General features: G+C 63.8%; 104 protein-coding genes, 1 tRNA gene and 1 pseudogene (2 of these 106 running past the window's edge). 51 read left to right on the forward strand and 55 right to left on the reverse strand.

Annotation, left to right across the window (positions count from 1 at the left end; translation table 11 throughout):
• On the reverse strand, window positions 1-19 hold the 5' end (the start) of the coding sequence (locus ATN00_RS03170; RefSeq protein ID WP_062062031.1) for an ester cyclase. The gene continues 416 nt to the left of window position 1, outside the view; only the first 19 of its 435 coding nucleotides appear in the window; the start codon lies at window positions 17-19; its stop codon lies off the left edge, out of view.
• Window positions 20-375: 356 nt separating this feature from the next.
• On the opposite strand from ATN00_RS03170, the gene ATN00_RS03175 reads away from it, so the two are divergent.
• From ATN00_RS03175 to ATN00_RS03185, 3 genes are all read left to right on the forward strand, one after another.
• A complete protein-coding gene (locus ATN00_RS03175) occupies window positions 376-2,640 on the forward strand; it encodes a TonB-dependent receptor (RefSeq protein ID WP_062062034.1) in 2,265 nt (754 codons plus the stop codon).
• Between the two features lie 62 nt (window positions 2,641-2,702).
• A complete protein-coding gene (locus ATN00_RS03180) occupies window positions 2,703-3,134 on the forward strand; it encodes an ester cyclase (protein ID WP_062062037.1) in 432 nt (143 codons plus the stop codon).
• Entirely contained in the window at window positions 3,134-3,901 is a 768-nt protein-coding gene (locus ATN00_RS03185; protein WP_062062040.1) for an SDR family NAD(P)-dependent oxidoreductase, read from the forward strand. Before ATN00_RS03180 ends, ATN00_RS03185 begins: the two co-directional genes overlap by 1 nt.
• A gap of 27 nt (window positions 3,902-3,928) precedes the next feature.
• Here ATN00_RS03185 and ATN00_RS03190 read toward each other — a convergent pair whose 3' ends face one another.
• The 6 genes from ATN00_RS03190 to ATN00_RS03215 all read right to left on the reverse strand — a co-directional run bounded on the left by ATN00_RS03190 (window position 3,929) and on the right by ATN00_RS03215 (window position 7,391).
• Window positions 3,929-4,186 (reverse strand): cytochrome C oxidase subunit IV family protein, encoded by a 258-nt coding sequence (locus ATN00_RS03190; protein WP_062062044.1) that lies wholly within the window; start codon window positions 4,184-4,186, stop codon window positions 3,929-3,931.
• Entirely contained in the window at window positions 4,183-4,752 is a 570-nt protein-coding gene (locus ATN00_RS03195; protein WP_231746372.1) for a cytochrome c oxidase subunit 3, read from the reverse strand. Before ATN00_RS03195 ends, ATN00_RS03190 begins: the two co-directional genes overlap by 4 nt.
• Window positions 4,745-5,545 (reverse strand): hypothetical protein, encoded by an 801-nt coding sequence (locus tag ATN00_RS03200; RefSeq protein WP_156415208.1) that lies wholly within the window; start codon window positions 5,543-5,545, stop codon window positions 4,745-4,747. Before ATN00_RS03200 ends, ATN00_RS03195 begins: the two co-directional genes overlap by 8 nt.
• Before the next feature lie 125 nt (window positions 5,546-5,670).
• Window positions 5,671-6,696: an AraC family transcriptional regulator gene (locus ATN00_RS03205; RefSeq protein ID WP_062062050.1), complete on the reverse strand. Its 1,026-nt coding sequence runs from the start codon at window positions 6,694-6,696 to the stop codon at window positions 5,671-5,673.
• Window positions 6,697-6,846: 150 nt separating this feature from the next.
• Window positions 6,847-7,095, reverse strand: a complete 249-nt coding sequence (locus tag ATN00_RS03210) for a TonB-dependent receptor (protein WP_062062053.1) — start codon at window positions 7,093-7,095, stop codon at window positions 6,847-6,849.
• Window positions 7,086-7,391, reverse strand: coding sequence for a TonB-dependent receptor domain-containing protein (locus tag ATN00_RS03215; RefSeq protein ID WP_197413659.1), 306 nt, complete (start codon window positions 7,389-7,391; stop codon window positions 7,086-7,088). The genes ATN00_RS03210 and ATN00_RS03215 overlap by 10 nt, the downstream gene beginning before the upstream one ends.
• Here ATN00_RS03215 and ATN00_RS24345 point away from each other — a divergent pair.
• Together ATN00_RS24345 and ATN00_RS23585 are read left to right on the forward strand one after the other, a co-directional pair.
• Window positions 7,378-7,548, forward strand: a complete 171-nt coding sequence (locus tag ATN00_RS24345) for a DMT family transporter (RefSeq protein WP_197413660.1) — start codon at window positions 7,378-7,380, stop codon at window positions 7,546-7,548. The two genes, ATN00_RS03215 and ATN00_RS24345, sit on opposite strands and share 14 nt — an antisense overlap.
• On the forward strand, window positions 7,485-7,622 hold the full coding sequence (locus ATN00_RS23585) for a DMT family transporter (RefSeq protein WP_197413758.1): 138 nt from the start codon (window positions 7,485-7,487) through the stop codon (window positions 7,620-7,622). Before ATN00_RS24345 ends, ATN00_RS23585 begins: the two co-directional genes overlap by 64 nt.
• A gap of 13 nt (window positions 7,623-7,635) precedes the next feature.
• Here the strand turns inward: ATN00_RS23585 and ATN00_RS03220 are convergent, their stop codons facing one another.
• Both ATN00_RS03220 and ATN00_RS03225 read right to left on the reverse strand, forming a co-directional pair.
• Window positions 7,636-8,565, reverse strand: coding sequence for an enoyl-CoA hydratase-related protein (locus tag ATN00_RS03220; RefSeq protein ID WP_062062059.1), 930 nt, complete (start codon window positions 8,563-8,565; stop codon window positions 7,636-7,638).
• A gap of 13 nt (window positions 8,566-8,578) precedes the next feature.
• Window positions 8,579-9,784: an acetyl-CoA C-acetyltransferase gene (locus ATN00_RS03225; protein ID WP_062068341.1), complete on the reverse strand. Its 1,206-nt coding sequence runs from the start codon at window positions 9,782-9,784 to the stop codon at window positions 8,579-8,581.
• 268 nt (window positions 9,785-10,052) lie between these two features.
• Between ATN00_RS03225 and ATN00_RS03230 the strand changes: the two genes are divergently transcribed.
• On the forward strand, window positions 10,053-11,024 hold the full coding sequence (locus tag ATN00_RS03230; RefSeq protein WP_062062061.1) for an NAD(P)-dependent oxidoreductase: 972 nt from the start codon (window positions 10,053-10,055) through the stop codon (window positions 11,022-11,024).
• Window positions 11,025-11,045: 21 nt separating this feature from the next.
• Here the strand turns inward: ATN00_RS03230 and ATN00_RS03235 are convergent, their stop codons facing one another.
• The 7 genes from ATN00_RS03235 to ATN00_RS03265 form a co-directional block, all read right to left on the reverse strand.
• Window positions 11,046-12,443 carry an efflux transporter outer membrane subunit gene (locus ATN00_RS03235; protein WP_062062064.1) on the reverse strand — a complete coding sequence of 466 codons (1,398 nt, stop codon included), beginning with the start codon at window positions 12,441-12,443 and terminating at the stop codon, window positions 11,046-11,048.
• Window positions 12,436-13,338, reverse strand: a complete 903-nt coding sequence (locus ATN00_RS03240; RefSeq protein ID WP_062062067.1) for an efflux RND transporter periplasmic adaptor subunit — start codon at window positions 13,336-13,338, stop codon at window positions 12,436-12,438. Before ATN00_RS03240 ends, ATN00_RS03235 begins: the two co-directional genes overlap by 8 nt.
• Complete coding sequence (locus tag ATN00_RS03245; protein WP_062062070.1) at window positions 13,335-13,550, reverse strand: DUF1656 domain-containing protein; 216 nt, start codon at window positions 13,548-13,550, stop codon at window positions 13,335-13,337. The genes ATN00_RS03240 and ATN00_RS03245 overlap by 4 nt, the downstream gene beginning before the upstream one ends.
• Window positions 13,547-15,598: an FUSC family protein gene (locus tag ATN00_RS03250; protein WP_062062073.1), complete on the reverse strand. Its 2,052-nt coding sequence runs from the start codon at window positions 15,596-15,598 to the stop codon at window positions 13,547-13,549. Before ATN00_RS03250 ends, ATN00_RS03245 begins: the two co-directional genes overlap by 4 nt.
• Window positions 15,595-16,044, reverse strand: coding sequence for a MarR family winged helix-turn-helix transcriptional regulator (locus ATN00_RS03255; protein WP_062062075.1), 450 nt, complete (start codon window positions 16,042-16,044; stop codon window positions 15,595-15,597). Before ATN00_RS03255 ends, ATN00_RS03250 begins: the two co-directional genes overlap by 4 nt.
• A 112-nt stretch (window positions 16,045-16,156) precedes the next feature.
• Window positions 16,157-16,459: a hypothetical protein gene (locus ATN00_RS03260; protein WP_062068343.1), complete on the reverse strand. Its 303-nt coding sequence runs from the start codon at window positions 16,457-16,459 to the stop codon at window positions 16,157-16,159.
• 24 nt (window positions 16,460-16,483) lie between these two features.
• A complete protein-coding gene (locus ATN00_RS03265; protein WP_062062090.1) occupies window positions 16,484-19,351 on the reverse strand; it encodes a M16 family metallopeptidase in 2,868 nt (955 codons plus the stop codon).
• A gap of 154 nt (window positions 19,352-19,505) precedes the next feature.
• Here ATN00_RS03265 and ATN00_RS03270 point away from each other — a divergent pair, with 154 nt between their 5' ends.
• Both ATN00_RS03270 and clpB read left to right on the forward strand, forming a co-directional pair.
• Window positions 19,506-21,134 carry a M28 family metallopeptidase gene (locus tag ATN00_RS03270; RefSeq protein WP_062062092.1) on the forward strand — a complete coding sequence of 543 codons (1,629 nt, stop codon included), beginning with the start codon at window positions 19,506-19,508 and terminating at the stop codon, window positions 21,132-21,134.
• A gap of 115 nt (window positions 21,135-21,249) precedes the next feature.
• Entirely contained in the window at window positions 21,250-23,829 is a 2,580-nt protein-coding gene (clpB, locus tag ATN00_RS03275; RefSeq protein WP_062062095.1) for an ATP-dependent chaperone ClpB, read from the forward strand.
• A 65-nt stretch (window positions 23,830-23,894) separates the two neighbouring features.
• On the opposite strand, the gene ATN00_RS03280 is transcribed toward clpB, so the two are convergent.
• A complete protein-coding gene (locus tag ATN00_RS03280; protein WP_156415209.1) occupies window positions 23,895-24,524 on the reverse strand; it encodes a TonB-dependent receptor domain-containing protein in 630 nt (209 codons plus the stop codon).
• 125 nt (window positions 24,525-24,649) lie between these two features.
• Here ATN00_RS03280 and ATN00_RS03285 point away from each other — a divergent pair, with 125 nt between their 5' ends.
• Entirely contained in the window at window positions 24,650-26,014 is a 1,365-nt protein-coding gene (locus tag ATN00_RS03285) for a transposase (protein WP_013039168.1), read from the forward strand.
• On the opposite strand, the gene ATN00_RS03290 is transcribed toward ATN00_RS03285, so the two are convergent.
• The gene (locus tag ATN00_RS03290; protein ID WP_062062102.1) at window positions 25,983-28,280 is read right to left on the reverse strand and encodes a TonB-dependent receptor plug domain-containing protein; all 2,298 of its coding nucleotides are present in this window, start codon (window positions 28,278-28,280) and stop codon (window positions 25,983-25,985) included. The genes ATN00_RS03285 and ATN00_RS03290 overlap by 32 nt on opposite strands.
• Before the next feature lie 441 nt (window positions 28,281-28,721).
• Here ATN00_RS03290 and ATN00_RS03295 point away from each other — a divergent pair, with 441 nt between their 5' ends.
• Window positions 28,722-29,441 carry a 2OG-Fe(II) oxygenase gene (locus ATN00_RS03295; RefSeq protein WP_082635083.1) on the forward strand — a complete coding sequence of 240 codons (720 nt, stop codon included), beginning with the start codon at window positions 28,722-28,724 and terminating at the stop codon, window positions 29,439-29,441.
• A gap of 55 nt (window positions 29,442-29,496) precedes the next feature.
• On the opposite strand, the gene ATN00_RS03300 is transcribed toward ATN00_RS03295, so the two are convergent.
• Entirely contained in the window at window positions 29,497-32,436 is a 2,940-nt protein-coding gene (locus ATN00_RS03300; protein WP_231746373.1) for a TonB-dependent receptor domain-containing protein, read from the reverse strand.
• A 345-nt stretch (window positions 32,437-32,781) separates the two neighbouring features.
• Here ATN00_RS03300 and ATN00_RS03305 point away from each other — a divergent pair, with 345 nt between their 5' ends.
• Window positions 32,782-33,363: a hypothetical protein gene (locus ATN00_RS03305; protein WP_420496690.1), complete on the forward strand. Its 582-nt coding sequence runs from the start codon at window positions 32,782-32,784 to the stop codon at window positions 33,361-33,363.
• 6 nt (window positions 33,364-33,369) lie between these two features.
• Here the strand turns inward: ATN00_RS03305 and ATN00_RS03310 are convergent, their stop codons facing one another.
• The 3 genes from ATN00_RS03310 to xseA are packed head-to-tail and all read right to left on the reverse strand — an operon-like array spanning window position 33,370 to window position 35,955.
• Complete coding sequence (locus ATN00_RS03310; protein WP_062062111.1) at window positions 33,370-34,221, reverse strand: M23 family metallopeptidase; 852 nt, start codon at window positions 34,219-34,221, stop codon at window positions 33,370-33,372.
• Window positions 34,218-34,430, reverse strand: a complete 213-nt coding sequence (locus tag ATN00_RS03315; RefSeq protein WP_062062114.1) for a DUF2093 domain-containing protein — start codon at window positions 34,428-34,430, stop codon at window positions 34,218-34,220. Before ATN00_RS03315 ends, ATN00_RS03310 begins: the two co-directional genes overlap by 4 nt.
• A 31-nt stretch (window positions 34,431-34,461) precedes the next feature.
• On the reverse strand, window positions 34,462-35,955 hold the full coding sequence (gene xseA / locus ATN00_RS03320) for an exodeoxyribonuclease VII large subunit (protein WP_062068347.1): 1,494 nt from the start codon (window positions 35,953-35,955) through the stop codon (window positions 34,462-34,464).
• Window positions 35,956-35,962: 7 nt separating this feature from the next.
• On the opposite strand from xseA, the gene purD reads away from it, so the two are divergent.
• Window positions 35,963-37,246, forward strand: a complete 1,284-nt coding sequence (purD, locus tag ATN00_RS03325; protein ID WP_062068345.1) for a phosphoribosylamine--glycine ligase — start codon at window positions 35,963-35,965, stop codon at window positions 37,244-37,246.
• A gap of 67 nt (window positions 37,247-37,313) precedes the next feature.
• Window positions 37,314-37,877, forward strand: a complete 564-nt coding sequence (locus ATN00_RS03330; protein ID WP_062062116.1) for a hypothetical protein — start codon at window positions 37,314-37,316, stop codon at window positions 37,875-37,877.
• A gap of 4 nt (window positions 37,878-37,881) precedes the next feature.
• Here the strand turns inward: ATN00_RS03330 and ATN00_RS03335 are convergent, their stop codons facing one another.
• The 4 genes from ATN00_RS03335 to mutY are packed head-to-tail and all read right to left on the reverse strand — an operon-like array spanning window position 37,882 to window position 42,046.
• Window positions 37,882-38,688: a 3'(2'),5'-bisphosphate nucleotidase CysQ gene (locus ATN00_RS03335; protein ID WP_062062119.1), complete on the reverse strand. Its 807-nt coding sequence runs from the start codon at window positions 38,686-38,688 to the stop codon at window positions 37,882-37,884.
• On the reverse strand, window positions 38,675-40,021 hold the full coding sequence (locus ATN00_RS03340; RefSeq protein ID WP_062062122.1) for a TldD/PmbA family protein: 1,347 nt from the start codon (window positions 40,019-40,021) through the stop codon (window positions 38,675-38,677). The genes ATN00_RS03335 and ATN00_RS03340 overlap by 14 nt, the downstream gene beginning before the upstream one ends.
• A gap of 44 nt (window positions 40,022-40,065) precedes the next feature.
• Window positions 40,066-40,983: an NAD(+) diphosphatase gene (gene nudC / locus ATN00_RS03345; RefSeq protein ID WP_062062125.1), complete on the reverse strand. Its 918-nt coding sequence runs from the start codon at window positions 40,981-40,983 to the stop codon at window positions 40,066-40,068.
• Entirely contained in the window at window positions 40,970-42,046 is a 1,077-nt protein-coding gene (gene mutY / locus ATN00_RS03350; RefSeq protein ID WP_062062128.1) for an A/G-specific adenine glycosylase, read from the reverse strand. Before mutY ends, nudC begins: the two co-directional genes overlap by 14 nt.
• A 26-nt stretch (window positions 42,047-42,072) precedes the next feature.
• Between mutY and ATN00_RS03355 the strand changes: the two genes are divergently transcribed.
• From ATN00_RS03355 to ATN00_RS03370, 4 genes are all read left to right on the forward strand, one after another.
• Complete coding sequence (locus ATN00_RS03355; protein WP_062062131.1) at window positions 42,073-42,615, forward strand: DUF721 domain-containing protein; 543 nt, start codon at window positions 42,073-42,075, stop codon at window positions 42,613-42,615.
• 188 nt (window positions 42,616-42,803) lie between these two features.
• Window positions 42,804-43,472, forward strand: coding sequence for a thioredoxin domain-containing protein (locus ATN00_RS03360; protein ID WP_062068349.1), 669 nt, complete (start codon window positions 42,804-42,806; stop codon window positions 43,470-43,472).
• Between the two features lie 48 nt (window positions 43,473-43,520).
• The gene (locus tag ATN00_RS03365) at window positions 43,521-44,258 is read left to right on the forward strand and encodes a thioredoxin domain-containing protein (RefSeq protein ID WP_062062134.1); all 738 of its coding nucleotides are present in this window, start codon (window positions 43,521-43,523) and stop codon (window positions 44,256-44,258) included.
• 65 nt (window positions 44,259-44,323) lie between these two features.
• Window positions 44,324-47,767, forward strand: coding sequence for a chromosome segregation SMC family protein (locus ATN00_RS03370; RefSeq protein ID WP_062062137.1), 3,444 nt, complete (start codon window positions 44,324-44,326; stop codon window positions 47,765-47,767).
• 9 nt (window positions 47,768-47,776) lie between these two features.
• Here the strand turns inward: ATN00_RS03370 and ATN00_RS03375 are convergent, their stop codons facing one another.
• Together ATN00_RS03375 and ubiA are read right to left on the reverse strand one after the other, a co-directional pair.
• On the reverse strand, window positions 47,777-49,234 hold the full coding sequence (locus ATN00_RS03375) for a phospholipase D-like domain-containing protein (RefSeq protein ID WP_062062139.1): 1,458 nt from the start codon (window positions 49,232-49,234) through the stop codon (window positions 47,777-47,779).
• Window positions 49,231-50,127, reverse strand: coding sequence for a 4-hydroxybenzoate octaprenyltransferase (ubiA, locus tag ATN00_RS03380; protein WP_062062142.1), 897 nt, complete (start codon window positions 50,125-50,127; stop codon window positions 49,231-49,233). The genes ATN00_RS03375 and ubiA overlap by 4 nt, the downstream gene beginning before the upstream one ends.
• Before the next feature lie 87 nt (window positions 50,128-50,214).
• Between ubiA and ATN00_RS03385 the strand changes: the two genes are divergently transcribed.
• Both ATN00_RS03385 and ATN00_RS03390 read left to right on the forward strand, forming a co-directional pair.
• Window positions 50,215-50,961 carry a 16S rRNA (uracil(1498)-N(3))-methyltransferase gene (locus tag ATN00_RS03385; RefSeq protein ID WP_062062145.1) on the forward strand — a complete coding sequence of 249 codons (747 nt, stop codon included), beginning with the start codon at window positions 50,215-50,217 and terminating at the stop codon, window positions 50,959-50,961.
• 100 nt (window positions 50,962-51,061) lie between these two features.
• The gene (locus tag ATN00_RS03390) at window positions 51,062-52,435 is read left to right on the forward strand and encodes a glutamate--cysteine ligase (protein WP_062062148.1); all 1,374 of its coding nucleotides are present in this window, start codon (window positions 51,062-51,064) and stop codon (window positions 52,433-52,435) included.
• A 3-nt stretch (window positions 52,436-52,438) separates the two neighbouring features.
• Here ATN00_RS03390 and ATN00_RS03395 read toward each other — a convergent pair whose 3' ends face one another.
• Window positions 52,439-53,740: a methyltransferase family protein gene (locus tag ATN00_RS03395; RefSeq protein ID WP_062062150.1), complete on the reverse strand. Its 1,302-nt coding sequence runs from the start codon at window positions 53,738-53,740 to the stop codon at window positions 52,439-52,441.
• 49 nt (window positions 53,741-53,789) lie between these two features.
• Complete coding sequence (locus tag ATN00_RS03400; RefSeq protein WP_062068351.1) at window positions 53,790-54,413, reverse strand: DUF1345 domain-containing protein; 624 nt, start codon at window positions 54,411-54,413, stop codon at window positions 53,790-53,792.
• Between the two features lie 113 nt (window positions 54,414-54,526).
• Here ATN00_RS03400 and ruvA point away from each other — a divergent pair, with 113 nt between their 5' ends.
• The 3 genes from ruvA (at window position 54,527) to ATN00_RS03415 (ending at window position 58,028) form a co-directional block, all read left to right on the forward strand.
• The gene (gene ruvA / locus ATN00_RS03405; RefSeq protein ID WP_062062153.1) at window positions 54,527-55,135 is read left to right on the forward strand and encodes a Holliday junction branch migration protein RuvA; all 609 of its coding nucleotides are present in this window, start codon (window positions 54,527-54,529) and stop codon (window positions 55,133-55,135) included.
• Window positions 55,132-56,154: a Holliday junction branch migration DNA helicase RuvB gene (gene ruvB / locus ATN00_RS03410; protein WP_062062156.1), complete on the forward strand. Its 1,023-nt coding sequence runs from the start codon at window positions 55,132-55,134 to the stop codon at window positions 56,152-56,154. The genes ruvA and ruvB overlap by 4 nt, the downstream gene beginning before the upstream one ends.
• 95 nt (window positions 56,155-56,249) lie before the next feature.
• Window positions 56,250-58,028 (forward strand): AMP-dependent synthetase/ligase, encoded by a 1,779-nt coding sequence (locus ATN00_RS03415; protein WP_231746374.1) that lies wholly within the window; start codon window positions 56,250-56,252, stop codon window positions 58,026-58,028.
• Window positions 58,029-58,287: 259 nt separating this feature from the next.
• Here the strand turns inward: ATN00_RS03415 and ATN00_RS03420 are convergent, their stop codons facing one another.
• Genes ATN00_RS03420 through ATN00_RS03430 form a run of 3 tightly spaced genes read right to left on the reverse strand, consistent with a single transcriptional unit; the run spans window position 58,288 to window position 59,913 of the window.
• Window positions 58,288-58,689 (reverse strand): hypothetical protein, encoded by a 402-nt coding sequence (locus tag ATN00_RS03420; RefSeq protein WP_062062159.1) that lies wholly within the window; start codon window positions 58,687-58,689, stop codon window positions 58,288-58,290.
• Between the two features lie 51 nt (window positions 58,690-58,740).
• The gene (gene gloB / locus ATN00_RS03425; RefSeq protein WP_062062162.1) at window positions 58,741-59,475 is read right to left on the reverse strand and encodes a hydroxyacylglutathione hydrolase; all 735 of its coding nucleotides are present in this window, start codon (window positions 59,473-59,475) and stop codon (window positions 58,741-58,743) included.
• A gap of 3 nt (window positions 59,476-59,478) precedes the next feature.
• Window positions 59,479-59,913 (reverse strand): VOC family protein, encoded by a 435-nt coding sequence (locus ATN00_RS03430; RefSeq protein WP_062068355.1) that lies wholly within the window; start codon window positions 59,911-59,913, stop codon window positions 59,479-59,481.
• Window positions 59,914-60,016: 103 nt separating this feature from the next.
• On the opposite strand from ATN00_RS03430, the gene ATN00_RS03435 reads away from it, so the two are divergent.
• A complete protein-coding gene (locus ATN00_RS03435) occupies window positions 60,017-60,721 on the forward strand; it encodes an SIMPL domain-containing protein (protein ID WP_062062165.1) in 705 nt (234 codons plus the stop codon).
• Between the two features lie 4 nt (window positions 60,722-60,725).
• Here ATN00_RS03435 and ATN00_RS03440 read toward each other — a convergent pair whose 3' ends face one another.
• Both ATN00_RS03440 and ATN00_RS03445 read right to left on the reverse strand, forming a co-directional pair.
• On the reverse strand, window positions 60,726-61,595 hold the full coding sequence (locus tag ATN00_RS03440) for a tetratricopeptide repeat protein (RefSeq protein ID WP_062062168.1): 870 nt from the start codon (window positions 61,593-61,595) through the stop codon (window positions 60,726-60,728).
• Window positions 61,595-62,353 carry an alpha/beta hydrolase gene (locus ATN00_RS03445; RefSeq protein WP_062068357.1) on the reverse strand — a complete coding sequence of 253 codons (759 nt, stop codon included), beginning with the start codon at window positions 62,351-62,353 and terminating at the stop codon, window positions 61,595-61,597. The genes ATN00_RS03440 and ATN00_RS03445 overlap by 1 nt, the downstream gene beginning before the upstream one ends.
• Window positions 62,354-62,483: 130 nt before the next feature.
• Between ATN00_RS03445 and ATN00_RS03450 the strand changes: the two genes are divergently transcribed.
• Window positions 62,484-62,570, forward strand: a tRNA-Leu gene (locus tag ATN00_RS03450).
• A 162-nt stretch (window positions 62,571-62,732) separates the two neighbouring features.
• Window positions 62,733-63,956, forward strand: coding sequence for a tyrosine-type recombinase/integrase (locus ATN00_RS03455; RefSeq protein ID WP_062068358.1), 1,224 nt, complete (start codon window positions 62,733-62,735; stop codon window positions 63,954-63,956).
• Window positions 63,957-63,966: 10 nt separating this feature from the next.
• Here the strand turns inward: ATN00_RS03455 and ATN00_RS03460 are convergent, their stop codons facing one another.
• Entirely contained in the window at window positions 63,967-64,242 is a 276-nt protein-coding gene (locus tag ATN00_RS03460; RefSeq protein ID WP_231746376.1) for a hypothetical protein, read from the reverse strand.
• Window positions 64,243-64,268: 26 nt separating this feature from the next.
• Complete coding sequence (locus ATN00_RS03465) at window positions 64,269-64,676, reverse strand: asparagine synthase-related protein (protein WP_062062172.1); 408 nt, start codon at window positions 64,674-64,676, stop codon at window positions 64,269-64,271.
• 11 nt (window positions 64,677-64,687) lie between these two features.
• Between ATN00_RS03465 and ATN00_RS03470 the strand changes: the two genes are divergently transcribed.
• From ATN00_RS03470 to ATN00_RS03505, 8 genes and pseudogenes are all read left to right on the forward strand, one after another.
• A complete protein-coding gene (locus ATN00_RS03470; RefSeq protein WP_197413661.1) occupies window positions 64,688-65,248 on the forward strand; it encodes a restriction endonuclease subunit S domain-containing protein in 561 nt (186 codons plus the stop codon).
• 24 nt (window positions 65,249-65,272) lie between these two features.
• Window positions 65,273-66,487, forward strand: a pseudogene (gene trbL / locus ATN00_RS03475) (P-type conjugative transfer protein TrbL); the annotation flags it as partial.
• Between the two features lie 5 nt (window positions 66,488-66,492).
• Window positions 66,493-67,317, forward strand: a complete 825-nt coding sequence (gene trbF, locus ATN00_RS03480) for a conjugal transfer protein TrbF (RefSeq protein WP_062068360.1) — start codon at window positions 66,493-66,495, stop codon at window positions 67,315-67,317.
• Window positions 67,314-68,291 carry a P-type conjugative transfer protein TrbG gene (gene trbG / locus ATN00_RS03485; protein WP_062062176.1) on the forward strand — a complete coding sequence of 326 codons (978 nt, stop codon included), beginning with the start codon at window positions 67,314-67,316 and terminating at the stop codon, window positions 68,289-68,291. Before trbF ends, trbG begins: the two co-directional genes overlap by 4 nt.
• Complete coding sequence (locus ATN00_RS03490; protein WP_062062179.1) at window positions 68,288-69,484, forward strand: TraB/TrbI/VirB10 family type IV secretion system protein; 1,197 nt, start codon at window positions 68,288-68,290, stop codon at window positions 69,482-69,484. Before trbG ends, ATN00_RS03490 begins: the two co-directional genes overlap by 4 nt.
• Window positions 69,485-69,493: 9 nt before the next feature.
• The gene (locus ATN00_RS03495; protein WP_062062182.1) at window positions 69,494-69,715 is read left to right on the forward strand and encodes a DUF2274 domain-containing protein; all 222 of its coding nucleotides are present in this window, start codon (window positions 69,494-69,496) and stop codon (window positions 69,713-69,715) included.
• Window positions 69,712-69,924 (forward strand): hypothetical protein, encoded by a 213-nt coding sequence (locus ATN00_RS03500; RefSeq protein WP_062062185.1) that lies wholly within the window; start codon window positions 69,712-69,714, stop codon window positions 69,922-69,924. Before ATN00_RS03495 ends, ATN00_RS03500 begins: the two co-directional genes overlap by 4 nt.
• A 25-nt stretch (window positions 69,925-69,949) precedes the next feature.
• A complete protein-coding gene (locus ATN00_RS03505) occupies window positions 69,950-70,186 on the forward strand; it encodes a helix-turn-helix domain-containing protein (protein ID WP_082635288.1) in 237 nt (78 codons plus the stop codon).
• Window positions 70,187-70,367: 181 nt separating this feature from the next.
• Here ATN00_RS03505 and ATN00_RS03510 read toward each other — a convergent pair whose 3' ends face one another.
• Together ATN00_RS03510 and ATN00_RS03515 are read right to left on the reverse strand one after the other, a co-directional pair.
• Window positions 70,368-71,639: a type II toxin-antitoxin system HipA family toxin gene (locus tag ATN00_RS03510; protein WP_231746377.1), complete on the reverse strand. Its 1,272-nt coding sequence runs from the start codon at window positions 71,637-71,639 to the stop codon at window positions 70,368-70,370.
• Window positions 71,636-71,995 (reverse strand): helix-turn-helix domain-containing protein, encoded by a 360-nt coding sequence (locus tag ATN00_RS03515; RefSeq protein WP_231746378.1) that lies wholly within the window; start codon window positions 71,993-71,995, stop codon window positions 71,636-71,638. The genes ATN00_RS03510 and ATN00_RS03515 overlap by 4 nt, the downstream gene beginning before the upstream one ends.
• Before the next feature lie 1,241 nt (window positions 71,996-73,236).
• Here ATN00_RS03515 and ATN00_RS03530 point away from each other — a divergent pair.
• The 4 genes from ATN00_RS03530 to ATN00_RS03545 all read left to right on the forward strand — a co-directional run bounded on the left by ATN00_RS03530 (window position 73,237) and on the right by ATN00_RS03545 (window position 80,269).
• Entirely contained in the window at window positions 73,237-74,502 is a 1,266-nt protein-coding gene (locus ATN00_RS03530; protein WP_062062197.1) for a TolC family protein, read from the forward strand.
• 3 nt (window positions 74,503-74,505) lie between these two features.
• Complete coding sequence (locus tag ATN00_RS03535) at window positions 74,506-75,672, forward strand: efflux RND transporter periplasmic adaptor subunit (RefSeq protein ID WP_062062200.1); 1,167 nt, start codon at window positions 74,506-74,508, stop codon at window positions 75,670-75,672.
• A 4-nt stretch (window positions 75,673-75,676) separates the two neighbouring features.
• Complete coding sequence (locus ATN00_RS03540; protein ID WP_062062202.1) at window positions 75,677-78,922, forward strand: efflux RND transporter permease subunit; 3,246 nt, start codon at window positions 75,677-75,679, stop codon at window positions 78,920-78,922.
• 270 nt (window positions 78,923-79,192) lie between these two features.
• A complete protein-coding gene (locus ATN00_RS03545) occupies window positions 79,193-80,269 on the forward strand; it encodes an NAD-dependent epimerase/dehydratase family protein (protein ID WP_062062207.1) in 1,077 nt (358 codons plus the stop codon).
• Window positions 80,270-80,314: 45 nt separating this feature from the next.
• Here ATN00_RS03545 and ATN00_RS03550 read toward each other — a convergent pair whose 3' ends face one another.
• Entirely contained in the window at window positions 80,315-81,013 is a 699-nt protein-coding gene (locus ATN00_RS03550) for a GntR family transcriptional regulator (RefSeq protein ID WP_062062209.1), read from the reverse strand.
• Window positions 81,014-81,225: 212 nt separating this feature from the next.
• On the opposite strand from ATN00_RS03550, the gene ATN00_RS03555 reads away from it, so the two are divergent.
• From ATN00_RS03555 to ATN00_RS03570, 4 genes are read left to right on the forward strand one after another with little or no spacing between them, the layout of a single operon-like run.
• Window positions 81,226-83,514, forward strand: a complete 2,289-nt coding sequence (locus ATN00_RS03555; RefSeq protein WP_062062212.1) for a TonB-dependent receptor — start codon at window positions 81,226-81,228, stop codon at window positions 83,512-83,514.
• Between the two features lie 5 nt (window positions 83,515-83,519).
• Window positions 83,520-84,122: a malonic semialdehyde reductase gene (locus ATN00_RS03560; protein WP_062062215.1), complete on the forward strand. Its 603-nt coding sequence runs from the start codon at window positions 83,520-83,522 to the stop codon at window positions 84,120-84,122.
• Window positions 84,123-84,125: 3 nt separating this feature from the next.
• Window positions 84,126-85,004, forward strand: a complete 879-nt coding sequence (locus tag ATN00_RS03565) for a Rieske (2Fe-2S) protein (RefSeq protein WP_062062218.1) — start codon at window positions 84,126-84,128, stop codon at window positions 85,002-85,004.
• Window positions 85,005-85,017: 13 nt separating this feature from the next.
• Entirely contained in the window at window positions 85,018-86,013 is a 996-nt protein-coding gene (locus ATN00_RS03570) for an aromatic ring-hydroxylating dioxygenase subunit alpha (protein WP_062062221.1), read from the forward strand.
• A gap of 100 nt (window positions 86,014-86,113) precedes the next feature.
• Here the strand turns inward: ATN00_RS03570 and ATN00_RS03575 are convergent, their stop codons facing one another.
• The gene (locus tag ATN00_RS03575) at window positions 86,114-88,375 is read right to left on the reverse strand and encodes an NADP-dependent malic enzyme (protein ID WP_062062223.1); all 2,262 of its coding nucleotides are present in this window, start codon (window positions 88,373-88,375) and stop codon (window positions 86,114-86,116) included.
• Between the two features lie 164 nt (window positions 88,376-88,539).
• Between ATN00_RS03575 and mutS the strand changes: the two genes are divergently transcribed.
• On the forward strand, window positions 88,540-91,149 hold the full coding sequence (mutS, locus tag ATN00_RS03580; protein WP_197413662.1) for a DNA mismatch repair protein MutS: 2,610 nt from the start codon (window positions 88,540-88,542) through the stop codon (window positions 91,147-91,149).
• An 11-nt stretch (window positions 91,150-91,160) separates the two neighbouring features.
• A complete protein-coding gene (locus ATN00_RS03585; protein ID WP_062062226.1) occupies window positions 91,161-93,923 on the forward strand; it encodes a [protein-PII] uridylyltransferase in 2,763 nt (920 codons plus the stop codon).
• Window positions 93,924-93,927: 4 nt separating this feature from the next.
• On the opposite strand, the gene ATN00_RS03590 is transcribed toward ATN00_RS03585, so the two are convergent.
• From ATN00_RS03590 to ATN00_RS03645, 12 genes are all read right to left on the reverse strand, one after another.
• Complete coding sequence (locus tag ATN00_RS03590; protein WP_062062228.1) at window positions 93,928-94,428, reverse strand: L,D-transpeptidase family protein; 501 nt, start codon at window positions 94,426-94,428, stop codon at window positions 93,928-93,930.
• Entirely contained in the window at window positions 94,425-95,489 is a 1,065-nt protein-coding gene (gene ribA / locus ATN00_RS03595) for a GTP cyclohydrolase II (RefSeq protein ID WP_062062231.1), read from the reverse strand. Before ribA ends, ATN00_RS03590 begins: the two co-directional genes overlap by 4 nt.
• Window positions 95,489-96,286: an exodeoxyribonuclease III gene (locus tag ATN00_RS03600; protein ID WP_062062234.1), complete on the reverse strand. Its 798-nt coding sequence runs from the start codon at window positions 96,284-96,286 to the stop codon at window positions 95,489-95,491. The genes ribA and ATN00_RS03600 overlap by 1 nt, the downstream gene beginning before the upstream one ends.
• A gap of 408 nt (window positions 96,287-96,694) precedes the next feature.
• Complete coding sequence (locus ATN00_RS03605; protein WP_062062237.1) at window positions 96,695-97,333, reverse strand: LolA family protein; 639 nt, start codon at window positions 97,331-97,333, stop codon at window positions 96,695-96,697.
• A gap of 447 nt (window positions 97,334-97,780) precedes the next feature.
• Window positions 97,781-100,099: an FtsK/SpoIIIE family DNA translocase gene (locus ATN00_RS03610; protein WP_062062240.1), complete on the reverse strand. Its 2,319-nt coding sequence runs from the start codon at window positions 100,097-100,099 to the stop codon at window positions 97,781-97,783.
• A 99-nt stretch (window positions 100,100-100,198) separates the two neighbouring features.
• Entirely contained in the window at window positions 100,199-100,687 is a 489-nt protein-coding gene (locus ATN00_RS03615; RefSeq protein ID WP_062062243.1) for a GNAT family N-acetyltransferase, read from the reverse strand.
• Between the two features lie 10 nt (window positions 100,688-100,697).
• A complete protein-coding gene (locus tag ATN00_RS03620) occupies window positions 100,698-101,609 on the reverse strand; it encodes a DMT family transporter (protein ID WP_062062246.1) in 912 nt (303 codons plus the stop codon).
• Window positions 101,610-101,624: 15 nt separating this feature from the next.
• Window positions 101,625-102,770: a flavodoxin-dependent (E)-4-hydroxy-3-methylbut-2-enyl-diphosphate synthase gene (gene ispG / locus ATN00_RS03625; protein ID WP_062062249.1), complete on the reverse strand. Its 1,146-nt coding sequence runs from the start codon at window positions 102,768-102,770 to the stop codon at window positions 101,625-101,627.
• A 66-nt stretch (window positions 102,771-102,836) separates the two neighbouring features.
• Entirely contained in the window at window positions 102,837-104,138 is a 1,302-nt protein-coding gene (locus ATN00_RS03630; protein WP_062068368.1) for an OmpP1/FadL family transporter, read from the reverse strand.
• 426 nt (window positions 104,139-104,564) lie between these two features.
• Window positions 104,565-105,932, reverse strand: coding sequence for a phosphoglucomutase/phosphomannomutase PgmG (pgmG, locus tag ATN00_RS03635; RefSeq protein WP_062062252.1), 1,368 nt, complete (start codon window positions 105,930-105,932; stop codon window positions 104,565-104,567).
• A gap of 31 nt (window positions 105,933-105,963) precedes the next feature.
• The gene (locus ATN00_RS03640) at window positions 105,964-106,401 is read right to left on the reverse strand and encodes a J domain-containing protein (RefSeq protein ID WP_062062254.1); all 438 of its coding nucleotides are present in this window, start codon (window positions 106,399-106,401) and stop codon (window positions 105,964-105,966) included.
• Window positions 106,401-107,207, reverse strand: a complete 807-nt coding sequence (locus ATN00_RS03645) for a division plane positioning ATPase MipZ (protein WP_062062256.1) — start codon at window positions 107,205-107,207, stop codon at window positions 106,401-106,403. The genes ATN00_RS03640 and ATN00_RS03645 overlap by 1 nt, the downstream gene beginning before the upstream one ends.
• 110 nt (window positions 107,208-107,317) lie before the next feature.
• Here ATN00_RS03645 and panC point away from each other — a divergent pair, with 110 nt between their 5' ends.
• Window positions 107,318-108,163 (forward strand): pantoate--beta-alanine ligase, encoded by an 846-nt coding sequence (gene panC / locus ATN00_RS03650; RefSeq protein ID WP_062062259.1) that lies wholly within the window; start codon window positions 107,318-107,320, stop codon window positions 108,161-108,163.
• A gap of 271 nt (window positions 108,164-108,434) precedes the next feature.
• Here the strand turns inward: panC and ATN00_RS03655 are convergent, their stop codons facing one another.
• Complete coding sequence (locus ATN00_RS03655; protein ID WP_062062262.1) at window positions 108,435-108,875, reverse strand: CopD family protein; 441 nt, start codon at window positions 108,873-108,875, stop codon at window positions 108,435-108,437.
• A complete protein-coding gene (hemE, locus tag ATN00_RS03660) occupies window positions 108,875-109,921 on the reverse strand; it encodes a uroporphyrinogen decarboxylase (RefSeq protein WP_062062265.1) in 1,047 nt (348 codons plus the stop codon). Before hemE ends, ATN00_RS03655 begins: the two co-directional genes overlap by 1 nt.
• Window positions 109,922-110,208: 287 nt before the next feature.
• Here hemE and ATN00_RS03665 point away from each other — a divergent pair, with 287 nt between their 5' ends.
• From ATN00_RS03665 to ATN00_RS03695, 7 genes are all read left to right on the forward strand, one after another.
• Window positions 110,209-111,039: a pyruvate, water dikinase regulatory protein gene (locus tag ATN00_RS03665; protein WP_062062267.1), complete on the forward strand. Its 831-nt coding sequence runs from the start codon at window positions 110,209-110,211 to the stop codon at window positions 111,037-111,039.
• Window positions 111,036-111,629 (forward strand): Maf family protein, encoded by a 594-nt coding sequence (locus tag ATN00_RS03670; protein WP_062062270.1) that lies wholly within the window; start codon window positions 111,036-111,038, stop codon window positions 111,627-111,629. Before ATN00_RS03665 ends, ATN00_RS03670 begins: the two co-directional genes overlap by 4 nt.
• Complete coding sequence (aroE, locus tag ATN00_RS03675) at window positions 111,626-112,450, forward strand: shikimate dehydrogenase (protein ID WP_062062273.1); 825 nt, start codon at window positions 111,626-111,628, stop codon at window positions 112,448-112,450. Before ATN00_RS03670 ends, aroE begins: the two co-directional genes overlap by 4 nt.
• Window positions 112,451-112,460: 10 nt before the next feature.
• Window positions 112,461-113,054 (forward strand): dephospho-CoA kinase, encoded by a 594-nt coding sequence (coaE, locus tag ATN00_RS03680; RefSeq protein WP_062062276.1) that lies wholly within the window; start codon window positions 112,461-112,463, stop codon window positions 113,052-113,054.
• Window positions 113,055-113,083: 29 nt separating this feature from the next.
• Window positions 113,084-113,785 (forward strand): DNA polymerase III subunit epsilon, encoded by a 702-nt coding sequence (dnaQ, locus tag ATN00_RS03685; protein WP_062062278.1) that lies wholly within the window; start codon window positions 113,084-113,086, stop codon window positions 113,783-113,785.
• Window positions 113,786-113,858: 73 nt separating this feature from the next.
• Window positions 113,859-114,446, forward strand: coding sequence for a ribosome hibernation-promoting factor, HPF/YfiA family (gene hpf, locus ATN00_RS03690; protein ID WP_062062281.1), 588 nt, complete (start codon window positions 113,859-113,861; stop codon window positions 114,444-114,446).
• A gap of 138 nt (window positions 114,447-114,584) precedes the next feature.
• Window positions 114,585-114,589 carry the beginning of a PTS sugar transporter subunit IIA gene (locus ATN00_RS03695; RefSeq protein ID WP_062068370.1) on the forward strand. It continues 463 nt past the right edge of the window, so the window shows 5 of its 468 coding nt (coding positions 1-5); its start codon is at window positions 114,585-114,587; the stop codon falls past the right edge of the window.

The raw sequence follows: 114,589 nt of genomic DNA on the forward strand, positions 1-114,589 counted from the left end.
GCGCCCAATCCTTGTTCATTTGCTCTCTCCTCTTCTGGCGCCCCTGCCGTGCGCGCCTGCGGCGCAATTCATCCGGCGCGCCGTTGGCCTATTGATAAGGCTGCACCGAAAAGCGGCCATGGCCAAGCGGGCGCGCGATTTGCTTTTCGTGCCAAAATCGCGGACATTTTGCGCCATTCGCCGTTATGCTGCACCGCAAAATGGCAGAAATCCGCCATTGCCTGCCTTCATCTATTGTCTCGTTAGGTCATCCCCTGTCACGCTGGGGCATTTTCTTCGAAGCGATATGGCTGTCTTCAAAGGGCAACTCTGAAATCACGTTCGACAGAAACGCCGTGTCAATCGGCGACGAATTATCAGGGAAGGAGAGACGCCATGAAACGCATCAGGAATCTGCCGCTTATAAGCCTCATGATATCGGCGGGTTTTGCCCTGCCCGCGGTCGCGCAGGAAGCTGCCCCCGCGCAGCAGTCGCAGCGGAGCAGCAATACACTCGACGACATCGTCGTCACCGCGACCAAACGTAACGAAAATCTAGTCAAGGTGCCCATTTCCGTCAGCGTCGTCACGGAAGCGGCGATCGCGGAACGCGGCATCACCCGTCCCGCCGATTTCCTGGCTTCGACGCCGAACGTCACTTTCGTCGAGGATAATGCGGGCGAGGCCTATATCAACATTCGCGGCCAGACGTCGGTGCGCAATTCCGATCCGAACGTGGCGATCGTCATCGACGGCGTCACCCTGTCGAGCGTCAAGCCGTTCAACCAGGACCTGTTCGGCATCCAGCAGATCGAGGTTCTGAAGGGGCCGCAGAGCGCCCTTTACGGCCGCAACGCCGCCGCCGGCGCCATCGTCATCACGACGAAAAAGCCGGGCGACACGTTCGAGGGGAATGTCGTCGCGGCCTATGGCAATTTCAACACGGCCCGCGCCAGCGCATCGGTCAGCGGCCCGCTTGCGCCCGGTCTGGGTTTCTCCGTCGCCGGCGCGTTCCGCGATACGGACGGCCCATTCACCAACGTGACCACTGGCGAGAAGGTCCAGCGGTTCCAGAACAGCAGTGGCCGCGCGCGTCTCGTCTACGACAATGACGGGCCGTTCACCGCCGACCTGAAGGTGACGGCGCTTCGTTCCAAGGGCGGCGGCAGCGCCTATAACGCGCAGTTCGTCGGCCTGCCGATCGGCGGCTTCCCCGGCACCGCGCTGGACGCGAACAATACCGACATGCCGTTCGTCTCCAACGTCGTTGGGGGATTCAGCGAGAAGTTCATCGATGCGACCTTCAAGGCGGAATATGACATGGGCTGGGCGAAGATCACGTCCATTTCCAGCTATAACCACCTGAACCAATATTTCGGCAGCGATTCCCCGCCCTATATTCCGCAGGACACCGGACTCGCGGGCGGCGGCACGGTGCAGCAATATACCTATGTCGACACCAACTATTCTCAGGAAGTGCGCCTGACGTCGGACAGCGCCAATCGCTTCCGCTGGCAGGTCGGTTTCTACATCCTGCGGTTCGAGCGCGATCAGACCAGCAAGATCGGACTGGACACCAATGGCTCGCTGCCGGCCGATCGCGATACGATCGACCCGGCGACCACGGTTTCCTACAGCAATCCGCTCTATCGCACGACCAGCTACGCGCCCTTCGCCAGCCTGCAGTTCGACGTGACCGATCAGTTCCACATCAACCTTGCGGGCCGCTACGACACGGAAAAGCGGTCGATCCGCGAAGCGGCTTCTCCCGCGATCAATCCGCTGACCGGCATCAGCTACAATAATTGCGTGGCGCAGGGCACGGCGTTCGACGACTGCAAATTGTCGCGGACGTTCAAGCAGTTCGAACCCAAGGCCAGCCTGTCCTATGACATCGCGCCCACGGCCAGCGTCTATGCCAGCTATGGCAAGGGCTTCAAGTCGGGCGGCTTCAACCCCATCGGGTCGCGTCAGGCGCTGATCGATGCGGCGGGCGGCAATGCAGCCAACATCTATGTGCAGGACGGTTACAACAAGGAAGTCTCGACCTCCTATGAAATCGGTGCGAAGGCGCGCTTCTTCGATCGCAGGCTGTCGATCAACGCCGCCGTCTTCAAGACCGACATTTCCGGCGCGCAGCAATTCCAGTTCCAGCCGTCCGCCGGTTTGCAGACGACGATCAGCATCGACAAGGTGAAACTCAAGGGCTTCGACATCGACTTCGACGCGCAATTGCCCATGGGTCTGCACCTGTTCGGCGGCTACGGCTATACGCACGGCCGGGTCGCGGCCTTCGCAGGCAATCCGGCCGCGGTCGGCAATGTCGCGCCGGGCGCATTCAAATATACGCTGAACCTGGGCGCCAGCCAGGTCATCGACCTGACCGACCAGTTGACGCTGGTGCCCCGGATCGAAATGAACCGCTATGGCTCCATCTGGTGGGACGTCGACAATTTCGCCGGCACCAAGCGCAATCCGCTGACCCTGCTGAAGGCACGCCTGTCGCTCAAGAGCGCCAATGGCTGGGAAATTTCGGCCTATGGCGACAACATCACCAACAAGAAATATTTCCAGGAGGTCGTGCCGCTGTTGTCGACCTTCACCGTCAACTATCGCGGCCCGACCCGTAGCTATGGTCTCGAAGCCCGCGTCGATTTCTGATCCTCCCCCTCAGGGCCCGGCCATGCGCCGGGCCTGTTTTTTCATTTGTCGCGGAGGCGGACATGAACCTGGAATGGGAACAGGACTGGCTGGAACAGTTTGACAATCGGCTGGAAGAGCTGATGGCGAACTACCCGCAAGAGTTTGAATATGAGGACCTGAACTTCGGCGTTCGCATCGACAATGACCGGGAAAAGCTGCGACGCTGGTTCACGACGTTCGAAAATGCCGACCCTGACAAGTCCAGGCATTATTTCAACGCCACCCGCTATCATGGCGACGAACATGGCGGCTGCCTGGAATGGACATGGGAAATCCATCATACCTCCGATTTCCTGGGACTACCCGCGAAGGGCAAGACCACCCTGGTGCAGGGCATGACGATCCATGCCTTCAAGGATGGCAAGATCGTGCTGGAACGCAGCCTTTGGGACACGGCCGCGCTGATGCGGCAACTGGGCCTGCAGGCGCCCGTGGAAGTGGAGTTTCATTGATGTTCGATCTGACAGGCAAGGCCGCGATCGTGACCGGCGGCGGTTCGGGCATCGGCGCAGCGATTGTGCAACGCTTTCGCGCGGCGGGCGCGCAGGTGCTGGTGGCCGATATCAGCCCGCGGGCCGAAGCTCTGGCGGAGCAATGGGGATGCGCCTTCCGTCGAACCGACGTCGGCAATCCCGCTGAGATGGCGGCCCTCTGCGAAGAGGCCGTGACACGCTTTGGCGGATTGGACATCATGGTCAACAATGCCGGCATCGCCGCCGCCGCGCCCTTGGCCGATGCGGACGAGGCAAGGTCGCAGCGTTTCTGGCGCGTGCACATATTGGGCGTGCAGGCCGGGATCAGGCATGCGGCGGCGCACATGACCGCCGGGGGAGCCATCGTCAACATATCGTCGATCACGGCGGTGCGCGGTTTCCTGCAATGGGGCGAATATGCCGCGACCAAGGCAGGGATCATCTCGCTGACCCAGACCGCTGCGGTCGAATATGGACCGCGCGGCATCCGTGTGAACTGCATCGCGCCCGGCATCATCGACACGCCGCTCGCAATGGACGAAGCGCCCGACATGGTCGCGCGCAACGCCAATGTCTTTACCCTGCTGGGCCGGATCGGCCGCCCCGAGGAACTCGCCGCCGCCGTCCATTTCATGGCGAGCGACGATGCGAGCTATGTCACCGGCCAGACCCTGCTGGTCGACGGCGGCTGGAGCACCGGGACATCGGTCAAGGGCATTGAACTGGCGCTGTCGACGGCTGACTGAGGAGGGCGCGATCCCTGCACGCCCGGCTTATGCCAGAAGGTGCAATCCCAATATGATCGCGCCGCTCAGGCCGACCAACCCATCGAAGACGAGCCGCCATGCCAGCGGAGCCGCGTGCATTTCCATATAATAGCGCACGATCAACTGCGCCTTGAACGTCGCGGCCAGCATCACGAGGGCAAAGCCCCAGCCTTCGGCGCCCGCGCTGCCCGCCCCCACCAGCGTCGCCGCCATCAACAACAACCAGATGACGGTCGGCCCGCGTTGTAACGCCATCATCATCATAGGGCTCCCTGCAGATAGAGCATCGCGAACAGAAACACCCACAGCAGGTCGACCATGTGCCAGAAGAGCGCGCAGGATTCGATCCAGCCGGCAAAGCCCGCGTCGATCCGCCGCGCCCGGACGAGCGTTGCCGCCAGCAGCGCGATGCCGATGCCATAATGCAGCAGATGAATGCCGGTGAACACATAATAGAAAGTGAAGAAGGCGTCGGTCTGCGGCGTCAGACCATGCGCCATCTTGTCGGCATATTCGATGGTCTTGACGACGCCGAAACACAGGCCGACGCCGATCGCGAGCCGCAGGCGGCGCCGCACCTTATCCATCTCCCCGGCCCGCGCCGCCTCGACCGACAACGCCACCAGCCAGCCGCTGGTAATCAGGATGACGGTGTTGAGCAGGCCCAGCCGGATATCGAGCATCGCCGCCGATCGCGCGAATAACGCCGGCTGCGCCATGCGCTCGACCATGAAATATCCGAAGAACAGGATGAAATTCGCGGTGTCCGCAGCGATGAAGGTCAATATGCCAGGAACCGATCCGGAGCGATGCTGCGCCATTTCACGCATGGACAGGTTGCTCCATGGCTTCCCGTTGCAGGCGGGCCAGCGCGCGCAGCGTGAAGATCGACAGGATCAGCATCGCCCAGAAGAAGATGGAGAATTCCACCCAATAATTGAAGAAGCCGCTGCGCGAAAAGGGACCGTCGGGGAAGAAGGGCAGGAAGCAAAAGCCCATGAAGACGACCGCTACCCAGATCGCGAACCAGGAAACGGGCTTGGGAATAAGGGGCACGGCGCGCCAGTCGTTGAGGAAACAGATGGCGAAGGCCGTGACCTGCAGCATCGTCAGCGAAAAGGCCATGTCGAACATGATCCAACCCGCATCGTAGAGCATCATGAGGATCGCGGCATCGGCTTCGGGCCGGAAGGCGGCGGTCAGCCAGAAGGCGGGCGGAAATACCAGCACCAATGTCGTGAAGCCCGCGCCCCATAATTGCAGGCGGGACAACAGGTCATTGTCGCGCTCGGCCGCTTCCATCACTTTCGCAATACCCATGCCCCACACCAGATAGAGGACGCCCGACACCATCATGCCAGTCATGCCGATCCGCGCGGACGTGGTGTGCTGCCGGAAATGCGCGGCGATCTCCTCCGCCGGGAGCGCCGCCGAATAGGGGGGGATATTGTGCCCAAGCACGGCGAAAAAGACGACCAGAAGCACAAGCAGAACCGGCCCCATCCAGAGGCAAAACCGCACATAGCGCAACGAGTCGGGAGCCATTGCGACCCGAGCGGCATCCGTTGATGGAATGTTGGGGGACGGGCGATCGACCGGCGCGCTGCGTGCCCTGGATGCCATGATAATCCCCATTCCCGTTTTCCGGTCCTTGTCGCCGGTTTCCGACAGAATAGGGCGAGCAACCATGGGCGCGATGACCTTGAGTGACGCGGTCCGGCATATCGTGCCAAAAGTCCGTCGTCCGATCAGTCCTCGACCTGACCGCGCTCCGCGATCGACCGCCCTTCCCGCCACACGCTCGGCCGCTGCGCGGTCCAGCGCATGAAGGCGCGGGAGAAGGTGCTGCTGCTCGAAAAGCCCAGCAGATAGGCGATATTCTCGACTGTCAGGTCCGGCCGGCGCAGATAATCATAGGCCAATTCCTCGCGCAGCCGATCCAGCACCTCCTGAAAGGTCGTATTCTCCTCGCGCAGGCGGCGCAGCAGGGTGCGCTCCGTCATGGCGAGCAGGCGAGCGGTTTCCTGCTTGCTGGGTTCGCCATTGGGCAACTGCCCGATCAGCGCATCGCGCACCTTGCGGGAGAAACGGCTGGAGAAGCGGAAGGCGAGATATTTGGCCGTCATCTCGTCCAGCATCGTTGCCAGTTCTTCGTTGGCGGACGGGACGGGCCGTTCCAGCACCTCTACCGGGAAGAGGATGCTGTTGATCGGCTGGCCGTAGCGGATGGGACCACGGAAAACATCGCGATAGGCCTGGTCATCCGTGGGCTTGCGATGACGAAAACTCACCTCGACCGGGGTGATCGGAGCGGACAATATCCATTCGCAGAGCAGGAAGAAACCGGCGAGCATCGTGTCGATCGTCTGATAGATGGGCTGCCGACCGCCCGTATTGAGGTCGACCGTCAGCCGATAGCCTTCATCCTCCCGCTGGAACGACACCGCGGCCGAATCCGAAATCAGCCTGGCGGAATGGGAGAAGCGTTCGGCCGCACGGCGCAAGGTCGCGCTGCACGACATGGCATAGCCCACGACATGAAAGGTCGAAGGACGGATATGACGCGCGACTTTCAAACCGAAATTGGGATCGCCGGTCGCATCGACGGCGGCGATCCACAGGCTGGTCACCTGATCCTGCGAATAGCGGTGGCTGAGGTCGCCGACACGGCTCGCGTCCATATTGATCTCGTGCATCAACGCGGCTGGATCGACGCCCGCATCCTCAAGCGCCTTCACGATCGCCAGAATCCAGGCCGACAGACCAGTTTGCACTCTATCACTCTCCTCGCCCGGATTTTGCCGTGTCCGGCGATGATGAAGAGGGCCGTGACGAAAGGCAAATATATGCAGCCGCCGGGAAAATAAAAATGCCGCAGCCGGTTGCGCCCGGCTGCGGCTCCATATCCGGTAAAATGCGTGGGATCAGTCGAACGTGAACTTCAGCGTCGCGCCATGGGTCACGGGCTTGGCCGCATAGCGCACGACCACATCCTGCGTGACGAACTGGTTGGTCCAGTAATAGCTGTTGGTGACATTGCGCCCCCAGATACTGAAGCTCCAGCGGTCGTCCAGCGCCTTGACTCCGGCGCGCAGGTCAAGCGTGGCGAAGCTCTGGATCACGGAGGCCGGCGCATGGCCCAGCGTCGCATTGGTCTTGCTGTTCAGCAGCACGTTCGCGCGGAGCCCGCATAGTCCGCCAGCACCCGTTCATTGTTAATGCCGGTGAAATCGAGCACCTTGGAACCGACATAGGTGACGGCGTTGCGGACAGTAAGCCGCTCAGTCGGCCGGGCGGTGATTTCCAGCTCGAAGCCGTTGATCCTGGCCTTGGGGATATTCACCGGCTGTTCGAGCTGGCTGAACACCGGATCGACGATCAACCCGCGCACCTGCTTGTCGCGATAGATATAATGGAAGGCGGCGAGGTTGAATTGCAACGTGCGGTCGAGCGCCGTGATCCGCATCATCCCGGCCGCCATAGCGGTCCCGGGCTACGTCCTGGCCTTTTATTGCCTGTCCATGGCCTTGCGGACGATCCCGCTGGGCCTGGCCTACGCCCTGTGGTCCGGGGTGGGATTGCCCTGCTCGCGCTTATCGGCTGGCTTGCCTTTCGCCAGTCACTGACGGCGCCGCAGATCGCCGGACTGATCCTCATTCTGGCAGGGATCATGCTGATGCGATTGCCGATCCCGCGCTAGGGCCAATCGATATTCAGGCGGCAGGCGCCTTCGCGTTGCGGGACAGGAATGCCGCGACCCTCCGGGCTGCGGCGGGGGCACGTAGCGTATTGAAGAAATACCGGCTCTCGATCCGCAGCCCCGCATCCATCGGCACCTGCGATCCTTCATAGACCGCCTTGAGGATATTGGCGTCGGCATCGTTCTGCCGTTCGTTCCCCCGCCGCGCAGCGATCGCCGGACCAAAAAGCGCATAGCCCGCCCCTGTGTGCGGTCCACCCCCGGGCAGGCGATAGCCCTTCTCATCCCATGGCGCAGCATTGCGACCGCCTTCGGCAATCCATTGCCGCGCCCGATCGAATGCCTTTCCGCGCTCCATGCTCTCATCGATCACGCCAAGCGCCAGCGCCTCGTCCACGCGCATCGCCTTGCCATCCAGCAGATAGGGAAGCGCCGCGCTCATGCCCGCCAGCCGCAACAGGCGCTGGGTGCCGCCCGCCCCCGGCATCAGGCCAAGGGTCGCTTCCGGCAGGCCCAGCCGCAAGCCGTCCTCATCGATCGCGATCCGGTAATGACACCCCAGCGCCAGTTCCAGGCCGCCGCCCAACGCCACGCCGCCGATCACTGCCACCAGGGGCTTGCCGGCGGTTTCGAGATCGCGGATGCGCCCGCTGAAATCGCTGGCCTCGAACAACGCCTCGCGCAATTCATCCTGCGTTGCCGCCGCGCCCCAGCGCCCGATGTCGGCCTGCAATTCCTTGAGATCCGCCCCCGCGCAAAAGCCGCTGGGCTTGCCGGAGCATAATATGGCGCCGATGATCCGCCTGTCCCGGCGGATCGTATCGGCCAGCGCGCCCAGATCTCGCTGCACGGCATGGCTGATCATGTTCATCGACCGGCCCGGCATGTCGAAGGTGACGATCGCAATGCCGTCCGCACCGACGTCCAATGTGAAATTATCCATGTTCCGCCTCCCGTCAGACGCGCCTGATGACCATCGCAGTGCCCATGCCCGCACCGACGCACAGATTGATGAGCGCCGTTTCCTTGCCGGAGCGTTCCAGCTCATCCACCATCGTCCCCAGTATCATGCCGCCGGTGGCGCCCAGCGGATGCCCCATGGCGATCGCGCCACCATTGACGTTGATCTTCGCCGGATCGATGTCGAGTGCCTGGATGTAGCGCAGCACCACCGCCGCAAAGGCTTCATTGAGTTCGAACAGATCGATGTCGTCACGCGCCATGCCCAGCCGGTCAAGCAGCTTGCGCGTCACGAATTCGGGCCCGGTCAGCATGATCGTCGGATCGGATCCGATAGATGCGGTCCCCAATATCCGTGCCCGCGGTTTGAGACCGGCGGCATCGCCCGCGGCCTTCGATCCGATCAGCACCGCCGAGGCGCCATCGACGATCCCCGAAGAATTGCCGCCATGATGGACATGATTGATCGGCCCCATATCGGGATATCGGGCTTGCGCGACGGCGTCATAGCCCTGCTCTCCCATCTTCGCGAAGGCCGGTTTCAACCCGGCGAGGGACTGCATATCGGTCTGCGGGCGCATATGTTCGTCATGATCGAGGAGGATGAGGCCCGCCTGGTCCAGCACGGGCACGACCGATCGCGCGAACCGCCCATCGCGCCATGCCGATGCGGCGCGGCGCTGGCTCTCGACCGCATAGGCATCGACATCTTCGCGGCCAAAGCCATGAATCGTCGCGACCATGTCGGCGCCGATGCCCTGTGGCGCATAATAATGGTCGAAGGCAAAGGCCGGGTCGACCATCATCGCGCCTCCGTCAGCCGCCAGCGCGACGCGCGACATGGATTCGACGCCACCGCCAACGGCAAGGCGCGCCTCGCCCATGGCGACCTTGGCCGCCGCCATGTTGCACGCCTCCAGTCCCGATGCACAGAATCGATTGACCTGCACCCCCGGCACGCGCTCGTCATAGCCCGCGACAAGGGCAGCGATCCGCGCAATGTCGCTGCCCTGTTCGCCGACCGGCATGACGCAGCCCATGATCACATCGTCCACCAGCGCGGTGTCCAGCCCATTGCGGTCGCGGATCGCCCGCAAGACCTGCGCCGCAAGCGAAAGCGCAGTAATCTCATGGAGCGCGCCATCGGGCCGCCCCTTGCCGCGCGGGGTGCGAACGGCGTCATAAATATAGACATCGGGCATGGCGGTCATCTGCTTGCCAGTGCCCGCGCCGATGCCTCGCCATTGATCCTCATCCTCATCCTTCCCGATACAATGATCCGTTGAGGCGGTTCTGACACTGAAATGAAGAACGGCGAACGGCGGCGGATGACAGGAGATGACCTTTCAGGACAATTTTGCACGGATCGCGCATTTTGGCGCTCAGGGCCAATTGCTGACACGCGCTGCCATCGACCGCCGGGTCATGCGCTGATTGTCTGCGCCGTCGATAATGAAGGGGTTAAAGCCGATGCACATCCTGATCGCGGGTCCGGACAATGCCCGGCCATTTCTGGAAAAGCTGGCTGCGGCGATTCCGAAGGGCGGCGCGGATGTCGCGTGCCGATACGATCTGGACAGGCCATCCGATTACGACAAATGGGCGGATACCGATATATTGGTGGCGTTTGCCAGGCCCTGCGACCGCAGGGACATGGATCTCGCTCCCCGGCTGGGCGCCATCATTCTGCCCTCGCTGGGTTTTGACGGGGTCGACATCGACGCCGCGACTGCGCGCGGCATCGCCGTCGCAAACGGCCATGTGATCGAGAATTTTGAAACCGTGGCGGAAGCTGCGTTCCTGTTCATGCTGATGTCCCTCTACGACATTCATGAAGCGCAGGCGCGCCTGCGCCTTGGGGCAATACGCACCGGCCCGCCCGCCGCCCGGATGCTCAAGGGCAAGACGATAGGCATCATCGGGTTCGGCAACATAGCACGCGCATTGGTCGGGCGGCTCGAAGGATGGGGCGCCCGGACCCTTGTCTCTAGCCGCAGCCCCATCGCCCATCCGGGCGGCGGCGTCATCCGGTGCGACCTCGACACCCTGCTTGCCAATAGCGATATCGTCCTGCCGCTTGTCCCCTTGACCGGGGAGACGCAAGGACTGTTCACCAAAAAACGGCTGCTGAGCATGAAGAGGGGCGCCCTCTTCATAAACCTGTCACGCGGCGCCGTCGTCGACGAAGCGGCTCTTTGCGATCCGGAGGTCATCGGGCATCTGGGCGGCATCGCGCTGGATGTGTTCGAAGTCGAGCCGCTGCCCAAGGACAGCCCGCTGCGCCATCACCCCAAAGCGATACTGACCGGCCACGAAATCGCGCATACGCAGGAAAACCTGACCGCCTTGTTCGATATGGCGCTGAAGAACATCCTGTCAGCGGTGGCCGGCGACGCCATGCCCACTCTTCTCAATCCAGCGTCGGGGCAAGTTTCGGGATAGTCGGTTCGCGCAGGCCGGCCCTCACTCCCAGCCGCCGCCCAGCGCCAGGAAGATCGCGACCTGATCCAGCAGCAGTTGCGATCGCGCCGCCGCCGCCGCGGCTTCCGCGCCCGCCAGGCTCCGCTGCGCGTCCAGCAGCGACAGGAAATCCCCGCGCCCGAAGCGGAACAGCCGCTGCGCCTGTCCGGCCGACACCGCCGCGCTGTCCCGCGCCGCATCCAGCGCCGCCGCGCGCTCGGCGTCCCGGCGATAGGTTTCCAGCGCGCTCTCCGCCTGCCGCAGCGCCTCCAGCACCGTCCCGTCGAAGCGGGCAAGGTCCGCCTTCACCTGCGCGTCGGCCTGGTCGATCCGCGCCCGCACGACCGGGCGGTTGGGAAAGCTCCACGACAGGAGCGGCCCCAGGCTCATGCCGAAGGACGTGCCGCCGCCCAGATCCTTGAGCGGCCCCGACAGCCCCAGCGACCCGCCGATGCTGATATGGGGATAAAGGTCCGCCATCGCCACGCCCAGCCGCGCCGTGTCGCCCGCAATGGCGCGCTCCGCCTGCCTGATGTCGGGCCGCCGCCGGATCAGCGCCGCCCCGTCCCCCGTCGGCAGGGGCTGCCCCAGCACCGGCAACGCCGCGCATCCTTCCACCTCGGCGGGATAGTCGGCAGGCGGTCGCCCCAGCAATGTGGCGAGCAGATACAACCCGTTCTGCCGCTGCGCCTCGAACGCGGGGAGCGCCGCCGCGCTGCTTTCCACCGCCGCCTCCGCCCGGCTGACGTCGAAGGCCGTGCCCCGCCCGCCGCGGAACAGCCGCCGCGTCGCGTCCGCCGTATCGCGCTGCAAGGCCACCACCTGCCGGTTGACGCCCAGCGAATAATTGGCCGCGCACACCTGTGCATAGGCCTGCGCCACCGCCGCCGCGATGCTCGTCCGCACGGTGTCGCGCGCCGCCACGCTCGCCTCCACATCGGCGCTGCTCGCCTCGATCGCGCGCCGCACCTGCCCGTTGAGGTCGAGCGTATAGGACGCGCTCAGCCCCAGATCATAGCCGACCACGCCCGGCAGGCTCTCCCCCGTGCCCGAAGGCCGCGACAGGCTCGCCCCGCCCTCCACGCTTGTGCCGATCGTCCGCCCGGCCTGCGCCTCGCGCAGCACCGCCTGCGCCCGCGTCAGGTTAGCGTCGGCCACGCGCAGGTCGGCATTGGCCGCCAGCGCCTGTTCCACCAGCGCATCCAGCTTCGGATCGTCATAAAGCCGCCACCAACGGTCGGGCAGCGGCGCATGACTGGTCATCCCGCCCTCCCCCGCATGGAAAGCCCCCTGCGCGGCAGGCGCCGTCGCCGCCGACCGTTCCGGCGCATGATAATCCGGCCCCGCCGTGGCGCAGCCCGCCAATCCGAGCGCAGCCAGAGGCGCGAGCAGCTTACGCATGGCGGCACGTCCCCGGCCTGGCATCCTTCGCCTTGGGCTCCACCGTCACCGTCGCGGTCCGCCCGGTGATAAGGCTGATGTCGGCGGGCACCTGGGTCAGCTTGACCCGCACCGGAATGCGCTGCGCCAGCCGCACCCAGGAGAAAGTCGGCTCCACATTGGGCAACAGATTGCCCGAATCCGATCGGGTCGAATCGTTGATGCCATAAGCGATGCTTTCGACCCGCCCATGCAGGTCCTGCTCCTCGCCCATCATCCGCACCGTCACCGGCGCGCCCAGACAGATGAGCGGCAATTTCGTCTCCTCGAAATAGCCCTCGACGCGCAGGCTGTCCCTGTCCACCAGCGCCATCGCCTGCTTGCCCGCCGCCACATAATCGCCCTGATGCAGGTCCAGATTGGTGACGACGCCATTGACCGACGCCCGCACCTGCGTGCGCTTCAGGTCCAGCGCCGCGCCGTCCCGCGCCGTGATCGCCTCCGCCAGCGCCGCCTGCGCCGTCGCCACGCGGGCGACATTCTGCTCATGCGCTTCCGCCGCGACCAGATCGCCCAGCGCCATGTCGCGCCGCGCTTCCCGCCGTGCCTGCCCCAGCGTCGCCTGCGCGCTTTCCACCCGCGCCACCGCCTGCCTGAGCGCCAGTTCGTATCGGGGCCGGTCGATCACGAACAGCAGGTCGCCTTCCTGCACCCGCTGGTTGTCGCGCACCGCCACGGACGTCACCAGCCCGCCAATATCCGGCGTCACCCGCACCACATCGGCGCGCACGCGGCCATCGCGGGTCCACGGGCTGCGCTCATAATGATTCCACATCCAGATGGCGATCAGCGCGGCGGCGATGACAAGGATGATGGTGGCGGCGCTGCGGATCAGCGTCGTGGTCAAGCGGTTCATAAACGGATTCCAAGAGTGGGGACGATAAGCGCAAGCGCGCCCAGCATCAGGATGAAGATGCTGAGGTCGACCGCTGCCCGATAGGCAAGGAAACGATAGAGGCCAAAGGCGCCGATCAGCCGGGTCACGGCCCAGCTCAGGATCAGCGCGATCAGCGCCAGCAGCAGCAAAGTGGGCATGTAGACGCCGCCCAGGGCGATTTCTCCGGTCATGCGATGTCTCTCCGATAGCCGCCCGCGTCCGGGAACAGCGTGCGGCGCAGGCTCACCAGCGCCAGCACGCCGTCCCGCCGCACCGACGCCCGGCCATGGGCGGAAAGGTCGCCCAGCGCCATGTCGATGTCATGCAGCAGATCGGGCGCGGGGGGCGCGGGCGCATCGGGATCGAGCCGCCGGTAATAATGGCTGACCCCGCCCAGCACATTGCCCAGCGACGCGCCCTGATCCGGCGGCAGGTCCAGCCGCAACTGCCGCAACTCGCCGATGGAAACGCCGGTACGCAGGTCGCGCAGCGCGTCGTCGAGCGGCCTGCCGCTATGGTTGCGGACAGCCGCGAGACGCGTGGCAAGCAACCCGATGCGATCCAGCATCCGGTTGATCCAGCCGCGCACGTCGGGCGGACTCATCAACGTGGCGCGATTGGCTATGTCGATCCAGCCGGCGCGAACGGTCCGCCGGATCGCGCGCTCCACACCCGCCGACTGCAACAATCCCACCATGACGATCGCGAACCAGATGCCGACGATCTGCGCCACGGCGCCGTTCACATAGGCGGCAAAGGCATTGACATAGCGGTCCGCCAACAGCGCGGGATTGCCAAGGCCCAGCAGCGTCGGCAACGCAATGCCCGCCCATCGCGGCGAAGCCATCAGCGAACCGAGCAACAGCAGCGGCGGCGCATAGGCCATGACCAGCATGGGAAAGCCGTCGAGCCGGGGCATGATCGCATAGCCATAGAGCGCGCCAAGAGCCGACGCCACGATCGTGCCGATCAGGAATCCCTTGAGTGGGGCCAGCGGATTGTCCATCGCCGCGAAGATCGCAAGAAAGACCCCGGCCAGCATGACCGCCGTGCCCCCGTCCTTCCATCCGCTGCCGATCCACAGCGCGCAGCCCAGCACCACGGTGACGAATGCGCTGAACGCGGCGCGCAGCGCGCCGGTATAATCCAGATGCAGTTCGCGGCTGCGGCGTCCTTCCAGCAGTTCGGCCACCCGCGCCGTCACCGGCGCGCGCCTGTGCGTCGCCATCTGGTCATACAGGTCGCGGCAGTCGCGATGCACGGCGATCAACGTGGCGAGCCGGGCATAGAGGCTGAGGCGCATCATGTCGGCCCAGCGCATATCCGCCCTCGCTTCCGGTTCCAGCATGGCGCAGCGGTCGATCAGCCTCTGCGCCCGCGTGGCGCGGGTGGTGCTGTCGTTTCCCGGCGACTGGAGCCATTCGCGCGTGTCGCCGATCAGCGCGTCGACCTGCGCGGGAATGGCGCCTCCATGTGCGGCCTTCAGCATCGCCAGCCGGTCCTGCACCGAAGCGCCCAGCGGCAGTAGCAGCGACAGTTGGTCCTGCATCGCCCGCACGGTGCGGACGCGCGGCGCCAGCCGGCTGATGTCGAAAGGCAGGTGGATCGACAATTGGTGCAATTCGGTGACATCCTGCGCCAGCCGCCGGCGCTCGGTGTCCAGCCCGGCGACCGGTTCGATGGCGATGGCGTCGTGCGACCAGCGTTCCGCATCGCGCAGGATCGTCTGGACCCGATTGAGCAGGACACCGGTGATCGAACCGGGCAGCACGACGCCATGGACCAGACTGCCGCACAGGATGCCGACCACGATTTCCTGCACACGCAACGCGGCGACGGTGAAAATGGCTTGGGGCGCGTCGACGTCCGGGAAGACGATCAGGCATGTGGTGTAGCCCGCCAGCACGAACATGTAGGATCGCGGCGTGCGGTCCAGCACGGATACGAAGACGCAAAGCGCCAGCCATGACGCCATGGCGAGCGACAGCAGTTCCGGCGCGTTGGCCAGCGGCGGCACGATCGCGACAGCGAACATCGCGCCGACCAGCGTGCCGACGATGCGGAACACGGCCTTGGAAATGACGGCGCCCGCCATCGGCTGGGCGACGATATAGCTGGTCAGGAATGCCCAATAGGGCCGTTCCAGCCCGATGCTGAGCGATATATAGAGCGCCAGCGTGCCCGCCAGAAAGCATTTCAGCCCGAACAGGGCTGCTGGCCATCCGAAACGCTCTTTCATGGCTCCGCGCGCCGTTCCGCTATGCGCCGTCCCAACAGTTCCATCAGGCGGACGGCGACATCTATATCGCTGTCCGGCACCCCCTCCAGCAGCGCGTTGCGGAGTATATCCAGCCTCTCCATGATGGCGCCGACCAGTTCCTGTCCCGCCGGGGTTAGCGCCAGCCGGTTGGATCGCCGGTCGTCGGGATGGGGCGATCGCTCCACCAGCCGCGCCGCCTCGAGCTGATGCAATGTGCGGACGAGCGATGGCTGGGTGATTTCCAGCGCCTCCGCCAGATCGATCTGGCGCGCTTCCGGGCCCAGCCGGTCGAGGTGAAGCAAGCACCAGCCCGCCGAATTGGAAATACCGATTTCCGCCAGCGTCCGGTCCGCCAGACTGCGCCACCCGCGCGCCACAGGCGAAAATGTCCGCGAAAGCGCGCGCTGGCGTTCCAGTATCGGCATAAACAGTTAGATAGCTAACTAATCTTCATTGTCAAGAAGTGCTTTCCCTTCGCCATCTCCCTCTTGACTTTGCGATGGCCCGGCACTCGCCGGACCATCCCTTGTCCCTGGCTCAGCCCCGCCGCGTACCCGAAAATCCCGCCGCGCCAAACGCGCCAAGCTGCATCGTGCCGGTGATGGCATCGCCATTCACGTCCGCCTCGCATTCCAGCGTCATCGGCATCGGCAGCGTCATCTCCATCTTCCACGTCAGCTTGTTGCCATCGACCTTGCCGTCCTTGACGTCGAGCGATCCCATCATGCCCGCAAAGGTGCCATTGAAGCGATCCCCCGCGCTGATGACGGTGAAGACGCCGTTCTGGTCGCCCATCGGCGTCTTCGCGACGCAATCATAGGCGCCGTCCACTGCTGCCATATCCATGTCTCCCTTGTGCAGCCGTCAATCGGCCAACGTGCCCATCTCCACCGGCAGGCCGACCGCGTCAAGCTGCGGCCGTACCAGTTTCGCGTCGCCCACCACGACCCAGATCAGCCGATCGGCGTCGATCGCCTCCCGCGCGGCCTTGTCCATGTCCGCAGCCGTCATTGCGCGATAGGTGCCGGGCAGCGTCTCATAATAATTGTCCGCCCGCCCGAGCAGGTTGTTCCGCATCATCGCCCCCAGCAGGTCGGTCGATGTCTCGAAACTGCCGGGAAGCGAGAGAATCTGGCTGTTGATGGTCTGGTTGCGTTCCGCCTCGGTCGTGCCCTTCGCAGTCAGATATTCGCTGATATCCTTGCGCGCCGCGATAATCGACTCGCCGGTCTTGTCGGTCTGCACCGGGGCATAGACCAGCAGCGGGATCGTCTCCTTGACGCCGGGCAGCGCGGTCCCGGCATAATAGGCCCAGCCCTTCGTTTCGCGCAGGTCCATGATGAGGCGGGAGGTCGTGCTGCCGCCCAGCACCTCATTAGCGGTGAGGAGATCGACGGGATTATCCGTGCCTTGCTTGTTGGTGAGCACACCAGCCAGTATCATCGATTGCGGGCTTTGCGGCTTGTCGACCAGGATGATCCGGGCCGGGCGCATCATGCGGTCCATGCGGAACAGCTTCGTACCCTTCTGCGCGGCGGGCGCCTTCCAGTCGCCGAACCGCTTTTCCAGCAGCGGCATGATCTCGCTCAACGTCGTGTCGCCAGTGACGAAAATCGTTGCATTGTCGGGTCGCAGCCATGTGTCATGAAAGGCGGTCAAATCCTGCCGCACCACCGCCTTCACCCCGCTTTCCGTGCCGGAGCCGGTGAAGGGGATGCCATAGGGATGCGCCTGCCCATAAAGCAGCGGTGGCAGCAGGCGCTGCGCGATGGGCATGGGTTCGGTCTTTTCCGCCGCGATCCGGGTCAGAAGCTGGCCGCGCAGCCGCTCCACTTCCTTGGGATCGAAGGCCGGGTTGCGGATGATGTCCGACAACAGCCCCAGCGAGGCGTCGAGATTGGGCTTCAGCGCATAGAGTCCGACCGTGGTGGTATCCATGCCATTCTTCGCGCCGATGGAGGCGCCCAGCCGTTCCTGCTCCTCAGCGATCTGGACGGAACTGCGCGTCTTGGTGCCTTCGTCCAGCAGCGCGGTCGTCAGCGCCGCCGTGCCCAGCTTCGCCTTGTCATCCGCCGCGTTACCTGCGTCGAAGGACACCGACACGCGCACCACCGGCACTGTCGCGCGACGGGCAAAGACGATGGGGATGCCGTTCTTCAGCTTGGCATGTTCGACCTTCGGGAAGACGAGGTCGGCGACCGGCTCGATCGGCGGCTCGGCGATCTTGGTCGGCGCGGGCGGCTGTGCGGCGGCGGGCGCGGGCGCCTTGGGATCGCGGAAATAAGCCGGCTTGTGCGTAGCATTGCCAGCCAGCGCATTATCCGCAGCCGAACGCTCGCCTGGCGCGACCGTCAGGCGGAAGACCGGGCGACTGAGCCACTTGCGAGCGGTCTCCCTCACCGTTTGCGGGGTGGCGGCGGCATAGGCGGCAAGGTCCTTCTTATATTTGCCGGGATCGTTCGAATAGACAGCGCCTTCGGCCAGTGTCACCGCCTTGCCGCTGAAACCACCGACCTTCTCCAGCCCCGAAATCGTGCCCGACACCTGCTGCGTCGCGGCGCGGAGCACTTCGTCAGCGCTCGGTCCCTTGGCCAGATAATCGGCGAGAAGCTGGTCCAACCTTTTGCCCACCGCGACCGGGTCAGCGCCGGGCTTCACGTCCACGGTGATCTCGGCGATGCTAAGTTTCTCGAAGGGCTGGATGCTGGCCTTGACCGCGACGGCAACCTTCTCGTCCTTCACCAGGATATTATCGAGCCGCGAGGAGCCCAGCCCTCCGAAGACGGACATGGCGAGATCAAGCTGCTGCAGGTCCGGCGAATTAACACCGGGCACGATCCAGTTGCGATAGAGGCGCGTCGCGGCGACATTGTCGTGCATCACTTTCTCGACATCCTTGTCGAGCGTGGGGACGGTGGCATCCACATCCTGTGGAGCGGGACCGGCAGCGATATTGCCGAACCACTTTTCCGCCTTCACCTTCGCGGTCGGCACATCAATATCACCGGCCAGCACTAGCACGGCATTGTTCGGGCCGTAGTGAGTCCTGAACCAGTTCTGCACGTCAGTCAGGCTAGCGGCGTTCAGGTCCGCCATCGAGCCAATGGTGGAGTGACGATAGGGATGCCCTTCCGGCAGCATGGCGGCAAGCTGGGCATATTCGACGAGGCCATATGGCTCATTCTCGCCCATGCGCTTTTCGTTCTGAACCACGCCGCGTTGGGTATCGAGCTTGGTCTGCGTCACCGCGCCCAGCAAGTGTCCCATGCGGTCGGCTTCCAGAAACAGCGCCCGGTCGAGCGCGCCGGTCGGCACCGTTTCGAAATAGTTGGTGCGGTCGAACCAGGTCGTCCCGTTCCAGTCAGTCGCGCCGATATCTTCCAGCCGCCCGAAGAAGGGACCGTCCGCATTCTCCGAACCGTAGAACATGAGGTGCTCGAACAGATGGGCAAAGCCGGTCTTGCCCGCCGGTTCGAAGCGCGATCCGACATGGTACCAGACGGACACGGCGACGACGGGTGCCTTGCGGTCCGTATGGACGATGACGCGCAAGCCATTTTTGAGCGTGAATTGCTCATAGGGAATGTCGACTTTCGTCACGAGGCTGGAAAGCGGCGCGGGCGCGGCGATGGTGGCGGAAGGGGCGGCCATGGCGGTGGCAGGCAAAGCGGGCGCGAGCGAAGACAAGCAGAGCATCCATGCTGCACGACGCGACTGAGGGAAAAAGGTCATGAGCGCCTCATGAAAATCGGTGGATCATGCGGCCAAGGAGAAGGCCAGTTACGCCGCAGCATAGCGGGGCGTTTTATGGACGCAATACGCATTCCGCTGGACAGCACAGACGGCGCGGATAGTTTCGATGGCCCAACCATCAGAGAGTTTCCTCATGGCCCTTCGTATTGCCCTTTCCGCTATGGCTCTTGCCCTTGCCATTCCTCCAATGGCCATAGCTCAGGACAGGCCCGTCTTTTCGTCCGACGCGATCCGCGCGGATATAAGCTTTCTGGCGGATGATCTGCTGGAAGGGCGCGATGGCGGAACGCGGGGCTACGATATTGCCGCGCGCTATGTCGCGGCGCGCTTCACCGCGCTGGGGCTGGAACAGGTCGTGCCAGATAGCTGGTATCAGCCGGTGTCGCTGGCGGTGGCGAAACTGGACAAAAACAACTCCACCGGGCTCACCATCGATGGCAAGCGTTTCGACAATGGCGGTGATGTGGCGATTGGCGCGTTTGGCCGGGAACCGAAGCAAAGTTTTGAGGCTGGCGCGGTCTTCGTCGGCTATGGGCTCCGGTCGGACCGGGAGAAGATCGACGATTATGCGGGCCTTGATCTCAAGGGTAAATGGGCAGTCGCGCTGTCGGGATCGCCGGTGGGGATGCCAAGCGAGATCGGGGCCCATCTGGCGGCGGAGAAAACGCGGGCAGCGCAACAGGCGGGCGTCATCGGCCTCATCACCATCCCCAGCCCTACCATGTTGGCGCGGACGCCATGGGAAAGATTGCAGGAGCGGGCGAGCGACCCCAGCGTGGGATGGGTGCAACCCGATGGGCAGCTTTATGTCCGCACACCGGGGATAAGAGGATCGGCCTATGCCAATGGCGCGGCGGCGGAGGCTTTGCTGGCCGGATCGGGACGGACGCTGGCGGCAGTCCGGGCCGAGGCTGGGAAGAAGGGCGGGCGGCCCAAGGGATTTGCGCTGAAGCCGCTGGTCCGCATCGACCGGACGAGCAGCGTGACGCACGCACCCAGCAGCAATGTGCTGGCGGTGCTGCCCGGTTCCGATCCGGCGCTGGCCAAAGAATATGTACTGCTGATGGCGCATCTCGACCATGTGGGCGTGAAGCCCGACACGCCCGGCAAGGACAAGATCTACAATGGCGCGATGGACAATGCGTCGGGCATCGCGACGATGCTGGCGGTAGCGAAAGCCTTTGCGGAGAGTGGAGCGCGGCCGAAACGCTCCATCCTGTTCGCGGCGGTGACAGCGGAAGAGGACGGGTTGCTGGGATCGCAATATCTGGCCAAGAACATGGTGCTGCCAGCGGGCGGGAAGCTGGTGGGCGTCGTCAATCTGGACATGCCGATCCTGACTTACGACTTTCAGGACGTGGTGGCCTTTGGGGCGGAGCATTCGACACTGGGACCGATCGTGGAACGGGCGGCGAAGTCGGAAGGGATCGCCCTGTCGGCCGATCCGATATCTGCGGAGGGATTGTTCACGCGGTCGGACCATTATCGCTTCGTCGAGGAAGGCGTGCCTTCGGTATTCCTGATTTCGGGCTTTGCCGGGCCGGGGAAGGCGGCGTTCGAGCATTTCCTCAAGACCGATTACCACAAGCCGTCCGACCAGATCGACCTTCCTTTCCATTGGGAGGCGGCGGCGAAGTTCGCGCGGGTGAATTATGCCATTGCGCGGGAGATCGCCGATGCGGCGGAGGCTCCGCGCTGGTATGAAGGGGACTTCTTCGGCGACGCCTTCGCGCCCGGCGAGGCCAAGGCGGCGAAACCATGAATGAAATGGCGAAGCGATGGGTTTTTGGCGTGGCCGGATAGGATATTTGCGTAACGCCTCTTGTGTTGCCTTTTAGCAACACTACATCGCGAACAGCTTTTACGAAGGGGATGTCATGAACCTCGAGAAATTCACTGATCGCGCCAAGGGCTTTCTCCAGTCGGCGCAGACCGTCGCGATCCGCATGAACCATCAGCGGATCACCCCGGAACACCTGCTCAAGGCGCTGCTGGAGGATCAGCAGGGCATGGCCGCGGGCCTGATCAAGGCCGCCGGTGGATCGCCCGAGATCGCGGTGCGCGATACCGATGCGGCGCTGGCGAAGATACCTGCCGTGTCGGGCAGCGGCGCGCAGCAGACGCCGGGCCTCGACAATGACGCCGTGCGCGTGCTCGACAGCGCGGAGCAGGTGGCCCAGAAGGCGGGCGACAGCTTCGTCACCGTCGAGCGGCTGCTGCTGGCGCTGACGCTCGCCTCCACCACGGCGGCGGGCAAGGCGCTCGCCGCGGCGGGCGTGAAGGCCGAGGCGCTCAACGCCGCGATCAACGATCTGCGCGGAGGCCGCAGCGCCGATACGGCGAGCGCCGAGGACCGCTATGACGCGCTCAAGAAATTCGCGCGCGACCTGACGCAAGCCGCGAAGGACGGTAAGCTGGACCCGGTGATCGGGCGCGACGAGGAGATTCGCCGCACCATCCAGATCCTGGCGCGGCGGACCAAGAACAACCCCGTCCTCATCGGCGACCCCGGCGTCGGCAAGACCGCCATCGCCGAAGGGCTGGCGTTGCGTATCGCCAATGGCGATGTGCCCGATACGCTGAAAGACCGCACGCTGATGGCGCTCGACATGGGGAGCCTGATCGCGGGCGCCAAATATCGCGGCGAGTTCGAGGAGCGCTTGAAGGGCGTGCTCGATGAGGTGAAGGGCGCCGAAGGGCAGATCGTGCTGTTCATCGACGAGATGCACACGCTGATCGGCGCGGGCAAGTCCGAAGGCGCGATGGATGCGGGCAACCTGCTCAAGCCCGCTCTGGCACGCGGCGAACTGCACTGCATCGGCGCGACGACGCTCGACGAATATCGCAAATATGTCGAGAAAGACCCGGCGCTCCAGCGGCGGTTCCAGCCGGTGTTCGTGGGCGAACCGACGGTGGAGGACACCATTTCCATCCTGCGCGGCCTGAAAGAGAAATATGAGCTGCACCATGGCGTGCGGATCACCGACGGCGCGCTGGTGTCGGCGGCGACGCTCTCCAACCGCTACATCACCGACCGTTTCCTGCCCGACAAGGCCATCGACCTGATGGACGAGGCGGCGTCGCGCCTGCGGATGGAGGTGGAGAGCAAACCCGAGGAGATCGAAAATCTCGACCGGCGGATCATCCAGCTCAAGATCGAGCGGGAGGCGCTGAAGAAGGAGACGGACAAGGCGTCGGCGGACCGGCTGGCGGCGCTGGAAGAGGATCTTGCCAATCTGGAGCAGCAGTCGGCGGAACTGACGCAGCGCTGGCAGGCGGAGAAGGACAAGATCGCGGGCGAAAGCAAGCTCAAGGAGCAGCTCGATGCCGCGCGGCTGGAACTGGAGCAGGCGCAGCGCGGCGGCGACCTCGCGAAAGCGGGGGAACTGGCCTATGGGCGCATCCCCGAACTGGAGCGCAAGCTGGAAGAGGCGCAGAACGTCACGCAGGGCGCGATGCTGCGCGAGGAGGTGACGAGCGAGGATATCGCCTCGGTCGTGAGCCGCTGGACTGGCATCCCCGTCGACAAGATGATGGAGGGCGAGCGCGAGAAGCTGCTCGCCATGGAAGCGGAACTGGGCAAGCGCGTCATCGGGCAGCAGGAGGCGGTGAAGGCCGTGGCGACCGCCGTGCGCCGTTCACGCGCGGGATTGCAGGACCCGAACCGGCCGCTGGGATCGTTCCTGTTCCTGGGGCCCACGGGCGTGGGCAAGACGGAACTGACCAAGGCGCTTGCGGGCTTCCTGTTCGACGACGACAACGCGATGGTGCGGATCGACATGAGCGAGTTCATGGAGAAGCACAGCGTCGCGCGGCTGATCGGCGCGCCTCCGGGCTATGTCGGCTATGAGGAAGGCGGCGTGCTGACCGAAGCGGTGCGGCGGCGGCCCTATCAGGTGGTGCTGTTCGATGAGGTGGAGAAGGCGCATGGCGACGTGTTCAACGTGCTGTTGCAGGTGCTGGACGACGGGCGCCTGACCGATGGGCAGGGGCGCACGGTGGACTTCACCAACACGATCATCGTGCTGACGTCCAATCTGGGCAGCCAGTATCTGACCAATCTGGCGGACGGCCAGAGCGTCGAGGATGTCGAGCCGCAGGTGATGGAGGTGGTCCGGGCGCATTTCCGGCCGGAGTTCCTCAACCGCCTGGACGACATCATCCTGTTCCACCGCCTGGGCGCGGACCATATGGCGCCGATCGTCGATATCCAGGTCGGGCGGGTGCAGAAGCTGCTGAAGGACCGCAAGGTGGTGCTGGACCTGACGGACGGCGCGCGGGCGTGGCTGGGGCGGGTCGGTTACGATCCGGTCTATGGCGCGCGGCCGCTCAAGCGGGCGGTGCAGCGTTACCTGCAAGACCCGCTCGCCGACCTGATCCTGCGCGGCGAAGTGCCGGATGGGTCGACGGTGAAGGTCGAGGAAGGCGATGGCGGGTTGGTGTTGAGGGTGGCTTGATCCCACCCTCTAGCGAAAAAAGGGGGGCATATGCCCCCCTTTTCTTTTGATACTGAAAACTGTGCTCAAAACAGCTTGCCGGTTTGCAGCTTCACACCTGCATAAAGGAAGCGACCTACACCGGAAATCGGATAGCTGAGTTCTCCCAGGTCCGGCGTCTGATCCGTGAAATTGTTGATCCCCGCATAAACCTGGAACCTTTCATCGACTTCATAGGCGAAGCGGATGTCATGTTGCTGAAGCTCTTTGTACCAGACATATTTAGGATCGACGAGATCGGGATTGCCGGTCAATTCCTCCGTCAGATAGCGGCGGGTCTTGCTGGAATAGGTGAAAGTATAGTTGGCGGTGAACTTGTTCAGTTTCCACACCAGGTCCAATGTACCGCGCCACCGGGGATTGTAAGCCTCCAAAATATCATTATCGATCTCAGCGCCGATGGAAGGAACTTCCGTCTTCCTGTCCAGATAGCCACCGATCAGGTTGATATTGAAGGTGCCGAGATTCTCGCTGGGCGAAAACACGTAGCGGATGGAGAAATCCGCGCCTGCCGTCCGCAGCGCGGCCACATTCTGCGGTCGCACATTGAAACCGATGCGACGCTGGATATCGTTGCCGTCACCCAGGACGAAGCCCGTTGCCGGATCACGGAATATATTCTCGCAGAACACATTTTCGGCGGTGGGCTGATCCACGCAAAGCCGCGCCAATTCGGTCGGCGTAGGCGTGTTGACGGCATTTTTGATCTTAACAGGCCGTTGACGAAGTCGGCGGTGGCTGATTCAGTGCGGCAGTGGGATTGTCTGGCGGGTTAGCGGCGATGGCGATGGGGCGTGATAGCGAGGTCCAGTCCGATTTGATCGTGACGTGGGCGGAGATACCGCGTTCACCGGGGCATGTTTTCTACGACAAGCTCCAGAAGCTGCTGGCCGAGGCGGGCTTCGATGGCTTTGTCGAGAAGACGTGCAAGCCCTATTATGCGCCGCGGATGGGAGCCCCGTCGCTGCCGCCGGGCCGCTATTTCCGCATGCTGCTGATCGGCTATTTCGAGGGCATCGACAGCGAACGCGGGATTGTCTGGCGCTGTTCGGATTCGCTGTCGCTGCGGGAGTTCCTGCGACTGTCGAGCCGCGACAAGGTCCCTGATCATAGCTGGTTGTCGAAGACGCGGAGCCGCCTGCCGCACGAGGTACATGACCAGATCTTCGGCTGGGTACTGGCCCTCGTCGCCGGGCACGATCTGGTGAAAGGCGAGCGGATCGGCGTCGATGGCTCGACCATGGAGGCGAACGCCGCGCTGCGTACCATCGTGCGGCGTGACAATGGCGAGACCTACCGCGAGATGCTGGTGCGCATGGCGCAAGAGAGCGGCATCGACACGCCGACGATCGACGACCTTGTCCGGCTCGATCGCAAACGCAAGGGCAAGAAGCTGTCGAATGCGGACTGGGCGAGCAAGACCGATCCCGACGCGAAGGTCGCGCGGATGAAGAACGGCTCGACGCGTCTGGCCTACAAGCCCGAACACGCGGTCGATCTCGACACGGGTGTTATCGTGGCAGCGCCGATCCACCCGGCCGACAAGGGCGACACGACAACGCTCGACGCCACGCTGGAGACGGCAGCACGCAACCTCGCCGACATTGGCCTGGCGCCGACGTCCGGGGATCCCTGCGATCTTGTGACCGATAAAGGCTATCATTCGCGCGAGCTCCTCAAGGGTCTCGACGGCGACATCTGGAAGACGCGCATCGCCGAGCCGGCACCGCCGAATGGATATCTGCGCTGGCACGGCGACGAGGCTGCCCAGAAGGCCGTCTACGCCAATCGGTCTCGCCTGAAATCCGCCGTCGGACGCAAGGCGATGCGCAAGCGTGGTGAGATGGTCGAGCGTAGCTTTGCCCACGTCCTGGATCGCGGCGGCATGCGCCGCGCGTGGCTGCGCGGGCGCGAGAATGTTCACAAGCGTTATTTGATCCACGTCGCCGGGTTCAATCTTGGCATTCTCATGCGCGCCCTGTTCGGTTGCGGCACTCCGAGGGGCGCCAGGGGCGCATCCAAGGCATTCTTGTTCGTAGTTCAGACCGATGTTGCGCTCGTCATCGCCCTCGTCGCCGAGTTCGACGGAGAAAGGGCCATGCTCCTCATCGTTTTTACCCCTGAAGGCGCTGACAGACCCGGCTGAAAACCGACTTCGTCACCGCGCTGTTAATGTCGTACCAGTCGAAAGTGAGTGTCAGACCGGGAATGAACCGGGGTTGCAACACGAGGCCCGCCGTCCACGACTTAGCCGTCTCCTCCGTCAGCAACGGATTGCCGCCGGTCGTTCCGCGCCGGGTCGTATTGACTGAAGGAACGGTGGAAGGCGTGAAATTGGCAATCTCGTCCGGGGTCAGGCCAAGGCCGGACAAAATGGTGGCGCAATTCGCGCGGCGATATTGCGTGCCCTCATCCAGCCGCCTGAAATCGCAAGGGTCCTGAACCTGAAGGAACGTGCCCGTCGCGGGCTGAAACAGTTCGCCGATATTGGGCGCGCGCACCGCCTGCGAATAGGACCCACGGAACCGCAGATCGGGGATCGGCGCATAAATGCCGTCCACCTTCCATGTGGTCGTCTTGCCTACGGTGCTATAGTCGGAAAAACGTATCGCACCTCCGACCGAGAGCAGATGGGCGAAACGCATATTGGACAGGATCGGCGCATTCACTTCGCCGAAAAATTCCTTCACGCTGAAACGCCCGCCGCTGATAGGTAGCGCAGCGAAGTCACGGAATTCGCCGTTCTGAATCAGCGCATCGGGCGTCTCGCGGCTCTTTTCGCGACGATATTCTCCGCCCAGCGCGAAGCCGAAGGAACCGCCGCCGGGGAAGGTGAAAACCGAATCCAGGTTGCCCGAAACGGACCCCGTCACCACTTCCTGCGAAATCTTGGAGCGGCTGACATTGTCGGCCAGCACGAAGGCGAGCGCTTCAGGATCGGCCACGCCATTGCCCAAAACATTGAGCGGACGACAGGCGCTACCCGCGCCCGGCGTGAAGGTTGTGGCAGGACCGCCAAAATTATCCGGATCGATGACACCGCCATAGGCAAGCGTCGACCGGCAGACGATATCCCCCGTCACAGGATCACGCACCGCATCCAGCGCCGCATAGTAGCGGTCGCCGATCAGATTGGCGGTCTGACGGTTACGGACCTTGGTTTCGCCATAGATATAGGAAACATCATAGTTGAGATTGTCGGTAATTGCGCCGTCAAAGCCGAGCACGATACGCTTAGTCTTGCGCTTTACGGTTTCGCCGCGAATGCCGAAGTCGTAATTGTCACGCGATACCAAGGCACCGTCCGGCGCGGCGCCCGCACCAAACCGGTCGGCCAGATAAGCATTGTCCGGCTGAAGATAAGTGAAGAAATCGAAGCTGGGCTGAGCCACGGAATAGGCTTTGGTCTCGACATATTTGCCCTCTGCATAGAAGCGGATGGCGGGGGAGAATTCATAGCTGGCCAGCATATTGAACATGTGCCGGTTCTGCGATGGTTGAAGATCGCCGAAATAGCCGGCAACCGGCGTGTTCGATCCGCCGACCGCACGCGCATTACCGCCGATCAGGATTTGCCCTCGATCATAAGGAAGACCGCTGCCGGTGAAATCGGGGATGCCGTCGAGATCGAGATCCACGGCACCATCGGGCGAACTGTCGGCCCAGGTCAGATTGCTATAGGGAATCCGATCAGGAACGTTGGGATCATCATCCAAGTCATCCTGATTCTGAAGGATTTCCCTATATTTCGCAGGATTTCCCGAAAATCCGCGCGCAAAGGGGCTAAGACGATCGGACTTATTATATTCATATGCAACCGCAATGTTGCCGCGCCCTTCCGCGAAATTCTTGCCCGCCGTCACGCTGAAATAGCGATTGGCTGCGTCACCCTTGGACGAAATGCCGGATTGGGCGCGCGCGGTCAGTCCTTCGAAATTGCGCTTGAGCACGAAATTGACCACGCCCGACACGCCATCCGCGCCGTAAATCGCCGATGCGCCGCCCGTTAGAACGTCAACCCGTTCGATCAGATCTTCGGGAATAGTGTTGATATCCACAGCCGCCGAATTGGCGATGCCGGCGACGTGGCGCTTACCGTTCACGAGAACGAGTGTCCGCTCCTCCCCCAGATTGCGGAGATTGAGCAGGTTGACGCCCGTCTCACCAAAGCCCGCGTCCGCGCCTCCGGACAGCGAACTGCCGGTGGAAGCCGAAAGTGCAGGATTGCGCAAAAGAATATCGGTCAGGTTGGTACGGCCTGTCTGCTCGATCTGTTCGGCAGAAACCGCAACGATGGGATTGGCGACATCCAGTTCCGGTCGCGCAATACGCGAACCCGTAACGACAATTATCGGTTCATCTTCCCCTTGGGTCGATTCCTGCGCCATGGCATAGGATGAAATCAAAGCCATGCCGATAGCGATCGACCCAGCACTGTTCCGCAAACTTGCTGTTTTCGATATGATTTTCACTGTCCAGTCCCTTGCTCTGGAGTTCGAGAGAATGTTCTGCTCTCTCAACAATCACGCGATAGGGATTTATGCCCGACAGCATCCCGCGCATGAGTGGCTTTGAAACTGCGGATGGCGAGAGGAACTGTAAAGACAGAGAAAATGACTCCAGTTGATTATGCTGCCAACTGTAGCAAATCTATCACAGGGTTTCTATATAGCGCCAATTAGAAATTATATTATAACTATCTTATAAAAATAGAAATGATATAATGTCACATTTGTCGTATTTATAATTATATAAATGATTTATTTAAATTACACCTAGTATAAATAATATAGATTATATTCATATCTATTATATTATTTATATTAATATAATACTATATAGGTAAAATTATCATGAATATATCCTATAAGATAAATTCAAATCTTAATTTAGATATAATAAAAGATACCTATAAGTCAGCTGGACGAGTTAGAATTTCAGATTTTCTCGATTCTTCCTTTGCTGAAGCATTATTATCTGCTCTCGTGCAACGTGCCGACTGGATGCAAGTCATCAATTCCGGTGACAGGATATTTGAGCTGTCCCGAGAATTGAGGCGATCCTTTGACGACGATAGAAACAAAAATCTCGAGGAAGCAATCAAGAATAGCGCCCGGTACGGGTTCCAATATCGCTATGAAACCATCCGTGTTCCTGATGATATAGGTCAAAGAAACCCGGACGATATCCTGCATTTTTTCGTCAATTTCATGAATTCCCGGCCTGTTATCGAATTCATGCGCGAAATCACGGGCGATGAAGAGGTTGACTTTGTGGATGCACAAGCCACGGCTTATGGATCAGGCGATTTCCTGTCGCGTCATAACGACGCCATCGACGGCAAGCATAGACGCGCGGCCTATGTTCTTGGCCTCACTCGATCATGGCGATTTGAATGGGGCGGCCTGCTCATGTTTCATGAAGGAGAAACCGCCTCCGCCTGGCTGCCGACCTTCAACGGCCTGAGTCTGTTTTCCGTTCCTCAAGACCACAGTGTAAGTCTGGTGACGTCCTTTGCCGATCAACGCCGCTATTCAGTCACCGGCTGGCTAAGGTCGTTCCACGAGAAATAAATAAGGGGCAGAGTTCCCACTCCGCCCCTTATTCCCAATATAGACTGGACGCGGATCAGAAGCGAAGCTTCGCCGAGATCGAGAGATAGCGTCCCAGAACATCATAAGTGCTAGGCAGTGTGTTGGACTGCTCGCCGTTACCGCCGGTCTGCTGGCTGATAACGAAGGGCGGACGCTTGTCGAACAGGTTCGACACAGTGCCGGTGAGGCTGAAATTATCCGTGATGTCGGCCGCGAGGGCCAAATCGAAATAATTGAAAGCCTTGATCTTTTCCACCGCATAGGTGGTGTTCGGATCATCATCGCGCACGCCGCCCGTGTAACGCCATTGCACCGAAGTCGTTATCTTACCGAAGTCGAGAGTAGTGCGGAGAGAATGGCGCCACTTCGGAATCGGCTGGCCCGACGGCACCGAAGTGCTGCACGCCACGCCGAACTTGCCGACGCATTCATTGACGATCGGCACGCCAACGACGGGCGTGAAGTCATATTTGAAAACGCGCGTGCCGTTGAAGTTCAGCGACAGTTTCGGTTCATCGCCGGCAATCGTGAACGGCAGCGGCGTGGTGTAGCCCAACGAGATATCCAGACCGTCGGTCTTGAGGCCACCCGAATTCTGGTTCTGGTCGACGATCCGTTCCACCTGACCGAGCGAGTTACGCGAAATTAGGTCACAGAAGGACTGAATGCCCTGGTCAAAACAGCCCGCAAAGATATTGCCTTGGCCATAAGGGCTGATGAAACCCGTGATCTTGATCTTGTAATAGTCAACCGTCGCGCTGAAACCGGGCAACAGGCCGGGCGTCAAGACCGCACCGATGGTAAAGGTCTTCGACTTTTCTTCGCGCAGATCCGCATTACCCGACTGGAACGATGGCGGATTCACCAGGTTCGAGTCGTTGGTGTTCGGATCGCCCACATATTGGGCGGGCACGCCATTGGCGATACAGGCCTGACCCAATGCGCTGGTCGGCGTCACACCGGCATTGCCGCACGGATCGCTCTGGCCGTCAAAGCTGACGGTCTGCCCCAGATACAGCTCGTTGACGCTGGGACCACGGATTGCCCGCTGGAACTGGCCACGGAAGCCGATGCCCTTGACAACTTCAAGCTGCGCGCCTGCCGCCCAGGTGAACACATTGCCCGGCGCGTTGGAATAATGCGTGAAACGCGCCGCGCCGTTGACTTCAAACCGCTTCACGAAGGTGTCGGCCAGAAGCGGAACATTCACTTCGCCGAAGAATTCGCGAACACTGTAGCCACCCGATGTGGGCGCGCCAGGATTGAAGCCGCCGACATTGCCCGATGCCAGGAAGGTGTCGGGCGTGGTGCTGCCCCGTTCCGAACGCCATTCCGCGCCGAGCGCGACGCCGACGCCGCCTGCGCCGAGATCGAACAGGCTGGAGTTGGTGAAGGCGACGCTGGCAACCTGGGTCGTGTATTCCTCCAGATTGGTCGCGCCAATGCCGAGATAAGCGGCCGCGTCGGAGGAAAGATTACCCGTGCCGAAGAGATTCGCCGGGACGCAGCCCGCCTGACGCGCATCGGCCGAAGAGCAGACAAGCGTGCCCCCATTGGGCTCACCCGCGAACGGGAAGGGCGAGATGTTACCGGCCGAATCCTGGAAAGCGGTACGAGTCGCAGCCAGGAAATTGGTCAGAGCAACATTGCCCGTCTGACGCTGGGAATTCTTGGTCCGGGCATACATGTAGTAGCCGTCATAGGACCAGCCCGCTCCCAGGTCGCCTTCCGCACCGACGACGATCCGGAAAGCGCTGCGATCATCCTGATTGAGGCGGCCGCCCAGGCCCAAGGTGCGGAAACCATAGGCCGGGACGCTGACATAGCCATCGCCATCCGTATCAAGACCGTTCAATGCAGCCTGAAGTTCAGGCGAGAAGTAGGGCGAATTCGCCTGGATGTCGAAAGCGCCCAGCGACCCTGCGTTCACGCCGGTGCCAAAGGGGGTGGAGTTGCCCAGCGGCGTCGCGGCAAGCAGGTTGTCAACGCGATTGTTGACATATTGCGCTTCCATATAGGGCTTGAAGATGCTGCTCACCTCATATTGCGCGCGCGCGGAGATGAGGAAGCGTTCCTGCGGAACCTGCAGATAGTTCGCGGGATTGGTGTTATAGGCGTTGGCCGATGAGTCATATGCACTCGGGCTGCCATCCGGGTTGAAGAAGATTGCACTGTTCGGAAGTCCCAGCGCGGCATTCAGGCCGGGAACCTGGATACGACCCTCAGGGATCGAACCGGAACCGCCGGGGCTGAAAGTGCCGTCCTGGTTATCGTTGAAACTGTCACGCGACCAGCTACGTTTGCTGGCGAAGATCGCCTTGCGCTTGTAATAATCGAGCGAAAGCGTGACGTTACCGCGGTTGTCATCGAAATTGGCGCCGATGGTGCCATTGATGTCCCAACGCGCGCCATCGCCACGGCTGCTGAGCTCGTATGTCGAATTGAGTTCGATGCCTTCAAAGTCGCGCTTCAGGACGAAGTTGACGACACCGGCGATCGCGTCCGACCCGTAAACGGCCGAGCGGCCACCCGTCACCACGTCCACGCGCTCAATCAGCGCCTGCGGAATGGTGTTGAGGTCGACGACCTGATTGACGTCATAGGACATGTAGCGGCGGCCATTGACCAGCACCAGCGTACGCGAAGTGCCAAGGCCGCGAAGGTCGACGGTCGCGATGCCGCCGCCGGGATTGTTCGACGTGCCCGTCGACGAACCCATGACCTGTGGCAGATCGTTGAGGACGCTCTCGACGTTGGTCTGGCCCTTAAGCGCAAACTGCTCGGCCGACACCACCGCAATGGGGCTAGCCTGGTCGAGGTCCGGCCGCGCGATACGCGAACCGGTAACGATGATAGTGGCTTCGCCTTCGTCGGCGGCCCCGCCCTGTGCAAATGCAGCAGCAGGAAGCATCGCGCCCACAATGAATGGCGCGACACCGGCGCGCAGAAGCGCGGTTTTCGAAAGTTTCTTCACGGTCCAGTCCCTTGCTCTGGAGTGAAGGCAGTTTCCTGCCCCCATTATGGTCCTAAGGAGAGATATGCCCGACAGCGTTCCCCTTGTGGATTGGCGGAAATTGCGCGGGACTGGGGTCATCTGTAAAGCGCGCTCACAGCGCGCGCACTGCTTTTACAGCGGGCTGTATCATAAATGCAACAAACTGGCGCCGGGGTAAAAATCGGGGAAAGCAATATTATTACAACGTTCCCAGGTGACCATATTCATTGCTGCAGACGACGGAGTTTTGCTTGACCGATTATGCCATTTCCATGGTTTTTCGGGCTCTTTGACACCTCTCTTGACGCAGGGAGCTTCGGGTGCTTGCTAGCTCTGGCATTTGCCGGGAAGCGATGGAGAAAGCCGTTGACCAAAACATCACACGTCCTTGTTCTTGCCATCGCCTTCGGCCTGGCGTTGCAAAATGCACGCGCTGCGCCCCCTCAACAGCCTCGTCCCGAAATCTTCACCGACCTGCTGAAATGCCGCGACATTGCAATGGATTCACAACGACTCGCTTGTTTTGATCGGCAGGTCGCCGATATGCAGGCGGCATCGGATCGCGATGAAGTCGTGATTTTGGACAAGGCTGAATTGCACAAAACGCGGCGGACGCTTTTTGGCTTTTCCTTTCCCAAACTGCCTTTCCTTGACGGCGACGACGATGCGAAAAAGGAAGAAGAAGGGTTTTCCCGTATCCAGACCACCATCGCCTCGGTCAAAAATCTTGGTTATGGGAAATGGCAGATCCAGTTGGAGGACGGCGCACAATGGATGACGACGGAACCCATCATCCGCCGCACTCCGAAAGCGGGCATGACGATAGAAATCCGCCGCGCCAGCATGGGCAGCTTCATGGGCAAGATCGAAGATGATCGCGCCGTGCGGATGAAGCGCGTCGGCTGAGTCGTTTCATTCTGCCGACGGCATCGCCCCCGCCAGCAACAGCGGGTCGATCCGGGCGTCGTTCCACTTCATGCTCCAGTGGAGATGCGGGCCGGTGGCGCGGCCCGTCGCGCCGACCGCGCCGATGCGTTGCCCTTGGGACACATGCTGTCCGGGACTCACGTCGATCCGCGACAGGTGCAGGAAGGCGCTGTTGAGGCCGTGGCCGTGGTCGATCATCAGCAGATTGCCCTCCAGCGTGAAGGGCCTGTCCGCCGCGAGGATCACCACGCCGTCGGCCGGGGCGACGACAGGCTCTCCCGTCGCGCCCGCCACGTCCACGCCGCTGTGATAGGCGCCGGGCGTGCCCTGATAGATGCGTTGCGCGCCGAACAGGCCGGAGATACGGCCCCGGCGCGGCCAGATGAACCGCTGCCGCCAGCCCTGCGCGTCCGTCACCGTGGCGCGGGCGGCGGCGATGCGGTCAAGTTCAGGCTTGCGGATCGCCATGAAGGCTTCCGTGCTTTTCGTGGGACGCATGGGGGCGTTGATGCGCTCCAGACGCCAGGCGCGCGGCGCGATGGTGAGCGGGCGCTCCATGACGCGGCCATCGGCGAGGCGCGCGGTGAGGCGTGCCTGCGGGCCTGCGTCGCGATCGAAGGCGATGAGGAAGCGGCCATCGCGCTCGACGGGGACGGGCTGGCCGTTCAAGCGCAGATCGACCGTTGCCGATGGGGCAGTGCCGAGCATCACCCCGCCCTGCGTCATTTCGCCCGACAAGCGGAAATCGTAAGCGGCGACGGCAACGGACGGAGCAGGCGCGGACGGCGCTGCGACCGCGGTCAACGCCAACGCCGCGGCCGCCAGGAAGAACTTCATCCTTCGCCGCGGGCTTTCAGTTCGGCGCGGGCGGAGACTTCGGCGCTGGCATAGGGTTCCTGCCGCGATATGCTCCAGTAACGCAGATTTTCGAGCGCGATCTTCTGCCCGGTCACCGCGCAGATTACATGATCGCCCGCCTGCAACACGCGGAAGCTGTAGGGCATATAATGCAGCCGGGCGGCGCGGTCGCGGTTGGACATCAGCATTTCAGGCGGCCTCTTACACGGGTCGGGGGCGTCAGGAAAACAGATCCTGTTGCCGGATTTCCTCTTCGCTACGCGGTTTGCGGGGCGGGCGGGACGGAATCGATATAGCCGCAGGGGCGGGCTTCTCAAGAGGTGGCGCGCCATCGACGGCGGCGTCCACCTCTCCATCGCGGAAATGGAGCGTGACCTGCCCGGCAGCGCGGGCGGCGGTCGTGTCGCGGATCAGGTGGCCGCCCGCCATGACACGCGCAAACCCGCGCTGGAGCGGCCGGTCGGGATCGAGCGAGACGAACAGGCGCGAGAGGCGGTCGAAAGCGGTGGAACGCTCCGCCAGCGCGCGGGCAAGATAGTCAGGACGCAGCTTCAGGCGGTCCACCCGCTCCTTCGCGCGGCTCACATATTGCTGGAGCAGCGCGGGGCGAAGCGCCCCGGCTGCCTGGCTGAGATGCGTCCGGGCATTGGCAAGGCGGTGGCGCAGGCCGCTGGCAAGCGCGTCGGAAAGCTGGTCGAGCCGCTGCCGCTGGGGCGCGAGCAGCGTGTCGGGCGTGGGCATGAGCCGCGCCTGCATCTCCAGCCGCTCGCGCGCCTGCGCCGCGCCGCGCCGGACGGCCCGGTCCATGCGGAGGCCCTGTTCGCGCAGCATGGCCAGCAGCTCGGCGCGGACCGGCACGGCCATTTCTGCAGCGGCGGTGGGCGTGGGCGCGCGCATGTCGGCGGCATAATCGCAAAGGGTGGTGTCGGTTTCGTGGCCGACGGCCGAGATGATCGGGATCGAACATTCCGCCACGGCGCGGACGACGATTTCCTCGTTGAAGCTCCACAGATCCTCGATGGAGCCGCCGCCGCGCGCGACGATGACGAGATCGGGTCGCGGCAGCGCGCCACCGGCGGGCATGGCGGAAAAGCCGCGCACGGCACGGGCCACCTGCGCCGCCGCGCCTTCGCCCTGCACCAGCACCGGCCAGAGCAGCACATCGGTCGGGCAGCGGTCCGACAGGCGGTGGAGGATGTCGCGGATGACGGCGCCGGTGGGCGAGGTCACGACGCCGATGGTGCGCGGCATGAAGGGCAAGGGACGTTTACGGTCGCGGTCGAACAGGCCCTCTCCCGCCAGTTTCGCCTTGAGCTTTTCGAGGAGCGCCATCAGCGCGCCCTCCCCGGCCAGTTCCATCCGGTCGATGACGATCTGATATTTGGAGCGGCCGGGATAGGTGGTGAGCTTGCCGGTGGCGATCACCTCCACCCCGTCCTGCGCGGCGAAGGCCAGGCGGGCGGCGCCGCCTTTCCACATCACGCCGTCGATGACGGCATTATCGTCCTTGAGCGCGAGATAGAGGTGGCCGGACGCCGCACGCTTGAAGCCGGAAATTTCGCCGCGCAGGCGGACATGGCCGAAACGGTCCTCCACCGTGCGCTTGAGCAGCGAGGACAATTCGCTCACGGACAGCGGCGGCGCGTTGTCCCCCGCCCGTTCCTCCGCTAACAGGCGACCCGAACTGTCATAGGCATCGAAATCCGGGGACATGGGCGACATGAACATCCTTCTGCTTGGCGGCGGCGGCCGCGAACATGCGCTGGCGTGGAAGCTGGCGCAATCGCCGCGCCTCAAAACATTGTATGCCGCGCCGGGCAATCCGGGCATAGCGCAGCATGCGACGCTGGTCGACCTCGACGCGAAGGATCATCGCGCGGTCGTCGATTTCTGCATCCGCCATTCCATCGGGCTGGTGGTGATCGGCCCGGAAGCGCCGCTGGTCGATGGCCTTGCCGACAATCTGCGCGCGACGGGGACGCCGGTGTTCGGGCCGGGCAAGAAGGCGGCGCAGCTGGAAGGCTCCAAGGGCTTCACCAAGGATCTGTGCAAGCGCGCGAATATCCCCACCGCCGCCTATGAACGCGTGACCAGCAAGGACGGCGCGATCGCGGCGCTGGACGATTTCGCGCTGCCGGTGGTCATCAAGGCCGATGGGCTGGCGGCGGGCAAGGGCGTCATTATCGCGGAGACGCGGGAGGAGGCGCTGGAGGCGCTGGACACCATGTTTTCCGGCGCGTTCGGCGCGGCGGGCGAGGAAGTGGTGCTGGAGGAATATATGCGCGGGGAGGAAGCGAGCTTCTTTGCGTTGACGGACGGGAGCGCGATCCTGCCCTTCGGCTCCGCACAGGATCACAAGCGGGTGGGCGATGGCGACACCGGACCGAACACGGGCGGCATGGGCGCCTACAGCCCGGCGCGGGTGCTGACGGCGGAGCTGGAGCAGCAGGTGATGGAACGGATCATCCGGCCGACCGTGGAGACGCTGGCCGCCGAGGGGACGCCTTATTCGGGCGTGCTCTATGCCGGGCTGATGCTGACGGACGAAGGTCCGAAGCTGATCGAATATAATGCCCGGTTCGGCGATCCGGAATGTCAGGTGCTGATGATGCGCTTCGACGGCGATCTGGTGGAATTGCTGCTGGCGGTCGCGGACGGAACGCTGGCCGATCAGGGTCCGGTGGAACTGGCGGATCGCACCGCGCTCACCATCGTCATGGCGGCAAACGGCTATCCGGGGACACCGGAAAAGGGCGGCGTCATCACCGGGATCGACGCGGCGCAGGCAGGCGGCGCGCGGGTTTTCCATGCGGGCACGGCGGAAAAGGACGGCGCGATCGTCGCGACGGGCGGCCGCGTGCTGAACGTCACGGCGACGGGGCAAAGCGTGCGCGAGGCGCAGAAAGCAGCCTATGCGGCGGTGGACGCGATCGACTTTCCGACCGGCTTTTGCCGCCGCGATATCGGCTGGCGGGAAGTCGCGCGGGAAGAAACCGTGGCCTGATTGCCCTTGTCCCACAGGCCAAGCTGCTCTTAAATAGGGTAAAGGGTAGGAATGGGAGACGGAAGGGATGCAGGAATTCTTCATTGACTATGGCCTGTGGCTGCTGATCGCGCTGCTGATCATTATCGGGATCGTTTTCCTGCTGTCGGGCAGGCAGAAGGCCGATCAGGCGGACGATGCCGCATCCGCCGCGCCGGTCGAGCAGAAACCGGCGTCGCTGGCTTCAACGCCACCGCCTCCCGCGCCCAAGGCCGTGGCCGTGCCGGTGCCGATGGTGCCGGTGGATGTCGAAGCCATCATCCCAGCCGTGCCGGAAACCGAGCCCGTCGCCGCGCCAGTAGAAGCGCCGCCCGTCGTCCCGGTATCGCCCGCCGTCACCGCGCCGTCCGAAGGACCGGACGATCTGCTCAAGCTCAAGGGCGTGGGGCCGAAGCTCAACATGCTGCTGATCGAACTGGGGGTCACGCGCTTTGCCCAGATCGCGGCGTGGACCGATGCCGATCTCGCCGCGATCGACGCCAAGCTGGGTAATTTCAAGGGCCGTCCCGTGCGCGACCAGTGGATCGACCAGGCGAAATATCTCGCCGCCGGGGACGTTGCCGGGTTCGAGGCCAAATACGGCAAGATCTAACGCATCACGCTCTAGGGTTTGCTGCCAATATCTCCCGCGCACGCGGGGCCAGACGCTCTGTCGCCGCCGCGTGGATGCCAGGCGCGGTGCAGAGCAGGCCGAAAGCGGCGGGCCGGGGCTGGTTATAGAATAAAGGCGCGCCCAGCGCATCGGTGACGATCGCGCCGGCTTCCTGCGCGATAAGGCCAGCGGCCGCTATATCCCATTCATTGCCCCATCGCACGGTGGCGACAAGGTCCGCTTCATCCGCCGCGACCATCGCCATACGCAGCGCGATGCTGTTGGGCTTTTCCACCGTCGCAAGATCGCGGTCGATGCGGGGAAGCTGATCGGCGGGAACGCGCGCGCCCGCCAGCATCGTGCGCGATCCAGCGTGCAGGCGGACGCCATTGCGGGTCGCCCCATGCCCTGCCTGCGCGACCCACAATTCATTGCGCGCGGGTGCGGCGAGCACCCCGGCGCGCACCGCGCCATCCTCCACCAGGGCGACGGAAACCGCCCAGCCGCGCCGCCCGCGCAGATAGTCGCGGGTGCCGTCGATCGGATCGACGACCCAGACGCGCGATTGGCCAAGCCGATGGACGGTGTCGGCGGTTTCCTCCGACAGCCAGCCCGCCGAAGGATCGAGCGCGAAGAGGTGCGCGCGCAGCATGGCGTCGAGTTCGATATCGGCTTCGCAGACGGGCTGGCCGGGCGTCTTTTCCCACTGGCGCACCTGCGTGTTACCGCCGGCCCATAGCGCCAACGCCCGGTCGGCCGCATCGGACACGACCGACACCAGCGCGCCTATGTCCGGCTCACCCCCCTGCAACGGTCATCCCGTCGACGCGCAGGGTGGGCACGTTGATGGCGTAGCGATAGCTGAGGTCGCTTGCCGGCGTCAGGGCGCGGAACATATCCTTCAAATTGCCCGCGATGGTGATCTCCGACACCGCCCGCGTCACCGCGCCATTTTCGATGAGGAAGCCCGCCGCCCCCCGGCTGTAGTCGCCGGTCACGCCGTTGACGCCCATGCCGATCAGTTCGGTGACGTAAAGGCCGCGCTTCACGTCCGCCATCAGGTCACCGGGGGAAATGGCGCCCGGTTCCATATGGACGTTGGACACGCCCGCGCCCGGCGCGCCACTGCCGCCCCGGCTGGCATGGCCGGTCGGTTCGAGGCCGAGCTGCCGGGCCGAGGCGCTGTCGAGCAGCCAGCCGGTCAGGACGCCCGCGTCGATCAGCGCGCGGCGCGCGACGGGAAGCCCCTCCCCATCGAAGGGCCGCGATCGCAGGCCGCGCTGGCGCAGCGGATCGTCGATGATGGTGACGGCCGAATCGAACAATGCCTCGCCCAGGCTGTCGAGCAGGAAGCTGGACCGGCGGGCGATGGCCGGACCGACGATGCCGCCGATCAGGTGCCCGACAAGGCTGGACCCCACGCGGGGATCGAAGATGATGGGCAGCATGCCGCTTTCGATACGGACGGGGTTGAGGCGGGCGACGGCGCGATGACCCGCGCGCTGGCCGACTTCCTCCGCATGGTCGAGATCTTCGAGATGGCGGGCGCTGTGGCTGGCATGGTCGCGCTGCATGTCCGCGCCGGTGCCCGCGAGCACGCTGGCCCAGGTGGAATGGCTGGTGCCCGCATAGGCCCCCGCAAAGCCATGGCTGGTGGCAAGCGCCATCTGGCTGCGCCCATTGGCAGCGCCGCCGCCTTCGCTGTTGGTGATGCCGGGGATGGTGCGGGCCGCTTCTTCCACGACCAGCGCGCGTTCGCGCAGGGCGGCAGGTTCCGGCTCCTCCTCATCGACGAGATCGAGATGGGGCAGGCGCTTGCGGAGCAGGCGGTCTTCGGGGGCGAGACCGGCATAGGGGTCGTCGGGCGCTTCGCGGGCCATGGCGATGCAGCGTTCGACCAGGGTTTCGAGCGTCGCGGGGTTCATGTCCGACCCGGAAATGCTCGCGGAACGCTGGCCCACGAAGACACGCAGGCCGATTTCCTCGCCTTCCGAGCGTTCCACATCCTCCAGTTCGCCCAGACGCACCGACACGGTGGTCGATGCGTTGCAGGCATAGATGGCGTCCGCCGCATCCGCGCCCGCCCGGCGCGCAGCCGTCACCAGATCCTGCGCGCGCGACTGGGCTTCTTCGAGGCTGAGCATGGAGGAGAGACGATCCTGAAAAGATGGAAAACAGGTTTCGGCCCTTACGCGCTTGCCCGCGCGGGCGCAACGTGCGCGAGCCAGTGATCGAGCAGATGCCAGGCGACCGCCATCGGCGGCGGGGTCAGAAACGGCGCGTCCGGCCGTCCTTCCAGCGCGGCGCGGACCTGATCGGCGTCGCACCAGATGGCGTCCTCTATCTCCGTCTGGTCTAGCGTCAGCGCATCGTCATCGGCCTGCGCCATGCAGGCGATCATCAGGGTCGAGGGGAAGGGCCAGGGCTGGCTCATGACATAGCGGATCGAATGGACGGTGACGCCCGCTTCTTCCTTGAGTTCGCGGGCGACCGCCTCCTCGATCGTTTCGCCCGGTTCAAGGAACCCGGCGAGCGCGGAATAATGGCGCGGGGGCCAGCGATGCTGGCGACCGACAAGGACGCGGCCGCGATGTTCGGCCAGCATGATGACGACCGGATCGACGCGGGGGAAATGTTCGGTATCGCAGCCCTTGCACCGGCGCGCCCAGCCGCCCTTGTGCGGCACGGTAGGCGAACCGCAGGCCGCGCAAAAACGGTGGCGGGCATGCCAGTCGACCAGGCTGCGCGCGCCGGCATAAAGCGCGGCCTGATCGGGGGAGACTTCGTTCACGACGGCGCGGCTGCGGGCCGAAGGGGTGAAGCTGCCAGCCGCCCGATCGATCAGGCGCGCGAAAATCGGTATGCGGGCGGGATCGACGCCGAGGAGGACATAATCCTCCATCACGGCGCCGGGAGGCAGCGGTTCCATGGCGAGCGCGCCATCCACGACCACAGGATCGAGGCCGTCCAGCAGCACGCAAAGAGCCGCGGGGTCGGCGAAGGTTTTGGCCAGCAGCGCGGGATTGGAGCGAATTTCGTCGACGCGGTCCAGCCTGCTGCCGACATAGCCGGGCAGCGGCTTTTCCGAGGCTTCAGAGCCGTGCATTCTGGGTCATCTCCTTGATCGCCGCATCGGCCGCGCGGCGGAAAAGCGTGGGAAGGCCAGCCTGCTCCAGCGTGCCCAGCGGCCACCATTCACCCTGCCCCGGCGGAACGCAATCCCCGTTCACACGAGCGACATGCACCATGAGGTCAAGCGAGAAATGGGTAAAGACATGGGTGACGGGGTCGGCAAGGGCGCTCCAGCGGGCGGGAAACGGCGGTGTGGCAGCGGGCGCGGCGGCGCTCCAGTCCGAGGACGGCAAGGCGCGCATCCCGCCGAGCAGGCCTTTGTCCGGGCGGCGGACCAGCCAGACATGGCCGTCCGCCCGCTCAATCCACCAAACATGGCCATGGCGATGGGGTCTGGCCTTTTTCGCGGCCTTGACCGGGAAGGCGGCGGGATCGGCGGTGAGGAAGGCCGCGCAATCCTCCCGCAAGGGGCAAATGCCGCAGGCGGGGTTGCGGGGCGTGCAGATGGTTGCGCCCAGATCCATCATCGCCTGTGCGAAATCGCCTGCGCGAGCGTCCGGCGTGATCCTGTCGGCGGCGGCGCGGATTTCGGGCCGGGCGGCAGGGAGCGGCGTGGCGATGGCGAAGAGGCGGGCGACGACGCGCTCGACATTGGCGTCCACCACCACAGTGCGGCGGCGGAAGGCGATGGCGGCGACGGCGGCGGCGGTATAGGCTCCCACCCCCGGCAGGGCGCGCAGCCCTTCCTCCGTATCGGGGAAAGTTCCGCCATGATCGCGGGCGACGGCGCGGGCGCAGGCGAGCAGGTTGCGAGCGCGGGCATAATAGCCAAGGCCCGCCCATGCGGCCATCACCTCCGCATCGTCCGCTGCCGCCAGATCGGCAACGGTCGGCCATCGATCGGTAAAGCGAGCGAAATAGGGAGCGACGGCGGCCACGGTCGTCTGTTGCAGCATGATTTCCGACAGCCAGACGCGATAGGGATCGGCGGCTTCGTTCGATCCGGGCGGCGCGCGCCATGGCAGGCGGCGGGCGTGGACGTCGTAATGCGCGAGGAGGTCTTTCGCGATTTTCCTGTTGCTGCTCTCGACGCGCATGGCGGCGCTATGCCATTAAGCGAGGCATGACGGAACGCCCCGCAGCACCCAAAGCGAAGAATCGCGCCGAAGCGGCGGCGGAACGTCCACGCATGGGCGGCCCGCGGCAGATCGCGGACCTGATGCCCGACATCGGGCGGGCGGCTTTCCGCAAGTTCGGTTTCGTGCAGTCGAGCGTCGTCACCCGCTGGGCGGAAATCGTGGGGCCGCATTATGCGGATATTTCCGTCCCCGAATCGATTCGCTTCCCGGTGGGGCAGAAAGCGGGCGGGACGCTGCAACTGACGGTCATGAGCGGCCATGCGCCGATGATGCAGCATGTGATGCCCGACATCATCGAGCGGGTGAACCGCTTCTTCGGCTATAATGCCGTCGCGAAGGTCGCGATGAAGCAGGGGCAGGTGCGGCCCGCCAAGCCGGAACGCCGCCCGCCGCCGCGCAACCTGAAGCCCCTGCCTATGGAACTGGGCGATTCGCTGCGGGACATTGGCGACCCGGAATTGCGCGCGGTGCTCGAATCGCTGGCGCAGGGGATTGCCAATACGAGCGGATTGCCCAAGATCAGCTAGAATATGCCCCTATTCAGCTTGGAGCGGGCTGCAAATCGGCGCTTTTTGCGCTCCCGGTGCTCACATGCTGCAAGCACGCCGCGCGCCGGTTCCCAAAATCCCCTATTTTCGCCACGCCCTAAACTGAATATCCAGATATTCCAATCATTCCGCCTCCGTTCAGGAGGCATGGCGTTATGGACATAATCATGAACAAGATTCGTCTGCTTGCCCTTAGCCTGCTCGCTATTCCCGCCGCGGCCCTCGCTGCGCCCAATTGGGTCGGCCATGTCGCGCTGTCGCCCATTGGCGGGCATGTGCTGGGCAATCCCGCCGCGCCCACGAAGCTGGTCGAATATGTGAGCTACACATGCAGCCACTGCGCGCATTTCGTGGCGGAAGCCAGCCAGCCGCTGCGCGAACGCTATGTGAAGGGCGGCAAGTTCAGCGTCGAAGTCCGCAACGCCGTGCGCGACAAATATGATCTGGCGGCCGCTTTGCTGGCGCGATGCGGCGGGGCGAAACGCTTTTTCGGCAATCATGAGGCGCTGTTCGCCAATCAGGACGCATGGATGGACAAGCTGACCGTCTATGACAAGAATGGCGCGGCCAGGCCCGCCGACCAGAAGGCCGCGCTGCGCGAGATCGGGCAGAAGACCGGCCTCTATGCCCTGATGAACAAGCGCGGCTTCACCAATGCCCAGCTTGACGGGTGCATCAACGATCCCGCTTCGATGAAGCAGGTGCTGGCGATGACCGACGAGGCATGGAACAAGGTGAAAATCAGCGGCACGCCGTCCTTCACCATCAACGGCACGCTGGTGCAAGGGTCGGACTGGATGCGCTTACAGGCTGCATTGCCCGACGCGCCGCAGTGATCTAGACCTGCATTATCACCGACACACAAGAACGGAGCCGATCGTCCCGTGAAAGCCCTGCATGGCATTGCCCTTATCGCCCTTTCCCTGACGCTGGCCGCCTGTGGCGGGAAGACGGATGAAAGCGCCAAGCCCACCGGCGAACCGATCGCCGCCGTCGCCGCACCCGCCGGAACAAGCTGGGCCGACACCGTCAACGAAACGCCTGACGGCTATTTCGTCATGGGCAACCCGGACGCCAAGCTGAAGCTGGTGGAATATGGATCGTTCACCTGTTCGCACTGCCGCGACTTTTCCGCCGAGGCGTCGGAGGAAATCCGCAACATCGTGAACACCGGCAAGATGAGTTACGAGTTCCGCACCTTCGTGCGCGATCCCATCGACATTTCGACGGCCCTGTTGGCGGCGTGTGGCGGCAAGGACGTATTCTACCCGCTGTCGGAGCAGTTCTTCGCCAATCAGAATGCGATGTTCGAAAAGGCGCAGGCGCTGGGCGACGACAAATATCAGCAGTTGATGAGCGCGCCGCCGCAACAGCGTTTCGGCCAGCTGGCGGGCGCCCTTGGGCTGGTGGACTTCGCCAAGCAGCGCGGCATTTCGGAAGATCAGGCGAAACAGTGCCTTGCCAACACCGCTGCGGCCGAAAAGCTGGCCAAGGGCGTGCAGGCCGCCAATGAGCAATATAAGATCGAGGGAACCCCCAGCTTCCTCATCAACGGCGTTCTGGTGGACAATGTGGCGAATTGGGCATCGTTGCAGCCCAAGCTGAAAGAAGCGGGGATCTGATTGACGGCGGGGGGGCTTCCTTCTTCACGGCCTGACCGGGCGGCGCGCCGCCCCGGAGGCTGGTCGTGCAGATAAAGCGCCTCAAGCTGTCCGGCTTCAAGAGCTTCGTCGACGCAACGGAGCTGCGGATCGAGCCGGGCCTGACCGGCATCGTCGGCCCCAATGGCTGCGGCAAGTCCAACCTGCTGGAAGCGATCCGCTGGGTCATGGGCGAATCCAGTGCCAAGTCGATGCGCGGCGGCGGCATGGAGGATGTGATCTTCGCGGGCACCGCCAGCCGCCCGCAGCGCGATTTCGCCGAAGTGTCGCTGCTGACCGTGCAGGAACAGGGCGAGCTTTTTTCCGCCGTCGATGTGGGGGCGGACGGCGAACTGGAAGTCACCCGCCGGATCGAACGGGGGGCGGGCAGCGCCTATCGCGCCAATGGGCGCGACGTGCGGGCCAAGGACATCGCCCTCATCTTCGCCGATGCCGCCACCGGGGCGCATAGTCCCGCGCTGGTGAGCCAGGGGCGCATCGCCGCCGTCATCGCCGCGCGCCCGCAGGAACGCCGGGCCATGCTGGAGGAAGCGGCGGGGATCGCGGGCCTGCATGTGCGGCGCAAGGATGCCGAACAGAAGCTGCGCGCCGCCGAGGGCAACCTGACCCGGCTGGACGAGATATTGGCGGACATGGAGAGCCGCGCGGGCAGCCTGCGGCGGCAGGCCAAGGCGGCGGAACGCTATATCCGGCTGTCGGAACAGATCCGCGTGGCCGAGGCGCGGGTGATTTTCGCCCGCTGGCGCGAGGCGAGCGCGAGCGCCGACGCGGCGCGGACCGAGGCGAAGCAGGCGGAAGGCGCGGTCGTGGCGGCGCATGAAGCGCAGATAGCGGCGGCGGCCCACGCGCAGGCCGCGGTGGAGGCTCTGGCGGAACGGCGTTCCGCCGCGCAGGCGGCGCGCGATGCGGCCAATGAGGCGGGGCACAGGCTCAACGCGCTCAAGAGCGAGCGGGACGGTGTGGTGCGGCGGATGCACGACCTTGCCACGCAGGCGCGGCAGTTGGAGGAAGATCGCGAGCGCGAGGGGACGCTGGCCCATGACGCGGCGGAGGCGATGGCGCGGCTGACCGAGGAAGTCGCGACGCTCAAGGCGCGTATTGCCGGGACGGAAGCGATCATCCCCGACTTTGCAGCCCGGATCGGCAAAGCGGAGGACGCGGCGCGCGACGCCGAAGTGGAATTGGCAAGGGCGATGGCCAAACAGGCGGGCGAGCAAGCTGAACTGCGCGTGGCCGAGGCAGCCCTGGCGGCGGCGCAGGGGCGGCTGGACCGGGCAGAACGCGAGGTAACGAAGCTGGAAGCAGAGGTCGATGCCCTGCCCGACGCCGCGCCGCTGGAAGCGAAGCGCGCCGAGGCGCTGGCCGCGCAGGAACAGGCCGGGCGGGATCGCGATGCCGCCGAAGCTGTGATTGCGGGGGCCGATGCGGAGCGGCAGGCGGCGAGCGAGGCGCGAGCGGAGGCGGATACCGCCTTGTCATCCACGCGGGCCGCTTTGGCGGCGCTGGATAGCGAGGCGGCGGCGCTGAGGCGTGCGGTGGAGAGCGGCGCGGGCGGGAAAAGCCGGGCGCTGGATCGGCTGAAGGCCGCGCCGGGTTATGAACATGCGCTGGCGGCGGCGCTGGGCGACGATCTGGAAGCGCCGATCGGGACGGAGGGGCCGCGATTCTGGGGCGGGGCCGCCCCGGCCGCAGGTGATCCTGCCATGCCGGAGGGATGCACGCCGCTTGCCGGTCATGTGACCGCGCCGCCGGAACTGGCGCGGCGGCTGGCGCAGGTCGCCGTGGCGGAGCGTGACGCGGGGCAGGCGCTGGCCGTGGGGCAGAGGCTGGTGACGCGGGACGGAAAGCTGCGGCGCTGGGACGGCTATGTCGCGACGCAGGGCGGCGCGGCGGCGGCGGAGCGGCTGATCCGGCTCAACCGGCTGGACGCGATTGCGGCGGTCCGCCCGGCAGCGGACAGGGCTGTCGAGGCGGCGCGGGCGGCGCAGGGCGACGCGCAGGCGCGCGAGCAGGCGGCGGCGCTGGCGCTGGCGTCCGGGCGGGCGGCTCTGAGCGAGGCGGAGCAGCGGTTGCGGACAGCCCTGCGCGCGGCGGACGAGACCGGGACGGCGCTGGAAAGGCTGGCCGGGCGGCGTGAAGGCATTGAGGAGCGGCTGACGGTCGCGCGGCGGGATCGCGATGCGGCGGCGCAGGAACGGCAAACGGCGCAGGCGGCGCGGGCCGCCATGCCCGATGGCGAGGAAACCCACGCTCTGGTCGCCAGCCTGTCGCAGGCGAGCGAAAAGGCGCGGGCCGCGGTCAGCCAGTTGCAGGCCGACCGGGCGTTGGCCGACAGGGCGCTGAGCGGCGACCGCGAACGCATGGCGGCGGCGGAGGCCGATGCGAAAAGCTGGCAATCCCGTGCGGGCGAGGCCGGGAAGCGCATCGCGGCGATGACGAAACGCGGCGAGGATGTGGCCGCCGAGCAGGCGCGGATGGCGCAGGAGCCGGAGCGGCTGGCAGACGCGATTGCCGCATTGACGGAGCAAGGCGCGGCGCTGACGGAGGCGTCCGACGCCGCGCGCAAGGCCGAGGCCGAGGCCGAGGCGACGCTGCGGACCGCCGAACGGCGGGCGAGCGAGGCCGGGGAAGCGCTGGCGGCGGCGCGGGAAGCGCGGGCCACGGCAGTGGCGCGGGCCGAGGCGGCGGACGAGCGGCGCATCGAGACCAACCGCCTGTCGGGCGAGCGGTTCGAATGTCCACCGCCGGTGCTGCCCGAGCGGCTGGGCTTTGCCAGCGCCGACATTCGCATCGCCCAGACCGAACAGGCCGAGCATGATCGCCTGTCCGCCGAGCGCGAGCGGATCGGGCCGGTCAATCTGGTCGCGGCGCAGGAACTGGAAGAGCTGGACGCCACGCAGGCGAAGAGCCGGGCCGAGAGCGAGGAACTGGCCCAGGCGATCCATCGCCTGCGCGGCTCCATCGGCAGCCTCAATCGCGAGGGGCGGCAAAGGCTGCTGGCCGCGTTCGAGGCGGTGGACGGGCATTTCCGGCAGCTTTTCACGACGCTGTTCAACGGCGGGCAGGCGCATCTGGAACTGATCGACAGCGACGATCCGCTGGAGGCGGGGCTGGAAATCATGGCGCAGCCGCCGGGCAAGAGGCTGTCCGCGCTGACGCTGCTGTCGGGCGGCGAGCAGGCGCTCACCGCCGTGGCGCTGATCTTCGGGCTGTTCCTCACCAATCCCGCGCCGATCTGCGTGCTGGACGAGGTGGACGCGCCGCTCGACGACGCCAATGTGGAGCGTTTCTGCGACATGCTGGACGCGATGGTGCGGCAGACGCGGACACGCTATCTGATCGTCACCCATAATGCCGTCACCATGGCGCGGATGCACCGGCTGTTCGGCGTGACCATGGTGGAGCGCGGCGTCAGCCGCCTGGTGTCGGTCAGCCTGGGCGGCGCGGAGGCTTTGCTGGCGGCGGAGTAGAGGCCCGCCTCAATCGCGGCGCACCCAATGTTCGATGCGGCGGAACAGGCCGCGCTGCGTGACCGGCTCGAACATCTCGTCGGGATTTTCCGGGTCCAGCACTTCATTGTCGGCCAGCCATTGCTGCACGTCGTTGAGATTGGGCGTTTCATAGGGACGCAGGGTGCGGCCCGCCTTGGTCCGCAATTCCTCTATCGCCGCGATCAGGCCGCGCTCGGCAATGAGGACGGAGACGCGCTCTTTCGGCAGGTCGAGATGCTCCGCGATAAGGTCGTCGCGGATGGCGGCGATCGTCGCCTGCTGACCGTCATTGGCGGGAAGCGCCGTGTCGATTGACATGTCGCATTCGGTGTCGAGGCCAAGCGAACGATTGTTCATGTTGGAGGAGCCGACGCGGATCAGGCGGTCGTCGGCGATCAGAATCTTGGCATGGACATAGATCGGCTCGCCACGCGCGGTGAAGGGATGATAGAGGCGCAGGCGATTGTAGGTATCGCGCGCCTTCAAAGCCTCGAACAGGCGGGCGCGGGCAGTGTCCATCGCCTGTTGTTCCAGCCAGCCGTCAGCCTGCTGCGGGTTGACGATGACGATTTCCGGGCCATCCGGATCGCCCAGCCGCGCCGCAAGGGCTTCGGCGATGCGGCGGGAAGCGAAATACTGGCTTTCGGCGTAGATGCAACGTCTGGCGGCCGCGATCTGGTTGACGTAGAGCCGTTCGATCTCCTTCACCGGCGGCTGGTCGTCCATTTCCGGCGCAGTGCGGGCGATGGCGACATCCACGTCACGGAACTGGACGGGAAGCGCGTCAGGCCAGCAATCGTCCACGCCCTCGACCGGCGGCAGGTCGTCGCCCCCCGCCCCCTTCCAGCGGGCGCGGCTGTGATCGCCCAGCGCGGCCGCCACCGGCCCCTTGAGCGCGGTCGTCGCATCGTGCCACGGGCCATAGGACGTGCCGTCGGGATGCCTGCGGCCCGGATCGTCGTCGCGATGGTGGCGCGTGTCCCAGCGGTCGGCGGTCATGTCGATGCCGCCGCAGAAAGCGAAGCAATCGTCGATCACCACGATCTTCTGATGATGGGACGCGCCGACCGGATGATGGCTGTCCAGCTTCACGGTGATGCGGGGATGCGCCATCCAGCGCAGCGTCGTCAGCAGGTTGGACGGGCGCAGCATCGACTTGAACGCGCCGGTGTCCCAGCGGAGCAGGTAGATTTCGAGGTCCGGCGTGCGTTCCACCAGCCAGCGGATGAAATCGCCGATGATGACAGGCGCGCCGTCCTTCGCATCCTCCTCGCGGATGAGGCTGATGCGGGCGTCGAAATCCCAGCCGATCAGCATGATCCGCTTCGTCGCTTTCAGCATCGCGGCGCGGGCGTGGCGGAAATAGGCGTCTGCGTCGATGATGACGCTGGCCTGGGTGGCGCGGGCGATGCGCCAGCAATCCTGGCCCTGGGTCGGGGCGCTCATGCGTTGCCGACCACGAGGCAGGCCAGGAACATGAGCAGTCCGGCGAAACGGTTGGAACGGAATTTGACGAGCGGGTCCGCGCCATCCTCCCTCAAGGTGCCGACCTGCCAGAGCAGATGCGCGGCCATGGGGAGGAGTGCGATGAGCGCCAGCAATTGCGGCCGGACCTGCCAGATGGCGGCGCTCCACAATGCGAGCGCGAGAAGATAGCAGAGCGTCACCCCGCCCCGCACATGGCGGCCCATGGACAGCGCGCTGGAGCCTATGCCGATCAACGCGTCATCCTCCCGGTCCTGCAGCGCATAGATGGTGTCATAGCCCACGACCCAGAAAATGGTTCCAGCATAGAGCAGAAGGCCCGGCAGGGTGAGCGATCCCGCCACCTCGCTCCAGCCGACGAGCGCGGCCCAGGAAAAGACGAGGCCGAGCCATAGCTGCGGCCATCCGGTGATCCGCTTCATGAAGGGATAGGCCGCGACGAGGGCGAGCGAGGCCAGCGCCACGACCTGCGCGTAAAGGCGCAGTTGCAGCAGGACGGCGAGGCCGATGAGGCAGAGCGCGAGGAGCCAGACCCATGCGGCTTTCAGCGACACCGCGCCGCTCGCCAACGGACGCGCGGCTGTGCGGGCGACCTTCCGGTCGAGATCGCGGTCGACAATGTCGTTGAAGACGCAGCCCGCACCGCGCATGGCGATGCTGCCGACCAGCAGCCAGAGGATCAGCGGCCATTGCCGCGCGCCGCCGGCCAGAGCCACGCTCCACGCGCCCGGCCAGAACAGCAGCCACCAGCCGATCGGCCGGTCCAGCCGCGCCAGCAGCGCCAGCGCGCGCGGCAGGGCGGGCAGGCGCGCGACGAGGCCGCGGGCTTCGCTGTCGGGGACGATCTGTTCCACTTGCCGTTTCTCCGTTTGCGCGGCGCGTCTCGACTTCGCTCGACATGAGCGGCATTAGGGCGATGCCCGCGAAACGGAAAGACGCAAATGACCGCAACCCCCGCATGGCCGCCGCAAAGCGCGCCGCGCCTCTATGTCGAAACGCCGCTGGGCGAAGGGGCCGCTGTGCCGGTGGAGGGCAATGCGGCCCATTATCTGATCGGCGTGATGCGGGTGAAACCGGACGATGTGGTGCTGCTGTTCGACGGGCGGTCTGGCGAATGGGCGGCGCGGGCGCGCGACATTCGCAAGCGCGATCTGGTGCTGGTCTGCGAGACGCGGACCAGGCCGCTGGAACATGTGCCCGATTTCTGGCTGTGCTGCGCGCCGATCAAGAAGGGGCGCATCGACCTGATCGCCGAAAAAGCGTGCGAACTGGGCACGGCGAAGCTGCAACCGGTGCTGACGCGGCGGGCGGTGGTGGACAGGCTAAACCTCGACCGGCTGCGCGCGCATCTGGTGGAGGCGGCGGAGCAATGCGGGCGGACAGCGCTACCGGAGCTTGGGGAGATGGTGAAGCTGGACGCGCTGCTGCGCGAATGGCCGGATGATCGCTGGCTGTTCTTCGCGGACGAGACGGGCGGCGCGCCTTTGGAGCAGGCTTTGCGGGCGCATCCCGGGCCGGCCGCTTTCCTGATCGGGCCGGAGGGCGGATTCGATCCGAGTGAGCGCGAAGCGATCCGCGCCGTGGCGAAAGCCGTTCCCGTCTCGCTTGGCCCGCGCATCCTGCGCGCGGAGACGGCCGCCATCGCCGCGACATCGGCGTGGATGGCGCTGAATGGGGATTGGCAATAGTTTCATTCCGCAATGGGATTGAAGCCCTTGCGCGCGCGCCCTATCTGTCGCGCTCGCGCTCGCTGTTTGACGCGCGTGGGGGAAGCATTAAGGGCGGGGGATGAGCACCAGAACCGACTCAGGGGGAAATGATCCCGTCATCGAAAGCCGCGATCAGCTGATCGCGGCCTTTGCCAAGGGCGAAAAGCCCAAGGATCGCTGGCGGATCGGCACCGAACATGAGAAATTCGTCTATTCGGCGAAGGATCATCATGCCCCATCCTACGAAGAAAAAGGCGGCATCCACACGCTGCTGATCGGCCTTACCCGCTATGACTGGCAGCCGGTGTTCGAGGGTGAGAATATCATCGCCCTGTCCGGCCCCGACGGCACGATCAGCCTGGAACCGGCGGGACAGTTGGAGCTTTCCGGCGCGCCGCTCGAAAATCTGCACCAGACCTGCGCCGAAACGGGCCGCCATCTGGAACAGGTCAAATATGTGGGCGATATGCTGGGCCTGGGCTTCCTGGGCCTTGGCATGTGGCCGGACAAGACGCGCGACGCGCTGCCGATCATGCCCAAGGGGCGCTATGGCATCATGCTGCGCCACATGCCGCGCGTGGGGTCGATGGGCCTCGACATGATGCTGCGGACCTGCACGATCCAGACCAACCTCGACTATGGCAGCGAAGCGGACATGGCGCAGAAATTCCGCGTGTCGCTGGCGCTGCAACCGCTGGCGACGGCGCTGTTCGCCAATTCGCCCTTCACCGAAGGGAAACCCAACGGATATCTTTCCTATCGCAGCCATATCTGGTCGGACACCGACCCCGGCCGCACGGGCATGTTGCCCTTCGTGTTCGAGGATGGCTTCGGTTATGAGCGTTATGCGGACTATGCGCTCGATGTGCCGATGTATTTCGTTTACCGCGACGGCCGGTATATCGACGCGGCGGGGCAAAGTTTCCGCGATTTCCTTGCGGGCAAGCTCCCTGCCCTGCCCGGCGAAAAGCCGACCGAGAAGGATTGGGAGGATCACCTATCCACCGCCTTCCCCGAAGTGCGGATGAAAAGCTTTCTGGAGATGCGCGGCGCGGATGGCGGGCCGTGGAATCGTATTTGCGCGCTGCCTGCTCTGTGGGTCGGGCTGCTCTACGATCAAGGGGCGCTCGATGCGGCATGGGATCTGGTCAAGGACTGGACCATGGAGGAGCGGCAGGTGCTGCGCGATTCCGTGCCGAAGCTGGGCCTCGACGCGCCGATCGCGGGCGGGCGCAAGCTGCGCGACATTGCGGGGCAGGTGCTGGACATTGCGCGGAGCGGGCTGGCGGCGCGCGGGCGGCTCAACGCGGCGGGCGACAATGAAACAGGCTATCTCTCCGCGCTGGACGAGATCGTGGCTTCAGGCCGCACCCATGCCGAACGGCTGCTGGAACGCTATCATGGCGAGTGGGGCGGCGACATCAGCCGCATCTATGCCGAAGAGAGCTTCTGACCTTCATTCCGCCGGTTGAAGATCGCCTTCGACCGGCCTTTTCCGTCCCGCGATCCATGCAAAGAAGCGGGGGATGGGCGCGTTGCGTTCCATCCATTCGCTATAGGCGCGATAATCGGGATCGACGGACAAATGCTTTTCCTCCGTCCTGGCGCGCCAGAAATAGACGGCATTGGTGGCCGCCAGCAGCGCGCAGTTGCGGACCAGCTCGGTCAGGCTGCCTGAAACCGTGAGGAAGGGCAGCGAGGAGAACCACCAGAACAGATTCTTCGAGAGGTAAGCCGGATGGCGCGTCCAGCGATAGGGGCCATGCGTCAAGATGCCGCGATGGGTGAGGTTGGAAAAGCGGATGCCGAACACGACTGTCGCCCAGGCATAGATGCCGGTCAGCAGCACCAGCCAGCCGCCCAGCAACCATTGCAGCGCCGTGTGTCCTTCCGTCCACATATCCCATTCCGCGCCGCCCGCATGATAATCGAGCGGGCCGCCATTCCCCATCAGGACGAAGGGCGGATAGCAGATCAGCGCCGCGACCCATCCGGCCAGATAGGGATTGGCCGTGCGGATGTGGGAATCCAGCGGCTTCATCGTCAGCATGTAGCCGACCGTCGCCATGCACACGTCGATCATGAACATGACCGCGATCAGGAACGCCGCCAAGGCTACGGGATGGGAAAAGGCTTCGTCGATCCGCCACTGGACGACGCTGGCGAAATTGCCCGGCACGATGGAGACCATGAAGGCGAGGAAGAAGCCCTTCACGGCCCATGCCCGCGCATGATTGGCCACTTCGCGCATGTCGGGCGCGCCCGCAGATCCGCCGATCACCCATTGGCCAAAGGCGTAGCTGGCGTCGCGCGGATCGATCAAACGCCGGTCGAGCCAGATGACATAGGGAACGGACAGCACCAACAGCCATGGCGCGGCGACCATGAACAGATCCATCGAAAAACGGTAATTGCCGTCCCAATACCAGCGCGCGACGCAGTAGAAGATGGCGAGGGCGAGCCATGTCGCCCACAGGCCGGCGATCTTGACGAGGCTGATGTCGCGCGCTTCGCTCCATGGCCGCGCCGCGCCCTTCCAGTCGATGCCGGTGGAGGCATTGCGGTGCACCTTGTCCACGATCAGCGACCACAGCACCATCGGCACCCCGCAGGCGGCCACGGCGACAAGACCCGCACTGGGACCATCCATGCCATAATGCCGCGCAATCAGCGTCCACAGGCCAAGCCCGGCGAGGCCAGCAAGGCCGACTCCATGGCTGACGGCGGATTTGGGGCGGACTGCAGCGGGATTCGTCATGGTCCCGACTTTAGGGCGAAATGGTAAGCAAGCCGTGAAGGCGCTGCCCCTATCCGCCCAGCACGTTGATCGTGAAGGCCAATATGCCCAGGTTGAAGACAAAGGCGGCAATGCAGTGGAAGATGACCACGCGGCGGACCTCCATGACGTTGATCGACACGTCCGACGTCTGGAAGGTCATGCCCAGCGTGTATGAAAAATAGATGAAATCCCAATAGCGCGGCTCTTGGGTGGCAGGGAAATCCATGCCGCCTTTGTCCTTCCCCTTTTCATCGGCGACATAGAAGATATGGGCATAATGCAAGGCATAGATATGGTTGGAAAAGAGCCACGCCAGCGCCAGCGTCGCCAGCACCAGCGCGATGACGGCCCGATCCGGCCCGCCATGCTGCATGACCGCCACGCCGACTGCGACCAGTATGACCAGCGAAACGATGCCGGTCAGGATCAGCATCAGTTCGCGATTGGCGTCATTGGCCGCCGCGTTGCGGCGCATCGTCTGCGGGTCGGCCTTCAGCAGCGCTATGGTGGAGAGCAGGAAGGCCAGCGCCGCCACATCGAACCCCGCCATCGCCGCTTCATGCCAGGGCAGCACCAGCGCAAACGGTGCAATACTGACCAGCAAGGCCAGGAACATGACATAGCGCCACGGAAAGACAGGGGATGTTTTCATGCCACGCATGGAAGGCGCAAAGCGCGCGCGATGCAAGAGGGGGAAGGATAATGAGGGGTGGCGCGGCGCGCATTTGGCTGTAAGGAACAGATCATGACCAAAAGGCGCGGGGCATGATCGCGAAACTGAAAGGGCGGCTGGACAGCACCGGCATCGACCACGCCATCATCGACGTGGGCGGCGTGGGCTATCTGGTCGGTGCATCGTCGCGCACATTGGCCGCGCTGGGGCCGGTGGGCGAAGCCGTGACCGTGCACACCGAAATGCTGGTGTCGGAGGATTCGATCCGCCTCGTCGGCTTTGCGCGGGGGGAGGAGCGCGACTGGTTCCGCCTGCTGATCGGCGTGCAGGGCGTGGGCTCGCGGGTGGCGCTGGCCATCCTGTCGGCGCTGGAACCGCTGGAACTGCACCGCGCGGTCGCGGCGGGGGACAAGGCGATGGTCGCGCGGGCCAATGGCGTCGGCCCCAAGCTGGCGCTGCGGATCGTCAATGAACTGAAAGACAAGATCGGCGTGGCGCCCACGGCCGCCGGGCCTCTGGGGTCGGGCGGCATTCCGATTTCGGCAGGCGGATATGGTGCCGATGCCTTGTCCGCGCTCCAGAATCTGGGCTTCCGCCCCGCCGAAGCCAGCGCGGCAGTGGCTGCGGCGGAAGAGGAGCTAGGCGAGGAGGCAACCCTTGACGCCCTCGTCCGCCTCGCCCTGCGGAAGGCGGCGAAATGAGCGACGAGGACCGCCTGATCGCCTCCACCCGCCGCGCTGAGGATGTGGACGCGGCGCTACGTCCCAGGACGCTCGACGAATTTATCGGGCAGAAGGCGGCGCGGGAGAATCTGCGTATCTTCATCGAGGCGGCGAAGGGGCGCGGCGAGGCGCTGGACCATGTGCTGTTCTTCGGCCCGCCCGGCCTTGGCAAGACGACGCTGGCGCAGATCGTCGCGAAGGAAATGGGCGTGGGCTTCCGCGCCACGTCCGGCCCGGTGATCGCCAAGTCGGGCGATCTTGCCGCGCTGCTCACCAATCTGGATGAAGGCGACGTGCTGTTCGTGGATGAGATCCACCGGCTCAATCCCGCGGTCGAGGAAGTGCTCTATCCCGCGATGGAGGACCGCGCGCTGGACCTGATGATCGGCGAGGGGCCGTCGGCGCGGTCGGTGCGGATCGACCTGCCCCGCTTCACGCTGGTCGGCGCGACGACGCGGCAGGGATTGCTGACGACGCCGCTGCGCGACCGCTTCGGCATTCCGGTGCGGCTGCAATTCTATACGGTGGAGGAACTGGAACTGGTGGTGCGGCGGGCCGCGCGATTGCTGGACCTTGGCATCACCCCCGACGGCGCGGTGGAGATCGCGCGCCGGTCGCGGGGCACGCCGCGCATCGCAGGCAGGCTGCTGCGCCGGGTGCGCGACTTCGCCAATGTCGCGGGCGCGGCGGCCGTCGACGCGAAGGTAGCGGACGCGTCGCTCAGCCGTCTGGAGGTCGATCATCTGGGGCTGGACCTGATGGACCGGCGTTACCTGACGATGATCGCGGACATCTATCGCGGCGGGCCGGTCGGCGTGGAAACGCTGGCGGCGGGGCTTTCGGAGCCGCGCGACACGATCGAGGAAGTGATCGAGCCTTATCTGATCCAGCTTGGCCTCATCGCCCGGACGGCGCGGGGGCGCTGCCTGAACGGGCCGGGATGGAAGCATCTGGGCCTCAATCCGCCCGCCGGATCACAGGACGGCCTGTTCGACTGAAACCCCAAAACAGCATGGCCGTTACGGCAGAGCGCCGTTATAGCTGCACGGGCGACAGGCGCGCGGCGGAACGGGCCGATAACAGGAGTGGGCCTTTGAGGGCAATTGAACGCTTTCCCAATCTGGTGACGATGTTCTTTGCGCGCGCGAAGGAGATGGGCGACGCCCCCTTCCTGTGGCGCAAGAAGGACGGCGCATGGCGTTCGATGAGTTGGACGGACGTCGCCTATGACGTGGCGGCGCTGGCGAGCGCGCTCCGGGCGCAGGGGCTGAAACCCGGAGACCCGGTGATGCTGGTGAGCGAGAACCGGCCGGAATTCTGCATCGCCGATCTGGCCATCATGGCGGCGGGCGGCGTCACCGTGCCGACCTACACCACCAACACCACGCGCGATCATCAGCATATCCTGACGGACAGCGGGGCGCAGGCGGTGATCGTGTCCACCGCGAAACTCGCCGCCACGCTGATGCCCGCCGTGCTGCGGTCGCAGGCGCGCTTCGTGATCGGCATGGAACCGGTGCGCGGGGCGCAGGGCCAGATCGCATGCCATTTGTGGAGCGACCTGATCGCCGCGCATCCCACCGATATCGAGGCCTGCGCGCTGGAACAGACGGCGGGACGCGAAGATCTGGCCTGCATCATCTACACCAGCGGCACGGGCGGCGCGCCGCGCGGGGTGATGCAGCATCACGGCTCGATCCTCTGCAATATCGAGGGCGCCGCAAAGCTGGTCGCGGAGGATTTCGGATGGGATGACGAGGTTTTCCTGTCCTTCCTCCCCCTCTCCCACGCCTATGAGCATAGCGGCGGGCAGTTCCTGCCGATCATGCTGGCGGCGCAAATCTATTATTCCGAAGGGCTGGAAAAACTCGCCTCCAATATCGAGGAGACGCGGCCCACCATCATGGTGGTTGTCCCCCGCCTGTTCGAAGTGCTGCGCGCGCGGATCATCAAGTCGATCGAGAAACAGGGGAAGCTCCCCCATTTCCTGCTGCAACAGGCGCTGCGGATCGCCGCGAAGGAGCAGCGCGGCGCAAAGTCGGTGTTGGACCTGCCGATGAAGGCGCTGCTGTCGCGGACTTTGAGGCCCAAGGTGGCGAAGCGCTTCGGCGGGCGGATGAAGGCGCTGGTGTCGGGCGGCGCGCCGCTCAATCCCGATGTCGGGCTGTTCTTCGAGGCGATGGGGCTGACGCTGCTGCAAGGCTATGGCCAGACGGAGGCGGGACCGGTCATCAGTTGCAACCGGCCCGCCGCCGGCATCGCCATGGACACGGTCGGCCCGCCGCTGGATGGCGTGGAAGTCAGAATCGCCGAGGATGGCGAGATATTGGCGCGCGGCGAACTGGTGATGCACGGTTACTGGCGCAATCCGGCGGAAACGGAAAAGGTGCTGAAGGACGGCTGGCTGCACACCGGCGACATTGGCGAGATCGATGCGCGCGGGCGCATCCGCATCACCGACCGCAAGAAGGACCTGATCGTCAATGACAAGGGCGACAATGTCGCGCCCCAGAAGGTCGAGGGGATGCTGACCCTGCAACCCGAAATCGGGCAGGCGATGGTGTCGGGCGACCGGCGGCCGCATCTGGTCGGCCTGATCGTGCCGGACGCCGAATGGACCCGCGAATGGGCAGCGGCGCAGGGCAAGGGCGTTGAAGGGGTCGAGAGCGATCCGGCCTATCTGACAGCGCTGCGGGCGGCGGTGGACCGGGTGAACCAGGACCTGTCCGTGATCGAGCGGGTGCGGCGCTTCATCCTGGCGGACGAGCCCTTCTCCATCGAGAATGAAGAAATGACCCCGTCGATGAAAATCCGCCGCCACGTCATCCGCAAACGCTATCAGGAGCGGCTGGACGCGCTTTATAAGGCGTAGAGATTTATAGGCGCTGGGGACTGTTTTGGGCCAATGAGGGAAATTCCCCGCCTCACTTCGTTCACCCTGAGTAGGGGTTCAGCCCTTCGACTGACTGCTGACAGCAGTCGCTCAGGATAAACTTGGCCCCGCGCCAAGTCGAAGCTAGCGCGACATCTGTCCTTCGATACGCCCCTTCGACAGGCTCAGGCGCTACTCAGGAAGAACGGGGATGGGGAAGCGGGCCATCCGCTCGCCACCCATAACCGCCAAGCGAACGCTATTTGCCCGGCGTGCGATAAGGGGTGAAGTCGCCCAGCGCGCAAGTTCCCGTGGTCATGCCGATCGTGAGGTCCGCGCTTCTCGCGATGTCGCCCCGGCAATATTGCGATCCGAACGGCCGGATGATCATCGTGTCGCCGCGCGTCAGACCGGGACAACTGCCGATCAACTCATTCTTGTAGATGAGCTTGCTGCTCATCCTATAGAGGACGATATTGCCGCTGATGACGCGGAAACTGCCTTGCGGCCGCATGGTGACGCAGCTCACCTTTTCGCCGGGCACTTTTCCAGCGAGCGCTTTTTCCAGTTCCGCCGTCTGCTTTTCCGTCAGCCGGGGCGCTTCATAGCTCCCCGCGCAAGCCCCCAGCACCAGCGGTGCAAGCATGATCCCGAGACGCATGACGACTCTCCTGTTTCCTGTTCTCAAGACGCCAGGATAGAGCAAAAACCGTCAGGCGGCATCCTTTGCCGCGCGCCTTTGCGCCAATTCCGCTACATCGCGCGCGCGCATGAAGATATTGGTGTCCCGTTCCAGGGCGATGGTGGTCGGCACGGTCGCCTCCCCCTGCGCCCGCGCGGCCTCGACGCTCTCCATCCTTGCGCGCAGGGCGGCATTGTCCGGCTCGACGGTCAGGGCGAAACGACCATTGGACTCCGTATATTCATGCGCGCAATAGACGGTGGTGTCGCCCGGCAGGGCCGCAAAGCGCTGCATATTGGCGAACATCTGCGCCGCTGTGCCTTCGAAAAGGCGGCCGCAGCCCATGGCGAACAGCGTATCGCCCACGAAGATGATCCCGTCATCGGCCAGATGATAGGCGATATGGCCCGCCGTATGAGCAGGAACCGCCATCACCTGCGCGACATGATCGCCGATGCGGACGCTGTCCCCTTCCCCGACCGTCCGGTCGAGCGTGCCGATCTTCGCGGCCTCCGCCGCCGGGCCGGTGATCGTGCAGCCACCCCAATCCTTCGCCGCCGCCTTGATTGCCGCATTGCCACCGACATGATCGCCATGCCAGTGCGTGTTCCAGATCTGGCCGATGGTCCAGCCCCGCTGCGCGGCGGCATCCAGCACCGGCTCCGCCACCGCCGGGTCGACCGCGACCGTATCCCCGCTGGCCGGATCGTGGATCAGCCAGACATAATTATCGGAGAGGACGGGAACGCGGACGACTTCCAGCATGGTTTACCAGACTCCCGTATTGGGCATCGACGCCCACGGCTCGGCCGGTTCCAGATGGCCATCCTGCAACAGTTCGATGGAGATATTGTCGGGCGTGCGGATGAACGCCATGTGCCCGTCGCGCGGCGGCCGGTTGATCGTCACGCCGGCATCCATCAGGCGCTGACACGTCTCGTAGATATTTTCGACCCGGTAGGCGAGATGGCCGAAATTGCGCCCGCCGGTATAATCTTCCGGCGCGCTGCCGTCCTGCGCGGGCCAGTTCCAGGTTAGTTCGACCTGCGCGGACTCGTCACCCGGCGCGGCCAGGAAAACCAGCGTGAAGCGCCCCTGCTCACTATCGACCCTCTTCTGCTCCTCAAGACCGAGGAGGTTGAAGAAAGCGATCGTCTTGTCGATGTCGGCAACGCGGATCATCGTGTGCAGATATTTGGGCAAGCGAAACTCCATTCGTCACGATAAGCAACGGTTCATCTCAGGCGCGGCAGGAACCTTTCCAAGATAGGACGGGTTGGTCCGTGAAGGAAGAGGGAGGATCGGCATGGCGCTGGAAATGCGGGACAAGGTTTTGCTGGGCTGCGCGGGATTGCTGGCGCTGGGCGTGGTGAGCGGCGGCTATCTGCTGGGCGATGGGCTCAAGCGCGCGAAGGCGGCGGATCGCTCCGTCACCGTGCGCGGCCTTGCGGAAAAGGATGTGACCGCCGACCTTGCCACATGGTCGATCAGCTATTCCGCCAATGGCTTCGACCTGCCCACGGTGCGGACCGAGATCGACAATAATACGAAGGAACTGAAAGCCTATTTCGCGAGCCTCGGCTTCAAGGCCGATGCGCTGACGCCGATCGGCGCGGGCGTGAACCAATATATGAACAATGGCGTCAACAACATCACCATCACGCAGCGGATGCTGCTCCGCACGACCGATATTGCCCGCGCGCAGCGGGCCGTGGCGCAGCAATTCGACCTCGTCCGGCGCGGCGTGACGGTGCAGGAGGGATCGGGGATGCGCTACAGTTTCACCAAGCTCAACGACGTCAAGCCGCAGATGGTCGCCGCCGCGACCAAGGATGCGCGCGCCGCCGCCGAACAGTTCGCGCGCGACAGCGGCGCCAGCGTTGGCGGCATCAAGGGCGCCACGCAGGGCTATTTCTCCATCGAGCCGCGCGACGGCGAAGCGGAGGGGTCGAGCGATACGCCCTACAAGAAGGTACGCGTCGTCACGACCGTCGATTTCTACCTGAACTGAGCGGTCAGGGCGCGGGCGGGAGGCGGGTGAGATTATCCGCCGCCGCCTTGCCAGCGGGCGCTTCAGGAGCCAGCTTGACGGCCCGCTGCCAGGCCGAGCGCGCGACATCCGCATGGTCGGTGAGGATCGCGATATTGCCTTCCTCCAGCGCCACAGAGGCGTCATCGGGCGACAGTTGAACGGCCCGGGCGATATGCGCCTGCGCCAAAGGCATTTCCCCCATGCGACGCGCCAGGGTGGCGGACAACAGCCAGCCGAGCGGGTCCTTGGGCGCTTGTTCCAGCGCAATGTCGAGCGAATCCCGCGCCCCCTGATGATCGTTCAGCGCGACAAGGGCGCGGGCGCGGTCCAGATGCGCCTCGCCCTTTTCGATCCCGTCGGGCAATCCGCGCGCCAGCGCCGCGTCGAAATCCGCCTTTGCCTTGGCCGCGTCTCCCCCCGCCAGCGCAGCATTGCCCGCCTGCGCCCAGAGCCGCGCGCTTTGCGCCATTTCGCCGGTGCGTTCGGCCTCGTCCGCCGCCTGTTCCAGCGCGACGATGGCGGGCGCCCAGCGTTCCGCGCGCGCATAGGCAAAGCCCATGCAATGCCGGGCGTAGAAGTTGCCGCCTTCGATCCGCCATTTCTCGGCAAAGGCCACTCCCTGCTCGGGCGACTGGAGCGCGGCGTCGATGCAGGCCTGAAAAGGCGCGGCATATTTGGGCGGGACGGGGATCATGCCGTCCTTCGCCTCTTCGGACGTCCGGGGCGCGGGCGCGCTTTCCGCAGCGGCGGCGCGCGCTTCGACGGCCTCCTTGCGCTTGCGGTTCATCACCGCCTCGATCTCCGGATCATAGGCCTGGGGCATGAGCAGCAGGAGGGGAAGAAGGAAGGGCATCAGAGATTGTCCAGCAGGCTGGCGACGGCGCGGATCAACAAGGCGATGTCGCTGTCGCGCGAAAGGCGGTGATCGCCGTCCTTAATCAGCAGCGTCTGCACATCGGATGAACGCACCTGCCGCGCGATCCGCAGCGCGATTTCCCACGGCACGTCGGGATCGGCCTGACCCTGGAGCAGGCGGATGGGGCAATCAAGCGCGATTTCGCCCTCCAGCACCCTGAGCGCCTGTCCCGATTTCCAGAAGCCGAGCGTCGTCACATAGGGCTGATCGCCATAAGGCGTCGGCTCGACGAGGCGACCTTGCGCGGCCAGCGTCGCCCGGTCGGCTTGCGGAAATCCCCACTCCGTGAAATCGGGCGCCGCCGCTATGCCCACGATCCCCGCCACGCGATCCGGCCGGGCGAGCGCGATCAGCAGGGCCAGCCATCCGCCCATGGACGATCCGACGAGCAGCAGAGGCCCCTGCGTCAGCGCATCGATCAGCAACAGGGCATCGTCACGCCAGCTGACCAGCGTGCCGTCCTCGAACGCGCCCTCGCTCGCGCCGTTGCCGGCATAGTCAAGCCGCAGCATGGCCCGCCCCGTTTCCGCCGCCCATCGATCCAGCGCAACAGCCTTCCCGCCTTCCATGTCCGACATATAGCCGGGCAGAAAAACGATGGTGGTGCCCTTCCCGGCGCGATGGCGATAGGCCAGCTTCAGCCCATCGGGGCGCGGAAAGAAGGAAGGGGGCGACGATGGCGGGATATCCGGAATCTGATCCTCCTGCGGGATGAAAGTCTTTCCCGACCCTTTAGAAGGTCCGATGCGCGGAGTCAGAAAAATTATGCGGCGGATATGATTGACAGCCCCCCGGCCAACGGCTAATCGCGCCCACCTACCCCGTGCCCAGATGGCGGAATTGGTAGACGCACCAGCTTCAGGTGCTGGCGATCGCAAGGTCGTGGAGGTTCGAGTCCTCTTCTGGGCACCATTTGTTCTTCCGGCGACGTCCGGGAACATCCGAAAAGCGGCTGATTTCAGCCGCTTTTTGTGTTATATCCGTCCAGTCAAATCCGGGCTGATCCGGCACCAATCGGGAACAAATATGGTATCCTGCATGGTATCGAAGGCCCCTTATGGACGGGCCGATACCATGGGAAAACTCTTCGCGACGACCGTCACGAGCGCCAAGCCGAGAGAGCGCGAATACAAGCTCACCGACGGCGCCGGCCTCTATCTCCTCGTCAAGCCGAACGGCACGAAGCTCTGGCGTCTCAACTACGCCTATCTCGGCAAGCAGCGCACGCTCTCCTTCGGCGCGTGGCCCGACGTTGGCCTCGCCGATGCGCGCGAGCGGCGCGACGAAGCCCGCAAGCTGATCGCCGCCGGCCTCGATCCCTCGCACGAAGCGAAGCTTGCCGAGGCGCGAGCGATGCTGTCCGAGGAAAACAGCTTCAAGCTGGTCGCCGAGGAATGGGTTGCCAAGCAGGAGCGCGAAGGGATGGCGGAGATCACCCTGAGCAAAATCCGCTGGCTGCTCGCCAAGGCCTATCCCAGGATCGGCAACCGCGCCGTCGCCAAGATCACCGCCCAGGAAGTGCTTGCCGTGCTCCGTTCGATCGAGGCAACCGGCCGATATGAAAGCGCGCGGCGGATGCGCAGCGTGCTGAGCCGCGTGTTCCGCTACGCCATCGCGACCACGCGGGCCGAAATCGATCCGGCCCGTGACCTGCGCGGCGCGCTGACCGTACCCAAGGCAAAGCATCTCGCAGCCATCACCACGCCCAAGGGCGCCGGAGAACTCATGCGCGCGATCGAGGGTTACACCGGCCACGCCATCACCCTGTTCGGGCTCAGGCTGTCGGCCCATCTGTTCGTACGCCCGGGCGAACTGCGCCAGGCCGAGTGGAGCGAATTCGACTTCGACCGCTCGGTCTGGAACATCCCCGAGCAGAAGATGAAGATGCGACGGCCGCACCGCGTGCCGCTGTCCACGCAGGTGACCGGGCTTTTCGAGCAGCTCTGGGATCTGACGGGCACAGGACGATACTGCTTCCCCTCCTTCCGCTCGCCGCGTCGCCCGATGTCGGAGAACACGGTCAACGCGGCCCTTCGAGCGCTCGGGTTCGGCCAGGAGGAGATGACGGCGCACGGCTTCCGGGCGATGGCAGCGACGCTGCTCAACGAAACGGGCAAGTTCAATCCCGACGCCATCGAGCGCCAACTCGCCCATATGGAGACCAACGCCATCCGGCGTGCCTACACGCGCGGCGAATATTGGGACGAGCGCGTGCGGATGATGCAGTACTGGTCGGATCAGCTCGACGAGATGCGCGACGGCGCAAGGGTTCTGAAGCCCAACTTCCGACGCGCCTGAGGCTCCCAACCTAGCGATCACGGTAAGTCCGCTCGGTCACGTCGGAGATCGATCGGAATACAGCGGACGAATCCTGGGTGAGCGGATCATGGGCCTGCACATGCCCTTGCGCCCATTCCAGCCACTCGGCGGCCGTCCTATCACCAACTTCCAATGAAGAGTCCGGCATCGCGGCACGCAGTGCCATGAGGAAATCCCGCGCGAGTCCCGCTTCGCGCCATCTGCCAGCCTGTTCGAGAAAGCATCGAAAGCGGTCGCGGTCGAGCTTGAGTTCCCGCGCCAGCATCTGGCGACACCGTTCGTCGGTCTCTCTCAGCCGCTGGCGCTCCTCACCTCGGTCCCGGTCGCTTTGAGACTGGCGGCCACTATCGCCGAATCGAGCCCACCGGAGAGCAGCAGGACGGCTCGATCATGGCCGGTGACGCGGGCGCGCACGGCAAGATGCACCGCATTGCGCACGGCGCGAGCCGCTTCCCCGGGATCGTCGATCATCCGGTCTCGACCGACGAAGGCCCAGGGCGACCACAAAGTTTCGCGGTCCGCCCCGTCCGCCGAGACAAGCAGGCGATCGCCGCCGCGCAGTTCCTCGACGCCGCCGAGGCAGGTCTCGCTGCGCCGCCATTCAGGATAGGCGATGTGGCGCGCAAGAGCGCCGGGATCGACGGTGAAGCGGCATCCGAGGTCCGACAGCAGTGCCAGATCGGACGCGACCAAGAGCACGCCTCCGTCCCTTGCATGATAACATCCCAGGTCGCCCATCGGCGCACGTACACAAGGGCGATCTTGTCATCCATGCTATGGATGCATTTGCCGGAGCGATTGGCGTTTCAGACTCAACCGGGAAATCCACCCCCGTTTATTCGGCTTGCATTCCGCGCAAGCCCGATACCGTAAACCCCTATTTCTACGCCTACTATATGCGCAGCTTGGCAGGATCGGGCTATTTGGTTTCGCTAGCCAAAGGAATCCGTGAACGGTCCACCGATTTCCGGTTTGCCGACTTCGCAGAATTGGTCTTGGCCTTGCCATCTTTGGACACACAAAACGCGATTGTCGGTTTCCTCGATGAGAAAACAGGGAAGATCGACGCTGCGATTGCGCTGGAGGAGCGGCAGATTGCCTTGCTGAAAGAGCGCAAGCAGATCGTTATCCAGAACGCTGTCACCAAGGGCCTGAACCCCAACGCCCCCATGAAGGACAGCTGCGTCGATTGGATTGGCGAAATCCCGGCGCATTGGGGTGTCTTTCCGTTGTTCAGCAAAGCCTGTCGCTGTTTGTCCGCTACCAGTTGATGGTGACGGCGCCGCTGCCCGAGCTTTTTGACGCGCACGCTGATCGCGCTCGACATCACCCTAGCCGGGCTGTTCTGGGCGCTGGGCGGCGAGGACAATGTGCTCGGCCGCCTGATCCGCAAGATCCTCTACATCGGCGCCTTCGCGTTCATCATCAACAGCTTCTCAACGCTAAGCGACATCATCTTCCGCTCGTTCGCGCAGGCCGGACTGACCGCAGGCGGTGGGACGATCACCGCTGCCGATCTTTTGAAGCCCGGCCGCCTTGCCGGGACCGGCTTCTCCGCCGCCTGGCCGCTACTGCAACAGGTCCACCAGTATCTCGGCTTCACGACCTTCTTCGACAACTTCCTGACGATCGTGGTGCTGCTGGTCGCGTGGGTGATCGTGATCCTCGCCTTCTTCATCCTCGCCGTGCAGATGTTCGTCACCATTCTCGAGTTCAAGCTGACGAGCCTAGCCGGCTTCATCCTCGTGCCTTTCGCGCTGTGGAACCGCACCAGCTTCCTCGCCGAGCGGGTGCTGGGCAATGTCGTGTCGTCGGGCATCAAGGTCATGGTGCTCGCGGTCATCGTCGGCATCGGCTCGAACTACTTCACCCAGTTCACCACCGCGCTCCAGGGCCAGGAACCCGACATCGGGCAGGCCATGAGCCTTGTGCTGGCAAGCCTTGCTCTTTTCGGGCTCGGTATTTTCGGCCCCGGCATCGCTTCGGGTCTCGTCGCAGGCGCGCCGCAGCTGGGAGCAGGCGCTGCACTCGGCACCGTGCTTGGCGCGGGCGGCATCATGTACCTCGGCGGCGCAGGCGCGGTCGGTGCAGCTCGCGGCCTTGCCGCCGCCGGCCTTGGCGCGGTGCGTGCAGGTACCGCAATGGGTTCGGCGGCGTCGACAGCCTACACCCTCGGCCAGGAGGGCGCCGGCTCCTCCAGCGTCGGCGCCGGGATCGGCGGCATGGCGAGCGCCGCAGCCGGTGCCGCGCGGTCGCGGATGTCGGCCGCGCTAGGTCTTGGCGAGGCCGCCGAATCCGGCCGCCAAGCCGCGTTCAGCGCCATGACTGGCCGCACGGCATCCGCGGCCTCGGAAGCTGCGGATGGCGCGTCGTCGATGCCCGGATGGGCAAAGGCGATGAAGGCGCAGCAGAGCGCCCGCCATCACCGCCAGACCGCCATGCACGCCGTCCAATCCGGCGATCGTGGCGGTCATGGCGCAACCCCCGACATCAAGGAAAGGGAGGATTGATCCTCATGATCTCGCATTCGACATTTTTCAGGCGCGCCGTCCAGCGATACGGACATACACCTGAGCCCGAGACACCCTATCAACGTGCCGGCCAACTCTGGGACGAACGCATCGGCTCGGCCCGCGTCCAGGCACGGAACTGGAGGTTGATGGCCTTCGGCTGCCTGGGCCTCGCCACCGTGCTGTCGGGCGGCCTGCTGTGGCAGTCGCTGCAAAGCCGCGTCGTTCCCTATGTGGTCGAGGTCGACAAGCTCGGCGAGACGCGCGCCGTCCAGCCCGCTGACAAGGATTATCAGCCGACCGACAGCCAAGTCGCATGGTTCCTCTCCCGGTTCATCGAACATGTGCGCTCGGTCTCGCTCGATCCGGTGCTGATGCGCCAGGACTGGCTTTCAGCCTACGATTTCACGACCAAGCGCGGGAGCATATTCCTTGGCGATTACGCCCGCGCCGCCGATCCGTTCGGTCATATCGGCGAGCGCACCGTCTCGGTGCAGGTGACCAGCGTGGTGCGCGCCTCGGACAAGTCGTTCCAGCTCAAATGGGTCGAGACCGCCTACGAGCGCGGCGCCCAGGCAGGCACCTCGCATTGGACCGCGATCCTGACCACCCAGATGGTGGCACCGACCAGCGCCGATACGCTGAGGAAGAACCCACTCGGCATCTATGTCGATGCGATCGACTGGAGCCGTGAACTCGAGCCAGCCGGTTCCTCGCCAACGGCCGTCGCGCCGGCGCGCGCTGCGCTGCCGTCACCGGCCAGCATCCCCGCTGGATCGCCGCTCGACCCCAACCTCGGCGCCGCAACAAATCAGGAGACCCAGCCATGAAAGCCGCTTTTCGCGCGGCGACGGCACTTGCCCTCGCTGCTCCCGCTGCCGCCCAGACCACATCGACGGCTCCGGCATTGCCCGCGCGCGCAGCGGTGCCATCGGTTGCGGTCGCGACGCCGCCGAACGGACCAGTCGTTTCGCCACCAAAGGCTGCCACGCCGGTTCCGCGCCGCCGACATATCCCACCATCGCCCGCTGAACTGCGCGTCCGGGCCGCCAATCGCGCCGCGACGCTCGAACCGGCAACCGGCGGCTATCTCAATGCAGTGCAGGTCTTTCCGTACAGCGACGGCGCCATCTACCACGTGCTGACCGCGCCAGGCCAAGTCACCGACATCGCGCTCCAGCCCGGCGAGACGCTGGTGGCGGTGGCGGCGGGCGATACCGTGCGCTGGGTGATCGGCGATACAACGAGCGGTGGAGCTGGCAGCGGTTCCGATGAAACCAGGCGCACGCATGTGCTGGTGAAGCCATTCACGGCCGGGCTCACCACCAACATCATCATCACCACCGATCGGCGGACCTATCATCTGGCACTGACCAGCACCGCGCGCACGGCCATGCCGGCGCTTTCCTGGACCTATCCGCAGGACGCGCTGATCGCGCTCAAGGCCGCCGCCGAAGCGGCGAGAGCAGCGCAGCCGGTGGCTTCGGGGCTTGCCGTCGACCAGCTGCACTTCGGCTATGCTATCACGGGCGACAAGCCTGCCTGGCGGCCGCTGCGCGCGTTCGATGACGGGCGCCAGACGTTCATCGAGTTCCCAGCCAGTCTCGGCGAAAGCGAGGCGCCGCCGCTGTTCCTGGTCGATGCCAAGGGCAATGCCGAGCTGGTCAACTACCGCGTGCAGGGCCGCTACTATGTCGTCGACAGGATCTTCGATGCGGCGGAGCTGCGCCTCGGACTCAAGCATCAGGATGTGGTACGGATCAACCGGACCGGTCAAACGGCCAGCCGGCGGAGGCCGTCGTGACCGAGGCGGTGACGACACAGCCTGCCAAGCTCGATCCCGAGAGCCTGGCGCTCCGTTCGCGCCCGCCGCGCGCGATCCGGTTCAAGCGCGGCGTCATCATCGCCATCGCGGCGCTGGGATCGGTCAGCCTCATGACGGTGACATGGCTGGCGCTGAAGCCGCGCCTGTTCCACCACGTCACGGGTCAGGAGGAACTCTCCTCACCCGATCCGCGTCCCACCAGCGACACGCTCAGCGGCCTGCCGGCAAGCTATGGCGATGTGCCCCGGCTCGGGCCGCCGCTGCCCGGTGACCTCGGCAAACCGATCCTCGATCACCAGCAGCAACTTGCGACCGGAATCAACCCGAGTGACCAGCAACGCCAGCAGGCCGAGGCGGCCGAGCATGAGCGCCAGCTCGCCGAATTGAAGGCCGCGCGCGAATCCGGTTTGCTGGTACAGAGCCGGCAGGCGGCGACTGCCCCCGCAACACCGACGGCCAGCATATCCGCCGGTGATGGCGCCCAGCCCAGTCCGCCGAAACTGGCGCTCGATCCGGCGACCGATCCCAACGCGCAGGGGCGCAAGGAGGCCTTCGTCGGGAACCTCGATCCGCGCGGCGACGTCAATCCCCATGTCCTGACGCCGGCGCCATCGCCCTACACCCTGTCGGCGGGCAGCGTGATTTCCGCGAGCCTGATCACCGGCCTGCGTTCCGACCTGCCGGGGCTGGTTACCGCGCAGGTCACCGAGAACACCTATGACAGCGCCACGGGGCGGATCCTGCTCGTCCCGCAAGGCGCGCGGCTAATCGGCAGTTACGATTCGGTCGTGGCATTCGGCCAGAGCCGCGCGCTGATCGTCTGGCAGCGGATCGTCATGCCCGATGGCTCATCGCTGCGCATAGACAACGTCCCCGCCACCGATCCCTCGGGCTATGCGGGCCTGTCGGACAAGGTGGATTTTCACACCTGGGCTCTGCTCAAGGGCGTGGCGATATCGACCCTGCTCGGCGTGGGTGCGAACCTGACGTTCACCGGCGAAAGCGACCTCGTCCAGGCGATCCGGGAGTCGACGCAGCAGAACGTGTCCCGCGCCGGCGACCAGATCACATCCCGCAATCTCCAGGTCCAGCCGACGATCACGATCCGGCCCGGTGCCCCGGTACGGCTGATCGCCCATCGCGATCTCATTCTCGCGCCGTGGCGCAATTAGGAGGAACATATGCCGGAACTCAAGCTCCCCAAGCTGCCGGACAGAACGGCGATCAAGCTGTCCATCACCGTCACGCCAGACCTGCATCAAATGCTCCAGGACTATGCCGCGCTCTATGCAGAGTCCTATGGGCGCGAAGAGCCGATTGCAGAACTCATTCCAGCAATGCTGGCCGCATTCCTCGAAAGCGACCGGGCCTTCTTGCGCTCGCGACGTGTCCCGGTGCGATGATGATCGCCTACGCTTCCCGCATTGGCACAGGTCGCGATCTGGACGCCCTGCGTGCTGCCGGATGGCGGCTGGTGGTTTCGGCACGCGGTGTCCTTCGCGCTGAAGGATTCCGCTATGCGCTCGACAATGGCGCGTGGACCTCGTTCCGGCGTGGCGAACCCTCGCATGTAGCCGCGTTCGAGAGGCTGGCCGGAAGGATCACACTATGACGCTCAATTGCCTGCGATCGCGGTCATGACGAGATCGCCAACCATCGAAGAGCGCAGACAGGCGAGGCAGGAAGCCCTTGCCGTTCTGGAGACATTGCCGACCGAGCCGATCAGCGTGCGGGTATCCACTGCGGTGAAGCTCACAGGCATCCCCCGATCGACGCTTTACGAGTTAATCAATTCCGGCGAGATCGAGACCGTCAAGATCGGCAGATCGACATTCATCCCCTATCGCTGCCTGAGGCGGCTAGTTGAAGGTTGAAGCAGCAAATTGTCGAAGGCGTACGCGCGGCGACGCAGAAAAATGTTCCTGATCGGGAATGAATGCGGCGGCCGAAGATCGATAGGAGCGTCATATTCCCGATCGGGAACATGGATAGTCATCGTCTCGACAAGATTGTTTCGTTTGCGATGACAACAGTATCGTCCGACTTCTTCCGTGCTCACTTTTCCGCGCAGGAGTTCAGAATCGGCGTTATCACTTTCACATGCGCGTCGATACGCTCGAGCACCTTCGCAGGGACGACGGCGCGCTCCGGCAGATGCCACCAATGCTCATTGACGCGAGCCACCGTCTCCACGACGGCTTGGAGAACCGCTGGCTCGGGCAGCCTGGCGCGGTTCGCGAAGTATTTCCAGCGCGGCGCCGATAGCGCCTTGAACGACCGTTCGCCGCCAAGCGACAGCGCCATGCTGTCTGTGGGAATGTAAGGGATGGTCGACAGCATGTCGTAGATCGGCGCGAGCGCGGGCGTGCCGCCGTCATCACGATAGATCAGCGACCAGTTCTTCAGGTGCATGTCACCATTGCCGGTCACCACCGCCAGCGCGAGCCGGCGCACAAATTCGAGCGCGGCGGCAGGGGATACGGCCGCGTTCACGGCGGCGGCCACATCGTGATAGGCCGCCCCCTCATATTTGCGGGAGGGATAGACGCCAAACACCTGGGCGAAGTCCTCGATGTGGATCCTCTCACCCTGTGGGCCACGGTCAAAACGCCTGATGAGAAGAACCTTGCCTTCCGACAGCGTGTCGAAATCCTCCGGTATTCCCTCAAAATCGGATTTCTCGACCAGTTCGCGCTCGGGCACGTCCATGCCGATCGCGGCCGCCAGGGCGAGATTGGCAAACTCGTTCTCGGACACGCCAGGAAATGCCGTGGAGGGGAACTTCGCGATGTATTGCCCCTGGTCGTCATCGAGCGGAAGCGTCAGGCCGCCCCCCTTGCCAGTGTTCTTCATCACCGACAGCTTCATCTGCACGCCCGCGAGTGAGAAACGCGCCTTCGGCTTTCCCTTTGCACTGTCCTGCGACGTTACTTTCGTGCCGTCACTCGGCAGGACCCGGACGGCTCCCGGCAGATCCGCGCCGAGCGCCGCCAACAGGTCGAAATCATTGCCCGGACGGACGGCGCCTGCATGATGCTTTTCCATCGCCTCGCGCAGCTTGTCCTCTGGTAGCAGGTTGGCGAAGAAGGCCGGCAATGCCCCGCTCACCGGCTTGGGATCCTTGCGCAAGCCCCCGGTGGCCGCGCGAAAGGACAGGCTGAGGATCGGCACACCGCCAGTCGTCCGATACGCCTCGTCAAAGCTGAACGCGTTGAAGTCACCGGGCGTCCTGACGATCACACCGACCTTCAGAGCATTCAGGAACACGTCCAGGGACTGGATCGCCTGAGGTGCGTGAGAAGTCTGAGTCATGAGGTCCGCCTTCAATCGGGCTGTGAAACAAAGGCGGGCAAGTCGTCGTCGTCACGCGGACGCATCAATGCCCGGACGGCCGGGACCATCGCTTGCGGCACCAGCATCATCTCCAGCCCGAGCGCACGGGAGACATTCATGAGCGTCGTTGCGCGCGCTGCAGCAATGCCCGTTTCGATATCGCGATAACGTGGACGGGATATGCCAGCCAGATCGGCCACCTGTTCTTGCGTCAACCCGGCCGCCAGCCTCGCCTGCCGCAGGAGGTCGCCGAGTTCGCGCAGGGTTTCGGATATAGCGTTCACGGTGATCCTTATACGATTCAAAATGAAATCACATGAAGCGTTTGCATATTTTGCTTCGGCCAGCACGTCAAATTTGAATGATCCCTTTTCATATCATATAGACAGAGTAAGATATGTAAACGTATCATGATTTGGATAACGTCTGCCCGTTCAGGAGCGAAGAGAACAAGCGACTGGTAGCGGCGAGGCGCTGGGAAATCGCATCTTCAGGGTCTGGCGGCCTATGATCTGTCCGAAATTTGCAGCTGTATTTCGGACAGCGGCGGCTCCTCACGCCGGGTCGAGCGCTTCGGGATGTGCAGATTTCAGGTTATCGTTCTGCGCAAAAATTGGGTTTTCCTGTTTGGAACGATCGGAATCATGCCATCCGAATCACCCGCCTGATTGACCTGCTTTCAGGTCGGAATTTTCCGTCCAAGGACTCGAACCTCCGAAGCAAAAAGTCCCAGGGTATCGATTATGGTATCTGCCGGCGGAAGGCGCAGTATGATATTGAACTTTAATAACAAATTTGCCGTTTTCGAGTCCTCTTCTGGCACCATTTGTTCTCCAAGCGATTGATTTCCTTGGAACATTGCCAAAATTTGTGCCTTCTTCAACGTAACCGGCGCCGAATGGGATAGGACCCGTTGAGGCAGAATGCTGCCTCGACGCGCTTGCGAAGAAGAAGGCAATGCGCTGGCGGTACTCGCTGGGAAGGGGAACAAGAGCGCGGCCTTATAGTGGCCCCGCTCATCAATCCGGTGATGTTTGTCGTCAAGTTTAACGGCATTGTGATCACACTTATTTTCCAGCGGTCATCCTGGCATGTTTCTCATCGAGAGGGTTTCCGCCCGGCCCGATGCCCGTCGCGCGCCTGCGGAGACTTTGCGATGACAGGTCGTCGAAAATCGGTTATCGGAGCATCATGGTCCGTCGGGGTTTCATTCTTTTGTGGATGATCGTCGCGTCGCTTACTGCGGCGTCGGTGGTGCATGCCAACGAAACGGCCCCTTCGTCCATCATTGAATGTTCTGGCTATGTCCATAGCGATGGCGACGCCGATCAATCGCAAGGTGACGCCGACAAGGCCATCCCGCACCATCATGGCAGCTGTCATGGCGCAGCGTCACTGTTGCCCAGGGCGATCGTGCCAATTCTCTTCGACATCAAGGCTGCTCCAAAATCTGCTGCCATGTCCAAGGCGCTTGGCCGGTGGACACCCGGGCCTGACCTAAGGCCTCCCATAGCCTGATTGACGCTCAAACGACTGTTCCCCTGCTTTAGGCGGGCGGGCAGCTGGACGCTTATCAGTCAGGATTTCATACATGCACAGGATCATTGCGGCCTTTCTGGCCGCCGCGTCTTGCGTCGCCATCTCGCAAGCGCAGGACAATATTGCGGCAGGGCAGCCTGCACACGCAGCCTTTACGCTCGACCAAGCTGTCGCCATCGCTGGCGGCAGCGCCCCGGCTGCCGATGCCGCTCAGGCCGGCATAGAAGCCGCGCAAGCCGCACGCACGGTAGCCGGCCTTCGTCCGAACCCGCAGCTTCAGTCGCAGGTCGAGAATGTCATCGGAACGGGCCCTTATAGCGGCGTTCGTCAGGCCGAGACGACCGTCGGCCTCAATATTCCGATCGAACTTGGCGGCAAACGATCCGCCCGGATCGCCATCGCGGACGCCCAGTCCAATCGAGCGGCAATTGTAGCGGCCATCACACAAGCGGACATCCGCCTGCAGGTCACGGCGCTGTATATTGATGCTGTTGCTGCCGAACGGCGGGTGATGACGGCGCGCGATCAGTTCCGGATCGCAAAAGATGCACTCGACGCCGCCAAGATACGCGTTCAGGCGGGCCGCGCCTCTCCGCTTGAAGAACAGAGGGCGGATGTCACCAAGCTGAACGCCGAAGCTGAAGTGCAGAGGACGCAACGCCTCGCCGAAGCCGTGCGCGCCAATCTGGAGCGCCGGATCGGACAGCCGATTGCGGGCGCGCTGGATGTGTCGGCTCTCGATCATCTTCCACCTGCAGCCTACGGGCCAACCATGGTGGCCAGCACCGGAACCCTGGCGTTGGCGGCCGCTGACGCCGATCTGGCCATCGCGGATGCTGGCGTGCGGCTCGCCCGGTCGCAACGCATACCGGACGTGACGGTCGGCCCCGCGGTTCGGCGGCTTTCCGCCACCAACGATACGGCCGCCATCCTGTCTGTCTCCATACCAATACCGCTATTCAACTCGGGACGGGCTGCGGTTGCCCAGGCGAGCGCGCAGCGCAGTCAGGCGGAGGCGCAACGCCGCATGACGGTGCTCGATATCGACCAGGCGATTACGGACGCACAGGCGGAAGCCGATAATGCGGCAACCGCCGCACGCAATGCAAGTGGCCCAGCGCTCGCCGCGGCGCAAGAAGCCGCGCGCATCGCACGCATAGGCTATCGTGAGGGGAAGTTCGGCCAGCTTGACCTTCTCGATGCCGAGCGAACCCTTTCCCAAACCCGTCTCGCCGCGATCGACGCGCTCGCATCCTATCAGAACGCCAGGGCACGGTTGGAGCGCCTGATCGCTCCCGCGCCCGTACAAGGGAATTAATCCATGAAAATCACGAATAAAATCGCGCTTCTGCTTCCAGTCGCGCTTGCATTCCTGCTCGCAGGATGCGGCGGCGGCACCGGAGGCGAGGCAAGCAATGAGGCTATGCCCGCTTCGGAAAACGCCGGTGGCGCCGCCGCTCATGCCGATGAAGGCAAGATCACTTTGTCGGAAGATCAGATCACTTCTGCCAGCATCCAACTGGGCCGGCCGATGACAGGCGGCTCGGGTACGCTGGAGCTACCCGCAATCATTGAAGGCGATCCGCAGGGAACACAGGTCGTCTCCGCAGCGATCGGGGGACGCGTCGTTTCACTGACCCGAAACCTGGGGCAATCTGTCCAGCGCGGCCAGATCCTTGCCATCATCGAAAGCCGCGAAGCGGCACAACTTAAAGGCGAAGTCGAGGCCGCGCGCGCGCGCCTGGCGCTGGCCAACTCCAATCTCGCCCGGGAGCAGCGCCTGTTCGCTCAGCGCGTATCGCCCGAACAGGATCTTATAGCTGCCCGAACTGCCGCGATCGAGGCGCGCATTGCCCATCAACAAGCCCAGAGTCAGGTGTCTGCCGCAGGCGGCGGTGGCGGCGATCTCAACCGGCTCGGGATTGCAGCCCCCCTTTCAGGGCAAGTGATCTCGCGCAGCGTCACTCTCGGGCAGACCGTGGCGGCCGACGCGGAACTCTATCGTATCGCCAATCTGTCCAACGTCTCAATCTCACTCAATCTTCAGCCTGCCGACGCGGGTCGGGTGAAGCCCGGCAATATGGTGCTCGTAAAGGCTGCAGGCCGCCAGGCCACCGCGCGGGTAAGCTTCGTTTCCCCCGCCCTGGATGCACAAACCCGATTAGTGCCGGTCATCGCGATGCTGAAAAATGGCACGGGCCAGTGGCGTGTGGGTGAACCGGTGACGGCATCGGTCGAACTTACCGACAGCGGCGGGGACGGCGCGATCCGTGTGCCGACCACCGCAGTCCAGACCGTCGAAAACAAGCCGGTGGTGTTCGTCCGCACCAAGACTGGCTTTCAGATAGTCCCCGTCACCCTTGGCGACAATAGCGGCAGCAGCGTGATTGTCCGCTCCGGCCTCAAAGGCACCGAACAGATCGCCACGACCAACAGCTTCACGCTCAAAGCCGAACTCGGCAAGAGCGAAGCAACGCACGAGGATTGAGCCTGTGATCGCCTCCATAGTCAATTGGGCGGTTCACAGGCGCTGGCTCGTCCTGCTCCTGACCGCCATCGCCGCCGTTATCGGCGGCGTCGCCCTGTACCAACTCCCGATCGATGCGGTGCCGGACATCACCAACAACCAGGTGCAAATTAATGTCCGCGCACCCGCCCTTTCGCCCGAATTGGTGGAAAAGCAGGTAGCTTTTCCGATCGAAACCGCTCTCGCGGGCATTCCGGGCCTTGAAAATACCCGGTCGCTCAGCCGTAATGGCTTTGCACAGATCACGGCCGTTTTCGACGAATCCACGGATATCTATTTCGCGCGCCAGCAAGTCGGCGAACGGATGAGCGGCGTCGCGGAAAATCTGCCCGAGGGGGTCAACCCGGAAATGGGTCCGATCTCCACGGGTTTGGGCGAGGTCTATATGTGGACCGTCCGCCTCGAACATCGCAGGGACGACAAGCATCTGCCTGGCGAGCCAGGCATGCAGCCGGACGGCAGCTACATCACGCCGGAAGGCGAGCGGTTGACCAGCGATGTCGACAAGGCGACCTATCTCCGCACAACGCAGGACTGGATCGTCAGTCCGCTGCTCAAGAACACCAAGGGCTTGGCCGGCGTCGATTCGATCGGCGGCTATCTGAAGCAGTTTCAGGTTGTTCCCGACGTCCAGCGGCTGGCCACGCTCGGCCTTACCTTGACCGATCTCGGCATGGCATTGGAGCGCAATAACACCAGCGTGGGCGGCGGCTTTGTCGATCGCAATGGCGAAGGCCTTGCTGTCCGCTCCGATGCATTGATCCGCAACGCCAATGAGCTTTCGCACATCGTCGTCGCGACCCGGGAGGGCGTGCCGATCACCCTCGGCCAGGTGGCTACGGTAAAGACCGGTCAGGCCATCCGCATGGGCTCGGCATCGGAGAATGGCACTGAAGTTGTCGTCGGCACCGCCATCATGCGGATCGGTGAAAATAGCCGCAACGTCGCGATCGCAGTTGCTGACAGGTTGCAGGAAATCAATGCGTCCCTGCCGCCAGATGTCATCGTGCAGCCAGTGCTCGACCGGACGGCGTTAGTCAATTCGACCATCAAGACGGTCGCGAAGAACCTCAGTGAAGGCGCGCTGCTCGTTATCGTCATACTCTTCGCTCTGCTCGGCAACTTCCGTGCCGCCCTGATCGCGGCTGCCGTGATCCCGGTCACCATGCTTCTGACGGGCTTCGGGATGCTCCGTTTTGGCGTTTCGGCCAACCTGATGAGCCTTGGCGCGTTGGACTTTGGCCTGATCGTCGACGGTGCGGTCATCATCGTTGAAAACGCCTTGAAGCGCATGGTCGACCGGCAGCACCATGAAGGCCGCCTGCTCACCATCCAGGAGCGACTGGCAACCGTGGCGTCCGCCGCCCGCGAGATGATCCGCCCTTCAGTCTATGGTCAGGCGATCATCATCCTCGTCTATGTGCCGCTGCTCACCCTCACCGGGGTCGAGGGCAAGACTTTCGTGCCGATGGCGCTGACCGTCATCATCGCGCTGGCCTTCGCCTTCGTCCTTTCCCTGACCGCCGTTCCCGCGGCGATCGCCATTTGGCTTTCCAATCGCATCGACGAGAAGGAAGGCCGCATCATGGGCTGGCTACGCAAGCGGTATGAACCCGGCCTGGAAAGGGCCATGGGCCAGCCCACGCTGACTGTTGGTGTAGGGATCGGCGGTTTCGTAGTGGCCATCGCTGCTTTCATGTCGTTGGGCCAAGTGTTCCTGCCCCAGCTCGACGAAGGCGACCTGCTGATCCAGGCATTACGTATCCCGGCGACATCGGTTCAGCAGAGCCAAGCGATGCAGGTGCCCATCGAAAAGATGATGGCAAGGCAGCCGGAAGTGAAGTTCGTCTTCTCAAAGACCGGCACCGCCGAACTGGCATCGGACCCGATGCCGCCCAACGCCACCGACATGTTCGTGATTCTCCAACCGCGCAGCAAGTGGCCAGATCCCGGCCTCAGCAAGGCAGACTTGATCGCGCGCCTTGAAAAGAATCTCAGCAAATTCCCGGGCAATGCCTATGAGATCACGCAACCCATCCAGATGCGGTTCAACGAATTGATCGCTGGCGTTCGCGGCGACATCGCCATCAAGGTGTTCGGCGACGACTTCAACAGCATGAATGCCACCGCCGAGAAGATCGCCAGCGTTCTTCGTCGGACCCGGGGTGCAGCCGATGTGAAAGTCGAGCAGACGACCGGCCTGCCGATGCTCGACATTCGGGTCAATCGCGACGCGATGTCGCGCCTCGGCGTCACGGCACAGGATGTGCAGGATATTGTCACGGCCACTCTGGGCGGTCGGGAATCCGGGGTGATCTTCGAAGGTGATCGGCGCTTCCCGGTCGTTATCCGCCTGACCGACGCTCAGCGGGCGGACTTCAGTGCCTTGCAACAGGTGCAGTTGTCGGCGCCTAATGGCCAGTTTGTGCCGCTGGCCAGTGTCGCCGACATCCAGGTCGTGGATGGTCCCAATCAGATCAGCCGCGAAAATGGCAAACGCCGGGTCGTGGTGCAGGCCAATGTGCGGGGCCGCGACATTTCCAGCGTTGTCGGAGATGCCCAGGCAGCCATCGCTAAGGAGGTTCGCCTTCCCGCGGGCGCCTATCTGGAATGGGGCGGCCAGTTCGAAAATCTCGCCTCCGCGCGCGAGCGGCTGCAACTCGTGATCCCGGCCTGCTTCATCCTCATCCTCATGCTGCTTTACGGCGCCTTGGGGTCTGCCCGGGATGCGGCGATCGTGTTCACCGGTGTGCCGATGGCGCTGGTAGGCGGCGTGCTCGCGCTGTTCCTTCGGGGCATGGATTTCTCCATCTCTGCGGCGGTGGGGTTCATTGCGCTGTCCGGCATCGCGGTGCTGAACGGTCTCGTCATGGTGTCGTCTATCCAGGAGCTGATGCGAAAGGGCGTGGATCGGGCAGAGGCGGCCCGCACCGGCGCTATCCAGCGGCTGCGCCCCGTGGTGATGACCGCACTCGTAGCTAGCCTTGGCTTCGTACCGATGGCCTTGGGCACGGGAGCGGGGGCGGAAGTACAAAAGCCCCTCGCCACGGTCGTTATCGGCGGCCTTATCTCGGCTACCCTGCTGACGCTTTTCGTGCTGCCGACGCTTTATGCGCGATGGGGCCGCCGCGAAATGCCACTCGATGAGAATCTGGATGATGAACCTCATCCTCTGCTGGAGGGATCAGAATCACCACAGCCGCAACCCTGAACTGGCGCGAGGGCGCAATCTGCGCCCTCGTGTCTGGAACACGCGCCGCTGCGGCCTCTGGCCTGAACGCGCGGCAAGCGGCTCCTACAAATCGAACCTTGATATAAGACTTGCCATCGCCGCTTCGTTGCTCGCCATGATCGGCTTCGGGGTGTTCAAAGAACTTCAGCCGACACCGCTGGACAGATTCAGCCAACCGCCTTGCCACTTGTCTGGCGAGCCTGATCCTTTACTAAGCTTTCCATGGCAGCGCGGACAAAGAGACAGGTGGTGGTCGCAGGCGCTTCGGGCTTTGTCGGCCATGCCGCCGCGCGCCAGTTTGCAGCCAGCGGCTGGGACGTCATAGGCCTGTCCCGCAACAAGCCGTTCGCTGACATTCCCGGGGCGACATTCCTGCCGATCGACCTGCGTGATGCGGATGCGTGCCGCACGCTCGCGGCGTCGCTGCCGGATGCGACGCATCTGGTCTATGCCGCCGTCAACGAAACGCCGGGCGATCTGGTGGCCAGCTGGTCCGACCCCAGGCACGCGGAACGCAACGGCGCCATGTTCGCGAACCTGCTTGACGCATTGATCGACCATGCTCCGGGGCTGGAACAGGTGACGGTCGTGCACGGCACGAAGGCTTATGGCCCGCATGTGCCCGGCTGGCACATACCGGTCCCGCTCAAGGAATCGCATGCCCGCCCGCCGATCGACGATTTCTACTTCCGGCAGGAAGATCATCTGCGCGCCCGCGCCAGCAAGACGCTGCGCTGGACGGTGTTTCGCTGTCCCTCCATCGCCGGCGGCGGGCCGGGCGGCAATCTGAACGCCTTCCTTGCCATCGGTGTGTTCGCCGCGATCCGGCGGGCCGAAGGGCTGAATCTACCTTTCCCGGGCGCTGCGGACAATCATGGCATCATGGAAGTGATCGACGTCGATCTGCTGGCCCGCGCGATCGAGTGGGCGGCCATGGCGCCCACGGCCTGCAACGCGACTTTCAATATCGCCAATGGCGACGTTTACGCCTGGCCTGACATGTGGCCGCATCTCGCGCGCATCTTCGGCATCACGCCCGCTGGACACGATCCCATGTCGGTGCGCGCCTATATCCAGAATCGGGGGGCCATCTGGGCAGACATCGTCCGGCAGCACCGCTTGAGGGCATCGGAAGACGTGATGGCGTTCCTGGGCGAATCCGGGGCGCTGGCTGACTTCCTGCTGGGCAATTGCCAGCGCACGATGCTGACCAGCACGGTCCGGCTGCGGCAGGCCGGCTTTACCGACTGCATGGATACCGAAGAGCGCATGGCATATTGGATCGGGCGCTGGCGCGAACAGGGCCTGCTGCCGCCAGCCGGGTGAGCGGCAAAGGGGGGGAAGGGCGCCCTATGGATTACCGGACGCCGATCAGGCTCTGGCGTCGGATACGAGCTTGAGCTGGCCGCTCTGCTTGAGCGCATCGATGACGATATCTCGCGCCGATCCGTAATAATCCTGAAGCAGCGCGATCGCCCGGTCGCCGTCGCGCGCCAGAACGGTGGTGATGAATTCGCCCTGGAAGGCGTGCAAGCGGGGCTTGTCCTGCGCTACCGGCATGCAGAGCTGCCGGTAGCGCGCAGCCTGTGCATAGAGAAGGTCGTGCATCCATAGCAGCCATTCATTCTGACACCCGGCGACCAACGCCTTGTGGAAGGCGCTATGCGCTTCGGCGAACAGATCGTCGGCCGCAGGCGATCCGTCCAGCGCCTCCAGTCGCCGTTCCATGCGATGGCAAGCCGCCAGCAGATTCGATTCCCATTCGACATCGCCGCTTTCCATCGAAGAGCGCAGACACAGGGAATCAATCGCGGTGCGGGCCTCCGTCACTTTGACGAAATCCTCGATCGCGAGATCGGCGGCGCGAAAGCCCCGGTTCTGCTCCGACTTGACCAGCCCTTCCGCAATAAGCCGCGACAACGCCTCCCGCACCGCACCGGGGCTGACCTCCAGCGACTGGGAATAGGTGGATACGTTGATGCGGTCGCCCGGCTCAAGCCGGCAGGACAATAATTCGGCGCGCAGCCGGTCATAGGCCTTGAGGGTCTGGTTGCTTTCAAGGAGCGTCATGCTGGTTTGGCTAGCATGGACACCGCCTCCTCGCCAGCCCCGTTTTGCCGTCAAGTGGATCAATTATCTTTGATTTGACATATCATATTTTTTTCTTGACGAAATCGTCGATCAGTTCGATTAAATCGCCAATCGGCGCCAGTCCATGCGCCGCCATGTCGATCGAGTGCGATCCCGGGACACATCGGACGCTCGAAAAGGGGAGAATTGAAATGCGCCATCCAACCGCAACCTATCTGTCCGGCTGCGCCATCGCGGCCATGCTGCTGCCGTTGGCCGGCACGGCCTTTGCTCAGGACGAGCCCGCAATAGAACGGCCCGCTGGCGACGACATCGTCGTCACCGCGCGCAAGGTCGCGGAAAATGTGCAGGACGTGCCCATTTCGATGACGGCGATCGGCGGCGCGGCCCTCGAACGCCAATCGGTTCAGAGCATCGCCGACGTGCAGCAGCAGGTGCCCAACCTGTTCCTGCAGGAATCCGCTTCGGAACCCCAGGCGCTCAACCTGTCCTTGCGTGGCCAGCGGCAGAACGACATCCTGCTGACGGTTGATCCATCGGTCGGCATTTATGTCGACAATCTTTATTATCCCCGCACGATGGGCCTACGCAACGCATTGGTCGACGTCGCACGGGTCGAGGTGCTGCGCGGACCGCAGGGCACGCTTTATGGCCGCAACACGACCGGCGGCGCGATGAGCATCTATTCCAACGATCCGACCGACCAGATGGGCGCTTCGGTCGAGGCGAGCTATGGCAATTATAATGCCTGGGAGCTGATCGGCATCGCCAACGTGCCGCTCGGACAGGATGTGGCGCTGCGCGTGGTGGCGCAGCATCGCGAACATGACGGCTATGGCGAGAATGCCGCCGGCCAGGATCTTGCGAACGAGAATTCCACCTATCTGCGCGCCAAGCTGAAGGCCCAGCTGGGCGACCGCATCACCGCGACGGTCAGCGGCAGCTATCAGCGCGGATCGAACAACGGCCCGATCGTGAAGCTTGCCGGTCTCGCGCCGACCGCGATACCGGGCGGCAACGCCGTCGCGGAGGTCGCCCTGGAACTGGGCCTGCCGCTGACTGCCGAAGGCTTGACCGAGGCATCGGGCATTCTTGCCTCCTATGTGGGGGGCGATCCGTACAAGAGCGGGGTGCTGGGCAATACCAGTTCCTTCTTCGAATCCTGGAGCGTGGGTCTCGACCTCAATTTCGAGATCACCGACGATATCAGTTTCCGGTCGATCACCGGATACCAGCATCTCAAGCGGGCGAATTACAGCGACGCCGACGGAACGCCATTCGACATCATCTCCGCCGAGCGCCTGACGCCCCAGGATGGCTATTTCAGTCAGGAATGGCAGGTGCTGGGCAAGACCGGCATCCTGCAATGGGTGGCCGGCGTCTATATGGGCCTGGAATCGGGCCGCGAATATTCCCCCTCCGTGGCCCTTCCGATGCTGAGCGCAGCCAATCCTTCGGTCACCGACGGACGGGTGCGGAACAACACCTATGCCGGGTTCGGGCAGGTGACGGCGGAACTGGCGACCGGCCTGCGCCTGACGGCGGGCGCGCGCTATTCGGTGGACGACCGGCAGCTCATCGTCGCCAACACCACAGCGGGCCTGTGCGCCGTGCCTAAGGGCGGCTATGCCAGCACGATCGCCGGTGGGCCCAACAGCCAATGTCCGCGCAAGTTCAGTACGACATTCTCCGACCCGTCCTGGCTGGTCTCGCTCGATTACAAGGCGGCGCCAGGCATATTGACCTATGCCAAGATCGCACGCGGCTATCGCACGGGCGGCTGGAACCTGCGAGGCCGCAATACGATCGAGGGCTTTTCCTCCTTCAATCCGGAAACAGTCACCGAATATGAAGTGGGCTTCAAGTCCGACCTGTTCGACCGGATGCTGCGCCTCAACTTCGCGGCCTATTATGACGACTATAAGGGCATCCAGCGTTCCGCATCGGTAGCGACCGCGGGCGGGCCGCAAACCTTCGTCAATAACGCCGCAAGCGGACGGATTCAGGGGTTCGAACTGGAATCGACCCTGCATCTGGGCGACTTCACCCTCAGCGGATCGACTGGCCTGACCGACGCGAAATATAAGAGATTCCTGACCGCGACAGGCGACCGGTCGCACGAAAGCTTCGGCATTCCCAAATGGACGGCGGGCCTGAGCGGCCGTTATGTCGTGCCACTGGAATCGGGCGATCTGGCCTTCCAGCTCGACGGCAGCTATCGCTCGAAGATCGAACTGGTGCCCGAAACGCCAACTGTCAGCCAGGTTACGCAAAAAGCCTATGCGCTGGTCAATGGCCGCATCAGCTATGAGATCAAGGCATGGGATGCCGAGGTCGCGATCTTCGGCCGCAACCTGACCGACAAGGTTTATTATGAGATCGCCAGCAATCTGGAGTCGTCGATCGGCTATAACTATCTCATAACCGGCGATCCCCGCACCTTCGGCATCAGCTTCAAGAAGAAGTTCGGGGGCATTTGAACCAAATGAAAGGGGAGCGGGCGTTGCAATTGGACGGCGGAGCGTTGAAACAGCTTTTTACAGAGGCGCGGACACATAATAGCTGGCGGCAGGAAACGCTGTCGCCGGCGGATTTCCGGGCCATATACGATCTGTCGAAATGGGGTCCGACCACGGCCAACACCAATCCCGCCCGTTTCCTTTTCGTCCATACGGCAGAGGGTAAGGAACGGCTGAAGCCCTTCGTCTTTCCCGGCAATGTCGACAAGGTGATGAGCGCGCCCTGCACGGTCATCATCGCCTGGGACATGGCATTCCACGAAAAAATGCCGCAGCTTTTCCCCTCGCGCGACATGAGCGCCACCTTCGCGGGCAAGGACGCGCTGATCGCCGAGGTGGGTTTTCGCAGCTCAACGCTCCAGGGCGCCTATTTCATGATGGCGGCGCGGGCGCTGGGCTTCGACTGCGGCCCCATGTCGGGCTTCGACCTGGAAGGGGTGGACCGGGAATTACTGGCGGAACGGGGCTGGAAATCCAACTTCCTGTGCAATATCGGTCATGGCACGCCGGAGGGCCTGTTCCCTCGCAATCCCCGGCTCGATTATGAACAGGCCTGCGTGGAACTCTAGGCCATGACAGCGCGACCCTATTGGTGGGCAGTAGCTCATGAAGCGGACATTCCGGCCAGCAGGCCGGTTGCGGTCAAGGTCGGCGATCTGGCGCTGGTACTGTTCCGCGATGGCACCGGCGCAGTCGCCGCGCTGGAGGATCGCTGTGCCCACCGGCGCGCGCCACTGTCGTTGGGCGTGGTGACGGCGGAGGGACTGGTGCAATGCCCTTATCATGGCTGGCGTTACGAAGGGGCCAGCGGCAAGTGCCGAGCCATCCCGAATTTCTCAGCGCAGGAAAAGGTGCCCGGCAATTTCGGTGTCCGCCCCTTTGCCACCCGGATCGTCGACGGCTTCGTTTTCGTCTGGACCGGCGACAGAGGGAACGTGGGGAACGAGCCATCGGCCACGATGGATGCGCCCACGGCCCGGCATGCGCGCGCCTTGCCCTGTCCACACGCCATGTATGCGGCACTGATGCTGGACCGGCCCGGCGTTCTGCTGTCTATCGGCGGGATACGCCTGCTCGACGATTTTCGCTGGGGCGATCCGCGCCGGGAGGAAAGTGCGATAGTGAGCGAATTCGGGGCGGTCTGGTCCGGCAAGCGCCTTGACCGGTTGCCTTCCAGCCCGCCGCTCACCCTGCGCGTTACCGTCGCTGCCGGAACAGCCGCCACGCATGTCACGTTACGGGACGAAGCGGACACTATGATCGCAGCTGCCTTCCTGGCCGCCACGCCGCAAGGCGCGATGGTGACGCAGGTGCGGCTAGCGGGCTGGGCGACCGATGGTCCCAGGGGCAAGCCGGCTACCATCGGCATCCGCCCGTCGCTCGATGTAGAGGCCGTCGCCCGCACCCGTGTCGCTGCCCTGCCCGACTGGCAGGCGTTGTCGGCTGTTTGAGAGGATCGATGCCATGACCATGACGATGGATGCCACCGCGCCCGACCCGGCCGCGTCCCGACAGGTTCCCTGGACACCAGGCAGTTTCGCGCTCAGCCATGCCTGGTTCCCGCTGGTGCATCTGGCCGAATTGGGCAGAATGCCCATCCGCCGCATGATCCATTCGCAAAGCTATATCATCCGCAGGACCGGCGAGGGGATCGTCGCCAACCGCGACAGCGCTTCGGGTCCGGCGGCCCCGGTGATCGCCCGTTACGGCTTCGCGTGGATATGGCATGGCGATCCGGCCGAGGCGGATGACGCCTTCATGCCCGACATCCCCTTCCTGCCGCGCGACCGATTGCAACCCGGCTATGCGCGGGACACCAATTTCTTCCACTGCACCTACGAGCTGGTGCTGGAGAATATACTGGACCTCACCCATATCGATTTCGTCCATCGCAACTTCTCCGGCCCGGAGGATTCGGACGAAGATACGGTCCGTTTCGAATCGACATCCGAAACGGTGACGATGATCCGTACGATCCGGAACAAACAGACGTCGGACTATCAGCGGGACGTGCTGGGCATCACCGCGCCTTTCCAGGACCAGCATGTCTTCACCCATGTCTTCATCCGCAGCGGCGTATGCTTCCTGCATTCGCACTATAGCGCCGCGCCCTCCATGCCGCTGATGCAGAGCAATACACCCGAGTCCCGTTTCATGACCCGTGCCAGCGTGGTGTTTGGCATCCAGCAATGCGACTCGCCGGCCTATCGCCGCGCCTGGCCCCGGACCGGGCCGACGGTGGCCGCGCAGGACGAAGCCATGCTGGACCCGCAGAACCCGCGCTATCTGAATGACCCAGGCAAGGCCGATTTCTCAACCCGGTTCGACGCCGCTGGCCTGCATTTTCGCAGCCGCTACAATGCGCTGGTCGAGCGGCAGAAGGCTGGCGATTTCGCCTATATGCCAGATTATCTCGACGGCAACGATGTCGCGGAGGTGCTGAAGGTCAGGCGCGTCTGACTATGTCCGTGCCGCCAGCCATATGAACGATCGGTTCCATTCTTCCTGACACTGCCGCCCATGCCAGGCGCGCCCGCCATCGGGCAAGCGGCAGCGCGCCCTACAGCGCGATACCGCCCGCGCTCAGCACGGCCAGCGTCAGCAATTCCGAGGCGTTGGACGCCATGGTCGCGATCTGCACCGATTTTTCCATGCCGACCAGCATCGGCCCGATCATCGACGCGCCGCCCAGTTCGCGTAGCAGCTTCGCGGAGATGTTGGCCGACTGAAGCCCCGGCATGACAAGGATATTGGCCGGACCCGACAGGCGGCTGAAGGGGTAGCTTTTCATCACGGCGGGGTTGAGCGCCACATCGGGCGCCATTTCGCCCTCATATTCGAAATCCACCTTGCGCTCGTCGAGCACCTGGACGGCGTCACGAACATTCTCCAGGAAGCTGCCGGGCGGATTGCCGAAGCTGGAATAAGAGAGAAAGGCGACGCGCGGATCATGTCCCATGCGACGGGCGACAGCTACCGTGCCCTCAGCAATATCGGCCAGTTCCTGCGCGCTGGGACGTTCATGGACCGTGGTGTCGGCAAGGAATACGGTCTGGCTTTTCGACACCATGATATGAATGCCGAAGGGCGTGTGGCCCGCCGCCGGATCGATCACCCGCTTCACTTCCCGCAGCGTCTGGGCATAGGGACGGGTGACGCCGGTGATCATCGCTTCGGCATGCCCCATCTTGAGCAATAGCGAGCCGAAGATATTGCGGTCGCGGTTGACCATCCGCTCGCAATCGCGGCGCAGATAGCCCCGGCGCTGGAGCCGGCCATAGAGGATGTCGACCATTTCGGGCACCAGCGGCGAATTGACGCTGTTGTGCAACTCGAAGCTCTCCGGATCACCTACGCCCAGCGCCTTGAGCTTGTCATAGACGTCCTGCCGCCCCACCAGCACCGGAATGCCATAGCCCATTTCGCGGAACTGGATCGCCGCGCGCAGCACGACTTCTTCTTCCGCCTCGGCGAATACGACGCGCTTGGGATTGGCCTTCGCCGTTTCATAGGCGGAGTTGAGCACCGAGGTCGTGGGATTGAGCCGGGCTTTCAGGGAATGACGATAGGCGGCCATGTCCGCGATCGGCTTTTGCGCCACCCCGGTATGCATCGCCGCCTGCGCGACCGCGGAAGGCACCAGTTCCATCAGGCGCGGATCGAAGGGAGCGGGGATAATATATTCAGGACCGAAAATCTGCGCCTTGCCATAGGCCTTGGCGACTTCCTCCGGCACCTGCTGGCGCGCCAGTTCGGCGATGGCCTGCGCGGCGGCCACCTTCATCGCCTCGTTGATCGTCGTCGCCCGCACGTCCAGCGCGCCCCGGAAGATGAAGGGGAAACCCAGGACGTTGTTGACCTGATTGGGATAGTCCGAACGACCCGTCGCGACGATGGCGTCGGGCCGCGCCGCTTTCGCTTCGGGCGGGGTGATTTCCGGATCGGGATTCGCCATGGCGAAGATGATGGGCTTGTCGGCCATATGCTTCACCATGTCCGGCGTCACCGCGCCCTTGACCGACAGGCCGAGGAACACGTCCGCGCCCTTCATGGCTTCGGTCAGCGTGCGGGCGTCCGTCTTCACCGCATGGGCCGACTTCCACTGATTCATGCCCTCGGTGCGACCTTGCCAGATCACGCCCTTGCTGTCGCACATGATGACATTGTCGTGCGCCACGCCCAGCGCTTTTATAAGCTCCGTGCAGGCGATGGAGGCCGCGCCCGCGCCGTTCACCACGACCTTCATGTCCTTCATCTCGCGCCCGGTCAGCAGCGCTGCGTTGATGACCCCCGCCGCCGCGATGATCGCGGTGCCATGCTGGTCGTCGTGAAAGACCGGGATGTTCATCCGCTCCTTGAGCGTCTGTTCGATGATGAAGCATTCGGGCGCCTTGATATCTTCAAGGTTGATGCCGCCGAAGGTCGGCTCCATCAGCTCCACCGCATCGATGAAACGGTCGACATCCTCGGTCTTGAGTTCGATGTCGATGGAATCGACATCGGCAAAGCGCTTGAAGAGGACCGACTTGCCCTCCATCACCGGCTTGGACGCGAGAGCGCCGAGATTGCCGAGACCGAGGATCGCCGTGCCGTTGGAAATAACAGCGACCAGATTGCCCTTGGCCGTATAGTCATAGGCGGTGGAGGGATCTTCCGCGATGGCGCGCACCGGCACCGCGACGCCGGGCGAATAAGCAAGGGAAAGGTCGCGCTGCGTCGCCATGGGCTTGGACGCGATGATCTCGATCTTGCCGGGACGCCCGGTCGAATGGAAGAACAGCGCCTCGCGCTCCGAAAACTCCACATTCGACTTGTCTGTCATCGTCCCACTATCTCCGGCTTTGATCTCCTCCGCCCTAGCGGCAACGCACTCTTGTGGGCAAGCGCGAGAAACGTCTTTTTCGTGCTCTTTCCTGCGCGGCCCGTTGCCGCTATCCGCAAGACATGCGCGCATCGAAGGATAACTCCGCTTCCCAGGCAACGCCCATGATGGCGCAATATCTCTCGCTCAAGGCGGAAGCGCGGGATTGCCTGCTCTTTTATCGCATGGGCGATTTTTTCGAACTGTTTTTCGACGATGCGAAGGCAGCCGCCGCCACGCTGGACATCGCGCTCACCAGCCGGGGGGAGCATGACGGCGCGCCGATCCCGATGTGCGGCGTTCCGGTGCACAGCGCGGAAAGCTATCTGGCACGGCTGATCAAGGGCGGGCATCGCGTCGCCATCGCCGAACAGACAGAAACCCCGGCGGAGGCCAAGGCGCGGGGGAGCAAGGCGCTCGTGGCGCGGGCCATCGTGCGCTATGTAACGGCAGGCACGCTGACCGAGGAAACGTTGCTCGACGCACGGCGCGACAATATGCTGGTGGCGATCGCCAGCGTGGGCGGCGAGGGATCGGAGGAGATCGGCCTTGCCGCCGCCGACATCTCCACCGGACGGTTCGAAACGATGACGCTGCGCGCCGCCGACCTGCCCGCTGAGCTGGCGCGATTGCGGCCGAGCGAAACGGTGGTGGCGCAGGGCGCGGAGATCGAACTGCCCGACATGCATGCCTTCGACCGGGCCGCCTTTTCCAGCAGCCGCGCCGAAGCGGCGTTGAAGCGCCTGTTCGGGGTCGCGACGCTCGACGGGTTCGGCCAGTTCGACCGGGCGGAACTGGCCGCGATGGGGGGCCTGATCGGCTATCTCGACCATGCGGGCAAGGGGAAGCTGCCCTTCCTCGCGCCGCCGCAGCGCAAGACGCGGGGCGCCCATGTCGCCATCGACGCGGCCACGCGGGAAAGCCTGGAGATCATCGCGACCATGGCGGGCGCGCGGGCAGGCAGCCTGCTGGGCGCGGTCGACCGCACCGTGACGGGCGCAGGTGCGCGGCTGCTCGCGCAGGATCTGGCCGCGCCGCTGATGGACCAGCCGATGATCGAGGCGCGGTTGGGCCTTGTCCAGCTTTTCCATGACGATGCGATGTTGCGCGACCAGTTGCGCGGAGCGCTGCGCGCCTTGCCTGACATCGGCCGCGCATTGGGCCGGATCGCGCTCGGCCGGGGAAGCCCGCGCGATCTGGGGCAACTGCGCGACGGGCTTGGCGAAGCGCGGCTGCTGCGCGAACGGTTGGGCAGGCTTTCCGATCAGCCGGTGCTGCTGGCGCAACTGCTCCCCGCGCTCGATGGGCATGGCGAACTGGTAGATGCCCTTTCCCGCGCTATGGTGCTGAGCCCGCCGACCGAAACGGCCAATGGCGGCTACATCGCCGATGGCTACGACCCCGCGCTCGATGAACTGCGCCGCATGGCAGGCGACGGACGACGCGCCATCGCCGCGCTGGAAACCAAATATCGCGAGCAGACCGGCATTTCCTCGCTCAAGATCCGGCATAATGGCGTGCTGGGCTATCATGTCGAAGTGCCTGCCCGCGCCGCCGACGCGTTGATGCAGCCCGATAGCGGATTCACCCATCGCCAGACGCTTGCCGGTGCGGTGCGCTTCAATTCGGTCGACCTGCATGAGGAAGCGGGGCGCGTCGCGCAGGCGGGCGCGCATGCGCTGGCGGCCGAAGCCGCGCATCTGGAGGAACTGATCGCCGCTGCGCTGGCACGCAAGGCCGATATTGCCCGCGCCGCTGATGCGCTCGCTCGGCTGGATGTAGCGGCGGCGCTCGCTGAACGGGCAGCGGAAGGCGGTTGGCAGCGGCCCCATTTCGTGGCGGACGACGGCGCGGGACCGTGCCTCGACATCGTAGGGGGGCGGCATCCGGTGGTGGAGGACTCGTTGCGGCGCGAAGGGCAGCCCTTCGTTGCCAATGACTGCCGCCTCCATGAAAGCGACCGGCTGTGGCTCGTCACCGGGCCGAATATGGGCGGTAAATCCACCTTCCTGCGGCAGAATGCGCTGATCGTGATCCTGGCGCAGGCGGGCGCCTTCGTGCCAGCGCAGGCGGCCAGGCTCACTCTTGTCGATCGCCTGTTCAGCCGCGTCGGCGCATCGGATAATCTGGCGCGTGGGCGGTCCACCTTCATGGTGGAAATGGTGGAAACCGCCGCCATTCTCTCACAAGCGACGGAGCGCAGCTTCGTCATCCTGGACGAAGTGGGGCGCGGCACCTCGACCTATGACGGCCTTGCGCTGGCGTGGGCCGTGGTGGAGGCGGTGCATGAGGTCAATCGATGCCGTTGCCTGTTCGCGACCCACTATCATGAACTGACCCGGCTGGCGGAGACATTGTCGTCCCTGTCGCTCCACAATGTCCGCGCGCGGGAGTGGAAAGGCGATCTGGTTCTGCTGCACGAGGTGGCCGACGGTCCCGCCGATCGCAGCTATGGCCTTGCCGTGGCGCGCCTTGCGGGCCTTCCCGCCGCCGTGCTCAAGCGGGCGAAGGACGTCCTCGCGCGTCTCGAAGCAGGCAAGGCCAAGACCGGCGGCATCGCGGCGGGGCTGGACGACCTGCCCCTCTTCGCCGCCGCTGCCGCGCAGGAGGAGGCAGACGCCGATCCCCTGCGCGAAGCCATCGACGCCATCGACGCGGACGCCCTTTCCCCGCGCGAGGCGCTCGATCACATATATCGGCTGAAACAACTGGCGGCAGCGCGGGACGAGCATTAGATAACAGACAGATGGTGATGCAATTCCCTGCCCTTGGATCACGCCGGACCATTATCGACCGGCGCGCGATTTCCGACCGCATCACGCTTCTGGCGCAGGCGCACCAGGGCGATACGATGCGCCTGCGCGGGGAAATCGTACGAGAACTCAAGGCCGCGCTGGATTCGGGCCGGGAGGAAATCGCCCGCAGGCTGGAGGCCAAACCGACCCGTGGCCGTGAAACGGTGACGGCCTTCGCCTTTCTGGTCGATCAGATATTGCGGCTGCTCTACGACGCCACCACCCATTATCTCTATCCCGCCAGCAATCGCAGCACAGGCGAGCGCATCGTCCTGATCGCCGTGGGCGGCTATGGCCGGGGTGAGATGGCGCCCCATAGCGATGTCGACATCGGCTTCATCACCCCCTGGAAACCGACCGGCTGGACCGAGCAGGTCATCGAATCCATGCTCTATTCGCTCTGGGATCTGGGGCTGAAGGTCGGGCATAGCAGCCGCTCGGTCGATGAAACCATGCGTATGGCGAAGGCGGACCTGACCGTTCGCACCGCCTTGCTGGAATCGCGCTATATCTGGGGCGACCGCGCACTCTATGAGGAAACCTCCAAACGCTTCGACGCCGAGGTGATGCAGGGCAATGCCCGCGCCTTCGTCACCGAAAAGCTCGCCGAGCGCGACGAACGGCACAAGCGCATGGGCGACAGCCGCTATGTCGTCGAACCCAATGTGAAGGAAGGCAAGGGCGGCCTGCGCGATCTGCACACGCTGTTCTGGATCGGCAAATATGTGAACCGGGTGCGCTCGGTCGCCGAACTGGTCGATGTGGGTCTGCTGACGCAAAGCGAGTTGCGCCAGTTCCAGAAGGCGGAGGACTTCCTCTGGGCCGTGCGCTGCCACCTGCACATGATTACCGGGCGGGCGGAGGATCGCCTGACCTTCGACCTGCAACTCGAAACCGCCACGCGGATGCATTTCACCGGACGGCACGGCCTGTCGGGGGTGGAGCGTTTCATGCGCTATTATTTCCTGAACGCCAAGACGGTGGGCGACCTGACGGCGGTGTTCCTCGCCCATCTGGACGACCAGATGGCGCCCAAAGGGCGGCGTTATGTCCCTTCCTTCTTCCGCCGCCCCAAGAAACTGGACGGCTTCGTGCTGGATCGGGGCAGGCTTGCCCTGCCAAGCGACGATTTCTTTCAGCAAGACCCGGTGCGGTTGCTGGAAATCTTCGCGCTGGCCGACAAGCACGACCTTTCCATCCATCCCAGCGCGATGCGCGCCGCCAGCCGCGACGCCGTACTCATCAATGCAAAGGTGCGAAAAGACCCGCGCGCCAACGCCGCCTTCCTGGCCGTGCTAACCTCTCCCCGCGACCCCGAGACGGTGCTGCGCTGGATGAACGAATCTTCGGTATTCGGTCGCTTCATTCCCGATTTCGGTCGCGTCGTCGCGCAGATGCAATTCGACATGTATCACCATTATACGGTCGACGAGCATACCATCCGCGCCATCGGCCTCTTGTCCCGCATCGAAAAGGGCGAGTTGAGCGAGGACCATCCGCGCTCCGCCGACCTGATGTCCAAGCTGATTTCGCGGCGGACGCTCTACGTCGCAGTGCTGCTCCACGACATCGCCAAGGGGCGCGGCGGCGATCACAGCATATTAGGAGCGCAGATCGCTCTGGAGCTTTGTCCCCGGCTGGGATTGACAGCGGCGGAGACGGAAACCGTGTCCTGGCTGGTGCGCTATCATCTGCTGATGTCGGACACCGCTTTCAGGCGCGATCTGTCCGACTACAAGACCATCCTCGATTTCGTCGAGGTGGTGCAAAGCCCGGAACGTCTGAAGCTGCTGCTATGCCTGACGGTGGTGGATATCCGGGCGGTGGGGCCGGGGGTCTGGAACAGCTGGAAGAGGCAGTTGCTGGGCGATCTCTACGAATCCGCCGAAGAAGTGCTGCGGCTGGGGCACAAGCAGAAAGGGCGGAGCGAGCGCGTCCTGGCGAAGCAGGAAGCATTGGAGAGCGCGCTCGACCTGCCCCAAGAGAGTTTCGAGGCGCTGAAGAAGCGGCTACCTGAATCCTACTGGATCGCCGAGCCGCTGGACATATTGATCCACAATGCCGAACATATATTGGAAGCAGGCGACGCGCCGTTGTCGATCGCGGCCCAATATTATCCGCAGCGCGGCGCGACGCTGGTGACAGTCTACGCAACCGATCATCCGGGCCTGTTCTACCGCGTGGCAGGCGCAATCCATCTGGCGGGCGGCAACATCATCGACGCGCGCATCCACACCATGCGCGACGGCGTCGCCATCGACAATTTCCTGGTGCAGGACCCGCTGGGCGGCGCGTTCCACGGTCCCGACCAGCTCGAACGGATCAAACGCGCGATCGAGGATTCCCTTTCCAACCGCCATCGCCTCATCACCAAGCTGGCGGCGCGCCCGCTGCCGCGTATCCGCGCGGATGCTTTTGAAATCGTGCCCAATGTGCTGATCGACAACAAGGCGTCGAACCGCTTCACGGTGATCGAGATCAATGCGCGGGATCGCCCGGCACTGCTGTTCAGCCTCGCCAACGCATTGTTCCAGTCAAAGGTTACTGTGCACAGCGCGCATGTCGCCACCTATGGCGAGCGGGCAGTGGACACTTTCTACGTCACCGACCTGCTGGGCGGCAAGATCGAGAGTAAGACTCGTCTGCAAACGCTCACGCGCCGGCTGGTGGAAGCGGCGAGCGGAGAGATCAGCAAGACGCTGGAACGCGCCTGAACGGTCAGGCGATCTCCATGCCGTCGCCCGGCTGAAGCAGCGGCAGAAGGCGCACCATGTCCGCGCGATCCACCGCAATGCATCCTGCCGTGGGCCGCCCTTCATAAAGGTGGAAGAAGATGGCGCTGCCCGCCTCCGGCACGGGCGGCGCGTCATTCTGACCAAGGACGACGATCACGTCATAGGCATCGTCCTTTCGCCACAAGCTTTCCGCTGAAAAGGGACGGGGCAGGCGAACAGGCCGATTATAGGCGGGATCGGCGGAGTCATCCGACCAGCCATCCCCTTCGCGAATCCATCGCCAGGGCAGCTTCACCCCTGTTGGATCGACGCGGCCGGGTCGCAGCAGCACACCCCGCAACGGCCAGCGACCCAGCGGCGTGCAGCCATCACCTTCCCTCTTGTCCGCCGCCGGGCAGACCCCGCCGCGTCCGATCTCGCAATCCATCTCCATCCCGCCGAAGCGCAGGCGCCGCGCCGCGCTGTCGACATGGATCAGGCTCATAACTGATGACCGGTGCGGTCGCGCTTGGTCGCCAGATAGCGTTCATTATGCGGATTGGCGGGCAGGATGATGGGCAGACGCTCCAACACCTCGATCCCCGCCGCCTCCAGCCCCGCAACCTTGTTCGGATTGTTGGTGAGCAGCCGCACCGAGCCAATGCCCAGCAGGTCCAGCATCCGCGCGGCGACCGAAAAATCCCGCGCGTCTATGGCAAAGCCCAGCCGGACATTCGCGTCCACCGTATCGAAGCCCTGATCCTGCAGCGCATAGGCGCGCAATTTGTTGACGAGGCCGATGCCGCGTCCCTCCTGCCGCAGATAAAGCAGCACGCCCCATTGGGCATCGGCAATCTGATGCAACGCCTGATGCAGCTGTGGCCCGCAATCGCATTTGAGGCTGCCCAGCACATCACCGGTCAGGCATTCGCTGTGCAGCCGGATCACCGGCGGCGTGTCATTGCGCTTGCCCACGACCAGCGCGACATGTTCGCGCGGTTCATCGGGGCTGCGGAAGGCTATGATCTCAGCGCTTTCCGCCGCAGCCACCGGCAAGCGCGCGCGGGTTGCGATGGCCAGATGCGCGGCATCGTCATAATCGGCCACATCCTGCGCGCCGACCTCCGCCTCTGCACCGCCCTGTGCTTCTTCCGTTACGAAATAGGCCGGCAGGATGCCCGCCAGCCGGGCCAGCCGCAGCGCCGCCTTTGCCGCCAGCGGCGCGCCCAGCGCCGTCGCCATGAACGGACCCTTAAGCGGTGAATCCAGGTCGCGCACCGGATCGGCGATGGCCATGGCGACATCGCCGTCGATCCATGGCGCGCGCTCAATCCGCACCGGCATGTCGGGGTCGGCCGCCGCGATTTGGTTGGCGAGTTTCAATGTCTGCGCCCGCGCCGCCGAAATCAGGATATCGGCTTTTCCCGCCGGATCGAAATCGGCGAGCGTCACCGCGTCGGCGCCCTCTATCGCCATCAGACGCAGCGCGCCGTCGTCCGCCCGCACCGTCACGGCCCAGCCGCGCCGCAGGGCGTCGATCGCCTTGGCTGCGTCTCGCGCCGTCATCAGAAGGCAAATTCGGTTATGATGGGCACATGATCGGAAGGGCGCGTCCAGCCCCGGATCGGCTCGACCACGCGATGGCTCACCGCCTGTTGCGCGACATCGGCGGTCATCCACATATGGTCGAGCCGCCGCCCCCGATCCGACGCGGCCCAATCGCGCGCGCGATAGCTCCACCAGGTATAGAGCCGCTCGGGTGCCGGAAAGAATTTCCGCCCGATATCGATCCAATCGTTCGACGCCTGCAGCCGGGCCAGAATCTCGCACTCTATGGGCGTATGGCTGACTACATTCAAAAGCTGCTTGTGGCTCCACACGTCGCATTCCATCGGCGCGATGTTGAAATCGCCGGTCAGGATCGTCGGCTGCTTGTCGAGAGCGCCGGACCATTCGATCATCCGCTCCAGGAAATCCAGCTTCTGCCCGAATTTGGGATTGATCTCCCGGTCGGGCACGTCGCCGCCGGCGGGCACATAGACATTTTCGATCCGCACACCATTTTCCAGCCGCACGCCGACATGGCGCGCTTCGCCATTGGCCTGCCAGTCGAGCCGGTCATCCTCGCGGATCGGCACCTTGGACAGGATCGCCACGCCATGATGCATGCGCTGGCCGTTCAGCACCTGATGATTATAGCCAAGCTGCCGGAACAGGCCTGCGGGAAAAATATCGTTCACCACCTTGGTTTCCTGCAGGCACAGGACATCGGGGGACTCTTCGGTCAGGAAACGCTCGACAATGTCGAGCCGGGCACGAACGCTGTTGATGTTCCAGGACGCGATACTGAGAGTTTGGGACATGCTGATCCCCTAAGACCGTCCAGCGCGCTGTGCAAGGGCAGCCGCCGCTCGCTTGGTCAAACCAGGGGTGGTGCGATATTTTGTTCCGGTGGGTCTGAGTGGCATGATTTCCGAGCATCGGAGCACAGCGGAATATAGGTCCGTGAGCACCTAAGCGCAGGCAAGCGCGTCTCCCAGGGCCGCCGGAGCGGAATAGCGGACCACTTCAAAGTAAGACCCCCGCTCCGGGGGCATGGAACGGGGGTCTCGATCGCGCCCTTGAAGCGCTTTGCGACGAGAACGGGTTCCGGGTAACAGGGGGGAAATCCCGGTATTCACTCTCGCCGTGGAGTTCTTGTTAGCGCCCTCGATATGAGCCGCAGATGAACGGTATTGGAAAGTTTTCCGCCCATCGCATGCGGTGCCCGGTTAGCCGCCCGGCGCGCGGCCTTTCGGCCTGGGGTCGACCCAACGGAAGGCGGAATCGGCTACCGGCACGCCATAGCGCACGTTGGTAAGGCGCACGGCGGTGCGGTTGTTCTGGGAATCCAGCGCGACCCAGCCATAAAGCTGCAAGCCCGCGGGGGAGGAAGGATCGCGATTGAAGATCATGGTGATCGTGCCATATTCCGGCCGCTTGGGATCGCGCGCCTGAACGGACAGGACATTGGGATCGCCGGTCTGGACCACTTTGCCGAATTTCGATAGATCCTTGGAAGGGTCGATAAGCGCCCCCAGCGGCGAATTGCCGATCGGCCAGCGTTGTACCTGCCGCACTTCATAGTCGATCATGGTGAGCGCCTTGCCGTCGCCGACGATCAGCAGCGGCACCCCTTTTTGATATTGGAACCGGATCTTGCCCGGCTGCTTGAGCGTCAGCTGTCCGGTCAGGGTCTGGCCGTTGCGATCCGTCTGGGAAAAATCGGCGGTCATGGTCGTGACCGCGCGGATATAGGCATTGACCTGCGACAGGTCGGACGAACTCTGTTGCGCCACGGCGGGCATCATCGGCAGCGCCAACGGGGCGGCAGAGAGAGCCAGGGCCAGGGGCGTTATCACCCGCTTCATGCATTCTTCTCCGGTTTGTTCAGGACTTGAGGATAGGAATTGGGGCTTGAACCCGCCGTGAACCCGCACGTTCCCCAAATGACGATGGCCGTTTGCGCGAGGATGATTATCGAATGGGGGAGAGCCGTTACGGCAAACCGGCTCGATCCCCCATGCTCCCGCCTCGCCTTGCCGGTCTTTCCGGCGGCACCGCTCCAATTATGTTATCGGCGCGGCAGCAGCGTCCTGTGCTTAGAGCCTGCCGCGGATAAAAAAAAGGCTGATCCGAAGATCAGCCTGGAAAAGTTTTAGGAGAGGATGCCTGAAAGGCAAGTCCCTGTTGGCCGATCCCCCGAAATCCCGCAACTGCGAAAGGAAGCATGACGATTGCATATTTCGCAATCGCTCCCACAGATAACTGATTTCGAAGGAATAAATGGATATACGGAAACGCCAGATCCTGTTGCGTCAGAGCGGATTGCCGTTTTCATCCCGCAACACCTCACGCCGGCCGACATGGTTGGGCGGTCCGACCAGTCCTTCTTCCTCCATGCGTTCGATAAGGCGCGCCGCGCTGTTGTAGCCAACGCGCAATTGCCGCTGCAGCCAGCTTGTCGAGGCCTTCTGATTCTCGAACACCAGTTGGCACGCCTTGCGGAATAGCTGCGCGTCCGGGCTGTCGTCGCCCAGGTCAACGCCGTCGAGCGCGAAGCTGCCTTCCTCCGGCTCCTCGGTCACGGCGGAGATATAATCAGGCTGGCCCTGCGCGCGCCAGTGATCGGCGACCACGCGCACTTCGTCATCGGACACGAAGGGACCATGGACGCGCATCAGCCCCTTGCCGCCGTGCATATAAAGCATATCGCCCTTGCCCAGAAGCTGCTCCGCTCCCTGTTCGCCCAGGATGGTGCGGCTATCGATCTTGCTGGTGACGAAGAAGCTGATGCGGGTCGGCAGGTTCGCCTTGATGACGCCGGTAATGACGTCGACCGAGGGACGCTGCGTCGCGAGGATCAGGTGGATGCCTGCCGCGCGGGCCTTTTGGGCGAGACGCTGGATCAGGAATTCGACTTCCTTGCCTGCCGTCATCATGAGGTCGGCCAGCTCGTCCACCACCACCACGATCTGCGGCAGCGGCTGGAAATCGAGCTGCTCCTCCTCATAGATCGGCTTGCCGCTCTCGGGATCGTAGCCGGTCTGGACACGGCGGCCCAAGGGCTTGCCCTTGGCCTTGGCGGCCCGCACCTTCTCATTATAGTTGGCGAGGTTGCGGACGGAAATGGACGCCATCATCCGATAGCGGTCCTCCATCTGCTCGACCGCCCATTTGAGCGCCCGGATCGCCTTGGCCGGTTCGGTCACGACCGGGGAGAGGAGATGCGGAATGTCGTCATAGGTCGACAGTTCCAGCATCTTGGGATCGATCATGATGAGCCGCAACTGATCCGGCGTCATGCGATAGAGCAGCGACAGGATCATGGCGTTGAGGCCGACCGACTTACCCGACCCGGTAGTGCCCGCGATCAGCAGATGCGGCATGGGCGCGAGATCGGCTATGATCGGTTCGCCCGAAATATTCTTGCCCAGGATGATCGGCAGCGTGGCTTCCTGCCCGAACTGTTCCGACGTGATGAGTTCGCGGAAGGATACCCCCTCCCGGTTCGCATTGGGCAGTTCGATGCCGATGACGGTCCGTCCCGGAATCGTCGCGACGCGGGCCGACAGCGCCGACATGTTGCGCGCGATGTCGTCGGCGAGCGCGATCACCCGGCTTGCCTTGATGCCCGGCGCGGGCTCCAGTTCATACATGGTGACGACCGGACCGGGCCGCACCTCGACGATATTCCCCTTCACATGGAAATCGTCGAGCACGCTTTCGAGCAGCCGCGCATTGCGTTCCAGCGCCGCCTTGTCGATCTTTTGCCCCTGACTCGCGGGGATCGGATTGAGCAGGTCGGGCGATGGCAGCGAACTGTTGCCGAACAGATCGTCCTGCGACACGGGCGCGACCGGGCGCTGGGCGGGAGCGGGCTTGGGCGTCTGGATGGTAATCGGCGGCTTGGGTTCGTTGGAGACGGTCTTGCGCGGCGCAATTACGCGTTCACCCGACGCATCCTCCTCATCTTCATCAGCCATGCGTCCGCCCGCCAGCGCAAAGGCCGGACGCGGCAGGTTCAACCGCGGCAAGGACGGCCGGCGCAGCGCCAGGATAGGCTTTTCCAATGCCAGGCTGCGATACCAGACAAACAGGCCCGCAATGAACGCCAGGCCAACAAGAGCGCCGATGATCCAGCCCTGGAACGTGGCGGCCTGCGCCGCGAGGCTCGCAATCCCTCGGGCGAACACCAGCGCGATGACGCCCCCCCAACCGGCAGGCAATCCGACCAGCGGATCGGGCTGGAACAGCGAAAGGGCGAGGCCGATGAGAACGATGCCAATCAGGCATTTGCCGAACTGCGCCTTCCACCCGCTCATATCCTGATCGCCCCACAGGCGGCGGGCGGTGATCGCCATCAGCGGCAATATCAGCGCCACGGGAACGCCAAGCAGCCATAGCAGGAAATCGGCGACCCATGCGCCGGGAACCTGCATCACATTTTTCACATGATCGCCCGCCACCGTGTTCATGGACGGGTCGCTGGGCGTGTAGCTGAGCAGCGCCAGCGCCAGAAACAGCGTGGCCAGCACAAGCGTAATCGATCCGATCAGCGCGCCGCTGCGGATCAGGCTGCGTTTCAGCATTTCGCGCCATTCCGGCGTGCGCTTGGCTCCGCGGCTCACGGCCATGGCTTGTTATGTCCCCCAAATGTTCCGTTTCGGCACAATGCGCCGAGCAGGGAGTCCGCGTCAAGAGTCCGCCCTATCGGCTCGTCCCGAACAACACCCTTATGGTTGATGGCGCATCGCAAGCGCCTGGAGTGCGGCACCGTCAAGCCGCTGGACGGTCCATTCATCCAGCGCCCTCGCGCCGATGGAGCGGTAAAAGGCGATGGAGGGCGCGTTCCAGTCCAGCACCGACCATTCCAGCCGCGCGCAGTCCCGTTCGATCGCCAGCCGCGCCAGCCCGGCGAGCAGCGCCTTGCCTGCGCCCGCTCCCCGCGCTTCGGGCAAGACGAACAGATCTTCCAGATACAGGCCCGGCCGCCCTTCGAAGGTCGAGAAATTGTGGAAGAAAAGCGCGAATCCCACAGCTTTCCCATCTTGCTCGGCGATCAGCACTTCCGCCATGGGCCGCGTCCCGAAGAGATAGCGCTGGAGCATATCGCGATCCGCCTTCACCGCATGGGCAAGCCGCTCATATTCGGCGAGCGCAAGGATGAAGCCATGAATCGTGTCGATGTCGGCGGAAACCGCGTCGCGAATGATGATGCTCATACCCTGTCCTTCATGCGACGCCCGGTTCGACATGGGGGGCATCCAGCGGCGACGCCTTCGGTTTGAAGCGCGCGGCGATCAGGCATCCCGCCACGATCAGCAGCGCGCCCGCGACGGTGCCCGCCGACAACTCCTCGTCAAAGACAAGCCAGCCGATCAGCGCGGCCCACAGGAAAGCGCTATATTCGACGGGAATGAGCCGCTGCGCTTCCGACCGTGCATAGGCCCAGGCCAAAAGAGCAAGCGAGGTGAAGGCCAAAGCAGCGGCCAGCAGGATGAACGGCACGGCCTTGAGCGGAGGGTTCGCGGCCCAGAACGGAGCCGCCAGGGAAAACACGCCCAGCATGACGAGATGCTGGAAGAAAGCCACCTCGACCGGCGAAGCCAGTTGCGCCTGTTGCCGCTGAAGGATCAGGTTCCATGCGAAAAGCACGGCCGAAAGCAGCACCGCCAGCGCGCCGAGAAGCGCGTCCAGATCATAATCGCCGCTGACCCGTCCCGCCACTATCACGCCCACGCCGACCAGGCCCAGCAGCGATGCGCCGATGGCCTGCCGCCCGACCGGCTCTCCAAGCAGGAGCGCCGCCAGATACAGGGCGATGAGGGGGGCGATGAAGGAAAGCGCGATCGCTTCCGCCAGCGCAAGATGCATCAGGCCATAGAAGAAGAGCGGCGCCATCAGCGAAACGGCAAGACCGCGGATCAGGTGCAGGCGCAGCACCGCTCGGGCGGGCCATCCCCGGCGCGTGGCCAGCATCAGCGCCAGCCCCAGCAGGCTGCCGACCAGCGCCCGCCAGAACAGCGCATTATAAAGACCGATGGAAAGGCTCAGCCCTTTCATCACCCCATCCATGATCGAAAACAGCCCGACTCCCGCGCAGCAGATCAGGAAGGGAATGGCAAAGGAACGGGATTGGGGCATGACGCGGAAGAACGCTTATTCCGCGGCTTCAGGGTGGCCCGCGTCGGTCATGTCCGCCTCGATCTCTGCCGCTTTGGCTTCGACCAGCTTCACGATATGCTCGATCATGTCTTCATCCTGCACCGTATGGTCGGTGACGCCGGACAGATAGACCATATGCTTGCCCGCGCCGCCGCCGGTCAGGCCGATATCGGTTTCCCGCGCTTCGCCGGGCCCATTGACGACGCAGCCCAACACCGAAAGCGACAGCGGCGTGTGGATATGCTGGAGCCGTTCCTCCAGCGCCTGCACGGTGCGGATCACGTCGAAGCCCTGCCGCGCGCAGCTTGGGCAACTGATCACCTTCACCCCGCGCGTGCGGATGCCCAGCGATTTGAGGATCTCATAGCCGACGCGCACTTCCTCTTCCGGCTCGGCCGACAGGGACACGCGGATCGTGTCGCCAATCCCCGCCCAGAGCAGGTTGCCGATGCCGATGGCGCTTTTCACCGTGCCGCCGATCAGCCCGCCCGCTTCGGTGATGCCCAGATGCAGCGGGCAATCCACCGCCTCGGCAAGCTGCATATAGGCCGCGACGGCCAGGAACACGTCGCTGGCCTTCACCGCGACCTTATAGTCGTGGAAATCCTGGTCCTGGAGCAGCTTGATATGGTCGAGCGCGCTTTCGACCAGAGCTTCGGGGCAAGGCTCCCCATATTTTTCGAGCAGGTCCTTTTCGAGGCTGCCGGCATTGACGCCGATGCGGATCGAGCAGCCATTGGCCTTGGCCGCGTCCACCACTTCCTTGACGCGTGCTTCGCTGCCGATGTTGCCCGGATTGATGCGAAGGCAGGCCGCGCCCGCGTCCGCCGCCTCCAGCGCGCGCTTATAGTGGAAATGGATGTCCGCGACGATCGGCACGCGGGCGGCGCGCACGATCTGCTTGAGCGCGGCGGTCGATTCCTCGTCCGGGCAGGACACGCGGATGATGTCGACGCCCACCTCCTCGCAGCGGCGGATCTGGTCGATCGTCGCCTTTGCGTCGAAGGTCGGCGTGTTGGTCATGGTCTGCACCGTCACCGGCGCGCCGCCGCCGACGGGCACATTGCCGACCATGATCTGCCGCGACTGCCGCCGGGCGATGTCGCGCCAGGGGCGCAGGCCGGGATTATGGTCTGACATGAAAAGGAGGCTCCGTGATGATGGAGCCTCCTATAGTGCTTTATCGCGCCGGTTAGAAGCGCCGCGTCAGAATCGCGCGGTGAAGGATGCGGCCAGCTGATCCGCATTGCCGCTGGTCTGCGACAGGGTGGTCGCGGTGATGGCGGCGGGCGTGCCCTGATAGGAAATGTCCGGGCGGATGATGTTCGCCTTTTCCACGAAGGTATGCGCGTAGCTGAGGTTCAGCGCGAAGGCCGGGGAGATGTTCCACGTCGCCCCGCCGGTCAGCCACACGCGGTCGCCGTCCGGTACGCGGGTGGTCAGATATTGCGGGTTGGTCGGCGTGCGGTCGAACATGGTGCCCGCCCGCAGCGTCAGCGCCGGGCTGACGTCATATTCGCCGCCCACGCCGACGCTGTAGCTGTCCTTGTAATGCAGTTCCTTGACGTTGGTGCCGGCGGGCGAGGTGATCGCGATGCCCTTGAACACCGACCAGTTATACCAGCGCGCGGTGATCATGGCGCGAATCCGGGGCGTCAGCTTGTGCATCATGCTGACCGTGACGATGTCGGGCAGGTCGAGCGGCGCGGCCGCGCTGACTTCGCCGTTGGAACCGGCCAGCAACCCCTGCAATCCGCTGACGGTCTGCGTGCCTTGCAGATGATGCTGGATGCCGGAGCGGTAATGCACGCCCACATGGGTGTCGCCATTGGTGTAGAACAGGCCCGCATTCCAGCCGACGGTCCAGTCGTCGCCTTTCACCCGCGCTTCGCCATCCGCCAACAGCGGCGAAAGCTGCGGCAGGGCGTTGGTCAGCGTGACCTTCACATATTGCACGTCAACGCCGCCGCCGACCGAGAAATTATCATTCAGCTTATAGGCGAGGGAGGGCTGGATATTATAGGTTTTGAGGTTGGTGTAGAGGGAGTCGTACCGCCCGAAGAACCCATCGTCATAGTCCAGTTTCAGGCCGAAAGGCGCGTTGACGCCCAGACCCAGCCAGAGGCGATCGGTGACTTGAGCGGTCGCATAGAAGCTGGGGATCGGAATCACCTTGTCGAACGGATTGCCCCCCGATGGGCCAGTGACAGGCACCGAAACGGGCAGGCCGGGAACCGTGCGGGACGATCCGCGATTGGTCTGGTGCGCCGAAGCCATCAGCGCCACGCCGCCCACCGACGTCTGGATACCGGGCAGGTTCGTCATCGCGGCCGGGTTGAAATAGACGATCGACGGATCGTCCGCCGCCGCCGCGCCACCGGACAAAGCGCGCCCTGTTTCCTTGGGCGATTGTTCCTGAAGGTAAAATCCGCCGGCAAAGGCCGGGACCGGCAAGGCAAACACGCTGGAAAACAGCATCATGGTCAGGGCGCGGTGGTTTCGGAACATGGCATCCTCCACTGGGAACAGCTTGGTTCTTCCTTGGCCCGCCTTTTCAAGACGGAGGCTTAAGCGGGCGAATAGCAGCCTTATGGTTAATTTCCAGTGCTGGCGGACGCGCTTCATCACATGATCCGCCCATGGAAGTCGGGACGGGCCGACATGGACGCTACGGCAAGGGCGCCTGCCGCGAGAAAACCGAAAGGCAAAAAAAAGCCGCCCCGAAGGACGGCTTGTAAAGTTTTAGGAGAGGATGCCTGAAAGGCCTGTTCCTTGTGCAGCGCAGCGCAGTTCTTCACAATTGCGAAGAAAGCGGAATGGATTGCGTTTTATGCAACCGTAAGAAAATATACCGATTTCCGTAACGGAAAGACGGAAGCGCAAACTATCCGATATTCAGCTCATTTTCGCAGCAAGGGGCTTTCAGCATCCCATTCAGGCGCGAATCACCCCTGATTCGGCCAGCTGGGAATCAAGCGAAGCGACCAGCCGGACCAACGCATCGGCATCTTTCGCCTCAGCGCGGGCCACTAACGCATCCTGTGTATTAGACGCACGCAGCAACCACCACCCGTCAGCCGTGCGGACCCGTGCGCCGTCGGTATCATCCACCTCTGCTCCCGCCGCGCGCAGACGGTCCAGCACTTCATCCACGACGGCGAATTTCCGGCTTTCCACGACCGGGAAGCGAAGTTCCGGCGTGTTCGCCATCTCAGGCATCGCGTCGCGCAGGTCCGTCACGCTCTGATCCAGACGGGTGACGGTGCGGATGAGCCGGACGGCGGCATAAAGACCATCGTCGAAACCATAATAATCGTCCGCGAAAAAAACATGGCCGGTCATCTCTCCCGCGAGCGGACTGCCTGTTTCCTTCATTTTGGACTTTATCAGACTGTGTCCTGTCTTCCACATCAGCGCAGCCCCGCCCAGCGCCTCTATGCGATCGAACAGGGCCTGGCTGGCCTTTACATCGGCGATGATGGTGGCGCCCGGACGATCCTTGAGCACATCCTCGGTAAAGATGGAAAGGAGCTGATCGCCCCCAATCGCCCGCCCTTCACCATCCACCACGCCGATGCGGTCGCCGTCGCCGTCGAAAGCCACTCCGAAATCGAGCTTGTTGTCGCGGACAAGCGCCCGCAGGTCCGCCAGATTCCGGTCTTCGGTCGGATCGGGATGATGATGGGGAAAATTGCCGTCTACTTCGGTGAAGAGCAGATGATGCTCACCGGGCAGGAGCTGCGTCAGCTTCTCCACGGCGGGACCGGCTGCGCCGTTGCCGGTGTCCCAGCCGATGCGGAAGGCGCGCCCGTCAAAGCCCTGCATCAGCCGGGCGACGTAGGCGTCGAGCAGGTCGACCGTTTCAACCCTGCCCGCGCCTTCGGTCCAGTCGCCCGCGGCAGCCATCGCGCCCAGTTTCTGGATATCCTCGCCAAAAAAGGGGCGATGCTGAAATACCAGCTTGAAGCCATTGTGATCGCGGGGATTATGGCTGCCGGTTATCTGGATGCCGCCCATGACATCCCGCTCCGCTTCGGCATGATAGAGCATTGGGGTGGGGCCAAGGCCGATGCGGAGCACATCGACGCCGCTATCCGTCAATCCCCCGACCAGCGCGGTTTCGAGTATCGGGGAGCTCAGCCGCCCGTCCCGGCCAACCGCGACCGCTGATCCGCCCGCGCGCCCGACCAGCGTGCCAAATGTGCGCCCTACGGCATAGGCGTCCTTCTCTCCCAGCGTTTCGCCGACGACACCGCGCATGTCATATTCGCGCAGCAGCGTGGGATGAAAACTGTGAGTCATGGAATGACCCTCCCCGTCCGCTTGGTCCGGGTCAAGCCTGACCCGGTCCGCTCTTGAGGTGTCGGAGCAACAGGTCGCGGGCCGCATTGATCTCGGCCGCCAAGGCTTCGGTGCCGCCGTGATCGGGATGTACCGATGCGATCAGGCGGCGATGGGCGGCCTTGACCGCCTTTGCGTCGGCTTCCGGCGGCAAGCCCAGCAGGGCTCTTGCCCGCGCAAGCCCTTCGGCGGTGGCCGGAACGACCGGAGGCCTGCCTTGCGCCCTGCCCTTCCGGCTGCGGGCAAGGAAAAACAGCGCCGATCCGACCAGCAATGGCAGGCCAGCCACTGGCTTGCCCTTGGCCGCCATCACTGCGCCGACCAGCGCCGCGCCGAGCGCCATGCCGTCCTTCACCGTCATGCGTTGCAACCGCCCCGTCCAGATGAGCCAGCCCGCAAGGGCGATCAGCGCAATCGCCAGCCAGCCCATCAGGCCGCGCCGATCAGGTCCATCGACAGCGCGTCCGACCGTTCGGGAAGCGCAAGGCCCGACACCATTTCGCGCAGTTCCTGCCGCGCGGCGATGTGGCTGACGCCCAGCTCGCCCAGATGCCCCTTGTCGAGCAGGGTGAGGCCGGAGGGGAATAGTTCGCGGAAGATCACGCGCTCCGAAAGGCCCGGAATCACGCGGAATCCGACGCGGCGGGACAGTTCCATGAGGGCGTCGCCCACGCGTTTCTTGTTGCGGGCGTCGTGATGCTGGACGCGGTTGCGTAGCACCACCCAGTCGATCGACACGCCGTCCGCCTTGGCGCGGGACTTGCGCGCCTCGAAAATCAGTTCGGAATAGAAGGACAGGCGGCGCACCTTGAAGGTTTCGGCGTCCACCTGCCCGATCAGGTCGAAATCGACGAAGCTGTCGTTCATCGGCGTGACCAGCGTATTCGCCCGCGCCGCCATGTGCCGGGCGAAGGCGTCGTCGCGGCCGGGCGTGTCGACGATCAGGAAATCCTTGCCCTGCGCGACGGCGGCGGATTCCTCCTCCAGCGCCTCGATGGTGTCGCCCTTTAACACCGCATAGTCGGGTGTGGGCAGATCGATCCCGCGCCGCCGGGCTGTTTCGCCGCGATTCTCCAGATAGCGCGTGACGGTGCGCTGGCGCGGGTCGAGGTCGATCATGCCGACCCTGTGGCCCAGCGCTGTCAGCGCAATGGCGGTATGGACCGCCGTGGTCGACTTGCCGGTCCCGCCCTTTTCATTGGCAAAGACGATGAGATGCGTTTGGGCGTTCGCCATCGGACCTTGATAACCCCGTTGATTGTCGCTTTGATTCTTGACCGTCGTGCGCGGCCATGCCTTAGCATGATCTGCCCCTGACCCCCGCCCTTATCGGAGCCTTTCTTCCCGTGCAAACCCTGCGTGACCTTCCTGCCCTCCGCGCCGCGATTCTGGCGCTGCGGCGCGACGGAAAATCTGTCGCCCTGGTGCCGACCATGGGCGCGCTGCATGACGGGCATATGGCGTTGGTGGAGGAAGGCCGGCGGCGGGCAAAGCATGTCGTCGTATCGATCTTCGTCAATCCCAGGCAGTTCGGGCCGAACGAGGATCTGGACGCCTATCCCCGGCGGGAAGCCACCGACGCGCATATGTTGCAGGAAGCGGGCGTGGACATATTGTGGGCGCCCACGGTCGATGTCATGTATCCGGCGGGCTTTTCGACCAACATCTCCCTTTCGGGCGTGACGGAGGGGCTGGACGGCGCGGCCCGGCCCGGCCATTTCGACGGGGTGGCGACGGTCGTTACCAAGCTCTTCAATCAGGTCCAGCCCGATGTCGCGCTGTTCGGGGAAAAGGATTACCAGCAGCTCACCGTGATCCGCCAAATGGTGATCGACCTCAACCTGCCTGTCGAGATCGTGGGCCTGCCGACGCAGCGGGCCGAGGACGGCCTCGCCCTCTCGTCCCGCAACACCTATCTGACCGAAGAAGAACGCAAGCAGGCACTGGCACTCCCGCGCGCGCTGGGCGAAGCGAAGCGACAGATGGAAAAGGGCGCAAGCGTGGACTCCGCGCTCGCCAAGGCCATCGCCATGCTGGCGAACCACGGTTTCGACCCGATCGATTATGTAACGCTGTGCGACGCGGCGACGCTGGAACCGATGACAGTGCTGGACCGCCCGGCCCGCCTGCTGGGCGCGGCAAAGATGGGCGGCACGCGCCTGATCGACAATATTGCGGTCGACCCAGCCTAGAACCGCGCAGGCTTCGCCAATCAAGCAGGACGCGCAGAGCAGCGATGGAGGAATAATGCCTGTCCAACAGCAGGTAATCCTTCATCGAACCCGCCGCTTACCCCCTGAACCATTTCCATTCACCAATGGAACTTGCGACACGGGCTGGCCGTTGTTTCGATGAACTGATGAAAGGAGCGCGACATGGGAAAAGGCATTCTACTTTGGCTCATCGGCGTGCCTATTCCCATCATTCTCCTGCTCTGGCTGTTCTTCCACTAGAATCCGTTCGTTAGAACGGTTTCACGATCACCGCGATCACGATCACTGCGGCGGCGACACCCGGAATTTCATTCATCAGGCGGAGCCGCTTGTCGGTCATGGGCCGTTCGCCCCGCGCCAGCTTCTTCGCATAGCCCGCGATCCAGCCATGATAGCCCGACAGGCCCAGCACGAAGAGCAGTTTCAGGTGAAACCAGCCGAAATGCCAGGCGCCGATCTCCACCATCAGCATCAACCCGAATATCCAGACCAGGAGCAGCGAGGGATTGAGGATGATCTTGAGCAATCGCCGTTCCCGGTCGATCCATTTGTGGTCCTCGTCCGATCCCACCGCGCATTGCTGGTGATAGACGAAGAAGCGCGGCATCATGAACAGGCCCGCCATCAGGAAGATGACGAAGATCAGATGAGCGGCCTTCACCCAGAGATAGGCGGCGCCAAGATAGGCCATCAGGCAGTCTCCCTTTCGCGCACATAGCTAATCAGCGCCGCGACATGGTCAATGGGCGTGTCGGGTAAAATGCCATGGCCCAGGTTCATGATATGCGGACGGTTCGCAAAGGCGGCGCGGATAATATCGACCGCCTGCTCCATCGCCTTGCCCCCCGCAATCAGGGCGAGCGGATCGAGATTGCCTTGCACCGGCAGTCCTTCCGGCAAGGCGCGGTCGGCCCAATGGGGATCGACCGTCTCATCGACGCCGACCGCATCGACGCCCGTGCCCCGCGCATAATCGGCGAGCTTCGCGCCCGCGCCCTTGGGAAAGCCGATCACCGGCACGTCCGGGTGCAGCGCCTTCACCTTTTCCACGATGCGGGCATTGGGCCCTATCACCCAGCGTTCGAATTGAAGCGGGGCCAGACTGCCCGCCCAGCTGTCGAAAAGCTGCACCGCTTCCACCCCTGCCCTGATCTGGCCGTCGAGATAGACGACGGTGGCCTCTACGATGGCGTCGATGATCGCGCCGAAACGGGCCGGATCGGCATAGGCAAGGCGACGGGCCGCGCCTTGGTCCTTGCTGCCCTGCCCTGCCACCATATAGGTCGCAATGGTCCAGGGACTGCCTGCAAAGCCAAGGAATGTCACCGCAGGGTCCAGCGCCGCCTTCACTTGCCGCACAGTCTCGTAGACCGCTTCGAAACGCCCGAAATCGGGTTTCAGTGCCTCAAGGTCTGTTTCGGCGAGGATCGGCGCAAGCCGCGGTCCTTCCCCCGCTTCGAACCAGAGGTCCTGTCCCATGGCATAGGGCACGATCAAAATGTCGGAAAAGAGGATTGCGCCGTCGAAGCCAAAGCGGCGCAAAGGCTGGATTGTGACCTCCGCCGCCGCGCTGCTATCATAGACCAGTTCCAGAAAACCGCCCTTGTCCGCGCGCAAGGCGCGATATTCGGGTAGATAACGGCCTGCCTGGCGCATGAGCCACATGGGCGGGACGCTTTGACGCTCCCCTTTAAGGACCGCCAGCAAGGGCTTGGGCACGACTTGGAGACCGGACATATATTCTCTTTATATATAGAGTCTGAAAGGATGATGGAGATAGATGGGCGGTTGGCAGCGGGGTTTATGCGCTATGCCCGGTTTTGCCAACAGCTTGACTCCATGGGGACATGCTTTCCCATCCGAGTCAGCGATCTTATCCCCATTACCCACAGGCTGTGGATGAAAAATCGGATCTGTTGAAGGGCTGTGCATAACTATCCGGCTATCGGGGAGCGATACGGAGAGGCGATTTCATCCCCATAGTGTCCCTTGCTTTATCCACAGGACATCCACAGAGATATGCCATGACGCGCATCCATCTGCATCTTTTGTCGGATTCCACCGGGGAAACGCTGGAAAACATCGCCAAGGCAGCCATCGGCCTGTTCGAGAATGTGGAGGCGATCCGTCACTTCTGGCCGATGGTGCGGTCGGACGTCCATCTCGACCGGATCATGGAGGATATTGCGGCCAATCCGGGTCTCGTCCTCTTCACGCTTAACAATCATCAGCTCAGGCGCAGGCTGGAAACGCGCTGCCGGGCGCTGGGTCTGCCCCATGTCGCGGCGCTTGATACCGTGACGGACGCGCTTTCGAACATATTGGGGCAGGAAACGCGCAACCGGCCGGGGCGCAAGCATATATTGGACGAAGCCTATTTCGCCCGGATCGAGGCGATCCAGTTCACTATCGCCCATGATGACGGCGTGGGACATGAAAATTGGGAGGAAGCCGACATCGTGCTGGCGGGTGTGTCGCGCGCGTCCAAGACGCCGACGTCCATCTATCTCGCCAATCGCGGTTACAAGACAGCCAATATCCCATTGGTTCCTGAATCCCCGCCGCCGCGCAGCCTCTATTCGCTGCGGCATCCGATGGTCGTGGGATTGACCGTCAGCCCCGAACGGCTGGTGCAGATCCGCCGCAATCGTCTGCTTTCCCTGAATCAGGCGCCGGAGACGTCCTATGTCGATCTGGAAAAGGTTCAGGAGGAGCTATCCTTCGCCCGGCGCATGTTCGCGGACAATGGCTGGCCGGTGATCGACATGAGCCGCCGCTCCATCGAGGAAGCAGCCGCCGCCATCATCAACCTGTTCAACGACCGCCTGCTGGCTGAGGGAGGAAGCGACGCATGATCGTGCTGGCATCGCAAAGCGCAAGCCGAAGGGCGCTCCTCACCGCCGCGCAGGTGCCGTTCGAGGCGCTGTCTCCGGGCGTGGACGAGGATGCGGCGAAGGAAGCGCTGCGCGCCGATGGCCTGGATGCGCGGGCGCTGGCCGATGCGCTGGCGGAACTGAAGGCGCTGCGCGTGTCGCGGCGGGTGCCGGGCGCGCTGGTGCTGGGCTGCGACCAGACGCTGAGCCTCGATGGTGGCGCGATGATCGACAAGGCGGTCGACCGCGCCGATGCCGAGCAGATATTGAAGCTGCTGTCGGGCCGGGTGCATCATCTCCACAGCGCGGCGGTGATCGTGCTCAATGGCGAGCCGATCTGGCGGCATGTCGAGCGGGTGCGGATGACGGTGCGGCCTTTATCCGAGCCTTTCATCCAGTCCTATCTCGATGCCGATTGGGAGGAATGTCGCTGGTGCGTCGGCTGCTACCGGATCGAAGGACCGGGCGCGCAGCTTTTCGCGAAGGTGGAGGGGAGCCAGTTCGCGATTCAGGGCCTGCCCTTGCTCCCTCTGCTTGACTTTCTGCGCGTGCGGGGCGTTCTGGCGGCATGACCGACAAGCTCCCCTATGCCGAAGTGATCGGCGATCCGATCGCGCACAGCAAATCACCGCTCATCCATAATTTCTGGCTGCAATCGCTGGAGATTGAGGCGGAATATCGCAAGACCCATGTGAAGCCCGACGGCCTCGCCGCCTATTTCCTGGAGCGGCGGGCCGACCCGGACTGGCTGGGGTGCAACGTCACCATCCCGCACAAGATCGCGGTGATGGACTATACCGACGATCCGGGCGGCGTGCGGGAGCGGATCGGGGCGATGAACACCATCGCCTGTGAAACCGGTGGGCCGCTGGTTGGCACCAATACCGATGCGGGCGGATTCCTCCAGCCCTTGCTGCGCGACAAGTGGAAGGGGCAGAGCGCCGTCCTCGTCGGCGCGGGCGGCGCGGCGCGGGCGATCCTGTTCGCGCTGGCCAGTCTGGGTGTGATGGACATCGCTGTCATGGTGCGCGATCCGGCCAAAGGGCAGGCGCTGCTCGACCGCACCGGGATCAAGGGCGAGGTGATCGGTATGGACCGTCCTCTCCCTCCTGCCGATCTTCTGGTGAACAGCAGCCCGCTCGGCATGGTGGGGCAGCCGCCGCTGGAACTGGATCTTGCGCCCCTGCCGGACAGCGCGACCGTCTATGACATCGTCTACGCGCCGCTGGAGACGGACTTGCTGAAAGCCGCGCGGGCGCGGGGCCTCAAGACTCTGGACGGCCTTGAAATGCTGATCGGGCAGGCGGCTCTGGCCTTCGACATTTTTTTCGACGCGCAGGCCCCGCGAGAGAGGGACGAGGAACTGCGCGCCCTGCTGCTCGCGGCGGATTGATGGGCGATTCATGAAGGTCTACGGCCTCACCGGCTCCATCGGCATGGGCAAGTCCGCCGTCGCCGCCATGCTGCGGCGCGAGGGCGTGCCAGTCTTCGACGCCGACGCGGAAGTGCACCGCCTGCAAGGACCGGGCGGCAAGCTCCTCCCCGCGATCGAGGCGCGCTTTCCCGGCGCCACCGGCCCCATGGGCGTGGACCGGGCGAAGCTGGGCGCAGCGGTGTTCGGTCATCCCCAGGCATTGAAGGCGCTGGAGGCGATCGTCCATCCGGCGGTGCAGGAAGAAAGGATTCGCTTCCTGCGCGAAAATCGCTCTCGCGCTTTTGTCGTGCTGGATATCCCGCTGCTGTTCGAAAAAGGTTGGGACCGCAGGCTCCATGGCGTGATCGTCGTCACCGCGCCGGCATGGAAGCAGCGCAGGCGCGTGCTCGCCCGGCCCGGCATGACGGTGGCGAAATTCCGGAAAATCCTGCATTTGCAGACGCCTGACGTGGAAAAAAGGCTGCGGGCGGACCATATCATCCATACCGGCACCACATTTGCCGACACCAGGGCACAGGTCAGGCGTCTGGTCGCTTGCCTTGGCGCGAAGACAGGCAGATAGTGGTGGACGCAGATTCGGTTAAGAGGGCGATGCGCGAAATCATTTTCGATACCGAAACCACAGGATTCGACCCCGCATCAGGCGATCGGCTGGTCGAGATCGGATGTATAGAACTCCTGAACCGGGTGCCCAGCGGCCGCACCTTCCACGCTTATTACAACCCGCAACGTGCCATGCCCGCGGCGGCTGAGGCCGTGCACGGCCTTTCCGATATTTTTCTGTCGGACAAGCCACTCTTTGCAAGCGGGGTTGAGGAACTGCTCGCCTTTCTGGAAGACAGCCATCTGGTCGCGCATAATGCGCGCTTCGATTTCGGCTTCCTCAACCATGAACTGCGCCTGTGCGGGCGGGCGGAAGTGTCGATGGACCGCATGATCGACACGGTCGCCATCGCACGGCAGCTTCACCCCGGCGCCAAGCACAGCCTGGATGCGCTCTGCACTCGCTACGGCATCGACCGCAGCCATCGCATCAAGCATGGCGCGCTGCTCGACGCGGAATTGCTGGCCCAGCTTTACATCGAACTGACCGGGGGCCGTCAGATCGGCCTTGGTCTTGCACAGGAGGAAGCGAAAGACACTATCCGGGCGGAACTGGCGGAAAATGCCGCCGTTCGGCCAGTACGTCCCGCGCGCGTCTTTCAGGCAAGCGCGGAGGAGCTGGAACGGCATGCTGCGTTCATTGCGACGTTGGACAAGCCGCTCTGGCTCGATGAGGCGGAGGCGGCCTGACCGGGCCTGTTCCTTCGTTTCACGCCAACCGGGCCGCTCGTCCCGCGACCCGGCAAGAATAAGGAGAAGGCATATGGACATTCGGGTTTCCGGGCATCAGGTCGATACGGGCGACGCGCTCAAGCAGCATGTCACGACCCGGCTCGAAGCGGTGGCCGAGAAGTATTTTTCCCGCACCCTTTCGGCCCATGTGACATTCCGTCCCGCGCCGCATGGCGCCTTCCACTGCGATATTGTCTGCCATGTCATGACCGGCCTGATCCTGAAGGGTTCGGGCGAGGCGCAGGAAGCGCATCCTGCCTTCGATCAGGCGGCGGAGCGGATCGAAAAGCAATTGCGCCGCTATCTGCGCCGGCTGAAGGACCGTCATGCTCAGGCCGCCGCCGCCGAAGCGGAGCGGGTGAATGGATTGGATGGTCTGGACGGTGCGGGCTACACCATCTTCGCTTCGGTGAAGGATGAGGAGGAACCGGCCGAAGCACCGCTGATCGTGGCAGAAACGCGGGTCGACATCCCCGAAGCCAGCGTGTCGGACGCGGTGATGATGCTGGACTTGCGTAATACCAACGCGCTGCTGTTTCTCAATGCGGGAACGGCGGCCTATAACATGGTCTATCGCCGTCAGGACGGCACGATCGGCTGGGTCGAGCCGCGCGGCTGACTCCTGAATGATCCGGCCCCGTCTCGGGGCGCAGGTTGACCTGGTCCGCCATGCGCCCTATGGGGCCGGACTTTACTGATCCGGTTCGTGCATATTTCCCACATGGTTGAAGCGCGGCCCGGTGGTTCCGGATTGGACATGGT

The sequence above is a fragment of the Sphingobium baderi genome (genome assembly GCF_001456115.1).
In the GTDB taxonomy this organism is placed as follows: domain Bacteria; phylum Pseudomonadota; class Alphaproteobacteria; order Sphingomonadales; family Sphingomonadaceae; genus Sphingobium; species Sphingobium baderi_A.

Excerpts from the sequence above, each read along its gene's own strand:
- ATN00_RS03260 (WP_062068343.1), bottom strand. The coding sequence starts at position 16,459 with ATGGCAGCAGTGGACGGCGCCTATGATTGCGTCGCGAAGACGCCGATG.
- ATN00_RS03310 (WP_062062111.1), bottom strand. The coding sequence starts at position 34,221 with ATGAAGTTCTTCCTGGCGGCCGCGGCGTTGGCGTTGACCGCGGTCGCA.
- ATN00_RS03535 (WP_062062200.1), top strand. The coding sequence starts at position 74,506 with ATGAAAATCACGAATAAAATCGCGCTTCTGCTTCCAGTCGCGCTTGCA.
- ATN00_RS03440 (WP_062062168.1), bottom strand. The coding sequence starts at position 61,595 with ATGCCCTTCCTTCTTCCCCTCCTGCTGCTCATGCCCCAGGCCTATGAT.
- ATN00_RS03655 (WP_062062262.1), bottom strand. The coding sequence starts at position 108,875 with ATGGCCTATCTTGGCGCCGCCTATCTCTGGGTGAAGGCCGCTCATCTG.
- ATN00_RS03575 (WP_062062223.1), bottom strand. The coding sequence starts at position 88,375 with ATGACAGACAAGTCGAATGTGGAGTTTTCGGAGCGCGAGGCGCTGTTC.
- ATN00_RS03550 (WP_062062209.1), bottom strand. The coding sequence starts at position 81,013 with ATGACGCTCCTTGAAAGCAACCAGACCCTCAAGGCCTATGACCGGCTG.
- ATN00_RS03400 (WP_062068351.1), bottom strand. The coding sequence starts at position 54,413 with ATGAAAACATCCCCTGTCTTTCCGTGGCGCTATGTCATGTTCCTGGCC.
- ATN00_RS03220 (WP_062062059.1), bottom strand. The coding sequence starts at position 8,565 with ATGGATAATTTCACATTGGACGTCGGTGCGGACGGCATTGCGATCGTC.
- mutY (WP_062062128.1), bottom strand. The coding sequence starts at position 42,046 with ATGCGCGTCGAGAGCAGCAACAGGAAAATCGCGAAAGACCTCCTCGCG.
- ATN00_RS03585 (WP_062062226.1), top strand. The coding sequence starts at position 91,161 with ATGGTGATGCAATTCCCTGCCCTTGGATCACGCCGGACCATTATCGAC.
- ispG (WP_062062249.1), bottom strand. The coding sequence starts at position 102,770 with ATGTCAGACCATAATCCCGGCCTGCGCCCCTGGCGCGACATCGCCCGG.
- ATN00_RS03390 (WP_062062148.1), top strand. The coding sequence starts at position 51,062 with ATGAGCACCAGAACCGACTCAGGGGGAAATGATCCCGTCATCGAAAGC.
- mutS (WP_197413662.1), top strand. The coding sequence starts at position 88,540 with ATGATGGCGCAATATCTCTCGCTCAAGGCGGAAGCGCGGGATTGCCTG.
- ATN00_RS03455 (WP_062068358.1), top strand. The coding sequence starts at position 62,733 with ATGGGAAAACTCTTCGCGACGACCGTCACGAGCGCCAAGCCGAGAGAG.
- dnaQ (WP_062062278.1), top strand. The coding sequence starts at position 113,084 with ATGCGCGAAATCATTTTCGATACCGAAACCACAGGATTCGACCCCGCA.
- ATN00_RS03215 (WP_197413659.1), bottom strand. The coding sequence starts at position 7,391 with ATGATGCGGATCACGGCGCTCGACCGCACGTTGCAATTCAACCTCGCC.
- pgmG (WP_062062252.1), bottom strand. The coding sequence starts at position 105,932 with ATGACTCACAGTTTTCATCCCACGCTGCTGCGCGAATATGACATGCGC.
- ATN00_RS03185 (WP_062062040.1), top strand. The coding sequence starts at position 3,134 with ATGTTCGATCTGACAGGCAAGGCCGCGATCGTGACCGGCGGCGGTTCG.
- ATN00_RS03200 (WP_156415208.1), bottom strand. The coding sequence starts at position 5,545 with ATGGCATCCAGGGCACGCAGCGCGCCGGTCGATCGCCCGTCCCCCAAC.
- ATN00_RS03605 (WP_062062237.1), bottom strand. The coding sequence starts at position 97,333 with ATGAAGCGGGTGATAACGCCCCTGGCCCTGGCTCTCTCTGCCGCCCCG.
- ATN00_RS03330 (WP_062062116.1), top strand. The coding sequence starts at position 37,314 with ATGCAGGAATTCTTCATTGACTATGGCCTGTGGCTGCTGATCGCGCTG.
- ATN00_RS03230 (WP_062062061.1), top strand. The coding sequence starts at position 10,053 with ATGCACATCCTGATCGCGGGTCCGGACAATGCCCGGCCATTTCTGGAA.
- ATN00_RS03355 (WP_062062131.1), top strand. The coding sequence starts at position 42,073 with ATGACGGAACGCCCCGCAGCACCCAAAGCGAAGAATCGCGCCGAAGCG.
- ATN00_RS03290 (WP_062062102.1), bottom strand. The coding sequence starts at position 28,280 with ATGGCTTTGATTTCATCCTATGCCATGGCGCAGGAATCGACCCAAGGG.
- ATN00_RS03620 (WP_062062246.1), bottom strand. The coding sequence starts at position 101,609 with ATGCCCCAATCCCGTTCCTTTGCCATTCCCTTCCTGATCTGCTGCGCG.
- ruvB (WP_062062156.1), top strand. The coding sequence starts at position 55,132 with ATGAGCGACGAGGACCGCCTGATCGCCTCCACCCGCCGCGCTGAGGAT.
- ATN00_RS03505 (WP_082635288.1), top strand. The coding sequence starts at position 69,950 with ATGACGAGATCGCCAACCATCGAAGAGCGCAGACAGGCGAGGCAGGAA.
- ATN00_RS03560 (WP_062062215.1), top strand. The coding sequence starts at position 83,520 with ATGAAAGGGGAGCGGGCGTTGCAATTGGACGGCGGAGCGTTGAAACAG.
- aroE (WP_062062273.1), top strand. The coding sequence starts at position 111,626 with ATGACCGACAAGCTCCCCTATGCCGAAGTGATCGGCGATCCGATCGCG.
- ATN00_RS03235 (WP_062062064.1), bottom strand. The coding sequence starts at position 12,443 with ATGCGTAAGCTGCTCGCGCCTCTGGCTGCGCTCGGATTGGCGGGCTGC.
- ATN00_RS03375 (WP_062062139.1), bottom strand. The coding sequence starts at position 49,234 with ATGAGCGCCCCGACCCAGGGCCAGGATTGCTGGCGCATCGCCCGCGCC.
- ATN00_RS03670 (WP_062062270.1), top strand. The coding sequence starts at position 111,036 with ATGATCGTGCTGGCATCGCAAAGCGCAAGCCGAAGGGCGCTCCTCACC.
- coaE (WP_062062276.1), top strand. The coding sequence starts at position 112,461 with ATGAAGGTCTACGGCCTCACCGGCTCCATCGGCATGGGCAAGTCCGCC.
- trbF (WP_062068360.1), top strand. The coding sequence starts at position 66,493 with ATGATCTCGCATTCGACATTTTTCAGGCGCGCCGTCCAGCGATACGGA.
- ATN00_RS03255 (WP_062062075.1), bottom strand. The coding sequence starts at position 16,044 with ATGCCGATACTGGAACGCCAGCGCGCGCTTTCGCGGACATTTTCGCCT.
- ATN00_RS03180 (WP_062062037.1), top strand. The coding sequence starts at position 2,703 with ATGAACCTGGAATGGGAACAGGACTGGCTGGAACAGTTTGACAATCGG.
- trbG (WP_062062176.1), top strand. The coding sequence starts at position 67,314 with ATGAAAGCCGCTTTTCGCGCGGCGACGGCACTTGCCCTCGCTGCTCCC.
- nudC (WP_062062125.1), bottom strand. The coding sequence starts at position 40,983 with ATGCACGGCTCTGAAGCCTCGGAAAAGCCGCTGCCCGGCTATGTCGGC.
- ATN00_RS03250 (WP_062062073.1), bottom strand. The coding sequence starts at position 15,598 with ATGAAAGAGCGTTTCGGATGGCCAGCAGCCCTGTTCGGGCTGAAATGC.
- ATN00_RS03495 (WP_062062182.1), top strand. The coding sequence starts at position 69,494 with ATGCCGGAACTCAAGCTCCCCAAGCTGCCGGACAGAACGGCGATCAAG.
- ATN00_RS03315 (WP_062062114.1), bottom strand. The coding sequence starts at position 34,430 with ATGCTGATGTCCAACCGCGACCGCGCCGCCCGGCTGCATTATATGCCC.
- ATN00_RS03420 (WP_062062159.1), bottom strand. The coding sequence starts at position 58,689 with ATGCGTCTCGGGATCATGCTTGCACCGCTGGTGCTGGGGGCTTGCGCG.
- ribA (WP_062062231.1), bottom strand. The coding sequence starts at position 95,489 with ATGACGGCGCGAGACGCAGCCAAGGCGATCGACGCCCTGCGGCGCGGC.
- ATN00_RS03265 (WP_062062090.1), bottom strand. The coding sequence starts at position 19,351 with ATGACCTTTTTCCCTCAGTCGCGTCGTGCAGCATGGATGCTCTGCTTG.
- ATN00_RS03285 (WP_013039168.1), top strand. The coding sequence starts at position 24,650 with ATGGCGATGGGGCGTGATAGCGAGGTCCAGTCCGATTTGATCGTGACG.
- ATN00_RS03270 (WP_062062092.1), top strand. The coding sequence starts at position 19,506 with ATGGCCCTTCGTATTGCCCTTTCCGCTATGGCTCTTGCCCTTGCCATT.
- clpB (WP_062062095.1), top strand. The coding sequence starts at position 21,250 with ATGAACCTCGAGAAATTCACTGATCGCGCCAAGGGCTTTCTCCAGTCG.
- ATN00_RS03295 (WP_082635083.1), top strand. The coding sequence starts at position 28,722 with ATGAATATATCCTATAAGATAAATTCAAATCTTAATTTAGATATAATA.
- ruvA (WP_062062153.1), top strand. The coding sequence starts at position 54,527 with ATGATCGCGAAACTGAAAGGGCGGCTGGACAGCACCGGCATCGACCAC.
- ATN00_RS03460 (WP_231746376.1), bottom strand. The coding sequence starts at position 64,242 with ATGCTGGCGCGGGAACTCAAGCTCGACCGCGACCGCTTTCGATGCTTT.
- ATN00_RS03240 (WP_062062067.1), bottom strand. The coding sequence starts at position 13,338 with ATGAACCGCTTGACCACGACGCTGATCCGCAGCGCCGCCACCATCATC.
- ATN00_RS03640 (WP_062062254.1), bottom strand. The coding sequence starts at position 106,401 with ATGGGCTGGCTGGCGATTGCGCTGATCGCCCTTGCGGGCTGGCTCATC.
- ATN00_RS03645 (WP_062062256.1), bottom strand. The coding sequence starts at position 107,207 with ATGGCGAACGCCCAAACGCATCTCATCGTCTTTGCCAATGAAAAGGGC.
- ATN00_RS03590 (WP_062062228.1), bottom strand. The coding sequence starts at position 94,428 with ATGAGCCTGATCCATGTCGACAGCGCGGCGCGGCGCCTGCGCTTCGGC.
- ATN00_RS03190 (WP_062062044.1), bottom strand. The coding sequence starts at position 4,186 with ATGATGATGATGGCGTTACAACGCGGGCCGACCGTCATCTGGTTGTTG.
- ATN00_RS03340 (WP_062062122.1), bottom strand. The coding sequence starts at position 40,021 with ATGCTCAGCCTCGAAGAAGCCCAGTCGCGCGCGCAGGATCTGGTGACG.
- ATN00_RS03570 (WP_062062221.1), top strand. The coding sequence starts at position 85,018 with ATGACCATGACGATGGATGCCACCGCGCCCGACCCGGCCGCGTCCCGA.
- purD (WP_062068345.1), top strand. The coding sequence starts at position 35,963 with ATGAACATCCTTCTGCTTGGCGGCGGCGGCCGCGAACATGCGCTGGCG.
- ATN00_RS03500 (WP_062062185.1), top strand. The coding sequence starts at position 69,712 with ATGATGATCGCCTACGCTTCCCGCATTGGCACAGGTCGCGATCTGGAC.
- ATN00_RS03395 (WP_062062150.1), bottom strand. The coding sequence starts at position 53,740 with ATGACGAATCCCGCTGCAGTCCGCCCCAAATCCGCCGTCAGCCATGGA.
- ATN00_RS03245 (WP_062062070.1), bottom strand. The coding sequence starts at position 13,550 with ATGACCGGAGAAATCGCCCTGGGCGGCGTCTACATGCCCACTTTGCTG.
- ATN00_RS03555 (WP_062062212.1), top strand. The coding sequence starts at position 81,226 with ATGCGCCATCCAACCGCAACCTATCTGTCCGGCTGCGCCATCGCGGCC.
- ATN00_RS03630 (WP_062068368.1), bottom strand. The coding sequence starts at position 104,138 with ATGTTCCGAAACCACCGCGCCCTGACCATGATGCTGTTTTCCAGCGTG.
- ATN00_RS03565 (WP_062062218.1), top strand. The coding sequence starts at position 84,126 with ATGACAGCGCGACCCTATTGGTGGGCAGTAGCTCATGAAGCGGACATT.
- ATN00_RS03615 (WP_062062243.1), bottom strand. The coding sequence starts at position 100,687 with ATGAGCATCATCATTCGCGACGCGGTTTCCGCCGACATCGACACGATT.
- gloB (WP_062062162.1), bottom strand. The coding sequence starts at position 59,475 with ATGCTGGAAGTCGTCCGCGTTCCCGTCCTCTCCGATAATTATGTCTGG.
- ATN00_RS03360 (WP_062068349.1), top strand. The coding sequence starts at position 42,804 with ATGAACAAGATTCGTCTGCTTGCCCTTAGCCTGCTCGCTATTCCCGCC.
- ATN00_RS03435 (WP_062062165.1), top strand. The coding sequence starts at position 60,017 with ATGGCGCTGGAAATGCGGGACAAGGTTTTGCTGGGCTGCGCGGGATTG.
- ATN00_RS03530 (WP_062062197.1), top strand. The coding sequence starts at position 73,237 with ATGCACAGGATCATTGCGGCCTTTCTGGCCGCCGCGTCTTGCGTCGCC.
- ATN00_RS03665 (WP_062062267.1), top strand. The coding sequence starts at position 110,209 with ATGACGCGCATCCATCTGCATCTTTTGTCGGATTCCACCGGGGAAACG.
- hemE (WP_062062265.1), bottom strand. The coding sequence starts at position 109,921 with ATGTCCGGTCTCCAAGTCGTGCCCAAGCCCTTGCTGGCGGTCCTTAAA.
- xseA (WP_062068347.1), bottom strand. The coding sequence starts at position 35,955 with ATGTCCCCGGATTTCGATGCCTATGACAGTTCGGGTCGCCTGTTAGCG.
- ATN00_RS03610 (WP_062062240.1), bottom strand. The coding sequence starts at position 100,099 with ATGGCCGTGAGCCGCGGAGCCAAGCGCACGCCGGAATGGCGCGAAATG.
- ATN00_RS03175 (WP_062062034.1), top strand. The coding sequence starts at position 376 with ATGAAACGCATCAGGAATCTGCCGCTTATAAGCCTCATGATATCGGCG.
- ATN00_RS03195 (WP_231746372.1), bottom strand. The coding sequence starts at position 4,752 with ATGCGTGAAATGGCGCAGCATCGCTCCGGATCGGTTCCTGGCATATTG.
- ATN00_RS03600 (WP_062062234.1), bottom strand. The coding sequence starts at position 96,286 with ATGTCCCAAACTCTCAGTATCGCGTCCTGGAACATCAACAGCGTTCGT.
- ATN00_RS03385 (WP_062062145.1), top strand. The coding sequence starts at position 50,215 with ATGACCGCAACCCCCGCATGGCCGCCGCAAAGCGCGCCGCGCCTCTAT.
- ATN00_RS03225 (WP_062068341.1), bottom strand. The coding sequence starts at position 9,784 with ATGCCCGATGTCTATATTTATGACGCCGTTCGCACCCCGCGCGGCAAG.
- hpf (WP_062062281.1), top strand. The coding sequence starts at position 113,859 with ATGGACATTCGGGTTTCCGGGCATCAGGTCGATACGGGCGACGCGCTC.